A 111188-nucleotide genomic window follows, 5' to 3' on the forward strand; every position below is an offset into this window, starting at 1 on the left:
GCGATGGCGGGCCTCACCCTCGGTGCGCTGGGGGTCGTCTATGGCGACATCGGCACCAGCCCCCTGTATGCACTGAAGGAGGTGTTCCATGGCGGCCACGTGGCCACGACGCCCGAGAACATCCTGGGCGTGCTCTCGCTGCTGTTCTGGACGATGACCATCGTCGTCTCGGTCAAGTACGTGCTGCTCATCCTGCGCGCCGACAACAATGGCGAGGGCGGCCTGATCGCGATGCTGGCGCTGGCCACCAACGCCGTGAACGACAAGCCGCCATTGCGCCGCGGGCTGATGCTGGTGGGCTTGTTCGGCACGGCCATCTTCTTCGGCGACGCCGTCATCACGCCGGCCATGACCGTGCTGGGCGCCGTCGAGGGCATCAACGTCTACGAACCGCAGTACAAGGACGCCATCCTGCCGGTGACACTCATCGTCATCGCCGGGCTGTTCTCGGTGCAGCGCTTCGGCACCGGCGGCATCGGCAAGGCCTTCGGGCCCGTCATGCTGCTGTGGTTCCTGACGCTGGCGGTGCTGGGCGTCACCCACATCTTCGACAACCCCCGGGTGCTGGCGGCCGTCAACCCGGCCTACGCCTACGCCTTCTGCAACGACCACAAGTGGATCGCCTTCGTCGCCTTGGGCGCCGTCGTGCTGGTCGTCACGGGCGGCGAGGCGCTGTATGCCGACCTGGGCCACTTCGGCAAGAAGCCCATCCGCATCGCCTGGTACGGCATCGTCATGCCGTCCCTCGTGCTGAACTACTTCGGCCAGGGCGCCATGCTGCTGGACAACCCGCGCGGCGTCGAGAACCCGTTCTTCCTGCTCGCGCCGGACTGGGCCGAGATCCCGTTGTTCCTGCTCGCCACCGCGGCGGCCATCGTCGCCTCGCAGGCGCTCATCACGGCAGCGTTCTCGGTCACCAAGCAGGCCATCCAGCTCGGCATCCTGCCGCGGCTGCGCGTGGTGCACACCAGTGTGCGCGACACCGGCCAGATCTATGTGCCCTTCATCAACTGGGGGTTGTTCGCGCTGGTGGTGGCCGCCGTGGTGTTCTTCGGCTCGTCCAGCAAGCTGGCCGGCGCCTATGGCGTGGCCGTCACCATCGACATGACCATCACCACCGTGATGACCTTCTTCGTCATCCGCTACGGCTGGCGCTACCCGCTGGCGCTGTGCCTCGCGGCCACCGGCCTCTTCTTCATCATCGACGTGACCTTCCTCGCCTCCAACCTGCTGAAGGTGATGGCTGGCGGCTGGTTCCCGCTGCTGATCGGTATCGGCATGTTCACGCTGATGCTGACCTGGAAGCAGGGCCGCCGGCTGCTGTCCAACAAGCTGCGCGAGGACGCCATCGAGCTGAACGTCTTCCTGGAAGCCGTCTTCATCAGCCCGCCCACGCGTGTGGCCGGCACCGCCGTGTTCCTGTCCGCCGAGAAGGGCTCCACGCCCAACGCGCTGCTGCACAACCTCAAGCACAACAAGGTGCTGCACGAGCAGAACATCTTCGTCACCGTGAAGCACCACGAGGTGCCGTGGATTGACGTGGCGCATCGCTGCGAGGTCGAGGCACTGGGCAACAGCTGCTGGCAGGTGGCGCTGCACTTCGGTTTCAAGGACGAGCCCGACGTGCCCGAGGCGCTGGCGCTGCTGACGAAGCAGGGCGTGCAGCTGGAGGAGATGGAGACCAGCTACTTCCTCAGCCGCGACATCGTCATCCCGACCATCGGCTCCGGCATGGCGCTGTGGCGCGAGAAGCTGTTCGCCGGCATGCACCGCAATGCGGCGGCGGCGGCGGACTTTCTGCATTTGCCCACGAACCGGATCGTCGAGCTCGGCTCCAAGGTCGAAATTTAGGCCCACCCCCTACGCGCTGCTGGCCTCCAGCCTGCGACACGCAATGTTCGGTCGGGCGGCACACCTTCTTCAGGTTCACCGGCCACTCGCCGTCCGGCTGGCGGTAGCCGCGTCACCAGCAGCACCGAGTGCCGGCCGCGGCGTAGCAACAGGCGTGGCGCGTGCGCAGCGCGGCTAACCGGCTTCACACGCCGTGGCTCAGAACGCTTGCGCGTGAGGGCACGCGGCGCGCGGCCGACGGCGCACCGGTAGCATCGCCTGCCCATGATCCACACCGCCCCCGCCCAGCCCGAGCGCCGCCTCGGCGCGCGCCACGCGGCCGCGCTGTGCGTGGGCATGATCGTCGGTGCCGGCATCTTCAAGACCTCGCCCATGGTCGCGCAGGCGCTGCCCGAGGCCTGGCAGCTCTACCTGGCCTGGGTGCTGGGCGGCCTGCTGTCGTTCGTTGGCGCGCTGTGCTTTGCCGAGCTGGCCGCGGCGTTCCCGGACGCCGGCGGTGACTACCACTTCCTGCGCCGCGCCTACGGCCAGCGGCTGGGCTTCCTGTTCGCGTGGTCGCGCTTCGCCGTCATCCACACCGGCTCCATGGCGCTGCTGGGCTTCGTCTTCGGCGACTACATCGCGCAGGCCGTGGACCTGACGCCCTGGCTGGGCACACACGCGAGCGCGCTGCTCGCCGCGGGCCTCATCGTTGCGCTGACGGGTCTGAACCTGCTGGGCGTGCGCGTGGGCCTGGGCACGCAGCTCGGCCTGGCGGCGCTGGTGCTGGCCGGCCTGTTGATGGTGGGCCTGGGCGCGGGTGCGCAGCACCTGGCCGGCCAGCCGGCCGCCACGCTGGGCAGCGCTGCACCGCAGGCCGACTGGGGCACGGCGATGGTGTTCGTGTTCCTGGCCTACGGCGGCTGGAGCGATGCGGCCACGCTGTCTGCCGAGATGCGCGACGGCCGGCGCGGCATCGTGCGGGCGCTGCTGCTGGGCCTGGGCCTCGTGACGGCGTTCTACCTGCTGGCCAACTGGGCCTATGTGCGCGTGCTGGGCCTGCCGGGTCTGGCCGGCAGCGAGGCGCCGGCCGGCGCGCTGATGCGCCTGGCCTTCTGCCGCGGTGGCGAGCTGCTGATGGTGGGCGTCGTCACGCTCACGGCGGTGTCGGTCATCAACGCCATCCTCATCGCCGGCCCGCGCACCACCTATGCGGCCGCGCGCGACCGCGCCGCCCAGTGGCGGCTGGCGCGCTGGAACGCAAGACGTGGCACGCCGAGCGCAGCCGTCTTGGCCACGTCCACCGTGGCGCTGCTGCTGGTGGGCCTGGGCGACCTGACCCGCGGCGGCTTCGCGACGATGGTGGACTACCTGTCGCCGGTCTACTGGGGCTTCCTGACGCTCAGCGGCGGGGCGCTGATCGTGCTGCGCCGGCGCGAGCCCGACGCGCCGCGGCCGTTCCGCGTGCCGCTGTACCCATGGCTGCCGCTGCTGTTCAGTGCCTGCAGCGGCTGGCTGCTGTGGGCCAGCCTGGTCTACGTGAAGACCGGCGCCGTCGCGGGCGTGGCGGTGCTGGCGGCCGGCGCGCTGCTGCTGATGCTGGTGGAGCGCCGCTCGGGCTGAGCGTCAGCCCAGCGGCCGGCGCTCGATGCGGCCGTCGTGCACGCGCACGACCTCGCCCCTGTCCACCGGCGACCAGGCCTCGGCGTCGTCGCCCAGCGGTTCGGACGCGATCGCCCAGCCGCCCGGCTGGGGCTTCAGGTAGAGGCTGGGCGGCTTGTCGTCGCTGGCCCAGCGCACGGCCCACAGCTGCTCGCCGTCGGCCAGCGCGGCCGAGAAGCGCAGCGGCGTCGTCACGCCCCGCTGTTCCATCCCGTCGGCCGTGTCGTGCAGGACCCGGCCCAGCGCGGCCTCCACCGTTGCGCCGGCGTTGATACGCGCCATCAGCAGCAGGAAGAGCAGTTCCGAGTCCGTCGCGCCGCGCTTCAGGTCGTAGAAAGCGTCGGGCAGCTGCGCCTCCATCGCACGACGCACGCGCGGGAAATCACCCACCTGGCCGTTGTGGATGAACAGGAACCTGCCGAAATGAAACGGGTGGCAGTTCAGCCGCGACACGCCGCCGCCGGTGGCCGCGCGCACATGCGCCATGAACAGCCGCGAGCGCACGTTGGCGCACAGCGCCAGCAGGTTCTCGTCGCTCCAGGCCGGCATGACCTCGCGGTAGATGCCCGGCTCGTCGCGCTCGCCATACCAGCCGATGCCGAAGCCGTCGCCGTTGGTTGCGGACTGGGCTTGCGAGGCCTGCAGGCTCTGGCGCACCAGCGAATGGCGCGGTTTGCAGACCAGGTCTTCCAGAAAGATCGCGTCGCCCGAGTAGGCCAGGAAACGGCACATGCCGCGGACTCCATCCATGAGGTGGCGGCTATGCTGGCCGCATGCGTTCGGTCATGCAAGATTTTTCGCCGTCCACCGTAGTGGCCGGTTTCGTCGCGGTGCTGGTGGGCTACACCAGTTCGGTCGCCATCATCTTCCAGGCCACCGTGGCTCTCGGCGCCACGCCGGCGCAGACCGCCTCGTGGCTGTGGGCGCTGGGCCTGGGCATGGGTCTCACCAGCCTGGGCCTGAGCCTGTGGACGCGCCAGCCCATCCTGACCGCCTGGTCCACGCCCGGCGCCGCGCTGCTGGCGTCCACGGCCGGCGTGGCCATGCCCGAGGCCGTGGGCGCCTTCATCGTCTGCGGGCTGCTGATCGTCGCGGCCGGCGCCAGCGGGCTGTTCGAGAAACTGATGGACCGCATCCCCATCGCGATTGCGTCGGCACTGCTGGCCGGGGTGCTGGCGCGCTTCGGGCTGGACGCCGTCGTCAGCGTGAAGACCCAGCCCGTGCTCGTGCTTGCGATGGCCGTGGCCTATCTCGCCGGCCGCAAGCTGTGGCCGCGTTATGCGGTGCCCGGCGTGCTGCTCGTGGGCGTTGCCGTGGCGCTGGCGCAGGGGCAGCTGAGCTTCGCCGGTGTCGACACCTCGCACGTCTTCGCGCTGCCGGTGTGGACGACGCCCGAATTCAGCTGGAGCGCCACCATCGGCGTGGCCGTGCCGCTGTTCCTTGTGACCATGGCCTCGCAGAACCTGCCTGGCGTCGCGGCGCAGCGCGCCAGCGGCTACCGCACGCCGGTGTCCGCCAGCGTGGCCGTGACCGGCGCTGCCACCACGCTGCTCGCACCCTTCGGTGGCTACGCCTTCAACCTGGCCGCCATCACGGCCGCCATCTGCATGGGCCGCGAGGCGCACGAGGAACCGGCGCGGCGTTACACGGCGGCCGTGGCGGCCGGGCTGTTCTACATCCTCGTCGGCCTGGCCGGCGGTGCGGTGGCGATGCTGCTGTCGGCCTTCCCGCGCGAGCTGGTCGCGGCCATCGCCGGCCTGGCGCTGCTGGGCACCATCGCCGGTGCGCTGGCCGCCGCGCTGAAGGACGAGGCCCACCGGGACGCGGCCATCCTGACCTTTCTCGTCGGGCTGTCCGGGTTAAACCTTTTTGGCATCGGCGCCGCCTTCTGGGCCGTCGTGGCCGGAGGCATCGCCATCGCGGTCGCCTCGTGGCGGCGCCCAGCGGCCTAGCGGCGCTCGGTGCGCGACGCACAGTGCGCAGGCACTGTGCGAGGCCGGCTCTCAGTCTTCGTTCTTGAAGACGAGCTTGACTTCGTGGGTGCCCTTTTCGCCGGGCTCGAACTTCCACTCCATCAGCGCCGTCTTCACGGCGCGGTCGAAGACGCGCTTGGGTTCGCTTTCGACGATCTCGACGTCGCTGACCTTGCCGTCGGCTTCGATGGTCAGCTTGGCCTTGACGGTGCCCGTGGAGATGCCCTTCTTGGACGCCTCGGCCGGGAAGTCCGGCGGCACCTTCTTGACGACCTTGGGCGTGGCGTGGGCGGCCAGGGCCAGCATCAGCGTGGCGGCGAGGACGGTGGCGGAACGCAGGAACGACATGGTGACAGACCTCGTGGGATAGGGGATGGGGCTCAGGCGGCGCGGAAGAAACCGACCGCGTCGATCAGGCGGGTGGAGCTGTCGCGCAGCGCATCGGCCGAGCGGCTGAGTTCACCCACCAGGCTGGTGTTCTGCTGCGTGGCCTTGTCCAGTTCATTCATCGCGCCGTTGACGACGCCCACGCCGGCGGCCTGCTCCTGGGCCGAGTGCGAGATCTCCTCGATCAGCTGGCCCATGTTGTTGACTTCGTCGACGACGCTGCGGATGGTCACGCCGGCGTTGTTGACCAGCGTGGTGCCGTTCTCGACCTTGACGGTCGATTCCTGGATCAGCACCTTGATCTCCTTGGCGGCACCGGCCGAGCGCTGCGCCAGCGCGCGCACTTCGGAGGCGACGACGGCGAAGCCGCGGCCGTGCTCGCCGGCACGCGCGGCTTCCACCGCCGCGTTCAGCGCCAGGATGTTGGTCTGGAAGGCGATGCCGTCGATGACGCCGATGATGTCGCCAATCTTCTTGGAGCTGGCGCTGATCTCTTCCATGGTCTCGACGACCTTGGAGACCACGGCGCCGCCGTTGCTGGCCGACTGGCGGGCCGTCACGGCGATGCCGGCGGCGCGGCGGGTCAGCTCGCTGGCGCCCTTGAGCGTGGAGGCGATCTGCTCGACGGATGCGGCCGTGTTCTGCAGGCTTGCCGCGGAACGCGTGGTGCGGTCGGCCAGGTTGGAGTTGCTGTCGGCGATGGAGCCGGAGTTGTGGGCCACCTCGCTGGCGGCCGTGGACACGTCGCGCAGCACGCCGGACAGCGCGGTCTGCATGTCCTTCATGGCCTGCAGCATCTGGCTCAGCTCGTCGCGTCCTTCGACCTGGATGTCCTGCGTCAGGTCACCGGCGGCGATGGCCTGGGCGGCCGCCTGCGCCTTGCGGGCCGGGCCGACGATGGAGCGGGTGATGACCAGGCCGCCGCCGATGCCGATGATGGCGGCCACGATGACGAGCGCCGTCGTCAACAGCACTGAGGAACGCGCCAGGTCGCCACCGGAAGCTGCCAGATGGTGGCCGCTGCCGAACTGCTGATCCACCAACTTCTTCAAGCCGTCCTGCAGCGCCTGCTGGGCGGGGCGCAGGTCGGTGATCAGGCTCTCGCGGGCCTCGTCGGGGCTGCCGTCGGCCTGGGTCTTCTGGAACTTTTCCAGCGCGGCCAGGAACTTGGTCTTTTGCTGGCGGACGTCGGCGACGATGTCTTTCTCCTCGTCGTCCTCCGGCGCCTTTTCGAGGCTGACGAGTTGGGTTTCGGCCTCGGTCAGTGCGTCGGCGATGGCCTTCTTCTGCTTCTTGATGGCACCGGCTGTGTCCAGCAGCAGCAGGTCACGCACGGCGCGCGAAATGATGTTGACCTGGCCTTCCAGTTGGTTGGCCGCCTGGATCTTCAGCAGGCTGGAGTTCGCCACGCTGTCCAGGTCCTTGGCCAGGCGGTTCGCGTTGGACGCGCCGTAGATGCCGATCCCCACCAGCAGCAGGATCAGCAGGCCGAAGCTCACGGCCAGCCGTTGGCCAATGCGCAGTTGCGTCAGGAAGTTCATTGCGTGAGGTTCCTTGTACGGAAACTTGGGGTGATGGCGGCCGGTGCGCCGCTCTTGATTCCAACGATTTGCAACACTTTAGGCGTGACAGCCTGCGGTTTTGCGGCCTTACCCGGGGCCGGCGCGCAGTGTGTCGCGGCCTGCGGCCATTTCGGGTGGCCCAGCTTTGGCCGCGCGTGAAAACGTTCACGTGGGCCCCCTCGCTCGGGGGCTTGTTACATCAGTGCGCGGCTGCTGCGGCGCGCAGGCGCAACACCTGCACGGTGTCCACCTCGCCGGCGCGATGGCCGAAGGACTGCCGCAGGTGGCTGGCCAGCGCGGCCAGATCGTCCGCGCCGAGCACGCCGGCAAACGGTGGCATGCCGTAGGGCCGCGGGTGCCCCGGCGTGGCGGGCGCATAGCCGCCGCGCTCGATGAGGCGGATCAGGTTGGCCGGACTGCCCTGCGTCACGAGGCGGCTGCCGGCGAGCGCCGGGTAAGCCAGTGCCCCGGACTCGTCACGCCGGCCCTCGCCGTCGGCGCCATGGCAGGACGCGCAGTGCTCGGCGTAGAGCTTGGCACCGCGCTCGACGCGGCGCGGGTCCGGCTCGGCGGCCTCGGGCCGCGCCGCGGCCTGCTCGGGCAGCGCGCGCAGGTAGGTGCTCATGGCCGCCAGGTCGGCATCGTCCAGGTGCGCCGTGCTGCCCAGGACGACCTCACCCATCGGGCCGAGCGCCGCGTGGCCGTCGACGTGGCCGTCGCGCAGCCAGCGCTGCAGCGTCGCGTCGGGCCAGCGCTGCACGCCGGCCTCGGCCGGGTCGTGCAGTGACGGCGCCACCCAGCCCAGGCCCGCGAGCAGCCCGCCGCGGAAGTCCGCCGCACCGGCGTCGCCGCCCAGTGTGTTGCGGCTGGCGTGGCAGGCGCTGCAATGCGCCAGGCCCTGGCTCAGGTAGGCGCCGCGGTTCCAGGTGACATCACGTGCGGGGTCGGGCTGGTAGGTGCCGGGGCTGAAGAACAGCGCGCGCCAGGCCGCGATGGCAAGCTGGCTGCCGTAGGGCCAGCGCAGCTCATGCGCGCGGCGCGGCGCGTTCACGGCCGGCTGCGCCTGCAGCCAGGCGTGCAGCGCGTCGGCGTCCTCGCGGGTGACGAGGGTGGTGTTCGTGACCGGGTGGGCGGGCAGCAGCAGCCGGCCGTCGCGGCTCTGGCCGAGGTGCAGCGCATGCCAGAAGTCCTCGGCGCTCCAGCCGGCCAGGCCGGTCGCGTCGGGCGTCAGGTTGGACGAGAACACGGTGCCGAACGGCGTCGGGATGGGCCGGCCGCCGGCCAGACGCTCGCCGCCGCGGGCCGTGTGGCAGCCGGCGCAGTTGCCCACGGCGGCCAGGTAGGCACCGCGCTGCAGGCTGACAGGGGCGGTGGACGGCGGCGTCGCATCCGGCAGATGGCGTTGCCAGGCCAGCAGCGCGAACGCGGCGCCGGTGCCCAGCAGGGCCAGCACGACGAGGACGGTCAGCAGCCGCTTCATGGCTGCAGGCCGCCGCAGCGCATCGGCGCCGGCGCGGGCAGTGCGGCGGCCGGGTGCGGATCGGCGGGCATGGCCTGGCCGGCCAGGAACTGCGTGATGGCGTTGATCTCGGGCTCGGTCAGCGTCTTGGCGACATGGGCCATGCAGTCGGGCGCGAGCGCGCGCCGCTGGCCGCTGCGCCAGGCGCCCATCTGGCCGTTCAGGTAGTCGCGCGACAGGCCCAGCAGGCCGGGCACGCCGGGCTGGGTGCCGGTCAGGCGTTCGCCGTGGCAGGCGGTGCAGGCGGGCAGGCGCCGTGCCGCGTCGCCGGTGCGGATCAGCGCCTGCGCCCGCGCCAGCTCGGGGGCCGCGAGCGTGGGCTTCTGCGGCGGTGGGTAGGGCAGGTCCAGCGATGCGAAATGGCCCGCCAGCTCGCGCAGGTAGGCGTCGGACAGCGGTGCGATCAGCTCGCTCATCAGCCCGTAGTCGCGCCGCCCGTCGCGGAAGTTCAGCAGCTGGTTGTAGAGGTAGCCCGCCGGCTTGCCCGCCAGGCGCGGGTAGTAGCCGTCCGGCGCGGCGCGGCCTTCCTTGCCATGGCAGCCGGTGCAGGCCAGGGCGCGTTGCGCGAGCGTGTCGGGCACCAGGCGAGGCGCCGTAGCGTCCGGCGCGGGCTGGGCGGCAGCGGTGAGGCAGAGCAGGGCGGCCAGCAGGCAGGCGAGACGGCGCATGCCCGCCATCTTGCCTGCATGGCCAGCGCCGCGTAAGGAGCAGATCAGCCCTGGCACGACCGTATCAGTTCACCCAGGCGCGCCACGGCGCGCGCCAGCGCGGGCGTCCAGGGCTGGCCGCTGTTCAGCCGCAGGCAGTGGCCGAACTCGCCACTGGCCGAAAACAGCGGCCCGGGCGCCAGGCTGATGCCTTCGGCCAGCGCGGCGCGGTGCAGCGCCAGGCTGTCGTGCCCGGCGGGCAACGCCACCCAGACGAAGTAGCCGCCCAGCGGCCGCGTGACGCGCGTGCCGGCCGGGAAGTGCTGCAGCACGGCGGCCCGCAGCGCGCGCTGCTGCTCGGCCAGCGCGCGGCGCAGGGCGCGCAGGTGGCGGTCGTAGTCGCCGCCGGCCAGGTAGTGCGCGACGGCGGCCTGCGCCGGCCAGGAGCCCGACAGGCTCTGGCTGAGCTTGGCGCGCAGCAGCGCCGGTGCGAAGCGGCCCGCCGCCACCCAGCCGACGCGGTAGCCCGGCGCCAGCGTCTTGGCGAACGAGCCGGCGTGCAGCACCTCGCCGCGCGTCGAGAAGGCCTTGGCCGGCAGCGGCGGCGCGCCGTCGTGCGGCAGTTCGGCGTAGACGTCGTCCTCGATCAGCGGGACACCGTGGCGCTCCAGCAGCGCCACCAGCGCGCGCTTCTTCTCGGGCGGCATCAGGCTGCCCAGCGGGTTCTGGAAGCTGGTCATCAGCCAGCAGGCCTTGGGCGCGTGGCGGGCGATGAGGGCGGCCATCGCGTCCAGGTCGGCGCCCTCGGCGGCATCGCCGGGCACCTCGACGGCGCGCAGCCCCAGCCGCTCCAGCGCCTGCAGCGCGGCGTAGAAGCCGGGCGATTCGATCAGCACCGCGTCGCCCGGGCGGGTCAGCAGCTGCAGCGACAGGTTCAGGCCTTCCAGCGCGCCGTCGGTCAGCACGATTTCGTCGGGCGACACGCTCAGGCCCTGGCGCAGGTAGCGCACGGCGATCTGGCGCCGCAATTCGGCATGGCCGCCCGGCAGGTGCTGCGTCAGCTCGGCGGGCTTCAGGCGCCGGTTGCCGGCCGCCAGCGCGCGGCGCAGCGCGTCCAGCGGCAGCAGCGTGGCACTGGGGAAGGCCGAGCCCAGGGGCGCGTGGATGTCGTGCTCGCCGGTGCCCAGCAGCTGGAACACCATCTCGCTGACCGCGACCGGCTGCGGCTCGCGCGGCGGCAGCACAGGTGGCGGGGGTGCCGAGGGAGCTACGAAGTAGCCGGAGCGCTGCGCCGCGCGCACCAGGCCGCGCGATTCCAGCAGGTGGTAGGCCTGGAAGACGGTGGCCGCGCTGCAGCCGCGGCTGGCCTGCGTCTGGCGCACGGAGGGCAGGCGCTCGCCCGGGCGCAGCGCGCCGCTGCGCACCAGCGCGGCGATGTCGTCGGCCAGCTGGCGGTACAGCGGGCGTTCGGGCGGCGCGGCGTCGCTCACCGCGCGCCGAAGATCGCCGTGCCGACGCGCACCATCGTGGAGCCAGCGGCGATGGCGGCTTCGAGGTCGGCGCTCATGCCCAGCGACAGCGTGTCCACGCCGAGGCCTGCCGCCTTCAGGTCGTTGAACAACGCCGCCATGGCCGCATGCTGGGCGGCGGCCTCGGGGCCGGGCTCGGGGATGGCCATCAGGCCGCGCAGCCTCAGGCGGGGCAGCGCGGCGACCTGGCGTGCCAGCGCCGACACGTCGCCGGGCAGCAAGCCGCTCTTGCTGGCCTCGCCGCTGATGTTGACCTGCAGGCAGATGTTGAGCGGCGCCAGCGCGGCCGGGCGCTGCTCGGACAGCCGCTCGGCGATCTTGAGCCGGTCCACCGACTGCACCCAGTCGAACGCTTCGGCCACCCCCCGCGTCTTGTTGGACTGCAGCGGGCCGATCAGGTGCCATTCGAGCTGGCTGCGGCAATCGTCCAGCTCGGCGATCTTGGCCAGGCCTTCCTGCACGTAGTTCTCGCCGAAGGCGCGGGCACCGGCGGCGAAGGCTTCCCGCACGGCGGAGCCGGGGAAAGTCTTGCTGACGACCAGCAGGCGGACCGCGTCAGGGACGCGGCCGGTTGCGGCACATGCCGCAGCAATGCGGTTATTGGTGGCTTGCAGGGAGTCTGGGATCGCCATAATCAGCCGAGCTACTTATTCGCACACCATGGACATCACTCAGCTGCTGGCATTTTCGGTCAAGAACAAGGCCTCGGACTTGCACCTCTCGGCCGGCCTGCCGCCGATGATCCGGGTGCATGGCGACGTGCGCCGCATCAATGTCGAGGCGCTGGACCACCGCGCGGTCCACGACATGGTGTACGACATCATGAACGACTCGCAGCGCAAGGTGTACGAGGAGACGCTGGAGGTCGACTTCTCGTTCGAGATCCAGGGCCTGGCGCGATTCCGCGTCAACGCCTTCAACCAGAACCGCGGCGCGGGCGCCGTGTTCCGGACCATCCCGAGCAAGATCCTCAGCCTGGAGCAGCTCAACGCGCCCAAGGTGTTCGCGGAACTGGCGCTGAAACCCCGCGGCATGGTGCTGGTGACCGGCCCGACCGGCTCCGGCAAGAGCACGACGCTGGCGGCCATGGTCAACCACCTCAACGAGAACGAGTACGGCCACATCCTGACCATCGAGGACCCGATCGAGTTCGTGCACGAGAGCAAGAAGAGCCTGATCAACCAGCGCGAGGTCGGCCCGCACACGCACTCGTTCGCCAACGCGCTGCGCTCGGCGCTGCGCGAGGACCCGGACTGCGTGCTGGTGGGCGAAATGCGCGACCTGGAAACCATCCGCCTGGCGCTGACCGCCGCCGAGACGGGCCACCTGGTCTTCGGCACGCTGCACACCTCGTCGGCCGCCAAGACGGTGGACCGCATCGTCGACGTGTTCCCGGCGGCCGAGAAGGAGATGGTGCGGGCGATGGTGTCGGAATCGCTGGTGGCCGTCATCTCGCAGAGCCTGTGCAAGTTGAAGGACGGCACCGGCCGCGTCGCGGCGCACGAGATCATGCTGGGCACCTCGGCCATCCGCAACCTGATCCGCGAGAACAAGGTCGCGCAGATGTATTCGTCCATCCAGACCGGCAACGGCCAGGGCATGCAGACGCTGGACCAGAACCTCACCGACCTGGTCCGCCGCAACATCATCTCGCCGGCGGAAGCCCGGTCCAAAGCCAAGTTCCCAGAGAATTTCCCAGGCTGAATGTGTGAGCCCCCGGCCCAGCGGGTACGCTGGGCCACCCCCCGAGGGGGTGCAATCCGATGCGCGCAAGGCGCCCATCGGATTGCATCGCGGGCCGGCTTGGGAGCGGCCCGGCGCTCGGCCCGAACAGCCCAGAATGCGGGTGACAAGGATCCAACTCATGGAACGCGATCAGGCCTCGAAATTCATCAACGACCTGCTGCGGCTGATGCTGTCGCGCAAGGGCTCCGACCTGTTCCTGACCGCCGAGTTCCCGCCGGCTATCAAGGTGGACGGCAAGCTGACCAAGGTGTCGCCCCAGCCGCTGACGGGCCAGCACACGCTGCAGCTGGCGCGGGCCATCATGAACGACAAGCAGGCGGCCGAGTTCGAGCGCACCAAGGAGTGCAATTTCGCGATCTCGCCGCACGGCGTCGGGCGCTTCCGCGTCAACGCCTTCATCCAGCAGGGCCAGGTGGGCCTGGTGCTGCGGACCATCCCGTCCACGCTGCCGACGATCACGTCGCTGGACCTGCCCGTCGTGCTGCGCGAGGTGGTGCAGCACAAGCGCGGCCTGGTCATCGTCGTCGGCGCGACCGGCTCGGGCAAGAGCACGTCGCTGGCCGCGATGATCGACGAGCGCAACGAGACGACCTACGGCCACATCGTGACCATCGAGGACCCGATCGAATTCGTGCACCCGCACAAGAACTGCATCGTCACGCAGCGCGAGCTGGGCCTGGACACCGACTCCTGGGAGGCCGCGCTGAAGAACTCGCTGCGCCAGGCGCCCGACGTCATCCTGATGGGCGAGCTGCGCGACCGCGAGACGATGGAGCATGCCGTCGCCTTCGCCGAGACCGGCCACCTGTGCATGGCCACGCTGCACGCCAACAGCGCCAACCAGGCGCTGGACCGCATCATCAACTTCTTCCCCGAAGACCGCCGCCAGCAACTGCTGATGGACTTGTCGCTGAACCTGCGCGCCCTCGTCAGCCAGCGCCTGCTGCCCCGGCGCGAGGGCAAGGGCCGCGTCGCGGCGGTCGAGATCCTGCTGAACTCGCCGCTGGTGTCCGACCTCATCTTCAAGGGCGAGATCACCGAGATCAAGGAGCTGATGAAGCGCTCGCGCGAGCTGGGCATGCAGACCTTCGACCAGGCGCTGTTCGACCTCTACGAAGCCGGCAAGGTCACGTACGAGGACGCGCTGCGCAACGCCGACTCCGTCAACGACCTGCGCCTGCAGATCAAGCTCAACAGCGAGCGCGCCCGCAGCGGCGATCTTTCCTCCGGCACCGAACACTTGACGATTGTTTGAGCATGAGCACACGCACCTACGACCCCGTTCCCTCCCGCCGCGTCGCCTTCCTGGGCCTGGGCGTCATGGGCCATCCGATGGCCGGCCACCTGGCGCGCGCCGGCCACCAGGTCACCGTCTACAACCGCACCACCGCCAAGGCCGAGGCCTGGGCCAAGGAGTACGGCGGCAGCGTCGCCGCCACGCCGGCCGAGGCCGTGCGCGATGCCGAGTTCGTGTTCTGCTGCGTCGGCAACGACGACGACCTGCGCTCGGTCGTGCTGGGCGAGTCGGGGGCCTTCCACGGCATGGTGCCGGGTGCGGTGTTCATCGATCACACGACGGCGTCGGCCGAGGTGGCGCGTGACCTGCATTCGGTGGCGAGCGTGCAGGGCCTGCACTTCATCGACGCGCCGGTCTCCGGCGGCCAGGCCGGTGCCGTCAACGGCGCGCTGACGGTGATGTGCGGCGGCGAATCCGCGCCGTTCGAAGCCGCCAGGCTGATCGCGCTGGCGTTCGCCAAGGCGGTCACGCTGCTCGGCGGCCCCGGGTCGGGCCAGCTCGCCAAGATGGTCAACCAGATCTGCATCGCCGGGGTCGTGCAAGGCCTGGCGGAGGCGGTTCGCTTCGGCCAGAACGCGGGCCTGGACATGGCGCAGGTGCTGGACGTCATCGGCAAGGGCGCCGCGCAGAGCTGGCAGATGGACAACCGCGGCAAGACCATGGTCGAAGGCAAGTTCGACTTCGGCTTCGCGGTGGACTGGATGCGCAAGGACCTGGGCCTGGTGCTGGACGAGGCGCGCCGCAACGGCTCGCGCCTGCCGGTGACGGCACTGGTGGACCAGTTCTATGCCGACGTGCAGGCGCAGGGCGGCAACCGCTGGGACACGTCCAGCCTCATCAAGCGGCTCTGATCCGTCAGGCGCGCCACCGGCGCGCGACGCTCAGGGCTTCTTGGGGACGGTGCGTGCGAGCTCGTCCTCGCTGATGATCTCGAACGCCCGCACGACCTTGACCACGCCGCTGATCTGACGTGCGATCTCGGTGGCGCGGGCCGCCTCGCGCTCGGTCACGCGGCCCATCAGGTAGACGTTGCCGCGCGTGACGACCACGTCGAACGCGCTGCTGATCAGGTCACGCGCGTCGATCAACTGCGCCTTGACCTTGCTCTGGATGACCACGTCGTTGGAGCGGCTCGACAGCGAGCTGGCGCCCATGACGGCGGCTTCGTTCATCACGCGCTGCACATTCTCGACACCGGCGACGACCTGCTCCAGCCGGGCCAGGTCGGCCTCGCTCGTCGCCTCGCCGGTGATCAGCGCGATGCGGTTGTAGCTGTTGACGTTGGCGTGGACCCGCTCGCCGAGCTGTTCGCGGATGCGGGCGCCGGCCTTGATCTCGATGGTCTGGTCTTCGAGTTGCGTGCCGGAGGTGCGGCGGTCGGTGGCGACGGACACGCCGCCGACCATGGCGCCGCCGATGATCAGCGGGGCACAGCCGCTGCCAAGCAGGCTGACGAGGGCGGCGGCGATCAGGGTGCGGTTCAGAGGCTTCATCGGGTTCCCAGGCAAAAAGGTTATTCGTCGCTGCCGAGCAGCTGCACGTCGACGGCGTCGACCAAGGCATGCAGCAGCACGCGCTGCGCCTCGACAACGCGCGGCTCGCGCGCGTGGCCGACACGGATCTGGATGTCGGTGTCCTGCAGCAGGCCGCGCCACTCGTCCGTGGCGCCGCCGGTCAGGGCGATGACGCTCATCTCCTGCGAATGCGCCGCGGCCAGGGCGTTCGACCAGGCGTCGCGCTGCTCGCGCAGCGGCTCGATCATGACGAGCACGTCGCCGGGGTGGCCGTGGGCTTGCAACAGCCGCGCCAGGTCAAGCCCGGCGGCGTCGCGCGCCTGGGCGGCCAGGCTCCAGGCCGCCAGGCCCGGGCGCTCCTGCTCGAAGCGGCCGGCCAGCCGGGCCGCGAGGTAGTCGGCGTCAAGCGCCGCCAGGCCGTGGGCCGCGCACAGGATGCGGTTGCCGCCGGTGATGGCGTCCACCACCATCTGGGCGGCCATGGCCAGAGGCCGGGCGAGTTGTTCGGCCGCCTGGTAGAGCAGGTCGGCGCTTTCGAAGAACTGTTGCTGGATGCGTTGTTCAATCATGCGGGGCGGATGATAGGGTCAACCCCGAGGTCACCCCGCATCGAAGGCGGCCTGCAACCAGGTCAGGTGGTCGCCGTCGATGGCGACGACGTCGAAGCGGCAGGGCGGCGGGCTGGCATGGCGCAGCAGGTAGTGCTGGGCGGCGTAGATCAGCCGCTGCTGCTTTTTCGCGGTCACGCTGGCGGCTGCGCCGCCGTGCGATGCGTCGGCGCGCGCACGCACTTCCACGAAGACCAGCGTGCCGTCGCGGTCCTGCAGGATCAGGTCCACCTCGCCGGCGCGGCGGCTGGGGCCGGCGGCGACTCGATAATTCCGCTCCAGAAGGCGCAGGCCCGCGCGCTGCAGGTGTGCCAGCGCCGCATCCTCGGCCGCGTCGCCCGACGTCTTGGTGGCCGGTCTTGAACGAGAGCCCCAGTTGAACATCGCTGTTTCCGATCAGTCCCTGCTGCGCCAGGCCGCTCAGGCCGCGGCCGGTGGCCAGCAGTATCCGGCCGCCACGCTCTACCTCGTCGCCACGCCCATCGGCAACCTGGCGGACCTGAGCCTGCGCGCCATCCACGCCCTGAGCGTGGCCGATGCACTGGCCTGCGAGGACACGCGCCAGGGCGCCCAGCTGCTGCGCCACCTGGGGCTGCACAAGCCGCTGGTCGCGCTGCACCAGCACAACGAGCGCGAGGCCAGCGCCGGCGTCGTCGCGCGACTGGCTGCGGGCGAGCGCGTGGCCTACGCGTCGGATGCCGGCACGCCCGCCATCTCGGACCCGGGCGCGGTGCTCGTGCAGGCGGTCGTGGCTGCGGGCTACCGCGTGCTGCCGCTGCCCGGCCCGAGCAGCGCCGTGGCGGCGCTCAGCGTGGCCGGCGACACGGCGGCTCAGGGTTTCGCGTTCGCGGGCTTTCTGCCCACGAAGACCGGCGAGCGCCGAACGGCCTTGCAGGCGCTGCTGGCCGTGGAGCGGCAGAGCCAGGTCGTGTTCGAGGCGCCGCACCGCATCGCCGAGCTGGCGGCGCTGCTGGCCGAGCTGGCGCCCGAGCGGCGTGTGACGGTCTGCCGCGAGCTGACCAAGCAGTTCGAGACCGTGCACACCGCCGAGGCCGCCACGCTGCCGGGCTGGTTCGCCGCCGATGCGCAGCGGTTGCGCGGCGAGTTCGTGCTGGTGCTGCACGCCCGCGCGCCGGTGGCCGCGAGTGCGGACAGCCTGCCCGAGGAAGCGCAGCGCGTGCTGGCGCTGCTGGTGGCGGAGCTGCCGGTGAAGCAGGCGGTGGCACTGGCCGCGCAGATCAGCGGCGAGTCGCGCAACCGCCTCTACGACGCGGCGCTGCAGCTCAAGCAGCAGCGCGACGGCGCCTGAGCGCCAGCACCGCCAGGCCCAGGCCCAGCATCGCCACAGTCGCGGGCTCCGGCACCGCGCCCACGGCCAGCAGGAAGATGCGTCCGTCGATGCCCACCGCGTACAGCGCGCCGTCGGCGCCTTCGCCGAAGCTCGTCAGCGTGTTGGCGCCGAAGGGCGAGGCGAATTCGGTGACGTTGGTGGCCACGCCGTTGACCTCCAGCAGGCTCCACATGCGGCCCGACACGAAGTCGCCGAACACATAGCGGCCGTCCAGCGCGGCATCCGGCCCGTGGTAGACGTAGCCGCCGATGATGGAGGCGCCCACGTCGTGGCCGTAGTCGAAGATCGGGTCGGTCAGGTTCAGCGGCATCGGATCGTTGATGCCCGGCGTGGCAATCGTGCCTTCGCGCACGCGCCAGCCGTAGTTGGCGCCCGCACCGGTGCCGAACTTGGCGAAGTTGATCTCCTCGCGTGCGCCCTGGCCCACGTCGCCGATCCACAGGTTGCCCGTCGTGCGGTCGAAGCTGTTGCGGTAGGGGTTGCGCAGGCCGTAGGCCCAGATCTCGTCGTTGCCGGCCACGCCCACGAAGGGGTTGCTGGTGGGCACGGTGTAGCCGCCCGCCGCGTTGGGCGTGATGCGCAGCAGCTTGCCGAGGTTGCTGTTCAGGTTCTGCGCGTTGTTGTCGGGGTCGTTGCCGCTGCCGCCGTCGCCCGTGGCGATGTACAGGTTGCCCGGGTCCTGCGCGTTGAAGCCTATCCAGCCACCCTTGTGGTTGTTGCGCCCGGCGGGCTGCGCGACGGTGATGATGGTGCGGCCGCTGGCCGGGTCCACCATGCCCGACGCGTTGACCGTGTAGCTGGCGACGACGGTGTTCAGCGTGGTCTTGTCGATGTAGTCCACGTAGAAGCGGCCGTTGGTCGAGAAGCCCGGGTCGAAGGCCAGGCCCAGCAGGCCGCGTTCGCCGCCGGTGTCCACCTGCGCCGACAGGTCGAACCAGGTCGATACCGTGCCGCCCTGCTGCATCTTGATGACGCCGCCCTTCTCGACAACGAACAGCCGGTCGTCTCCCGCCGTGGTCAGGAACACGGGCTGCGTGTAGCCCGCACCGATCTGCGTGAAGGCGGCTGCGGGGCCGGCGAGGGCGGCGAGGGCCAGGGTCGTCGAGGCGAGCAAGGCTTTCATGCAGGGTCTCCTTGGAGGTTTGCCCCATGCTCGCGGGCCGGCCCCTGCAGCCGCCACCCCTAGTTGCGCCTGACTTGTGAACGTATGTAAACGCCACGGTGGTGCGGCCTTGCCGCCAGCAGGGTCAGCGATTCGCCACCCCGCGGCGCGGCTTTCCTAGAATCGCCCCATGATCGCCGTCGAACCCACCCTGGCCCGCCTGGCCACCGCCCGCTCGCAACTGCTGGAGCCCTTTGGCCTGACCGAAGCGTCGCTGAGCCAGGCCTTGCGCCTCATCACCGAGCACCGGGTCGACGATGCGGACCTGTACTTCCAGACCACGCGTGCCGAGGGCTGGAGCCTGGAAGAGGGCATCGTCAAGAGCGGCTCCTTCAGCATCGACCAGGGCGTGGGCGTGCGCGCCGTGGCCGGCGAGAAGACGGCGTTCGCCTATTCCGACGACATCTCGCTGGCGTCGCTGCTGGACGCGGCCCGCACCGTGCGCACCATCGCCGCCGCCGGGCAGAGCCGCAAGGTGAAGGTCCCTTCGCAGGGCCGTGTGGCAGGCAGCCGCGAGTTGTACGGCGTCTCCGACCCCATCGCGAGTCTCGACAGCTCGGCCAAGGTCGCGCTGCTGGAGCGCGCCGAGAAGATGGCCCGCGCCAAGGACCCGCGCGTGGCGCAGGTGATGGCCGGTCTGGCGGCGGAGCACGAGGTGGTGCTGATCGCGCGTGCCGACGGCACCATCGCCGCCGACGTGCGCCCGCTGGTGCGCCTGTCCATCACGGTCATCGCTGAGAGCAACGGCCGCCGCGAGGTGGGTTCGGGCGGCGGTGGCGGGCGCTTCGGCCTGGCCTATTTCACCGACGAGATGATCGCCAGCTACGTGGACCATGCCGTCCACGCGGCGCTCACCAACCTCGACAGCCGCCCCGCGCCGGCCGGCGAGATGACGGTGGTCGTCGGCCCGGGCTGGCCCGGCGTGCTGCTGCACGAGGCGGTGGGCCACGGCCTGGAGGGGGACTTCAACCGCAAGGGCTCCAGCACCTTCGCCGGCCGCATCGGCCAGCGCGTGGCGGCCAAGGGCGTCACGGTGCTGGACGACGGCACGCTGCCCGACCGGCGCGGCTCGCTGAACGTCGACGACGAGGGCTGTGCCAGCCAGCGCAACGTGCTCATCGAGGACGGCATCCTGAAGGGCTACATCCAGGACGCGATGAACGCGCGCCTGATGAAGGTCGCTCCCACTGGCAACGGCCGCCGCGAGAGCTATGCCCACGTGCCGATGCCGCGCATGACCAACACCTACATGCTGGGCGGCAAGGACGACCCCAAGGAAATCGTCGCGTCCATCAAGAAGGGCTTGTACGCCACCAACTTCGGCGGCGGCCAGGTCGACATCACCAGCGGCAAGTTCGTGTTCTCGGCCAGCGAGGCTTACTGGGTCGAGAACGGCAAGATCCAGTACCCCGTCAAGGGCGCCACCATCATCGGCAACGGGCCGGACGCGCTGACGCGCGTCAGCATGATCGGCAACGACATGCAGCTCGACACCGGCGTGGGCGTCTGCGGCAAGGAAGGCCAGAGTGTGCCGGTGGGCGTGGGCCAGCCGACGCTGCGCATCGACGGCCTCACGGTGGGCGGCACGGCCTGACGTCGGCCGCGGCGGGTGTCGCGGTTCAGTCCTGCGTCAGGCGGCGACGCGTCAGCAGACCCACCGCAGCCAGGCCGGCGAGCAGCATCGCGGTGGTGCCCGGTTCCGGCACCGCGGCGACCTCGCCCAGCACGCGCATCTCGCCCAGGGCCGCCCAGTGGCTGCCGCTGACGACGCGGTACTCCACGTAGCGGGCCACCGGGCCGCTGCCGGCGGTCCACGTCCACGTGTTGTTCCTGAGCGCCGCGTCGGCGCTGTCGATCAGTGAGCCGCTGGCCGCGACATCCCAGCTGACGCCGTCCAGGCTGGTGCGGAACTCATAGTTGTTGAAATAGCCGGCGTAGGCGGGCCCGTTGTAGGTGAAGCGCAGCTCGGCGACCTCCAGCTGGTAGGTGCTGTCGAAATCCAGCCGCACCCATTGCGGCGCACCGGCGCCAGCCCAGGTGCCTGCGCTCCACGAATGGTTGCCGGTCAGGTCGTCATCCACACCGTCGATGACGTTGGCCGCCGCCCACGCGGTGCCCGGCGTGCAGTTGGCATTCAGGTAACAGGCATTGGCGCTGGCGACGACGCCGGGCAGGGCGGTCAGTTCGATGGCCTGGGCGTGGGTGGCGCAGGCCGCAGCGAGGGCCAGCGCGGCAGGCAGGGTGCGGAGCGAGAAGGTCTGGAGGGTCATATGGATGGGCTTGCGTGGTTGTCGCAGGCAACGCGGGCGGCGGTCCTGTCCCGGGTTTACGCAGGATGCGCAGCCCGCAAGGACCATCGCCCCCCGCGACCCAGGGGCGGGCGGCGAGGCCGCGTCGTCCGCCTACAGACGTCTCGGCTGCCGCCGACGCCGGCCCCGAGCGACGGCCGCTAACTTGTCGGCAGGTCGCACGCGCCTGCGTTCGTTGTCGGTCTGGCGTGCATCAACCAGGAACACCCCATGCGCATCCCTCCCTCGCTGCTCAAGGCCACGTTGATGGCGTCCGTCGCATTGGCGTCATTGGCGGCCTGCCGTCCGCAGGCACCGCCCACGCCGCCCGCGCCCAGCACGGAAGTGGGCACCCAGGTCACGCCCAGCACCGACCTGCGCGGCGCGTCCGACCATCCGGATGCACCGCCCGCGGTGGGCGCGATGACGGCCGGCCAGGCGGCGCAAGGCGCGAACGGGCGGCCCATGCAGCCGACGGGCGGCGACGGCATGGCGGCCAGCGCGCCGGCCTCGTCGGCATCGCGCTGAGTCAGCCCACGACCTTGACGCTCAGCAGCGGCAGCCCCGCGATCGAGCCTTCCATCAGGTCGCCCGGCACCACCGGGCCGACGTTTTCCGGCGTGCCGCTGTAGATGAGGTCGCCGGGCATCAGCTCGAAGGCTTGCGACAGCTGGGCGATCTGCTCGGCCACGCTCCAGATCATCTGGTTCAGATTGGCATCCTGCTTCACGGCACCGTTGACCTTCAGCGTGATCGTGCCCTGCGTGAAGTGGCCGACCTGGGCGACGCGGTGGAGGGGGCCGATGGGCGCGGAGCGGTCGAAGCTCTTGCCGATCTCCCAGGGTTTCTTCTGGTCGCCCATGCCGCGCTGCAGGTCGCGGCGCGTCATGTCCAGGCCCACCGCATAGCCGTAGACGAGGTCCAGCGCCCGCTCGACCGGGATGTTCCTGCCACCCTTGTGCAGCGCGGCGACCAGTTCCAGCTCGTAGTGGTAGTTCTTGGTCAGCGTGGGGTAGGGGTGGCTGGCCGTGGTGCCGGCCGCGACGAACTGCACCGCGTCGCTGGGCTTCTGGAAGAAGAAGGGCGGCTCGCGCGTCGGGTCCGAGCCCATCTCGCGGGCATGCGCCGCGTAGTTGCGGCCGATGCAGTAGATGCGCCGCACCGGGAAGACCTCGGGGCTGCCCTCGATGGGCACGACCGGCTGGGCGACGGTGAATGGGGAACTCGCCCCGGTGGTGGGCGCTGTAGAGGCGCAGCCGGCGGCGGCGAGGCCGGTGACGGCGGCACCCAGGGCGTGGCGTCTTTGCATGGGGTGTCTCCTGTGAATAGGTCTGCATTGACGGCCAAGCGTGCTCACCGGTCAAGCCGGGCTTGCCCGCTGCCGAAAGCTCGCGCCGGTGGCCGTGCTAGATTCCGTTCCCATGTTCAGCGCAGCTTATTTCGGCTTCTGGTTTTTCCCCCGCCCCGGCGGTGGAGAGTCCTGAGCGCGCGCGCTGAACCCAGACTCCCCAGAAACCGCCGGGCCTCCAAAGCCCGGCGGTTTTTTCATTCCCGAGGTGCAAACGATGAACGCCAAAGTCTCCTCCGTCGAACCTGAAGCCCAGCGCTGGTACTCCCAGGACGACAAGACCAGTGCCACCGATGACGAGCGCATCCTCGACATCACGCCGCTTCCGCCGCCGGAGCACCTGATCCGCTTCTTCCCCATCCGCGGCACGGCCATGGAGGGGCTCATCAGCCAGACGCGCCAGCGCATCCGCCGCATCATGAGCGGCGATGACGACCGGTTGCTGGTCGTCATCGGCCCCTGCTCCATCCACGACCCGGCCGCGGCGCTGGCGTACGCCCGCAAGCTGAAGGTGGAACGGGACAAGCATGCCGACACGCTGGAAATCGTCATGCGCGTGTACTTCGAGAAGCCGCGTACGACGGTGGGCTGGAAGGGCCTCATCAACGACCCGTATCTCGACGAGAGCTACCGCATCGACGAAGGCCTGCGCATCGCCCGCCAACTGCTGCTGGAGATCAACCGCCTGGGCGTGCCGGCCGGCAGCGAGTTCCTGGATGTCATCTCGCCGCAGTACATCGGCGACCTGATCGCCTGGGGCGCCATCGGCGCGCGCACGACGGAAAGCCAGGTGCACCGTGAGCTGGCCTCGGGCCTGTCGGCGCCCATCGGCTTCAAGAACGGCACCGACGGCAACATCAAGATCGCGACAGACGCCATCCAGGCGGCCGCCCGCGGCCACCACTTCCTGTCGGTGCACAAGAACGGCCAGGTCGCCATCGTCGAGACGCGCGGCAACGCCGACTGCCACGTCATCCTGCGCGGCGGCAAGGCGCCCAACTACGATGCCCAGAGCGTGGCCGAGGCCTGTGGCGACCTGGCCAAGGCCGGCCTGTCCGAGCGGCTGATGGTGGACTGCTCGCACGCCAACTCCAGCAAGCAGCACCTGCGCCAACTGGACGTGGCCCGCGACATCGCCGCGCAGATGCGCGAGGGCGGCAACAGCATCTTCGGCGTCATGGTGGAAAGCCACCTCAACGACGGCGCCCAGAAGTTCACGCCGGGCAAGGACGACCCCGCCGCGCTGGCCTATGGCAAGAGCATCACCGACGCCTGCCTGGGCTGGGACGACTCGCTGGCCGTGCTGGACGTGCTCGCCGACGCGGTCAAGGCGCGCCGCTGAGCCGGCTGGGCAGCGTCCTGGCGATCGGCCCGAAGCGCCAGTCGCGCCGGCCTGGCGTGGTGCCTGAAATAATCCGGCCTCTTGAAATCCCCACCACGCGGCCCGATATGGGCCGCGTTCCGTTTCCAGATTGCCAACCCGCCATGACCAAGCAAACCCACGCCTTCCAGGCCGAAGTCAAGCAGATCCTGCACCTCGTCACGCACTCGCTGTACTCCAACAAGGAAATCTTCCTGCGCGAGCTGGTCAGCAACGCCAGCGACGCCTGCGACAAGCTGCGTTTCGAGGCGCTGGACAACGCCGCGCTGTTTGAAGACAACCCCAACCTCGAAGTGCGCATCAGCTTCGACGAACAAGCCAAGACGCTGACCATCAGCGACAACGGCATCGGCATGAGTGCGGACGAGGCTGCCTCGCACCTGGGCACCATCGCCAAGAGCGGCACCCGCGAGTTCATGGCCAAGCTCGAAGGCGACCAGAAGAAGGACGCCCAGTTGATCGGCCAGTTCGGCGTGGGGTTCTACTCGGGCTTCATCGTCGCCGACCGCATCACCGTCGAGACGCGCCGCGCCGGGCTGCCCGCCGACCAGGGCGTGCGCTGGAGCAGCGAGGGCACCGGCGAGTACGAGCTGGAGACCATCACCAAGGCGGGCCGTGGCACGGACGTCATCCTGCATCTGCGCGAGGGTGAGGAGGAGTTCCTGAAGACCTGGCGCGTGAAGTCCACGGTAGCCAAGTACAGCGACCACATCTCCCTGCCCATCCTGATGAAGAAGGAGACCTGGGACGCGGAAGCCGCCAAGCAGGTCGTCACGGACGAGTGGGAGCCGGTCAACAAGGCCTCGGCGCTGTGGTCGCGCAGCAAGAGCGACATCACGCCCGAGCAGTACGAAGAGTTCTACAAGCAGATCAGCCACGACACCGAGGCGCCGCTGGCCTACACGCACAACCGCGTGGAAGGCCGCAGCGAGTACACGCAACTGCTCTACATCCCGAAGAAGGCGCCGTTCGACCTGTGGAACCGCGACAAGCGCGGCGGCGTGAAGCTGTACGTGAAGCGCGTCTTCATCATGGACGATGCCGAGGCGCTGATGCCGGTCTACCTGCGGTTTGTGAAGGGCGTCATCGACTCGGCCGACCTGCCGCTGAACGTCAGCCGCGAACTGCTGCAGGAAAGCCGCGACGTGCGCGCCATCCGCGAGGGCTCCACCAAGCGCGTGCTGGGCATGCTGGAGAGCCTGGCCAACAGCGAGGACGAAGCCGAGCGCGCCAAGTACGCGGCCTTCTGGACGGACTTCGGCCAGGTGCTCAAGGAAGGCATCGGCGAGGACCATGCCAACCAGGAGCGCCTGGCCAAGCTGTTCCGCTTCGCCTCCACGCAGGCCGACGAGAACGTCAGCCTGGCGGACTATGTGGGCCGCATGAAGGACGGCCAGGACGTCATCTACTACATCACCGCCGATTCGCTGGCCGCCGCCAAGCACAGCCCGCAGCTGGAGATCTTCCGCAAGAAGGGCATCGAGGTGCTGCTGCTGGTGGACCGCGTGGACGAGTGGATGCTGAGCCACCTCTACGAGTTCGAGGGCAAGACGCTGCAGTCCGTCGCCAAGGGCGCCGTCGACCTGGGCAAGCTGCAGGACGAGGACGAGAAGAAGAAGGCCGAGGAAACGGCCGAGAGCCTGAAGCCGCTGCTCGACAAGCTGAAAGAAGCGCTGAAGGACCGCGCCAAGGATGTGCGCGTGACGACCCGCCTCGTGGATTCGCCCGCCTGCATCGTCGTGGAAGAGGGCGACGTCAGCGGCCACCTGGCGCGCCTCTTGAAGCAGGCCGGCCAGAGCGCGCCCGAGAGCAAGCCGACGCTGGAAATCAACGCGGAGCATGCGCTGGTGAAGCGCCTGGACGGCAGCGCGCACTTCGACGACCTCGCCCAGGTGCTGTTCGACCAAGCTGTCTTGGCCGAAGGCGGCCATCTGGAAGATCCGGCGGCCTATGTGAAGCGCGTCAACGCGCTGCTGGCCGGTTGATGGCCTGACCCGGGGCTGGCGGCAGCCCCGGCGCCCGCAAGGCTGACTGGATAGTCAGCTTTACGTGGTTTTGTGACGGGAATGCGACAACTCCCGGCACCCCGGGCTTCCCCGAACTCAGGCTCGCGGCTACCCTCCTACGGGTTTTCACCGAGTCTCGAGTTCATGGTCCAGATTGAGTTCAGCGAGCCCGTTCCCGCCGTACCGGCAGCCATGGTCACCCGACGCCTGGTGTTGCGCCCGCCCAAGGACAGCGATCTGGACGTCCTGACGGCCTTGCATGCGGACCCGGCCGTGAACCGCTTCTGCGCCGCCGCCGTGCCCTATGGGCGAGCGGCCATCGAGGCGCAGCTGCAGGCCTGGATCGCCCACTGGCAGGCGCGCGGTTTCGGCCACTGGGCCATCGCCGAGCGTGAGCAGCCCGACACGCTGATCGGTTTCGGCGGCCTGATGCACCGCAGCGTGGCCGGCCATACGGGCCTTTATCTCTACTACCGCATCACGCCGCAGGCCTGGGGCCGCGGCCTGGCGTCCGAGATGGCCCAGTACGCGATGACGCAGGCGTTCGAACAGCGCCACGAGGGTGTTGTCGCCGCTGCCGTGCTGGCCAGCAACGCCCCCACGCGCAAGACGCTGGAAGGTCTGGGCATGCGCCTGATGGGCGCGCTGGCCGACGGCCCCGGCAGCGCGCCGGCACTGCTGTACGAGCTGACGGCGTCACGCTGGGCCGAGCTGCCTCGCGGCGCACCCGAAGCGGTCGCCTTCGCCGCCTGATCGACTGACGGGCTGATCAGCGGCAGCCCGTGAAGCGCCGCAGGCCGTCGAGGTCCAGCACCCGCAGGCCGCCGTACTCGATGCGGATCAGGCCGGCGCCGCTCAGGCCGTGCAGCGCCTGGTTGACCCGCTGGCGCGACAAGCCCACCAGATAGCCCAGCTCCTGCTGCGTGATGCGCAGCCAGCTGCCCACGCCCGGGTACAGCAGGGGGTGGAAGAGTGCGGCCAGGTTGCGCGCCACGCGCACGTCGGGGTCGTGGATGCGGTCCGTTTCGCGTGCCGCGATGAACTGCCCCAGCCGCGCGTTGAGCTGGTTGAGCACGAAGCGGTTGAACGCGATGCTGTCGTCCAGCAGTGCATGGAAGCCGTCGATGGGCAGCCCGGCCACGGTGCTGGGCCGCAGGGCCTGGATGTTGTAGAGGTAGCTCTCGCGCTTGAGCAGCGTGCCCTCGCCGAACCAGCCGCCCGGCGGGATGCCGGTGAACGTGACGGCCTGGCCGGTGGAGTCGTCGTTGTTCATCTTCAGCAGGCCGTCGACGACGCCGAACCAGAAGGTGGCTGGCCGGCCGATGCGGCACAGCCGCTCGCCGGGGCCTGCGTCGGCCACCGCCAGGGCGGCGATGGCGCGCTCGCGCTGGTTGCCGTCCAGCAGCGCCAGCCACGGGATGGCGTCCAGCTCGGCCGGCGTGGGCCGGCGCGCGCGCTGGCGCAGCGTCAACGGGAGGGCATCGGCCATGGGGGCGGGAAAGTCTGGGCCGTGGAGACCCGTAAATTGTCGTCGTACCGACAGATGGGCGTCAAAGTACTCACCAGAATCGGCGCCATACAGACGGTGGCTTCAGCCCCGCAACCGGAGACAGGCTTGACGACCTTCCCAGGGCTCTTGCTCGACCATGCCGCCCGCCGGCCCGACGCGCCCGCGTTGCGCGAGAAGGCCTATGGCGTGTGGCAGACGCTCAGCTGGGCGCAGCTCGCGGCACTCGTGCAGGAGCTGGCGTTGGGGCTGGCGGCGGCAGGGTTGCGGCGCGGCGAGCACCTGGTCGTCGTCGGCGAGAACCGGCCGCGGCTGTACGCGAGCATGCTGGCCGCGCAGTCGCTCGGCGCCGTGCCGGTGCCGCTGTACCAGGATGCCGTCGCCGCGGAGTTCGTCTTCCCGCTGAACAACGCCGAGATCGCATTCGCGGTCGTGGAGGACCAGGAGCAGATCGATAAGCTGCTGGAGCTGCGCGAGTCCTGCCCGCAGCTCAGGCGCATCTGGTTCGACGACCCGCGCGGCCTGCGCCACTACGACGAGCCGGGCCTGGCATCGCTGGACGACCTGGTCGCCCAGGGGCGGGCGCAGGCGGCGGAGCGGCTCGGGTTCTTCGCCGCCGAGGTCGCCGCCGGACGACCGGATGACGTGGCGGCGCTGTTCTTCACGTCGGGCACCACGGGCCATCCCAAGGGCGTCATCCACACGCATGCGTCGCTGATCGACCGCGCGCTGGCCGGCCAGCGCTTCGACCGGCTGACCGACCGCGAGGAGGTGCTGGCCTACCTGCCGCCCGCCTGGATAGGCCAGAACATCTTCAGCTTCGCGCAGTGGCTGGCGGTGGGCTATGTCGTCAACTGCCCGGAGTCGGCGTCGACCGTCAGCATCGACCTGAAGGAGATCGGCCCGACCTACTACTTCGCGCCGCCGCGCGTGTTCGAGGCGCTGCTGACGACGGTGATGATCCGCATGGAAGACGCCGCCCGCCCGAAGCGCTGGCTGTTCGAGCGCTGCATGGCGCTGGCCCGCCGCGTCGGCCCGCGCCGCATGGACCGGCAGCCCGTGGGCCTGCTGGACCGGTTGGCCTATGCGTTGGGCGACGTGTTGATCTACGGGCCGCTGCGCAACACGCTGGGCTTCTCGCGCGTGCGCGTCGCGTACACGGCGGGCGAGGCCATAGGCCCGGACCTGTTCAGCTTCTACCGCGCCATCGGCATCAACCTCAAGCAGCTCTACGGCTCGACCGAGACGGCCGTGTTCGTGTGCCTGCAGCCCGACCACGAGGCGCGCGCGGACACGGTGGGCGTGCCCATCGACGGCGTGGAGATCAAGCTGTCCGCCAGCGGCGAGCTGCTGGTGCGCTCGCCGGGGCTGCTCAAGGGCTATTACAAGAACGACGCCGCCACCCGCGAGGCGCTGGACGCTGACGGCTGGTTCCACACCGGCGACGCGGGCTTCCTGACGGCCGGCGGGCACCTGAAGATCATCGACCGCGCCAAGGACGTGGGCCGGCTTCATGTACCGGGGGGCGGACCCTTCGACGGCGCCATGTTCGCGCCCAAGTACGTCGAGAACAAGCTGAAGTTCTTCCCGCACATCAAGGAGGCGGTGTGCTTCGGCGATGGCCGCGAGAAGGTGTGTGCCTTCATCAACATCGACTTCGAGGCCGTGGGCAACTGGGCCGAACGGCGCAACCTGCCTTATGCCGGCTACACCGACCTGGCCCAGCGCGCCGAGGTCTACGAGTTAGTCCTGGACTGCGTGGAGAAGGTCAACGCCGACCTGGCCCAGGACGAGTTGCTGGCCGGCAGCCAGATCAGCCGCTTCCTGATCCTGCACAAGGAGCTGGACGCCGACGACGGCGAGCTGACGCGCACGCGCAAGGTCAGGCGTGGCGCGATCCAGGACAAATACGGCGTGCTGATCGCCGCGCTGTACGACGGCAAGGTGTCGCGATTCATCCAGACGCAGGTGAAGTTCGAGGACGGCCGCACGGCCCTGATCGCGGCGGACCTGCGCATCGTCGAAGCCAGGACGTTTCCTGCCGTGAAGGGCGCTGCGGCATGAAGACCATCGGCGATGTCGTCCTCGACGTGAAGAACATCTCGCTGGCCTTCGGCGGCGTCAAGGCGCTGACCGACATCAGCTTCGACGTGCGCGAGCACGAGGTGCGCGCCATCATCGGCCCCAACGGCGCGGGCAAGAGCTCGATGCTGAACTGCATCAATGGGGTCTACCAGCCGCAGCAAGGCGCCATCACACTGCGCGGCAAGACCTTCCGCGGCATGAGCCCGCGCCAGGTCGCCGAGATGGGCGTGGCCCGCACCTTCCAGAACCTGGCGCTGTTCAAGGGCATGAGCGTGCTGGACAACCTGATGACAGGCCGCAACCTGCGCATGCGTCGCGGCCTGTTCTGGCAGGCGCTGCACCTGGGCCCCGCGCGGCGCGAGGAAAGCGAGCAGCGCGAGTCGGTGGAGCGCATCATCGACTTCCTCGAAATCCAGGCCTGGCGCAAGACGCCCGTCGGCCGCCTGCCCTATGGCCTGCAAAAGCGCGTCGACCTCGGCCGCGCCCTGGCCATGGAGCCCAGCCTGCTGCTGCTGGACGAACCCATGGCCGGCATGAACGTGGAGGAGAAGCAGGACATGTGCCGCTTCATCCTGGACGTGAACGACGAGTTCGGCACCACCATCGTGCTGATCGAGCACGACATGGGCGTGGTGATGGACATCTCGGACCGCGTCGTCGTGCTGGACTACGGCAGGAAGATCGGCGATGGGGCGCCGGACGAGGTGCGTCGCAACGAGGACGTGATCAAGGCCTATCTCGGAGCGAGCCACTGATGGGACCGTTCCTGGAAACACTGATCGGCGGCCTGATGGCCGGCATGCTGTATTCGCTGATCGCGCTGGGCTTCGTGCTGATCTTCAAGGCCAGCGGTGTCTTCAACTTCGCGCAGGGCGCGATGGTGCTGTTCGCCGCGCTGGCGATGGCGCGTTTTGCCGAGTGGATTCCGAAATACACGGGCCTGGACGGCAAGATCGTCGTCAACCTGCTGGCCTTTGCCGGCGCGCTGGCGGTCATGGTGGTCGTGGCCTGGCTGGTCGAGCGGCTGGCGCTGTCCAAGCTCGTCAACCAGGAAGGCATCACGCTGCTGATGGCCACACTTGGCATCGCCTACCTGCTCGAAGGCGCGGGCCAGATGCTGTTCGGCAACGACATCTACAAGATCGACATCGGCCTGCCCAAGGACCCGATGTTCCTGTTCGAGCAGACCTTCGAGGGCGGCATCCTGGTCAGCAAGGAAGACCTCTACGCGGCGCTGATCGCGGCGGCGCTGGTGGCCGGCCTGAGCCTGTTCTTCCAGAAGACCGCCACCGGCCGCGCGCTGCGCGCCGTGGCCGACGAACACCAGGCCGCGCAGAGCATCGGCATCCCGCTGTCGCGCATCTGGGTCATCGTCTGGAGCGTGGCCGGCTTCGTCGCGCTGGTGGCCGGGATGATCTGGGGCAGCAAGCTGGGCGTGCAGTTCTCGCTGTCTCTGGTGGCGCTGAAGGCGCTGCCGGTGGTCATCCTCGGCGGGTTGACCAGCGTGCCTGGCGCCATCGTCGGTGGGCTGCTGATCGGTGTGGGGGAGAAGCTGTCGGAGGCCTACATCGGGCCTCACTTGGGTGGCGGCATCGAGTACTGGTTCGGCTACGTGCTGGTGCTTGTTGTGTTGCTGGTGCGGCCGCAGGGCTTGTTCGGCGAGAAGATCATCGATCGCGTATGACGCGATCGATACGACATTCGATGGAGGTTGGCTTGCGAAGCGAGACAAGCGAAGCGCACCGCAATCGGAGGGCGTCGTCTCGCGCTCGCGCGAGACGTGGATCGAAGACAGTTGTCGGCCTTGGGCCGGCAACTGGCAAAAGATCATTGATCGCGTCTGATGACCTTGCGGGACAGACCGCCCGAGCGAAGCGAGTAGCTCTGTCCTCAACTGACTAAGAACATGCTTTACAGAGAGAACGGCCAGTTCAAGACGACCTACCCGGCGGACAGCCAGATCCTGCCCATCCGGCAAGACCGCATCGCTTTTGCCGTGCTGATGGCCGTGGCCTTCATCGTCGTGCCCATGGTCTCCAGCGAGTACCTGCTGCGCGCCATCTTCATCCCCTTCCTGATCCTGTCGCTGGCGGCGCTCGGCTTGAATGTGCTCGTGGGTTACTGCGGCCAGATCTCGCTCGGCTCGGGCGCCTTCATGGCCGTCGGTGCCTATGCGGCCTACAACTGCCAGGCGCGCGTCGAAGGCATGCCGCTCATCGTTTCGCTGCTGGCCGGCGGCCTCGGCGCCACGGTGCTGGGCGTGGCATTCGGCCTGCCGTCGCTGCGGATCAAGGGCCTGTACCTCGCGGTGGCCACGCTGGCGGCGCAGTTCTTCGTCGACTGGGCCTGCCTGCGCCTGCCCTGGGTCACCAACGGCTCGTCCTCGGGCTCGGTCAGCATCTCGGGCTTGAGTCTCCTGGGCGTCAGTCTCGAGTCGCCTGCGGCGCGCTACCTGCTGTGCCTGGCCTTCGTGGTCGTGTTCGCGCTGGCGACCAAGAACCTGGTGCGCGGCCACATCGGCCGCTCATGGATGGCCATGCGCGACATGGACGTGGCGGCCGCCGTCATTGGCATCCGGCCCATGCAGGCCAAGCTCAGCGCGTTTGCCGTCAGCAGCTTCATCATCGGCGTGGCAGGCGCCCTGTGGGGTTTCGTGCACCTGGGCTCGTGGGAGCCGGCGGCCTTCGGCATCAACCGCTCGTTCGACCTGCTGTTCATGGTCATCATCGGCGGGCTGGGCTCCATCTCCGGCGCCTTCTTCGGCGCGGCCTTCATCGTCGTGCTGCCGCTGCTGCTGGACAAGCTGCCGTACTGGACCGGCCTGCCCATGGACACCGCCACGGCGGCGCATCTGGCGCTGATGATCTTCGGCGCGCTGATCGTGTTCTTCCTCATCAAGGAGCCGCACGGCCTGGCGCGGCTCTGGGCCACGGCGAAGGAGAAGTTGCGCCTCTGGCCGTTTCCTCACTGATCCCGCAAACCACAACGACGACAGGAGACAGACCCATGAAGACGCTCATCACCTGCGCGGCCCTGGCCGCCCTGCAACTCGCCACGCCCGCCGTGCAGGCCCAGGCGGCCAAGGAACAGTTCATCCCGCTGCTGGTCTACCGCACCGGCCCCTACTCGCCCAACGGCACGCCCTGGGCCAACGGCAAGCAGGACTACCTCAAGCTCATCAACGCGCGCGACGGCGGCATCAACGGCGTGAAGCTGACCTTCGAGGAATGCGAGACCGGCTACGCGACCGACAAGGGCGTGGAGTGCTACGAGCGGCTCAAGGGCAAGGGCCAGTTCGGCGCCGCGCTGTTCGACCCGCAGGCCACCGGCATCACCTTTGCGCTGACCGACAAGGTGCCGCACGACAAGATCCCGCTGGTCACGCTGGGCTATGGCCTGTCGGCATCGGCCGACGGCGGCGTGTTCGCGTGGAACTTCCCGCTGATGGGCAGCTACTGGACGGCGGCCGACATCCTCATCCAGCACCTGGGCAAGAAGGAGGGCGGGCTGGACAAGCTCAAGGGCAAGAAGATCGCGCTGGTCTACCACGACAGCCCGTTCGGCAAGGAGCCCATCCCGCTGCTGGACGAGCGCAGCAAGATGCACGGTTTCGACCTCGTCAAGATCCCCGTCACCGCGCCGGGCGTGGAGCAGAAGTCGGCCTGGCTGCAGGTGCGCCAGGCGCGGCCCGACTACGTGCTGCTGTGGGGCTGGGGCGTCATGAACTCCACCGCGCTGAAGGAGGCCCAGGCCACCGGCTATCCGCGCGAGAAGATGTACGGCGTGTGGTGGGCGGGCGCCGAGCCCGACACCAAGGACGTGGGCGAGGGCGCCAAGGGCTACAACGCGCTGAACCTGAACACCTCGGGGCAGAGCCCGAAGGTCATCCAGGACGTGCTGAAGTACGTGCACGAGAAGGGGCAGGGCGCGGGGCCGAAGGACGAAGTGGGCTCGGTGCTGTACACGCGCGGCCTCGTCATCTCGGCCCTCAGCGTGGAGGCCATCCGGCGAGCGCAGGAGCGCTTCGGCAAGGGCAAGGTCATGACCGGCGAGCAGGTGCGCTGGGGCCTGGAGAACCTGGCGCTGGACGACAAGAAGCTGGCGTCGCTGGGCCTGACGGGCGTGATCCGGCCGATCAGCACGAGCTGCACCGACCACCAGGGCTCGAGCTGGGCGCGCATCCACACGTGGGATGGTGCCAGGTGGAACCTGTCGTCGGACTGGTACCAGGCGGACGACCAGATCCTGAAGCCGATGATCAAGGCGGCGGCGGACAAGTACGCGGGCGAGAAGAAGCTGACGCGGCGCACGCCGGCTGAGTGTCAGAGCTGAGGTTGCGCTGTGACTCGCTGTTCTTGGTTGATGCCCATGCCCAGCCGGGAGTTCGCCCCGGCGGGCGACCTACTTTCTGTGCGACCAGAAAGTAGGCAAAGAGTCGCCCCTGCAAAACCGCCCCTGCGGGGTGCCTTGCGATGCTCGAAGCCCAGGGCCGCGCCGAACTCGCGTCGCTACGCTCTGCTCAGACAGGCGGCGGGAAGTCAGTCCTTGAAGCGAGCTGCGCTCGCGCCCTGGGCTTCTGCGCTTCTCAGCGGTTTTGAAGGGGAGTCTTGGAACAGCCGCAGCAGCCAACAGCCAACAGCCAAACCCGACAGCCGTGCGTCACGAGGTATTCCTCTGGCCCCCTTGAGCACCGCCGAGCAGCGCAAGGCCTTGAGGGCGCGTGCGCAGCACGCTTCGACATCTGACTCCGCGCAACTGTTTGAGCAGAGCGTAGCGGCGCGAGTTTTGCGCGGGCCCTCAAGGCCTGAGCAGCACAGGGCACCCCGAAGCGAAGCGCAGGGGCGGCGCGGTCGGGGGGAGCTCTTCGCCTGCTTTCTGGCGGGACAGAAAGTAGGTCGCCCGCCGGGACGAAATCCCGGCACGGGCCTTGCCACAGCACCCAAGGAGCGCCAGACATGAGTGCCCCGCTCCTGAACGTCAACGGCATCGAAGTCATCTACAACCACGTCATCCTCGTCCTCAAGGGCGTCTCGCTCCAAGTCCAGGAAGGCCGCATCGTCGCCCTGCTCGGCGGCAACGGCGCCGGCAAGACGACCACGCTGCGTGCCGTGTCCAACCTGCTCGAAGGCGAGCGTGGCGAAGTGACCAAGGGCAGCATCGAGCTGCGCGGCGAGCGCATCGAGCGGCTGTCCACCTCGGCCATGGTCGAGCGGGGCGTCGTGCAGGTCATGGAGGGCCGCCACTGCTTCGCGCACCTCACCATCGAGGAGAACCTGATGACCGGCGCCTACACCCGCAAGGACGGCCGCGCGGCCGTGGCGGCCACGTTGGAGAAGGTCTATGCCTACTTCCCGCGCCTGAAGACGCGGCGCGGCAGCCAGGCGGCGTACACGTCGGGTGGCGAGCAGCAGATGTGCGCCATCGGCCGCGCGCTGATGGCCGACCCGAAGATGGTGCTGCTGGACGAGCCGTCCATGGGCCTGGCGCCGCAGATCGTGGAAGAGGTGTTCGAGATCGTGCGCGACCTCAACACCCGGGAGCGCACGACCTTCCTGCTCGCCGAGCAGAACACCCACATGGCGCTGCGCTATGCCGACTACGGCTACATCCTGGAGAACGGGCGCGTCGTCATGGACGGCGCCGCGGCCGCGCTGCGCGAGAACGAGGACGTCAAGGAGTTCTACCTGGGCGTGGGCGGCGAAGGGCGGCGCAGTTTCAAGGACGTGAAGAGCTACAAGCGCCGCAAGCGCTGGCTGGCCTGAGGGCATCGAGCATGAGTGACGAATCCTGGGACATCGCGCCGCCGCCGTTCAATGCGGCGTCGACGCTGCTGGCGCTGAAGCGCTTCATCCGCGACCAGCACGCGCTGACCGAGCGCAACGACGGCTGGCTGCTCAACGGCAATGTCGTCCTGACGCTCACCGTGGACGGCGATGCCGTCGCGGTGCAAATGGCCAGGCGGCCCGCGCGCTCGCCGGAGTGGGACCGCTTCACGCTGCGCTCCGCGCCCGAGTCGCGCAAGCTGCAGGACGAGCTCAAGCGCCGCCTGCTGCGCTGGAGGGCCGACGAGTGAGCCCTGCACGGCCGCCCACAGGGGCTAGGCGCCCGCCTGGCGGGACAGCGCGCAACGCGAAGGGTGCCCGATGACCGAATTCTTCGACGCGCTGGAGACCCGCGATCCGGCCGAACGCGAGGCGGCGCAGATGGCCGCGCTGGCGGCGCAGGTCGCGCATGCGCAGGGCAGCAGCCTCGCCTATGCCGAACTGCTGGCCGGCATCGCGGCGCCGGCCATCACCTCGCGCGCCGCGCTGGCCGCATTGCCGCTGACGCGCAAGAGCAGCCTGGCCGCCGCGCAAGCCGCGCGCCGCGCCTTGCGCGTGGGCGGCTTCGCGGCCGGCGTGCCGCGGCGGCTGTTCCAGTCGCCCGGCCCGCTGTACGAGCCCGAGCCGGATGCCGACGGCGCCGACCCCTGGCGCATGGCGCGGGCGCTGCATGCCGCCGGCATCCGCGCAGGCCAGCTCGCGCACGTCAGCTTCAGCTATCACCTGACGCCGGCCGGCGCCATGATGGAGGCCGGCCTGCGGGCGCTGGGCGCGCTGAGCTTTCCCGGTGGCGTGGGCAACACCGAGCTGCAGCTGCAGGCGGTGCTGGACCTGCGGCCCGAGGCCTATGCGGGCACGCCGGGCTTCCTGCGCATCCTGCTCGACAAGGCCGCGCAGGGCGGGCATGCGCTGCCGCACCTGCAGCGCGCGCTGGTCAGCGGCGAGGCCTGCCCGCCGGCACTGGTGGCCTGGTTCGCCGAGCGCGGCGTCCGCGCGACCCAGTGCTATGCGACGGCCGACCTGGGCCTGATCGCCTACGAGACGCCGGCGCGCGACGGCCTGGTGGTGGACGAAGGCGTCATCGTCGAGATCGTGCGCCCCGGCTCGGGCGACCCGCTGCCGCACGGCGAGGTGGGCGAGGTCGTCGTGACGACGCTCAGCCCCGGCTACCCGCTGATCCGCTTCGCGACGGGCGACCTGTCCGCCGTGCTGCCCGGGCGCAGCGCCTGCGGGCGCACCAACCAGCGCCTGCGCGGCTGGCTGGGCCGGGCCGACCAGTCCGCCAAGGTGCGCGGCATGTTCGTGCATGCGGGCCAGGTGGCGGACCTCGTCAAACGCCACCCGGAAGTCCTCAAGGCCCGCCTGGTCGTCAGCGGCGCGCTGGCGCAGGACGATCTCGTGTTGCAGGTCGAGATTACGCAGACCTTGCAACACCCCTTCGTGGAAAGCCTGATGCAGACCGCGCGCGACCTGACCAAACTCCGTGTCGAGGTGGAAGTCCTGCCGCCCGGCAGCCTGCCCAACGACGGCAAGCTCATCGAAGACCGTCGCTAACTCTGTTGGAGACATCCCGATGCGCCGTTCCCTGCTGCTGGCCGCCGGCCTGCTGGCCTGCCTGCCCGCGTTCCCCGTCCTGGCCGACTACCCCGACAAGCCCATCACGCTGGTCGTGCCGTTCGCGGCCGGCGGCCCCACCGACAAGGTCGCGCGTGACCTCGCCGAGGCGCTGCGCAAGCCGCTGGGCGGCACCGTCATCATCGACAACGTGGCCGGTGCCGGCGGCACGATGGGGGCCAACAAGGTCGCCAAGGCGGCGCCCGATGGCTACACACTGCTGCTGCACCACATCGGCATCGCCAGCGCGCCGTCGCTGTACCGCACGCTGCCCTACAAGACGCTGGACGACTTCGAGTACCTGGGCATGGTCAACGAGGTGCCGATGACGGTCATCGGCCGCGCCAACCTGCCGGCGAACAACTTCGCCGAACTGTCCAAGTGGCTGGAGGCCAACAAGGACAAGGTCAACCTCGCGCATGCCGGCGTCGGCTCGGCGTCGCACCTGTGCGGCCTGCTGTTCCAGTCGGCGCTGAAGCTCAACATGACCACCGTGCCCTACAAGGGCACCGCGCCGGCCATGAACGACCTGCTCGGCGGCCAGGTGGACGTGATGTGCGACCAGACGACCAACACGACGGGCCAGATCGAGAGCGGCAAGGTCAAGGCCTACGCGGTGACGACGCCCAGGCGCCTGCCCAACGGCCCGCTGGCCAAGCTGCCCACGGCCGACGAGTCGGGCCTGAAGGGCTTCAACGTGTCCGTGTGGCACGGCGTGTATGCCCCCAAGGGCACGCCCAAGGCGGTGGTGGACAAGGTCAACGCCGCGCTGCGCGTGGCGCTGAACGATGCCGACTTCCACAAGCGCCAGGAGGCGCTGGGCGCGGTCATCATCACCGACGCCCGCACGACGCCCGCCGAGCACAAGAAGTTCGTCGAGGCCGAGATCAACAAGCTCGGGCCCGTCATCAAGGCGGCGGGGCAGTACGCCGACTGAGTCGCGCGAGACTTCGCGATGCGGGCCTGCCACCGTGGTGGCAGGCCCGCTTTGCTTCAGCCCCGCGCCCTGCAGTGGATGCGCCGTGGCTTTCTCGCAGCGCCGCTGCGCACCCGGGGTAAATCCTTGATTGACGTGTCCGTCGGACTTCGGGAAGAATGCATGTAAACGTTTACATGACTTGAGCAACAGACCGGCGCGCGCAAGTGCAGCCGGCACACGGATGAGACAACCGTTCCCGCCCGGATTCCTCTGGGGCTGCGCCACGTCGGCGTATCAGATCGAAGGCTCGCCCCTGGCCGATGGCGCCGGCGTGAGCAACTGGCACCGCTTCGTGCGCACGCCCGGCCGCGTGGCCGGCGGCGACACCGGCGACGTCGCCTGCGACCACTACCGCCGCATGAAGGACGATGTCGCGCTGATGCGCGAGCTGGGCCTCACGTCCTACCGCTTCAGCATCTCCTGGGGCCGGGTCCTGCCCGAAGGGCGCGGCCGGGTCAACGCGCCCGGGCTGGGCTTCTACGAGCGCCTCGTGGACGAACTGCTGGCCAACGGCATCCAGCCCATGGCCACGCTGCATCACTGGGACCTGCCGGCGGCGCTGGACGACCGCGGCGGCTGGCTCAACCCCGACATGCCGGACTGGTTCGCCGATTACGCGCAGGTCTGCTTCAAGGCGCTGGACGACCGCGTGAAGCTGTGGGTCACGCTCAACGAGCCCTGGGTCATCGCCGACCAGGGCTACATGCACGGCGCGCTGGCGCCGGGCCACAGGAGCGCCTACGAGGCCGCCATCGTGTCCCACCGGCTGATGCAGGCGCATGCCAAGGGCGTGCAGGCCTACCGGGCTGTCACCCGACATGCCGGCAGGCACCAGATCGGCCTGGTCGTCAACATCGAGCCCAAGCACCTGGCCGCAGACGCGACCGACGCCGATCGCCATGCCGCCGAGCTGGCCGATGCGTACATGAACCGCCAGTACCTCGACCCGGCCCTGCTCGGCACCTACCCCGAGGAGCTGCGCGAGGTGTTCGGCGAAGCCTGGCCCGACTGGCCGGCCGCCGAGGTCGAGGCGCTCAAGGTGCCCGTCGACTTCCTGGGCCTGAACTACTACACCCGCGCCGTGGTCCGCCACGACCCCAAGGCCTGGCCGCTCCCCGTCGCGCCGCAGCGCCAGCCGGGCGGCATCTACACGGAGACCGGCTGGGAGCTGCACCCGCAGAGCCTGGCGGACACGCTGGTCTGGATGCATGAGCGCTACGGCGGCCTGCCGCTGTACGTGACCGAGAACGGCGCGGCCTTCTACGACCCGCCCGCGGCCATTGACGGCCGCGTCGACGACCCGCTGCGCGTGCACTACCTGCGCACCCACATCGCCGCCGTGCAGGACGCGATGGCCCGCGGTGCCGACATGCGCGGCTACTTCGCCTGGTCGCTGTTCGACAACCTGGAGTGGGCGCTGGGCTTCGCCAAGCGCTTCGGCCTCGTGCACGTGAACTTCCAGACGCTGGAGCGCACGCCCAAGGCCAGCGCGCGCTTCTACGCCGACGTGATCGCCGCGCATGGCGCCAACCTCTAGCCGCGAGCCCCGCATGAACGGCTCGCCCGCCACGATCAAGGACGTCGCCCGCGAGGCCGGCGTCTCGGTCGCCACCGTCTCCCGCGCGCTGAACGGCGCCGAGAACGTGCTGCCCGACACGCGCCAGCGCATCGTCGACATCGCCCGGGAGCTGCGCTACTCACCGTCCGGCGCCGCGCGCAGCCTCATCACGCGCAAGACCGACACCGTCGGCGCGCTGCTGCCCGACCTGCACGGCGAGTTCTTCTCCGAACTCATCCGCGGCATCGACCAGGCCGCCCGTGCGCGCGGCCTGCACCTGCTGCTGTCCAGCTCGCACGACGACGCCCACGAAGCCGCCGCCGCGCTGCGGGCGATGAACGGCCGTGTGGACGGCCTCATCGTCATGTCGCCGCATGCCGACGACGATTTCCTGTCGCAGAACCTGCCGCCCACGCTGCCCGCCGTACTGCTGAATTCCGGCGTGCGTGCGCCTACGCAGCCGGTGTTCGCCGTCGACAACTTCGGCGGCGCGCGCGCGATGACCGAGCACCTGGTGGCCAGCGGCCGCCGGCGCATCGCCTTCCTCGGCGGGCCGGCCGCCAACTTCGAGGCGCGCGAGCGCGAGCGCGGCTACCGCGCCGGCCTGCCTGCCAGCGCCCAGCCCTGGCTGCTGGCCGGCGACTTCTCCGAGGACGCCGGCCTGCGCGCCGCGGCCACCGTGCTGGCCTTGCCGGCGGGCGAGCGCCCCGACGCCGTCTTCGCCGCCAACGACATGATGGCCATCGGCCTGCTGGGCGCGCTGCAGTCCGCCGGCCTGCGCCTGCCGGGCGACATCGCGCTCGCCGGCTTCGACGACATCCCCATCGCCCGCTACGTCAGCCCCGCGTTGACCACCATGCGCGTGCCCATCGCGGCCATGGGCGGCCAGGCGCTGGACGCGCTGGCCAGCGTGCTGGAGCGCGAGCCGCTGGCCGCGCGCACCACCGTCATGCCCGTGCAGCTCGTCGTGCGCCGCTCGTGCGGGGCCAAGACCTGAATCCCGTTCCGATCCCATACAACACCAGGAGACAAGAGCCATGAACGTGAAGAGCCTCCGCAGCCAGCCCCGGCTGCTCACCCGCCACCTTTGCGCCGCCGGGCTCATCGGTGGCCTGCTGCTGGCCGCGCTGCCCGCGCACGCGCAGACGTCCAACGCCACCGTGCGCGGCACGATCACTGCCGCTGGCGCGACGGCGCCAGCCGGTACGGATGTCGTCGCCATCAACAAGGCCAACGGCAACTCCTACCGCACCAAGACGCTGGCGGACGGCAGCTATGTGCTGCCCGGCTTGAACCCGGGCACCTATGAGGTTCGCGTCGCCGGCGCCCCTACGGGCAGCATCGTCACGTTGTCGGTCGGCCAGAACGCCACGCTGGACCTGAGCAGCGCCAACAGCCAGCTCGGCACCGTCGTCATCCAGGGCAATTCGCAGCGCCAGGGCGTCATTGACTCCCAGGTCGGCACGACGGTCTCCAACAAGATGATCGAGGCCATCCCGCAGGCGACGCGCAACTTCCTGTCGGCGGCGGACTTCGCACCGGGCGTGCGCTTCGACACCGATTCAAGCGGCAATACGCGGCTGCGCGGCGGCTCGCAGAATAGCGACAGCGTCAACGTCTTCATCGACGGCGTCGGCCGCAAGAACAACATCCTGCGCGGCGGTATCGTCGGCCAAGACACCAGCCAGGGCAATCCGTTCCCGCAGACGGCCATCGCCGAGTACCGGGTGCTGACGCAGAACTACAAGGCCGAGTACGACCAGGTGTCCAGTGTGGCCATCTCCGCAGTCACCAAGTCCGGCGGCAATGAAACGCATGGAAACGTTTACGTGAACCGCACGGGCAGCAGCTGGACCTCGCTGAGCCCTGTGCAGAAAGAGGATGAGGCCCGCGGCGTGCCTTCGCCGTCATACACGCAGGTGGAAGCTGGCTTCAGCCTGGGTGGCGCTATCACGCCGGACAAGCTGCACTACTTCGTCGCCTATGACGGCAAGTCCATCGACAAGCCGTCGCAACAGACGGCGGACAACACCGACAAGTACCCAGGCAATCCCGGCATCCTGCCCAACCTGCTGGGCCAGCAGGGCAACTTCAAGCGCCAGTTCAAGGAACACCTGCTGTTCGCCAAGCTGTCCGCCGAGATCGACGACAGCCAGCGCCTGGACTTGTCGGTGACGCTGCGCAAGGAAACCAGCTACTCGGTCGATGGCAATCGCTCCGCCGCGACCACCGCCATCAACAACAACAACAACGAATACCGCGTCGACTTGAAGCACGAGTTCTCTCGCGACGCCTGGTTCAACGAGGCACGCGTCGGCGCGGAGCGTTCGCAGTGGAATCCGCAGTCGGATGCGACTGATCCGCTGGTTCGCTACAAGTATTCGCCGACGAACAGCCTGAACAACGTGCAGGACGTCTTCTTCACCGGCGGATCGCCCAATGCGCAGGACCGGCGCCAGAGCGGCTTCTACCTGAAGGACGACCTCAGCTTCACCGGGCTGGCCGGCCATGTGTTCAAGGGGGGCCTGCAGATGAAGGCCATGAAGTACGACCTGAGCGGCACGGCCAACCGCGTGGCGACGATCGACACCGTGCTCAACACGACGACGGGTCAGCCCTATTTCAGTGGCCTCACCTGCACCGGCACGAACGTCAGCAGCGACGGCCTGTCCAGCGACCAGTGCCGCATCTCGCCGGCGATTCCCTCGACCGCTGTCAACCTCAAGAACAACCAGTACGGCCTGTACGTTCAGGACGACTGGAAGCTGACGAAGCAACTGGAGCTCAACCTCGGTGTCCGCTGGGACTACGAGGACAACATGCTCAACAACGATTACGTGACGCCAGCTGACCGGGTCGCCGCGCTGAAGGGCGTGGATGGTCGCACTGTCGGCGGCATCACCGCGCCGGCCGGCCAGACCTATGCGCAGTCGCTGGCCAAGGGCGGCATCAACATCGACGAGTACATCTCCAACGGCAGCTCGCGCAAGGCCTACAAGGGTGCGCTGGCGCCGCGCCTGGGGGCGTCCTACGACGTGCTGGGCGACAAGGCCACGGTCATCTACGGTGGCTGGGGCCGCAGCTACGACCGCAAGATGGCCAACAACGCCCTCGACGAGCAGCAGAAGAACGCCCAGGCGGGCGGTGAGATCTGGCTGATCAAGAACAAGTTCAAGATGCCGTTCGCCGACCAGTTCAGCATCGGTGTTCGCCAGGCGATCGGCTCTTGGAATGCAGACGTGGCGGTGTCAAACATCCACGCGAAGAACCAGTTCATCTGGTTCGGCGGCAACCGCGATCCCAATGGCGGCTTCGGCACGCAAAGCTCCATCGACCCGCTGTGGGGTGGCCCGAACGGCTACGGCACGGTGGTCCTGGGCGACTTCGTCGGCGAGACCAAGTCTCGCAGCCTCTACCTGTCGCTGGACAAGCCCTACACGCAGGCCAGTGGCTGGAGCATGACGGTGGCCTACACCTACACCGATGCCAAGACCAGGGACCGCGACTGGAGCGATGGCGACGTGTTCGACTGGACCTATGGCAAGTCCACTCACGGCTGGAACCCGAACAAGGACACCGAGAAGCAGCGCCTCGTCGTCGGCGGCCTGATTGACAGCCTGCCTTGGGGGATGCAGTTGTCCGGCAAGCTGACCTACGGCAGCGGCCAGCCGCGCCAGATCACCGACTGCCACCTCGGCTGGGACAAGTGCGCCTATGTCGAGAAGACGGGCGATGCGTTCAAGCAGGTCGACCTGGGGCTGGGCAAGAGCTTCCGCGTCTACGGCGGTGATCTGCAGGTGCGCCTGGACGTGCTGAATCTCTTCAATTCAGCCAACTGGGGCTTCTACAACGACTGGGGCGGCGGTCCCACGTCGACGCCCTCCAACTACCTGGGCGGCGACAACCCCGATCTGGGCAAGCGCACCGGCGTGCGCGGCTCGATGCGGCAGTTCAAGCTCGGGCTGAACTACGCTTTCTGACCCTCGCGGTTCGGGAGCCGGCCTGCGCCGGCTCCCACAATCACTCCCCATCATGGACATGCTGACCCGACGCGCCCTGCTCGCGCATGGCGCCGGCCTCGCGCTGGCTGCCAACCTGCCCAGCTGGGCCGACGCAACCACCGCAACGCCCACCGCTGCCGACGCCTTCCTCGCGGACCTCGAACGCCGCACCTTCGACTTCTTCTGGAACACGACCGACGCCCGCACGGGCCTGGCGCCGGACCGCTGGCCCACGCCGTCCTTCGCCAGCATCGCGGCGGTGGGCTTCGCGCTCAGCGCCTACCCCGTGGGCGTGGCGCGCGGCTACATCACTCGCGAGCAGGCCCGCGAGCGCACGCTGACGACGCTGCGCTTCTTCGCCGGCCTGCCGCAGGGCCCGGGAAAACGCGGCGTGGCCGGCCACAAGGGCTTCTTCTATCACTTCCTCGACATGAAGGAGGGCCTGCGCTTCGGTCGCTGCGAGCTCTCCACGGTCGACACCGCGCTGCTGCTGATGGGCGCGCTGCATGCGCAGAGCTACTTCGACCAGCCGCATGCCGACGAAGCCCGCATCCGCGCGCTGGTCGACGAGCTCTACGGCCGCGTCGACTGGGCCTGGGCGCAGGTGCGCCCGCCGTCCATCGGCCACGGCTGGACGCCGGAAAAGGGCCACATCCCCAACGACTGGAAGGGCTACAACGAGGCCATGATGGTCTACCTGCTGGCGCTGGGCTCGCCCACGCGGCCGGTCAGGCCCGAGGCCTACGACGCCTGGCTCAGCACCTACGACCAGCACAGCTGGGGCGAGAGCTACGGCCAGACCTTCCTGCGCTTCCCGCCGCTGTTCGGCCACCAGTTCACGCACTGCTGGGTGGACTTCCGCGGCATCCGCGACCGCTACATGCGGGACAAGGGCCTGGACTACTTCGAGAACTCGCGCCGCGCCACCTACGCGCAGCAGGCCTACGCGAAGGACAACCCGCTGGGCTGGCAGGGCTACAGCGCCGAGGTCTGGGGCATCAGCGCCAGCGACGGCCCGGCCGACATCAAGCTGCCCTACACGACGACGGCCGGCACCACCGAGAAGCGCCGCTTCATCAGCTACGCCGGCCGCGGCATGGGCCTGTACGACGACGGCACGCTGGCGCCCTACGCGGCCGGCGCCTCCATCGCCTTCGCGCCCGAGATCGTCGTCCCGGCGCTCGCCGCCATCAAGGCACGCTACCCGCACACCTGGGGCCGCTACGGCTTCTTCGACGCGTTCAACCCCAGCTTCACCAACGTCGACGTGCGGCTCACGCACGGCCGCATGGAGCCCGGCCACGGCTGGGTGGACGTGGACATGCTGGGCATCGACCAGGGCCCCATGCTCGCCATGCTGGGCAACCACCGCGGCGAGCTGGTCTGGCAGGCGATGCGCAAGAACGCGCACCTCATCAAGGGCCTCAAGCGCGCGGGCTTCACGGGCGGCTGGCTCGGCTGATCGCCTGATGCGCCGACGACGTTTGCTCACCGCCGCGGCAGTCGCACCCTTGTTGGGCTGCGCTCGTGACAGCGGCACCACGCTGCGCTTCTGGGCCATGGGCCGCGAGAGCGAGGTCGTGGCCGAGCTGATGCCCGGCTTCGAGCGCGAACACCCCGGCGTACGCGTGAAGGTGGAGCAACTGCCCTGGACGGCCGCGCACGAGAAGCTGCTGACGGCGTTTGCCGGCGACGCCACGCCCGACCTCGCGCAGGTCGGCAACACCTGGCTGCCCGAGATGCAGGCGCTGGGTGCGCTGGAGCCGCTGGCGCCCTGGCTGGCGCGCACACCGGCGCTGCAGGCCGGCGACTATTTCGACGGCATCTGGGCCACCAACACGGCCGGCGGCGAGCGCGTGGGGCTGCCGTGGTACGTGGACACGCGGCTGATGTTCGTGCGGCAGGACCTGCTGGCGCGCGCCGGCATCCCGCACATGCCGCAGGACTGGACCGAGTGGGCCGCTGCGCTCGCGACGCTGCGCCGGCGCGGCATGGCGACGCCGCTGTTGCTGCCCACCAACGAGTTCGAGCCGCTGCTGGCGCTGGCGCTGCAGCAGCCGGGCGAGGTGCTGCGCGACGGCGGGCGTTTCGGCAACTTCGCGTCCGACGACTTCCGCCGCGCACTCGGCTTCTACGCCGAGCGCTTCCGCCGGGGCGAGGCGCCGGGCCTCACCAACAACCAGGTCGCCAACCTCTGGCAGGAGTTCGGGCGCGGCACGTTCGCGTTCTACATCTCGGGACCGTGGAACATCGGCGAGTTCAAACGCCGCCTGCCGCCGGAGCTGGCCGGTGCGTGGACGACAGCCGAGCTGCCGGGGCCGACCGGCCTGGGGGCCTCCATCGCCGGCGGTGCCAGCCTGGCGATGTTCAAGCGTTCGCGCCACAAGCCCGAGGCCTGGGCGCTGATCAGCTACCTGAGCCGCCCCGACGTGCAGCTCGACTTCTACCGCCTGACCGGCGACCTGCCGTCGCGGCGCAGCACGTGGGCCATGCCGCTGGCCGGTGGCGGCACGCTGGCCGAGGACCGCCACGCGGCGGCCTTCCGGCGGCAACTGGAGCGGGTGCGCCCCACGCCCGCCGTGCCCGAGTGGGAACGCATCGCGCAGGAAATGCAGCTGTCCGCAGCGCGCGTTGTCGGTGGGCGCCAGAGCATCGACGTGGCGGTGCGCGACCTGGACGCCCGCGTCAACGGCATCCTCGAAAAACGCCGCTGGATGCTCGACAAGGCCCAGGCATGACCCCGCGCACCGCCACCGGCCGCCGCGAGTCCCTCGCCGCCTGGGCCTTCGCCGCCCCGGCGCTCGTCGTCATCGCGCTGTTCTTCGGCGTGCCGGTGTTCGCCGGCCTGGCGCTGAGCCTGACGGATTTCGACATCTATGCGCTCGCCTCCCTGGGCAACCTGCGCTGGCAGGGCTGGGACAACTACGTCCACGTGCTGACGATGCCGCTGTTCTGGCAGGCGCTGGGCAACACGGCCTACTTCGTCGTGCTGGGCGTGCCGTTGTCCATCGTGCTGTCGCTGGCCGCGGCGGTGCTGCTGCAGAGCAAGCTGGTGCGCTTCAAGCCGCTGCTGCGCACGGCCTTGTTCGCACCGGTGGTGACCACACTGGTGGCCGTGGCCGTCATCTGGCGCTACCTGTTCCACGTCAAGTACGGCCTCGTGAACTACACGCTGCAGTCGGTTGGCCTCGATCCCATCGACTGGCTGGGCGACCCGCACTGGTCCATGCCCACCATCATCGGCTTCGCCGCGTGGAAGAACTTCGGCGGCAACATGATCATCTTCATCGCCGCGCTGCAGGCCGTGCCGCACGACCTGTACGAAGCCGCCAAGCTCGACGGCGCGAAGTCCTGGGCGCAGTTCCGCCACATCACGCTGCCGGGCATCGCGCCGACGCTGTTGATGGTCGCCATCCTGACCACGGCCGGCTATTTCCAGCTCTTCGCCGAGCCCTACGTGATGACGCAGGGCGGCCCGCTGCAGAGCACGGTCAGCGTGCTGTACCTGATGTACGACGAAGGCTTCAAGTGGTGGAACCTGGGCCTGGCCTCGGCCGTGGCCTTCGTGCTGTTCGTCGTCATCGTGATCGTCAGCAAAGGCCTGATCGCCTTGCAGCGGCGCTGGATGGGAGCGGACGCATGAAGCGCGTGATGGTCAATGCGCTGTTGTGGGCCTTTGCGGGCCTGGCGATCTTCCCGCTGGTGTGGATGGTGTGCGTGTCGCTGATGCCGGCCGGCAGCGCCTCGACCCTGCCGCCGCCGCTGCTGCCGCATGACCCGACCCTGGTGCACTACCGGCAACTGCTGGGCGACGGGGGCCTCAAGCGCGCGTTCGTCAACAGCCTGGGGCTGGCGGTGGTGAGCACGCTGATGTCGGTGAGCTTCAACACGCTGGCCGGCTACGCGTTCGCCAAGCTGCGCTTTCGCCACCGCGAACGCGTGTTCGGCCTGCTGATCGCGGCGCTGGTCATCCCGGGGCAGGTGGCGATGCTGCCGCTGTTCCTGATGCTCAAGGGCATGGGCCTGGTGAACACCTACATGGGCGTGCTGATTCCCGGCATGGCGGGCATCTTCGGCATCTTCCTCGTGCGCCAGTACGCACGCGGCGTACCGGACGAGTTGCTGGAGGCGGCGCGGCTGGACGGCGCGGGCGAGTGGCGCATCTTCTGGAACATCGTGCTGCCGACGTTGAAGCCGGTGCTGGTGACGCTGGCCGTGTTCGCGTTCCTGGGCAGCTGGAACGACTTCATGTGGCCGCTGATCGTGTTGACGGACGGCGAGATGCACACGTTGCCGGTGGCGCTGGCGGCGCTGTCGCGGGAGCATGTGCAGGACAGTGAACTGATGATGGCCGGGGCGGTCATCACGGTGTTGCCGGTGCTGGTGTTGTTTGTGGCGCTGCAGAGGTATTACATGCAGGGGTTGTTGATGGGGAGCGTGAAGTGACGGTTTGCGCTGCTCGATGTGTTGGCTTTGTGTCCAGGGCCGTGCGGGGATTTCGCCCCCGCGGGCGAGTTACTTTCTTGTGCGGACAAGAAAGTAACCAAAGAAACCGCCCCTGCAAAACCGCCCCTGCGGGGTGCCCTGCGATGCTCGAACTCCGAGGCTCGCGCCGAACTCGCTTCGCTACGCTGCGCTCAGACAACGTCGCGAAGTCAGTCGTTGAAGCGTGCTTCGCACGCGCCTCGGAGTCCTGTGCTTCTCGGCGGTTTAGAAGGGGAGTCCCCAGAACAGCCAACAGCCAAGCCCAACAGCCGGCCAGCGGGTGTATTTCTCTTGCCCCCTTGAGCCCCGCCGAGGAACGCAAAGTCTTGAGGCCGCGTGCGCAGCACGCTTCAAGAACTGACTCCGCACGGTTGTTTGAGCAGAGCGTAGCGGCGCGAGTTCCGGGCGGGGCCTCAAGGCTTGAGTACCGCAGGGCACCCGAAGCGCAGCGCAGGGCGGGGCGGTCGGGGGGAGCTCTTTGCCTACTTTCTGGCGGGACAGAAAGTAGGTCGCCCGCCGGGGCGAAATCCCGGCACGACACTTCGCAGCAGGAAGGTGCCGCATGAAGCGCCTGCTGCTTGCACTGCTCCTGGCCATCACGCACCTGGCCAATGCCGCAACGCTCGACGACCTGAAGGACCCCACCCCCTGGCAGGCCTCCGCCTCCGACCAGGTGAAGGCCTCCGTCTCCAGAGACCCGCGCGACGACAGCCTCTGCCTCGCCTACGACTTCGCCGGCGTCTCCGGCTACGCCGTGCTGCGCCGCGAGCTGCCGGTCGCCTGGCCGGCCGACTTCGCGCTGACGACGCAGCTCAAGGGCCAGGGCAAGCCCAACGACGTGCAGATCAAGTTCGTCGACGCCAGCGGCGACAACGTCTGGTGGATCCACCGGCCTGCGCTGGCGCTGCCCGACACGCTGACCGAGATGCGCTTCAAGCGCCGGCACGTCGCCTTCGCCTGGGGCCCGACCGAGGACCGCCTGCTCAGGCAAACCCGCTTCATCGAATTCGTCGTCGTCGCCGGCCAGCAGGGCGGTGGTGCCGGCGAGCTGTGCGTCGGCTCGCTCGCCCTGGAGCCGCGTGAGCCGGCGCCCAAGGCCTGGCCCGAGCCGCGCCGCACGCGGCGGGGCGGCGAGGTCACGCTGGACTTCCAGCGCCTGCGCGAGTTCAACGGTCTGTGGTTCGCAAGCGGTGAGGCCACGCGCATCGAGGCGTCCGACGACGACCGCCGCTGGAAACTGCTGGCGGACAGGCCTGGCCGCGCCGTCTTCCTCGGCGAGCAGGAATGGCGCTGGCTGCGCGTGCGCCACGAGGGCCGCAAGCCGCCCGACGTGCAGTTGCGCGACGCTTCGCAATGGCCCGACCGCAATGCCGCCATCGCCGAGTGGGCCAAGGCATTGCCGCGCGGCGACCTGCCGCGCGCCTTCGTCGGCGAGCAGAACTACTGGACCGTCGTCGGCGTGGACGGCGGTGCGCAGCGTTCCGGCCTGGTCAGCGAGGACGGCGCCATCGAGCTCACGCGTGGCGGCCCCAGCATCGAGCCGGCCGTTCGGCTGGCCGATGGCCGCGTCGTCACGTGGGCGCAGTCGCGCATCGAACACGGCCTCGTCGAGCAGGCGCTGCCGGTCGTGCAATGGCGCCATGCGGACGTGGAGTTGCGTGTGGAGGCTGCCGCCGATGGCGAGGCCAGGTCGCCCGCCCTGCTGGCCCGCTACACGCTGCGCAACCCGACGGCGAAGCCGCAGCGCTACGCGCTGCTGCTCGCGCTGCGCCCCTGGCAGGTCAACCCGCCGCAACAGTTCCTGTCGACACCCGGTGGCGTCAGCCCGCTGCCCAAGCTGGCGTGGGCCGATGGCCGGCTCACCGCGGCGGGGCTGACCGTTAAGCCGCGTGAGACGCCCGGCGAGGTGCGCGCCGCCCGCTGGAGCGCCGGCCTGGGCCTCACGGCGCTGCTGCAGGCGCCGCCGCTGCAGACGCTCGTCGACGCCGATGAGCTGCCTTCGGCGCTGATGCGCTTCGACGTCGAACTGGCGCCGGGCGAGGCGCGCAGCCTGGGCTGGGTGACGGGCGGCGACGCCAGCGCGCTGGACACGCGGCTGGCCGTGGCCGCGGCGCAGTGGCGCGACCGGCTGAGCCACCTCGACCTGCGCCTGCCGCCGCTGGCCCAGCCCGTGGCCGACACCATGCGCAGCGCGCTGGCGCAGATGCTGATGTCCCGCGACGGCCCCGCGCTGCGGCCCGGCACGCGGTCCTACGCGCGCGCCTGGGTGCGCGACGGCGCCATGATGGTGGCGGGCCTCGTGCGCATGGGCGAGGCGCAGGCGGCGCGCGAGTTCGTCGACTGGTTCGGCGGCTACATCTTCGACAGCGGCAAGGTGCCGTGCTGCGTGGACCAGCGCGGTGCCGACCCCGTCGTCGAGAACGACAGCCACGGCCAGTACCTGTTCGCCGTCGCCGAGCTGTACCGCCACACGCAGGACCGCGAACTGCTGGTGCGCCACTGGCCGAAGGTGCAGAAGGTCGTCGCGTGGATGGACGCGCTGCGCCTGAGCGAACGCAAGCCGGACGCAGACCCGAGGTTCAAGGGCCTGATGCCGCCGTCCATCAGCCACGAGGGCTATTCGGACAAGCCGGCCTACTCGTACTGGGACGACTTCTGGGCGTTGCGCGGCTACAAGGACGCCGTGCAGATCGCCCAGGCGCTGGGCGAGGCCGACCAGGTCAAGACCTGGACCGCGTCGCTCGACGAGTTCGCGGCGGACCTCGCATCGTCCATTGCGGCGACGGCCCAGCACTACGGCCTGGGCTACGTCGCCGGCGCCGCCGACCGCGGCGACTTCGACGCCACATCCACGACGATGGCGCTGAACCCCGCGCAGGCCGAGAACCTCGCACCCGAACTGCTGCGCGGCACCTTCGACCGCTACGTCACCGAGGCGTTCGCGCGCATCGATGGTGCGAAGGCATGGAAGGACTACACACCCTACGAACTGCGCAACGTCAGTGCGCTGGTGCGCCTGGGCCGCGTGGACGACGCGCACCGGCTGCTGGCCTGGTTCTTCACGCATCAGCGCCCGGCGGGCTGGAACCAGTGGGCCGAGGTCGTGCTGCCCGATGCGCGCCAGGTGCAGTTCCTGGGCGACATGCCGCATGCGTGGATCTCGTCGGACTACCTGCGCGCGGCGCTGGACCTGTTCGCCTACGAGCGTGAGACCGGCCTCGTGCTGGGCGCCGGCCTGCCGGCGAGCTGGCGCATGGCCGGCCACATCGGCGTGGCCGGACTCTCCACGGCATGGGGCCGTTTGGATTACCGTCTCGAACGCCGCGCCGGGGGGTGGACACTCTTCGTCGACCGTGTTCCCGAGCGGCTGGCCGGTGACCTGCGCCTGGCCTGGTCGGGCAGCGAGCCGCTGCCGCGCGCGAGCGCGGACGGCCGCGAGCTGCCCTGGCAGGGCCGCGAACTGGCCTTGCCTGCCGGCAGCACCACCGTCCAACTGGAAGCCCGCCCATGATGAGCCGACGCCACTTGCTGATGACTTCTCCCGCGCTGGTCAGCGCCTGCGCTTCGCTGCCATCCGCACCACCGGTGCCGCCCGAAGGCCTGGCGGCCGGCGAGCAGAAGGCCTGGCAGCTCGAAGGCGAGCGCATGTGGATGTGGCTGCCGCCCGAGTACGCGCAGCGCCGCGAGCGCTGGCCGCTGCTGGTGTTCCTGCACGGCTCGGGCGAGCGCGGCAGCGACCTGGAAGCCGTCAAGCGCAACGGCCCGCCGATGTTGGCTGCGCGCGGCACGACCTATCCATTGGTGCTCGTCAGCCCACAGCTCGAAGCCGGCGCCGTGTGGAGCCCCGAGCGGCTGCACCAGCTGCTGGCCGCGCTGAAGACGCGGCTGCATGTGGACCCGCAGCGCTGCCTGGGCACGGGCCTGAGCCTGGGTGGCCACGGCATGTGGCATTGGGCCAGCACCTACCCGCGCGACCTCGCGGCCATCGCACCGGTCTGCGGCTATGGCGACCCGGCCCGGGTGGCCGCGATGCGAGACGTGCCGGTGCGCGCCTATCACGGCGACGCCGATACCGTTGTGCCGCTCGCGAAGCAGCAGGCCTGTGTGGACGCGCTGCGTGCCGCCGGCGGCCGCGCCAGCTTCACCATCTATCCCGGCGTGGGCCACGATTCGTGGACGCCCGCCTACCAAGACCCCGACCTGCTGCCCTGGCTGTTGGCGCAACGCCAGTCATGACAATGAAACCGCACCTGATCCGCAACCAAGCCGGCCTCGAAGTCGAGCTGCTGTCCCACGGCGCGCTGCGCCGCGTGATGGTCAACCCGGGGTTGATGCTCAACCTGTTCCCGGGCAACGAACTGGAGGGCGGCCCCGCCAACCTCTGGCTGCGCCGCCATGATGCCGGCGGCGTGCGGCTCGCGCCGCTGCTGGGCCCGCTGTCACCGCTGAGTGCGCACGTCGCGGACGGCGGCTTCGAGATGCGCGGCGACTGGGACGGGCTGGCGTTGCGGCTGCAACTCCGCCTCGCCGCGGACGCCCCCACGCTGTTCTGGCACCTGGACGTCGAGAACCGCGGCGCCTCGGTCTGCGAGGTCGTGCCGCTGTTCGTGCAGGACGTGGGCCTGGCCGGCTACGGCGCCATCCGCACCAACGAGTTCTACGTCAGCCACTACATCGACCTGCAGCCGCTGCACCATGCGCAGCACGGCGTGCTGCTGGCCGCGCGCCAGAACCAGGCGCAGGACGGCCGCCACCCGTGGCTGCTGGCCGGCTCGCTGCGCCGCGCAGAGTCGTTCGCAACCGATGCGGCCCAGGTCTGGGGCCATGCCGCCCGTGCGGGCGATTTGCCGCCCGCGCTGCTCGCCGGTTTGCCCGGCACGCGGCTGCAGCAGGAGCACGCCGTCGTCGCGCTGCAGGACCAGACCCTCACGCTGGCACCCGGCGCCGCCGCCACGGCCGGCTTCTTCCTGACGCTGCAGGCCGATCACCCCGAGGCCAGCAGCGACGCCGACCTCGCCTGCCTGCCCGCGCTGCTGGCCCTGCCCGAGGCCCGGCCCGGCGTGGCGCTGGGCAGCGCCGGCCGGCCGCCCGCACCCAGCCTGTTCGCGACGGCGCCGCTGCTGGTGAGCCAGGACCTGGGCGTCGAGGCGCTGCGCCCACTGTTCGGCGAGCCGCGCCACGAGGAATGGGAGAACGGCGAGCTGCTGAGCTTCTTCGCCGGCGAGGCCAGCCACGTCGTGCTGCGCGCCAAGGAGCTGCGCGTGCAGCGCCCGCACGGCCACATCCTGCGCAGCGGCGAGCACCTGGTGCCCGACGAGGCGGCGCTCACCTCCACCTGCTGGATGGGCGGCGTCTTCCACGCCATGCTGACCCAGGGCCACGTCAGCATCAACCGGCTGCTGTCCACGCAGCGCACGCTGCTGGGGCTGTTCCGCTCGGCCGGCCTGCGGCTCTTCGTGCAGGACGTGCAGGAAGCCGGCCAGGAGAGCGGGCAGGGCTGGCAACTGCTGGGCCTGCCGTCGGCATTCGAGATCCAGCCGCAGCGCTGCCGCTGGGTCTACGCGCATGCGGGCGGCGTCATCGAGGTCGTCGCCGAAGCCGGCGCCGAGCCCGACGTGATGGACCTCGCGCTGCGCGTGCTGAAGGGCGCGCCGGTGCGCGTGCGCGCCAGCCTCAACCTCGCGCTGGGCGGCGACGACGGCGCCGCGCCACTGACCCCCGGCGTGACGCGCCAGGGCGAGCGCCTGCGCGTCACGCCGCCGGCCGGCAGCGAGCTGGCCGAGCGCTTCCCGGGCGGCGCCTTCGAGATCGACGCGCCGGGCCTGGCCGGCCTGGGCGGCGATGGCCTGCTGTATGCCGACGGCGCCAGCCGCGGCGAGCCCATCCTGTGCCTGGACTTCGACGCCGCGGCCGCGATGCGCGTGACACTGCGCGGCACGCTGCTGTGGGCCCAGCCGCCCGCGCGCCAGCCGCTGGTGCTGCCGCAATGGCAGGCGGCGCATCCCGCGCATGCGGCGCTGGCGCAGCTCAAGGACATCCTGCCCTGGTACGCGCACAACGCGCTGGTGCACTACCTGTCGCCGCGCGGCCTGGAGCAGTACTCCGGCGGCGGCTGGGGCACGCGCGACGTCTGCCAGGGGCCGCTGGAGATGCTGCTGGCGCTCGGGCAGACCGCGCCGGTGCGCGACCTGCTGCTGCGCGTGTTCGCGGCGCAGAACGCGGACGGCGACTGGCCGCAATGGTTCATGTTCTTCGAGCGCGAAAGCGACATCCGCGCCGGCGACTCGCATGGCGACATCGTCTTCTGGCCGCTGCTGGGCCTGGCGCAATACCTGATCGCCTCGGCTGACGCGGGCGTGCTGGACGAGCCCGTCGCCTTCCATGGCGGCGAAACCGTCACGCTGGCCGCGCATGTGGAGCGGGCGCTCGCGCTGATCCGCCGCCGCGTCGTGCCCGGCACGGGCCTGGCCGCCTACTGGCATGGCGACTGGAACGACTCGCTGCAGCCGGCCGACCCCGCGCTGCGCGAGCGCCTGTGCAGCGCCTGGACCGTCACGCTGCACCACCAGATGCTGCACACGCTGGCCCGCGCCTTCGGCCAGATCGGCCGGGCGGCCGAAGCCGCCGGGCTGGTGGCCGAGGCGGCCGGCGTGCGCGCCGAGTTCCAGCGCCTCCTGGTGCAGGACGACGTGGTGGCCGGCTACGCGCTGTTCCCTGAAGCCGGCGAGCGCGAGCTGTGGCTGCATCCCCGCGACACGCGCACCGGCCTGCACTACAGCCTGCTGCCGATGATGCATGCGGTGCTGGACGACATGTTCACGCCGGCGCAGGCACGCCACCAGGCCGCGCTGATCGAGCAGCACCTCAAAGGTCCTGATGGCGCCCGGCTGTTCGACGCGCCGCTGCCCTACCGCGGCGGCCCTTCACGGCTGTTCCAGCGCGCCGAGACCAGCGCCTTCTTCGGCCGCGAGATCGGCGTCATGTACATGCACGCCCACCTGCGCTACGCGCAGATGCTGGCGCACCTGGGCCATGCCGAGGCCTTCCTGGACGCGCTGGCACAGGCCCACCCCATCGCGCTGACCGACCGCGTGCCCAGCGCCAGCCGGCGCCAGGCCAACTGCTACTACTCCAGCTCCGACGCCGCCTTTGCCGACCGTTACGAGGCCCAGGCCCACTACGGCCGCGCGCTGGCCGGTGAGGTGGCGCTGGACGGCGGCTGGCGCATCTACTCCAGCGGCCCGGGCATCGCCCTCGGCCTGGTCATCTCGTCGCTGCTGGGCCTGCGGCTTGAGCACGACGCGCTGGTCATCGATCCCGTCATGCCGCCCGCACTGGACGGCCTGGCGGTGCAGCTGACGCTGGCCGACCTGCGCTTCGAGCTGACCTACCGCGTCGGCCCGCGCGGCCACGGCGTGGAGCGCGTGCTCGACGAGGCCGGCCAAGAGATGCCCGCCTCGCGCCGCCCGCATGCCTACCGCATCGGCGCCCTCGCGCTGCCGCGGCCGGCGCCGGGCGGCGTGCATCGCTGGACCGTCGAGCTGGGCTGACGGCTCAGTCGTTGCGGCGCTGCCGGCGCGCGGCGGCCAGCAGGCCCGCCGCGCCGAGCGCGAACAGCGCCGCCGAGGCCGGCTCCGGCACGGCCTGTTAGAGGACGTTGTACGAACCGACGTTGTCGTCGTAGTAGCCCGCCAGCGCATTGAAGGCAAAGGCATCGGCGATGCCCAGCACCAGCATGCCCGCGCCGTCCGGGATGTGGAACACCTGTGTGGCGCCCGACCCTGTGCCCGTGAGGCCGTCGCCGATGAAGAACACCTGGCGCAGGCCCGGCGCATAGGACGCCAGCCCGTAGTCGGCTGCGCTGCTGTACGTCAGGTTGCCCGGTGCCGCCAGGCCCGAGATATCCCCGGCCTCGATGAACACGCCGACCAGGCCGCCCGACAGCGGGCCGCTGAAGCCCGAGATCGGGCCGACCGACGGGATGTTGGTGTAGCCCGAGAAGCCGCCGCCGTCCGGGCCGTTGTCGATGCTGCCGCCCCAGCCTGCCAGGCCGCTGGCCGCGAAGGTGACGGAGCGGCCCGTGCCGGCGTCCAGCGTGATCACGGGGGCGACGACGCCACCGCCGCCGCCGCCCGGCGCGGGCGTGCTCACGCCGTAGCCGAAGATGTTGGCCTTCGCATCGACGGTCAGGCTGGCCGACTGGGCCTGGGACAGCAGCGGTACGGCAGCCAGCAGGGCCGTGGTGAGGAGGGTGGTGGGCAGCTTCATGGTCTTCCTTCCTGAGTGCGGCGAGGCAGCGCATGGCTGCCCACGAACAGGCCGCATTGAAGCAGCGCAGCGCAGGGTGGGCCATCCCACGGAAGGGGTGGCCGTCGGATGTCCGGTTTTGCCGATGGCGCCCGGAGCGCCTCAGGCCATCCGCATCGGGATGGTCACCGGCCCGTCGTTGACGAGGTGCACCTGCATGTCCGCGCCGAACTCGCCGCTGGCGACGACCGGGTGCTGCCGGCGCGCGAGCGCCAGCAGGTGTTCGTAGAGCCGCCGGCCTTGTTCGGCCGGTGCCGCGCCGGTGAAGCTGGGCCGGTTCCCGGCGCTGGTGTCGGCGGCCAGCGTGAACTGGCTGACGATGAGCAGCCCGCCAGCCACGTCCTGCACGCTGCGGTTCATCTTGCCGGCGTCGTCGCTGAAGATGCGCAGCTTCAGCACCTTGGCGATGAGCTTCTCGGCCATCGCCTCGGTGTCGGCGGGCTCGGCGCACACCAGCATCAGCAGGCCCGGGCCGATGGCGCCGACAACCGCGCCGCCCACCTCCACGCGCGCCTCGCCCACCCGCTGCAGCACGGCGATCATGTGCGGTCCTTCGGGTCGTCGAAATGCGCTTCCACGTCCATGGGCAGCAGCTGGATGGTGGCGCGCAGGCCAGGGACCGCCTGCATCAAGGCCTGCTCGACCGCGGCGCGCTGTTGCGCGGCGCGGCCCAGCGACCAGGTGGCGGGCATGTGCATGTGCAGGTCCACGAAGCGGCGCTGGCCGGCCACGCGGCTGGCGATGTGGTCGAAGCGCACGGTCTCGGGCTGGCGGAACGCGTCCAGCGCCGCCTGCACCTGCTGCATGGACTCGGCGTCCAGCGCCGTGTCCATCAGGCCCTGGCTCGACTGGCGGATGAGGTGCACCCCTTCGCGCAGGATGTTGAGCGCGACCCCGATGGCCAGCAGCGGGTCCAGCCACTGCCAGCCGGTGGCCATGACCCCGAGCAGGCCGGCGACGACGCCGGCAGAGGTCCAGACGTCGGTGATCAGGTGGGGGGCATCGCCCTCCAGCGCCACGGAGCGCACCTCGCGCGCCTTGCGCAGCATCGCCCAGGCCATCAGTCCGTTGAGGGCCGAGCTGACGACGGCGAGCGTCACGCCGACCGCGATGCCCTCCAGCGGCTGCGGATGGTGCCAGCGGTCCACGGCGCCCCAGATGATGCCCAGGCCGGCCGCGATGATGAGGATGCCCTCGAAGCCGCTGGAGAAGTACTCCGCCTTGTGGTGGCCGTAGGGGTGCTCGGCATCCGGCGGCTGGGCGGCGAGCGTGATCATGGCCAGCGCGAACATGGCGCCGGCCAGGTTCACCAGCGACTCCAGCGCATCCGCAGCGAGGCTGACCGAGCCCGTCCACCACCAGGCGGCGGACTTCAGCGCGATCGTCACGAGCGCGACCGCGACGGACAGCTTGAGGTAGGCGCTGGCTTGCATGGGCAACGATTGTCTAGCGGGCGTCGCCGGCCAGTGCGTCGGCGCGCACGCGGCTGCGCAGCACGTCGAGTTGCGTGTCCATCATCGTGCGGCTGGGGTCGTGGCCGGTGCGCGGCATGGACAGGAATTCCTTGCGCGGCGCGGCCAGGCTGTCGAAGTAGGCGCGCGAAACCTCGGGCGTCGTGACCAGATCCTGCTCGCCCTGCAGCAGGAAGACGGGCATCGCGAAACGCTTGCCCAGGCGGCGCAGGTCCAGCCGGGCCGCCATGCCGTCACCCGAGCGACCGACGAACTGGAGGTAGGAATAGTCCTCGCCCGCTTCGTAGTCGGCGCCGTAGGCCGGCGTGTCATAGCCAGGGGCGGGGCGCAGCCAGCCCTTGGGCATCGGATCGGTCTTCAGCGCCTCGTAGGTGCGCGTCACACGCCGCAGGATGCCGAAGGCGCGCGGGTCGGTCCAGGGCGGCGGGCCGAGCTTCTCCAGCTTGGCGACCGAGTCGGCGTCGTTGGCGGCGCGGGCCAGGCCCAGCGTGCGCTCGTAGCTGGGCTTCAGGTTCGCGTCGTTGCCGACGAGCTGCGCGGTGCCCACATAGGCATGGAAAAGCGCGGGGCTGGCCTGCGCCATGTGCACGGCCAGCGCCGAACCCCAGGAGCCGCCCATCAGGATGACCTTGCGCTTGCCCAGCCGTTGCGTCAGGTAGGTCGCCACCTCCACGCCGTCGCGCGCGAGTTGCTCGACGGTGAGGCGCTCGTCGTCGGCGGGCTTGTTGGCGCCGTAGGTCTTGCCGGCGCCGCGCTGGTCCCATTGGACGACGGTGAACTCGCCCGTCCAGCCGCCGAACAGCGTGTGCGCGAACGGCGTGTTCGGGTTGCCGGGGCCGCCGTGCACGATCAGCACGACCGGGTTCGCGCAGTCGCGGCCCTCGATGACCACCCATTGGCGGATGCCGCCGATGGCGACGAAGCCGGATTCGTCCACCGGCTGACCCGGCTCGCGGCAGGCCGGATGCAGCGGCACGGTCTGCGCCATGGCGAGGCAGGCCGACAACGACAGCAGCGCTGCCAAGGCCCATGTCCAGGACTTCATGTGTTTTCTCTGTGCCTTGCGGGAAGAAGCGGCGCAGTCTAAGGGTGCGTGGCGGGGTGCGGCCGCGTCAGGCTGGCGGCTGCGTATCCCCGCGCTGTGTCGCAGACTCTGCATGCCTCAACTCACGGGCGTTGTCTGGCCGGCGGGTGTCGTCGCTTTCCTGTTGATCCCGATGGTCGGCCAGGCCCTCGACACGGTGATCGCGCTGGCGCCTTTCTAGAATCGCCCGAAATCCTCTGGAGCCCGCATGACCACCCCCCCGACCACCGACGTGTCCCACATCGCCCCGCGCGAGAAGGCCGAGATCCTGTCGCAGGCGCTGCCCTACATCCGCAAGTTCCACGGCAAGACCATCGTCATCAAGTACGGCGGCAACGCGATGACCGACCCGGCGCTGCAGCAGGACTTCGCCGAGGACGTGGTGCTGCTCAAGCTGGTGGGCCTGAACCCGGTCGTCGTGCACGGCGGCGGGCCGCAGATCGAGGGCGCCTTGAGCCGCCTGGGCAAGAAGGGGCAGTTCATCCAGGGCATGCGCGTGACCGACGAGGAGACGATGGAAGTCGTCGAGTGGGTGCTGGCCGGCCAGGTGCAGCAGGACATTGTGGGCCTCATCAACGCCGCCGGCGGCAAGGCCGTGGGCCTGACGGGCCGCGACGGCGGCATGATCCGCGCCAAGAAGCTCAAGATGCTGGACAAGGACGACCCCAACAAGGAACACGACGTGGGCCAGGTCGGCGACATCGTCTCCATCGACCCCAGCGTCGTGAAGGCGTTGCAGGACGACCAGTTCATCCCCGTGGTCAGCCCCATCGGCTTCGGCGAGCACAACGAGAGCTACAACATCAACGCGGACGTGGTCGCCGCCAAGCTGGCCACCGTGCTGCAGGCCGAAAAGCTCTTGATGCTGACCAACATCCGCGGCGTGCTGGACAAGGCCGGCGAGCTGATGACGGAGCTGACGCCGCGCCGCATCGACGAGCTGGTGGCCGACGGCACGATCAGCGGCGGCATGATCCCCAAGATCGCCGGCGCCATCGACGCGGCCAAGAGCGGTGTCAATGCCGTGCACATCATCGACGGCCGCGTGCCGCATGCGATGCTGCTGGAGGTGCTGACGGACCAGGCTTACGGCACGATGATCTCGTCTCGATGAATCCTCGCGACCGCGTCTGGCTGTTCGACCTCGACGACACGCTGCACAACGCGTCGCATCGCGCGTTCAAGGAATTGAACGCGTCGATGACGGCGTACATCGAGACCCACCTGGGGCTGGCGACGGACGCGGCCGTCGCGCTGCGCCACGGCTACTGGCTGCGGTATGGCGCGACGCTGACCGGTCTGCAGCGCCACAACGGCGTGAAGGCTGCGCACTTCCTGCACGAGACGCACCTGCTGCCAGGGCTGGACGAGCATCTGCATGGCCATTCGCACGACCTGGCGGCGCTGCGGCGGCTGAAGGGCCGCAAGATCCTGATGACCAACGCGCCGCGCGCCTACGCAGAACGGGTGCTGGCCGCCATCGGGCTGCTGGGCGTGTTCGAACGGCTGATCTGCATCGAGGACATGGCCTGCTTCGGCCAGTCGCGCCCCAAGCCGGACGCGCGCATGTTCCGCGTCGTGCTGGCGGCGCTCAAGCTGCGGCCGCAGCGCTGCATCCTGGTGGAGGACACGCTCGTGCATCAGAAGACGGCGCGCGGGCTGGGGCTGAAGACGGTGTGGATGCAGCGCTGGCTGCGCCAGGCCGGTGCGCAGCGCCTGCAGCGGCGGCCGGTCTACGTCAGCCGGCGCGTGCATTCGCTGGCCGCGCTGGCGCGGTCCCCCCAGTTGTGAAGGAAGACGCCCAGGGGCGAGCGGGTATCCTCTCCCGGCAATCCCCATCACGCGCTTTGAAGAGGCCGCCCCAGGCATGACCCCGTTCTCGGTCCTGATCGTCGAAGACCAAGCCCGCTTCCGCGAGGCCTTCACCCACGCGCTGGGCAGCGTGCCCGACATCGAACTGCTGGGCATCGCGCCCGACCTGCCGCAGGGCCGGCGCATGTTCGACCAACTGCAGCCCGATGTGCTGCTCGTGGACCTGGACCTGCCCGGCGGCAGCGGCATCGAACTGATCCGCCACGCGGCGCAGACGCGGCCGCAGTGCGAGGTGATGGTCATCTCCGTGTTCGGCGACGAGCAGCATGTGGTGGCCAGCATCGAGGCCGGCGCGACCGGCTACCTGCTCAAGGACAGCCTCGCGCTGGACCTGCCCGGCCAACTGCGCTCGCTGCGCGCCGGCGGCAGCCCCATCAGCCCGGTCATCGCGCGCCGCCTGCTGGTGCGGCTGGCGCCCGGTGCGCAGGGCTCGACCGGCCCGTCGCCCGAGGCCATGGCCGCGACGATGGCGGACGAGGAAGTCGTCGCACTGTCCGAACAGGAGTCGCGCGTGCTGCACCTGGCGGCCAAGGGCTTCACCTTCGACGAGATCGCGCAGTTCATGCAGGTGTCGCCGCACACGGTGATGACCTACGTCAAGCGGGTCTACCGCAAGCTGCATGTGCGCTCCAAAGTGGAAGCCATCTACGAAGCGCGCCGGCTGGGCTGGTTGAGGGACTAGCATCCCCTCATGGACGCCGAACAGCCCGCCACCGAAAGCCCTGCTCCCAAGAAACGCCTGAAGCCCGGCGAGCGCCGCACGCAGATCCTGCAGGTGCTGGCCGGCATGCTGGAGCAGCCGGGTGCCGAGCGCGTGACGACCGCGGCGCTGGCGGCCAAGCTGGACGTGAGCGAGGCGGCGTTGTACCGGCACTTCGCCAGCAAGGCGCAGATGTTCGAGGCGCTGATCGACTTCATCGAGCACAGCGTGTTCACGATGGTCCACCAGATCACCGAGACGCCGCTGCCGGGCCAGGCGGCGCGCATCGTCGGCGTCATCCTGCAGTTCGGCGAGAAGAACCCCGGCATGACACGCGTCATGGTGGGCGACGCGCTGGTGCACGAGCACGAGCGGCTGACCGCGCGCATGAACCAGTTCTTCGACCGCATCGAGTCGTCGCTGCGCCAGGTGCTGCGCGCCGTGGCCGAGGCGCAGGGGGCCATGGCGCCCACCGTGCAGGCCAATGCGCAGGCGTCGGTGTGGGTCAGCTTCGTCATCGGCCGGTTGCACCGCTATGCGCGCACGGGCTTCAAGCGGCTGCCGACGGAGCAGCTCGACGCCGCGCTGAAGTCGCTGGGCTGACTTCGGCCCGCCTAAACTGCGGCGATGTCCGCCGCTCTGGAATCCCTGATCGCCCGCGCCGAAGGTCTGCTGACCCGGCTGGAAGCGGTCCTGCCCCATCCCGCCGCGCCACCCGACTGGGCGGCCTCCACCGCGTTCCGCGCGCGCCGCCGCCATGGCGCGCTCGCGCTGGAGCCGGTGCGCTCGGTCAGCCGCATTCGGCTGTCCGACCTGCAGGAGGTGGAACCGCAGAAGGAGCGCCTGCTGCGCAACACGGCCCAGTTCGTGGCCGGCCGCCCGGCCAACAACGTGCTGCTGACGGGTGCCAAGGGCACGGGCAAGAGCTCGCTCATCAAGGCCGTGCTGAACGAGTTCTCGGGCCGCGGCCTGCGCCTCATCGAGGTCGACAAGGCCGACCTCGTGGACCTGCCGGACCTCATCGAACAGGTGGACGGCCGGCCGGAGCGCTTCGTCGTTTTCTGCGACGACTTGAGCTTCGACGAAGGCGAGGCCAGCTACAAGGCGCTGAAGAGCGTGCTCGACGGCTCGGTCGCCGCGGCGACCGACAACGTGCTGATCTACGCCACCAGCAACCGCCGCCACCTACTGCCCGAGAAGATGGTGGACAACCTCTCCGGCACGCACGGCGAGCATGGCGAGATCCACCCCGGCGAGGCGGTGGAGGAGAAGATCTCGCTGTCCGAGCGCTTCGGCCTGTGGATCAGCTTCTACCCGTTCAGCCAGAACGAGTACCTGGCCATCGTCGCGCAATGGCTGCGGCATTTCGGGCTGGACGAGGCGGCCATCGACGGCGCGCGCCAGCCGGCGCTGATCTGGGCCTTGGAGCGCGGCTCGCGCTCTGGCCGCGTGGCGTTCCAGTTCGCGCGCGACCTGGCGGGACGGGCCGAATGAGCGAGCGTGACATCACCGAAGTCGCCGTCGGCGTGCTGGTCAGGCCCGACGGCCAGTTCCTGCTGACGTCCCGCCCCGAGGGCAAGGTCTACGCCGGCTACTGGGAGTTCCCCGGTGGCAAGGTCGAGCCGGGCGAAACCGTCGAGCAGGCGCTGGCGCGCGAGCTGCGTGAGGAGCTGGGCATCGACATCGGCCAGGCCCACCCGTGGAAGGTCGAGGTCTTCGACTACCCGCATGCGCTGGTGCGGCTGAACTTCTGCAAGGTGTTCGACTGGACCGGCGAGTTCCAGATGCTGGAGGGCCAGCAGATGGCCTGGTCCGGCCTGCCCGTGCAGGTGAGGCCGGTGTTGCCCGGCACGGTGCCGGTGCTGCAGTGGTTCGCCCAGGAGCGCCAGCACGCCGGCCCCACGCACCGGGACTGGCTGGACGACGTCAAGTGGGACGACAAGGGCCTGGTGCCCGTCATCGCGCAGGAGCAGGGCTCGGGCGACGTGCTGATGTTCGCGTGGATGAACCGCGAGGCGCTCAGCGCGACGGCCGAGCGCGGCCAGGCCGTCTACTGGAGCCGTTCGCGCGGCAAGCTGTGGCACAAGGGCGAGGAAAGCGGCCACTTCCAGCAGGTGCACGCCATCCGGCTGGACTGCGACAACGATGTCGTGCTGCTGACCATCACGCAACTGGGCCATGATCCCGCTGAACCTGGCATAGCCTGCCACACCGGCCGCCACAGCTGCTTCTTCCAGAAGCTGGAGAACGGCGTCTGGACCGCCACGGAGCCCGTGCTGAAGGACCCGGCCAAGATCTATGAGTGACGACATCCTGAACCGCGTCGGCGCGGTCATCGAATCCCGCAAGGGGGCGGACCCCAGCACCAGCTACGTCGCCAAGCTCTTCGACAAGGGCCTGGACGCCATCCTGAAGAAGGTCGGCGAGGAAGCCACCGAGACGGTCATGGCCGCCAAGGACGGCGACCCTCAGAAGGTGGTCTACGAGGTCGCGGACCTGTGGTTCCACAGCCTGGTGGCGCTGGCGCATTTCGGCCTGAAGCCCGAAGACGTGCTGGCCGAGTTGGCCCGCCGCGAAGGCCTGTCGGGCCTGACCGAATTCGCCCAAAGAGGACAGCCACAGCCATGACCCATACCGACCCGAACTGCATCTTCTGCAAGATCGTCGCCGGCCAGATCCCCAGCAAGAAGGTCTACGAGGACGAGGAACTGCTCGCCTTCCACGACATCCACCCCTGGGCGCCGGTGCATGTGCTGATCATTCCGAAGGCCCACGTGGCGTCCATGGACGACGTGACGGCGGACCACGCGCCGCTGCTCGGCCGCATGGCCGCCCTCGGCCCGCGCCTGATGAAGGAGCTGGGCGTGACCAACGGCTTCCGTCACGTCATCAACACCGGGCCCGACGGCGGGCAGGAAGTGCATCACCTGCATCTGCATGTGATGGGCGGCCCGCGGCCGTGGTTGAAAGGCTGAACGTCACCCCCATCTGACGCCTGCGTGCGTCGCAGGGGCGGCCGTTGCCGACGAGCAGGTCGTGTCACGGCCGCTCACCTAGAATTTGGGCCAGTCCTCAAGGAGTAAGCATCATGGGTTCATTCAGCATCTGGCACTGGCTGATCGTCCTGGTCGTCGTCATCGCCATCTTCGGCACCAAGAAGCTGCGCAACGTCGGGTCGGACCTCGGCGCCGCCGTCAAGGGTTTCAAGGACGGCGTGAAGGACGGCACCTCGCCCGACACGCCGGCGGTGCCGCCCCAGCAGGTCACTGCCGCGAAGGTCAACGACCCGAACACGGTGGACGTCGACGCCAAGACCAAGTCCTGAGCTGACGAGTGCTTGACTTCGGTTTTGACAAGATCGCGCTGATCGGCGCGGTGGCGCTGATCGTCATCGGCCCCGAGAAGCTGCCGCGCGTCGCCCGCACGGTGGGCACCTTGCTGGGCAAGGCGCAGCGCTATGTGGCGGACGTGAAGGCCGAGGTCAACCGCTCCATCGAGCTGGAGGAGCTTCAGAAGATGAAGACCCAGTTCGAGACGGCCGCGCGAGACGTCGGGCAGAGCGTGCGCCAGGAGGTCGACTCGGCCACGCAGGCCTTCGGCCAGACGTGGAGTGACGTGACCGGTGACACGTCGTCGTCCGACGCGACGGGCGCATTGCCGCACCTGTCGCCCGAGTACCGCCATCCGAAGAAGAACTGGCGGCTCAAGCGTGGTGCGACGCCGCTGTGGTTCAAGCAGAAGTCCAACGTGCGCCGCCATACCCAGTCTGGCGCCGCCCGCGTGGCGCGGTTCCGCCCGCCCCATCTGAACCGATGAGTTCCTTCCAGAAACCCGACCACGACGAACTGGCAGGCACCGAACAGCCCTTCGTCTCCCACCTGATGGAGTTGCGCGACCGGCTGCTGCGCGCCGTCATCGCCATCGCCGTCTGCTTCGGCGTGTTGTGCCTGTACCCCGGCCCGGGCCATCTCTACGACCTGCTGGCGGCGCCTTTGATCTCGCACCTGCCCGAGGGCACGAAGATGATCGCCACCAACGTCATCGCGCCGTTCTTCGTGCCGATCAAGATCACGATGCTGGCCGGTTTCCTGCTGGCGCTGCCCATCGTGCTCTACCAGGCCTGGGCCTTCGTCGCGCCGGGGCTGTATTCGCACGAGAAGCGCCTGGTGATGCCGCTGGTCATCTCCAGCACGCTGCTGTTCTTCGCCGGCGTGGCCTTCTGCTACTTCTTCGTCTTCGGCCAGGTCTTCAAGTTTATCCAGAGCTTCGCGCCCAAGAGCATCACGGCGGCGCCGGACATCGAGGCCTACCTCGGCTTCGTGATGAACATGTTCATCGCCTTCGGTGCGGCCTTCGAGGTGCCGGTCGTCGTCGTCGTGCTGGCGCGCATCGGCATCGTGTCGGTGGAGAAGCTGCGCGAATGGCGCGGCTACTTCATCGTCGTCGCCTTCATCGTCGCGGCCGTCATCACGCCGCCGGACATCGTGTCCCAGCTGGCGCTGGCCATCCCGATGTGCCTGCTCTACGAACTGGGCCTGTTCGCCGCCACCTACTTCGTGCGCAGCACGAAGGCACCGGACAGCGACGAGAACCCGCCGGCCTGAGGCCGCGGGGTTCAGTCCTCTTCGGCCTGGCGCTGCGGCCGGGGCCGCTGGGCGACGGTGAGCTGGAAGGTCATCGCCTTGCCGCCGCGCTGCACGCCCACCTCCACCTGGCCGGCGGGCTTGAGCGCCGCCACGCTGGCCAGCAACTCGGCCGGCGTCAGCACCGGGTGCTCGCCGATGCGCGTCAGCACGTCACCCGGCCGGATGCCGGCCTTGGCGGCCGGCGCATCGGCCACGACACCGCCGATGAGCACGCCACGGATCGGCGTTTTCGCGTCGCCCAGCTTCAGCGCCTCGGCGAGTTCGGGCGTCAGCTCGCGGGTCTGCACGCCGATCCAGCCGCGCGCGACGACGCCGTCCTTCAGCAGCGACGCCGCCACCTGGCGCGCCACGTCCACGGGGATGGCGAAACCGATGCCCAGGTTGCCGCCGCTGCGCGAGAAGATGGCCGTGTTGATGCCGATCAGCCGCCCGTCGGCATCCACCAGCGCGCCGCCCGAATTGCCGGGGTTGATGGCCGCGTCGGTCTGGATGAAGTTCTCGAAGGTGTTGATGCCGAGCTGGCTGCGGCCCAGCGCGGACACGATGCCGGACGTGACCGTCTGGCCGACGTTGAACGGGTTGCCGATGGCCAGCACCGCGTCGCCCACCTGCAGGCTGGCGGCATCGCCCAGCGGGATGACGGGCAGGTTGGGCAGGTCGATCTTCAGCACCGCGACGTCGGTCTCGGGATCGGTGCCGATCAGCTGGGCCTGTGCCTGGCGGCCGTCGCTGAGCTGCACCTGGATGTCGGACGCGCCTTCGACGACATGGTTGTTCGTCAGCAGCACGCCATCGGCCGAGATGATGACGCCCGAGCCCAGGCCCAGCTGCGGGCCGGAGCGCGGCTGGCGTGGGCCGAAGGGAAAGCCGAACAGCGGGTCTCGTGTGCGGCCCGCGCTGCGCGCCGCGGCCTTGCTGGCCGTGACGCTGACGACGGCTGGCGATGCGATGCGCGCGGCATCGGAGAACCCGGCGCGCACGATGGACGCGGCGGGCGAGGAGGGCAGGGCGGAGGGCTGCGGCAGCAGCAGCGGGCTCGTGGCCGGCGCGTCACGCCGTTGCGGCGCGGGCTGCAGCCATTGCGGCTTCAGTGTCGAGATGACGAAGACGGCGGCCAGGGCCACCGTGACCGCTTGCGCGAAAATCAGCCAGAGCCGCTTCAACACCCAGGAACCTCTTCAAGCCATGACCGACCGCGCCGCACTGGAACTCCGACTGAACCAGTTGCTGGAGCCCGGGCGCTTCAAGGATTATGGGCCGAACGGCCTGCAGGTCGAGGGCCGCGCCGAGGTGCGCCACCTGGTGTGCGGCGTCACGGCCAGCCTCGCGCTGATCGATGCGGCCATCGCGGCGAAGGCCGATGCCATCCTCGTGCACCACGGCCTGTTCTGGCGCGGCCAGGACGGCCGCGTGACGGGCTGGATGAAGCAGCGGCTGGCGCAGTTGATCCGCCGCGACATCAACCTGTTCGCCTACCACCTGCCGCTGGACGCTCACCCGACGCTGGGCAACAACGCCCAGCTCGGTGCTCGCCTGGGCTGGACGGCGGATGCGCGCTTCGGCGAGCAGGACCTGGGCTTCAGCGCGGCCATCGAACCCACTGACCTGCCGACGCTGGCAGCGCGGCTGCGCGAGACGCTGGGCCGTGACGTGACGGTCGTGCCGGGCGACGGCCGCCTGTTGCGCCGCGTGGCCTGGTGCAGCGGCGGGGCGCAGGGCTACTTCGAGGGGGCCATCGCGGCCGGCGCCGATGTCTTCATCACCGGCGAGATCTCCGAGCCCCAGGCCCACTACGCCCGCGAAACCGGCGTCGCCTTCGTTGCGGCCGGCCACCACGCGACCGAGCGCTACGGTGTGCAGGGCGTGGGCGCCCAGGTGGCGCAGGACCTGGGCCTGAGCTGGCAGTTCATCGACGTGGACAACCCCGCCTAAGCCGCGTCGAGGGCGTAACGGATGGCCGCGCGTACGGCCGTCACCTGCGCCGCCACGCAGTGCTGCGGCGTCGTGCGCGGGCTGTCGGGGTAGACCTCGGTCGTGGTGCTGAAGCGCGCGCCGGTGATGGCCGCGCACAGGCCGCCGCGGCTGACCGAGAAGCTGATGACGCCCGGTGACTGCAACGGGCAGCCGATGATGTGGCCGTGGGCATCGGCAGGCGCGATGTGCGTGACCTGCGCCACGGCAGCGATGACCGCGCGCTGGAAGTCCGGCTGCGGGCCGTCGACGTCGTCGACGAGGTAGAAGCCATCGGGCACCGTGTCGGGCTCGAAGGGGACGCCATCGCGTGCCGCGAGCGCGGGGCGGAATTCCGATTCGTCCGTGTTCGTCGTCTCGTGCAGGTCGATGTGCATCAACACGCGACCGCGCAGCGGCGCGAGCAGTGCGACCAGCGCGGCCGACTCGGGCACCGGGCTGCCCGCGCGGAAGTTGCGGTTCGGGTCGAGCGCGGCGAAGTTCCAGCGCTGCACGCGCTCGTAGGCCCAGGGGCTGACGCAGGGCACGACGAGCAGGTTGGCGCGGCCGGCGGTCTCCAGCCCATGCTGCGCCAGGAACTGCAGCGCGCCCTGCACGCCGCTGGTCTCGTAGCCGTGCACGCCGCCGGTCACGACGAGCAGGGGCAGATCCTCGCGCCAGTCGCGGCTGCGCACCGCCAGCAGCGGGAAGCGCTCGCCTTCACAGGCCAGTGCGCCGTACTCGCTGACGTCGAAGGCCTGGCGCAGCGGCTGGATGGCAGCCACCACGTCCTGCGCGTGGCTGCGCTGCTTGACGACGCGCTCGCGCCAGGCGTGGACCTCGGCGGGGCTCCAGGGCTGGCCGGGTGTGCCGATGGGATAGAACCGGGCGGTCATGGGTTGTGCGCTCCACGCGGGTCAGGGGAGGCGCAGTCTGCCACCCGCGGCCGGGCGTGATGAAAGAATGCCGCATGACTCCGGACAACCCCCTAGGCCTGCCTCTCGTCATCAGCATGGGCGATGCCTGTGGCATCGGGCCCGAGATCATCGCGCGGCAGTGGCAGCGAGAGGCTGTGCCGGATGCGGTCATCGTCGCCGACGTGGCGGTCATGCGGCGTGCCGTGGCCGTCATCGGCGGCGGGCTGGCGGTGGCCGAATTGAGCGGCCCGGAAGACCTCGGGCGCGTGCCGCCGCGCTGCCTGCCGGTGTGGCAGCCCGAAGGCCTGCCGGCCAGGCTGCTCGACGCGCCGGTGGGCCAGGTGGACGCGCGTGCCGGCGCGGCGGCAGCACGCTGCATCGAGGCCGCCGTGGGCCTGATCCAGGCGGGTCGTGCGCGCGCGCTCGTCACGGCGCCCATCCACAAGGAGGCGCTGCATGCGGCCGGCTCGCCGTTCCCGGGCCATACCGAGATGCTGCAGGCGCTGGCCGGCGGCGTGCCCGTGCGCATGATGCTGGCCAACGAGGAGCTGCGCACGGTGCTGGTCACCATCCACTGCTCGCTGCGGGACGCCATCGAACGTGTGACGCGCGAGTCGGTGCTGCAGACGCTGCGCATCACCGGCGCGGCACTGCGTCACATGGGCATCCAGGCGCCGCGCATCGCCGTGGCGGGGCTGAACCCGCATGCGGGCGAGGGCGGGCTGTTCGGCGACGAGGAGATCCACCACATCGCGCCGGCCATTGCGCAGGCGCGCGCCGAAGGGTGGGCCGCCACCGGGCCCTACGCGCCCGACACCGTCTTCATGCGCGCCCGCCGCGGCGAGTTCGACGTGGTCGTCGCGATGACGCACGACCACGGGCTGATCCCGGTCAAGTACCTGGGCGTGGAGCAAGGCGTCAACGTGACGCTGGGCCTGCCCTTCGTGCGCACCAGCCCCGACCATGGCACGGCCTTCGACATCGCCGGCCGGGGCATCGCCGACCCGTCCAGCCTGGCCGCGGCGCTGGCCATGGCCCGGCAGTTAGCATGCGTGCCTTCGCATCGAGCATCCAGGGAGGGATGAGCCATGACCACGTTTTTCAGATCCTTCGCGCCGCTGTGTGCCGCGGCCCTGCTGGCGCTGGGCGCCACCGGCGCGGCGCGGGCGGACGATGACAGCTATGTCGTCACGCTGGCCTTCGACGCGTCCTTCGACACCGAGGGCAAGGTGACCGAGCTGCGTCCGCACGAGGAAGCCGAACACCCGGCGGCGCTGTGGAACAACCTGAAGAGCCGTCTCGGCTCGATGAAGCTGCCGCCGGTCAAGGGCGATGATGGCCAGCCTGCGACCTTTCGCACCGGGTTGTATGTGAGCCTGGAGGTCAGCAAGGGCGGCGATGGCAAAGGCGGCCAGGTGCGCATCAAGGGCCTGAACCCGAGCCCGCTGGTGCTGGTCAAGGACTACTACGCCGCGCCCAAGGACGTGAAGGGGTCGGCAGGCTGGAGCGGCGACGTGAGCGCCGAATGCCTGGTGGGCGTGGACGGCCGCTGCGGCGAGATCAAGGTCGATGCGCTGCCCGGCATCCCGCAGTCGGTGCTGCGCTGGGCCAGCGTGTCCCTGGCGCTGTGGCGGTTCCAGTCGCCTGAAATCAACGGCAAGCCCATCCCCGCACCGGTGCGGCAGAACTTCACGATGAGCATCGCCGACGACATGCCGGTCAATTTCCGCGACAAGCGCAAGCTCTGAGCGGCAGGGGGCGCGTCAGGCCCGCGTGCCGAGGGCCGCGAGCTGCGCCCGGGCACGTGCCGTGGCGCGCTCCAGCAGCAGCGCCGGCTCGAACGCGCGCAGGCGGCCGGCCTCGCAGAGCTTTCTCAGCATGCGGGCCGTCATCGTCACCGTCTCCTGGTGGCGTTTGCCATGCGTGAAGATGAAGAAGCTGCGGCCCGCGCTGACGTGGGCCAGCCGCATCTTCTGCCAGTGCTCGCCGGTGTGCATCTGGTAGGCAAAGCCGAGCTGCAGCGTGTCCATCAGCAGCGCGCCGCTGCTGGGCTCGGGCGCACTCTCGGCAGCGGGCAGGCCTTCGATGGAGACGTCCTCGGCCCGCATCGGCTCGGCCGCAGCGGCGGCGTCGTTGCCCGACAGGTCGAGGTCCACCGCGCCGTTCCAGTCGACGCTGGTGTCCTCCACGAGGCCCAGGCTCTTGGCCTCGGCCGGCGTCAGCCGCTGGCTGGCATCGAGGTCCCCCGGCGCCGTGTCGCCCGCCACGGGCTTGGCCAGGTCAGCCTCGGCCGGTGGCGCCACGCCGAACACGTGGTCGAGCTGCTTGATGAGCAGGTTGGTGTCCAGCGCGGTGGGCGCCTGGCCCTTCAGCGATTCGGCATGCGCGGGCAGCAGTGCACCGAAGAAGTCCTTGCGCGGCGCGTCGGGCCAGCGGATCAGGTCCAGCCCCTCGTTGAGCGTGCGCATCAGGTGGGGCAGCTCGCGCAGGAAATCCGACCTCGCCGCGGTGCCGGCCTTGGGCTGCACGCTCATGACCAAGCTGCGGCCGAGCGTGCGCAGGCGCAGCGCCCGCTCCGGCGCGCCTTCGCGCGACGCCAGCACGATGGCCTGGCTCCACACCTGCGCCAGGAAGTTGCGCAGGAAATCCTGCATCGGCACCTTGGCGAGCTGCTGCTGCAGCAGCAATGCATAGCGCTGCTGCAGGCGCAGGTCCGTCTCGCGCCGCTCGACGACGGCGGCCGCGTCACCGGCGGCCTTCAGCGTGCTGCGGGCCTGCTCGGCGATGAAGGCTTCGAGGTCGTCCAGCTTGGCCGTGTAGACGTCCATGCGGTCGAAGTCGCCTTGCGCCACGTCCTGCACCAGGTCGCGCACGTGGGCCAGGAAGGACCGGCCGGGGTCGTCGCTGAAGTCGTCGAAGGCGCAGGCCAGCGACGCGAGGCGGTTGACGAACTGGCGCACCGGGTGGCGGCGCGACGAGAAGAACGTTTCGTCGCCCAGCGCGACGCGTAGCACGGGCAGCTGCAGCCGCGCCAGCAGGCGCGCCATCTGCGGCGGCACCTTGGGATCGGCCAGGATCTGGTCGAACAGGCTGCTGACGACGTCGATGACCATGTGGTCCAGCCGGCCGGTGGCCGCCTGGCGCAACTCGTCGCGGTGCTGGTGGATGAGGTTGGCCGGCAGCGGCAACTGGCCCCAGGCGCTGGGCTCGCCGCTGAGCACGTCCAGGCCCATGCGGCCGGAATGGCCGTGGCTGTCGTAGCTGCCGTCGTAGGGCGCCGGCGCATGGGCGAGCCGGCGCAGCAGGTCCATCATCTGCGGATCGACGCGGCCCATGCTGCCGCCGCTTGGGCCGGCACTGCCGAGGGCGCCACTGCGGCCGCCAGGGCCGTGGTTGCGGTTGCCGCTGCGACTGCCCAGGCTGCCATGACCTGAACCCCCGTAGCCGCCGCGCGTAGACGCCATGCCGCCGTGGCCGGAATCAAATTCACCCGACTGGGAATGGCTGCCCAGGCCTCCCGAGCGCGATGTGCTGCCGTCCGCCGACGGCGAGGCGCGCACACGCAGGTCCTGCGGACGCAGGCCGCGCGAGCGCAGCAGCTCGGCGATGTCGGCGTAGCACGCCCGCATTTCCTGAGCGAGTGAGCGGGTCAGTTCGTCGGTCAGCGTCTGGCGCGTCTGCGCGTCGTCGGTGATGGACTGCACCGCGTCGAGCAGCGCCTGGCCGATCAGCTCCGGGCGCAGCGGGTTGCGCTCGCCGACCTGGACGCCGCAGACATAGGACTCGACTTCGCGCAGTTCCCACTCGCAGTGATGGCCGATGGCCAGCCCGATGCGGTCCGCGGCGACGAGGTTGTTGACCTGGTCGTCGTCCATCAGCGAGAGCTCGCCCCAGTCCTTTTTGGCGGGTGCGGCGGCGGGCTTGGCTTCGACCTGCTCGGCCGCGACCAGCTTGCGCATGCCCTGCACGAATCGCTGCGAGAACGTGGCCTGCTGCTGGCGGAAGACGAACTGCGCCGCCAAGAGCGCGTCGCGGCGCTGGACCTTGCTCGCCGACAGTGCGGACAGGCCAAGCCCTTCCGCGCAGCGCTCAGCCGCCTGCTCGCCCGCAAGTCGGATGCGGGTCAGCGAAGCTTCGAGGTGCGGGTTCAGGCGTAACTCGGGCGCGTTCATCAACGGATTGGCACAGGCTGCCTCGAAAGTATCGCGCCTGCAACAGGTGCGGGTTTTCCGTGGGTTGCCAACTACCTCGCACAAAAAAGCCCGGTAACCATTCCTTACCGGGCTTGGGTGCGTCTGTGCAGCTCAGCGCCTGAGCGAATCGCGGATCTCGCGCAGCAGCTGGATGTCTTCCGGCGTGGGCGCCGGCTCGGCCGGTGCCGCCGGGGCGGCTTCGGGTTCGCGCTTGAGGCGGTTGATCTGCTTGATCATCAGGAAAATGACGAAGGCCAGGATCATGAAATTCAGCGACACGGTGATGAAGCTGCCGTAGGCCAGCACCGCGCCTTGCTTCTTCGCATCAGCCAGCGTCGTGGCCGTCTGGCCGGCGAGCGGGATGAAATAGTTGCTGAAGTCCAGCCCGCCGAAGATCTTGCTGACGACCGGCATGATGACGTCGCCCACCAGCGAGTCGACGATCTTGCCAAAGGCCCCGCCAATGATCACGCCGACCGCGAGGTCGATGACGTTGCCCTTGACGGCGAACTCCTTGAATTCGGAGAAAAAACTCATGCAGACTCCTGATGACAGCGGTTGAAGGCGGATCGTCGCCGATATTGGCTTCAAGTCTACGGGCATGGGAGCCGGGTAAACCTGCGGTCCGCGCGGCGCACTGCAAAGCCGGGGCTGGAGTCAGCGTCCGCTAGAATCCTGGGCTGCCCCTGATCAGAAGTCTGTCGAATTCGAAGTCTCTTTAGAGGACCCTCATGAGTGACCAGCAAGTGGACCAAGGCAAACGCACCTGGTTGATCGCAACCGGATGCGCCGGCGCCGTGGGCGGCGTCGCAACCGCCGTGCCCTTCGTCAGCACTTTCGCGCCCAGTGAGCGTGCCAAGGCCGCCGGCGCCCCTGTCGAGGTGGACATCTCCGGCATCAAGCCCGGCGAGAAGCTCACGGTCGAGTGGCGCGGCAAGCCGGTCTGGATCGTGCGCCGCACGCCGGAACAGCTCGCAGCGCTGAAGTCGAACGACGGCCAGCTGGCCGACCCGAATTCGGAGCGCAAGGCGTTCCCCATCCCCGACTACGCCAAGAACGAGGAGCGCTCGCGCAAGGAAAAGCCCGAGTACCTCGTCGTGGTGGGCATCTGCTCGCACCTGGGCTGCTCGCCCAGCGACAAGTTCGCGCCGGGTGCCCAGCCGTCGCTGCCCGATGACTGGAAGGGCGGCTTCCTCTGCCCCTGCCACGGCTCGACCTTCGACATGGCCGGCCGCGTGTTCAAGAACAAGCCCGCGCCCGACAACCTCGAGGTGCCGCCCTACATGTACCTGTCCGACACCCGTCTGCTGATCGGTGACGACAAGAAGGCCTAACGAGAACAAACGGGACGACACATGGCTGAATTCAAGGAAGCTCCCGCAGGCGCGTCGGTGGGCGTGAAGACCATGACTTGGCTGGAGAACCGGTTCCCGACCGCGTTCGACGCCTACAAGGTCCACATGTCGGAGTACTACGCGCCGAAGAACTTCAACTGGTGGTACATCTTCGGCTCGCTGGCGCTGCTGGTGCTGGTGATCCAGATCGTCACCGGCATCTTCCTCGTGATGCACTACAAGCCCGACGCGACGCTGGCGTTCGCTTCGGTCGAGTACATCATGCGCGATGTGCCCTGGGGCTGGCTGATCCGCTACATGCACAGCACGGGCGCCTCGGCCTTCTTCGTGGTCGTCTACCTGCACATGTTCCGCGGGCTCATCTACGGCAGCTACCGCAAGCCGCGCGAGCTGGTCTGGATCTTCGGCTGCGCGATCTTCCTGTGCCTGATGGCCGAGGCCTTCATGGGCTACCTGCTGCCCTGGGGCCAGATGTCGTACTGGGGTGCCCAGGTCATCGTCAACCTGTTCGCCGCCGTGCCCTTCGTTGGCCCGGACCTGGCGCTGATGATCCGTGGCGACTATGTCGTCGGCGACGCGACGCTGAACCGCTTCTTCAGCTTCCACGTCATCGCCGTGCCGCTGGTGCTGCTGGGCCTGGTCGTGGCGCACTTGCTGGCGCTGCACGACGTGGGTTCCAACAACCCGGACGGCGTCGAGATCAAGGGCCCTAAGGCGCCCAAGGATGCGCAAGGCCATCCGCTGGACGGCGTGCCGTTCCACCCGTTCTACACGGTGCACGACATCTACGCCGTCTGCCTGTTCCTGATGGTCTTCACGTCCATCATCTTCTTCGCGCCCGAGATGGGCGGCTACTTCCTCGAATACAACAACTTCATCCCGGCCGACCCGCTAAAGACGCCCGCGCACATCGCGCCGGTCTGGTACTTCACGCCGTTCTACTCGATGCTGCGGGCCACGACCGACACCATGGTCAACGTGCTGTGCGGCGTCGTCGCGCTCTCGGCCGTCGTGAGCTTCCTGAAGGGCAAGTTCGGCGGTGCCGCCAAGATCGCGCTGCTGGTGGCGGCAGCCGTGCTGATCTTCCTGCTCAAGGTTTTCGACGCGAAGTTCTGGGGCGTGGTGGTCATGGGTGGCGCGGTCATCATCCTGTTCTTCCTGCCCTGGCTGGACCACAGCCCGGTCAAGTCGATCCGCTACCGCCCGGACTGGCACAAGTATGTCTACGCCGTCTTCGTCGTCTTCTTCTTGTGGCTGGGTTACCTCGGCATCCAGCCGCCGAGCGACGCGGGCACGCTGATCGCGCAAGTCGGCACGCTGTTCTACTTCGGCTTCTTCCTGCTGATGCCCTGGTGGAGCCGGCTCGGTCGCCCGAAGCCGGTGCCCGACCGTGTGACCTTCCACGCCCACTGAGCCGCGGAGCAAGAACACCAATGAAAAAGCTGATCGCCATCCTGCTGGCTTCGCTGAGCCTGGCCGGTGCCGCCCATGCCTCCGAGGGCGGCATCCCCTGGGACAAGTTCCCCAAGGAAAAGATGTCGGACATGGCAGCGCTGCAACACGGCGCCAAGTTGTTCGTCAACTACTGCCTGAACTGCCATTCCGCGGCCTACATGCGCTACAACCGCATGCGCGACATCGGCCTGTCCGAAACCGAGATCAAGAACAACCTGCTGTTCGCCGCCGACAAGGTCGGCGAGACCATGAAGGTCAGCCTCGATGCCAAGGACGCCAAGGCCTGGTTCGGCGCCAACCCGCCCGACCTGACCGTCATCGCCCGCTCGCGCGCGGACGGTGCCAAGGGCTCGGGTGCGGACTACCTCTACACCTACATGCGGAACTTCTACCGCGACGACACCAAGGCGACGGGCTGGAACAACCTGGCCTTCCCCAGCGTCGCGATGCCGCACGTGATGTGGGAGTTGCAGGGCCAGCGCGCCGCCAAGTTCGAGGAAGTTGCCGACCCGCACGACCACGAGAAGAAGGTGCATGTCTTCGCCGGCTACCAGCAACTGGTGCCCGGCACGTTGAACGAACGCCAGTACGACGAGGCGGTGGCCGACCTGGTCGCCTACCTGCAATGGATGGGCGAGCCCGCACAGGGCCAGCGCTTCCAGCTCGGCGTCATCGTGCTGATCTTCCTCGGCTTCCTGACCGTGTTTGCCTGGCGCCTGAACGCCTCTTACTGGAAGGATGTGAAGTAGTTTCGTTTGTTCAGGCGCTGCTTTGCGGCGCCGAACCACGCAGTGGGGCGCGCGTCAGCCACCCACTGCGTTTGCTTTTTCAGCGCGTGGCTGCCTGCCCCGCGTTTTCGATTGACTGACCCCTCGGGAGCCCAAGCCATGATGGTCCTTTACTCCGGCACCACCGACCCCTACTCGCACCGCTGCCGCTTCGTGCTGTTCGAGAAAGGCATGGACTTCGAAATCCGTGACGTTGACCTGTTCGCGAAGCCCGAAGACATCGCCCTGATGAACCCGTACAACGAGGTGCCCATCCTCGTCGAGCGCGACCTCATCCTGTACGAATCGCACATCATCAACGAGTACATCGACGAGCGCTTCCCGCACCCGCAACTGATGCCCGGCGACCCGGTGGCGCGTGCCCGCGTGCGCCTGTTCCTGCTGAACTTCGAGAAGGAATTGTTTGCCCACGTGAACATCCTCGAAGGCCGCGGCACGACGACCAAGGCGACCGACAAGCAGCTTGAAAAGGCCCGCTCGCAGATCCGCGACCGCCTCACGCAGCTCGCGCCGATCTTCCTGAAGAACAAGTACATGCTGGGCGACGACTTCTCGATGCTCGACGTGGCCATCGCGCCGCTGCTGTGGCGCCTGGACTACTACGGCATCGACATGTCCAAGAACGCGCTGCCGCTGCTGAAGTACGCCGAGCGCATCTTCAGCCGCCCGGCCTACATCGAGGCGCTGACGCCCTCGGAAAAGGTCATGCGCCGCTGATGGAACAGACTCCCGCCCCCGGCGGGACGGGCAACGGCACGTCCACCCGGCCCTACCTGATCCGCGCGCTGCACGACTGGTGCACGGACAACGGCTTCACGCCCTACATCGCGGTCCACGTCGACCGCGCGGTGCAGGTGCCGATGGAGTACGTGTCCAACCACGAGATCGTGTTGAACGTCGGCTTCGATGCGACCAGCGGGCTGGACCTCGGCAACGAGTTCATCCAGTTCAAGGCGCGTTTCGGCGGCGTCGCGCGCGAGATCATCGTGCCGGTGGATCACGTCGTCGCGATCTACGCCCGCGAGAATGGGCAGGGCATGGCCTTCCCGGCGCCCGAGCCGCTCGGGGATGATGCGCCCGCTGCGCCCGCTGCGCCCGCTGCGCCGGCTGCCAGCATTGCGGCGCCCGTCGCCGCCGCGCCGCGCCGCGGCCTGCGGCTGGCCTCCGAGACGCCCGAGGGCGACGCGGATGACGAGCCACCGCCCGAGACCCCGGCCGGCGGCAGCCGTCCTTCGCTGAAACGGGTCAAGTAAGCATCTAGAATGCGCACCTTCAGCCGGCTTAGCTCAGTTGGTAGAGCAACCGCCTTGTAAGCGGTAGGTCATCAGTTCGAATCCGATAGCCGGCACCAAAAAATGAAACGGGATCAAGCACTTACGCTTGATCCCGTTTTCTTTTGCTTGCTTGTACTTTCCTAATTTGGGCCAACGGCCTGGCCCAAATTTGGCCCAGGGCCAACAGTCCAGAGCCCCAGTTGCCCGCGTTTTGGCCGCCTTGGGAATCTCTGGCTCACCGCGACGGACTACCTTGAGCGGGGACCGTCCCTGCACGAGCTACTGCATGGCTTCCTTGCCGGCATGGCGCACGACGGCGGGCCCGGCTTCGTGGTGCCCACGCAGGTGGATAGCCATTGGGGCTATAGCAGCGCCGGCGGCCAGCTCGGCGGCTGGTCGAAGCTGGAGAAGAGGGCAGATGGCAGCTACCTCGGCACCGTGACTTTTCGGGGCGGCGGCACGGGGCCTTTTGGCTCTTTCGCCAACGGCGGCAACGTCGTGGCGTACAGCAACCTGGAGCTGTGGGCGATGGGTCTGATCCCAGATGCTGAGCTGCAGAGCGTCGAGGTGGCGCAGGGCGCTGTGCCGTCAACGACCGAGCCAGGCGTGTTCACGACGACCGGCCTGACGACCTATACGCCAGACCAGATCATCGCCCGCGTGCTGCCGCAGTCGCGGCCGTCGACGGCAACCCCGCGAGCCTGGCGCGGCCTGGTGGTCCTAGCCACCACTGACGCCACCGTGAGCGCAGCGACTCGCGACATGCTCAACGGCCAGATCGACCGTTTCAGCCAGCGGCTTACGCCGCCGGCCGGCGCGTTTCATAAATGGTGAAGCGCTACAGGCGGTCGATCGTCGATGCAGCTGGCAGCGGCGAGCACCTTGGGCAATTGAGTGACCTTCAGCCGCCATTCAGCGCGGGTTAAAAGCCATGCATTGAATGGCGGATTTGCCGGTCGCGGTGCAGGCGGCCGTTTCGTCCCAGATCGCCTGGCCAAGGCCGCCGACGATAAACCCAAACACCGTGAACATGACGATGAAGGCGCCGGCGCGTTCCTTCGGTGGCTCGCTGTTCTGCATCCAGGCGGCTAAGCGCCGGATCTGTCGCGCTGCCAGGTACAGCGCAGGAAAGCCGACGGTGAAGGCTGCAGTGATGGGGCCGAGAGCGAAGTAGTGCTGCATATGTCCTATGGGGACGAGTTGTTGACGCGTTGGATTCTGTTGGCCAGCTCTCAAGTCCAATGGCGAAACCTCGGGGGTTTTCAGCCCGATTTGGCGTCGCGGCGACACGGCGATAATCACGTTGACGCGTTACCCCGCGTTCCTGCTTTTCCTCCCTGAGCAGGCCTCGTCGCGATGACGCGATGCGGCTTTGACACCCCGGCCCATGCCGGGGTTTTTCTTGAAGCCTCCGCTGTCGTGCGCCGATGCTTTCGGCGCCTTCGGCCAGGCGCTCGAGGGAGAACTTCCAAGACGCGAGAACTTCATCCATCTTGAGCCGGCTGTTCTCCAGCTCCAGCGCCTTCAGACGCTTGACGTCAGCCACTTCCAGCTGGCCAAAGTGCTTGCGCCAACCTTAGATCGTGGGCTCGCTGACCTTGTGCTTCTTGGCCGCCTCGGCCACCGTGGTGCGGTCTGCCTCGCGCAGGGGCGCCACCATCTGCTCTTACGTGAATCGCCATCCAAGGCCGACAAGTTCGGCGGGGGGCAACCATTCAAGGTCAGTCGAGCACTGGATGAGCGGTAGCGCCATTGGTTGCGGGCCATCCAGCTCGAACACTGGCAGACTCTGACGCGATCTAACGAACTGAAAGCCGTCTGGGCCGCGGAAACCGCGCGTAGGCTGGCTGCAGCCGATTCAGGATTTTGGCGATTTATTAGGGGTCAATCATCAGCATGTTGAGAATCATGCCGCCGATAGTGACCGCTATACCACCCGCCAACTTTGTATTGTGAAAGCTGGCTACGATGGGAGCGTATGCTCGCATAACTGCGGCATTGTTGTAGTTGGCGAACGTGGTGTTCCGTGAGTTGCCACCAAATGAAGGATTTGTGATATGCCAAGTCACCGCGCCTGATCCTTGCCCATAGAAGTCAGCCGCGCCGCTGGGCGTTGAATACCAAAGAATGCGACTGCTGGTGCAGCTAAGTCCATTAAGTTTATCGACTGGCGTATATGCCATAATCGTGTGCAAACATATTATGCTGCTACCTGCCGCGGCGCCAGGATCAGTGCCCGCGATTTGAATATATGCACCGTGTCCGGAACCGGTCGTGTCATTGGTGTTGACGAGCTGGGCGCCAGTGTATTGATGACGAGCGCCGAGCAAATGGGCAAACTCGTGTAAGTAGGTGTAATTTGGAAGCGCAGTAATGTCTACTGCTGCAAACGCCGTGTTGGCAGTTGAGCCGACCTGTAGAGCTTGACCGGACGCCTGACCAAAGAACCCGAGCATCATTACGACATCTGCACCCGCCGTGTCGCGTCTTAACCTAAGCAAAGTGCTTTGTTGCCCAGCTGCGGGCATGTCGAATATTGAAGTAACTCCTGTACTATCAAACGACACCACGCCAGCCGACTGAACTACCACGTCGAGCCCGCTATTTGCAAGTGCTGAGTTAAGATTAGCAATCTGCGAGTTGACCTGAGTGACGATATTATTGAGGCTCCAGACATTTGCCACGTTCCCGTCATAGCTCGTGAGAATTCTTATGGTCGTCGCCGCCGATGCGATTGACGATAAACACAGAAGGGCTGCGCAAATGTACCAGCGCATAAATCTCATGGCTTACCACCAATCGCAGAAGAAGCTGGCTGAGAGGGTAGTGGCCGAATGGGATGCCGAAATCTTTCGGGGTCAACTTTTCCGCTCATGCTGGGAAGCTCCTCTGCATCGGTCAGACTGGCAGCCTCGGTTAGTATTTCAACTCGCTCACCCGCAAGAGTCGCAATCCCATAAACATGGCCGTTTTCTCTAATTTCTCCCCCAATGGTGTTTTCATCATAGGAAATTACCAATGTTCCACGTTCTGAGGCGCCCCTCCATAAGGAAAACTTGTCGCCTTCGGTTTTCGTGGTGGTACCCCTGTATGTATATTCAGCGCCGTCCGGTAGAGCAATGGTGGCGATGTTGCCGCCTAGGGCCCGCCGATTTATCTTCACTATCTGAACGCTTTTGTAAAGAGACGAGCTCTTTCGCATGGCGCTCAAGTGCGCATTCTCTGCTGTTGTTAATAGAGATGCTTCACTAGCTAGCGGAATGAAGTCGGACTTTGTAAAGAGTTGGATGCCCTGCCCCGCACTGGAAATGTCAATGAACATCCCAGTCAGGGCGGCTAAAATAAAAAAATATCGATATTTCATCGATGCCCTCATGGTGATCCAAGAAGAACGTGAAGGATGCCGCATAGATCTAACGGTTGCTTCAGTGCGATCAACAGGATTTGCCAACCCATGTCCTTTCGCTTATCTGTTCAAGCATTTGATACTACGCTATCGTATAATGTCGGTGGATCCAAATAATTGGCGTATAAATGGGCCTTGCGATTAATTAATAACTGACGCTGTATATATCCTCGCCATCGCTCCATCGAGTGCAAGTATTTGTGCCTGTTATCACAATCGTGGCGCCTGTGGCTCGCGCAGACAGCAGCATAGCCAATTGCTGTTTGCCGCTATTTGAATTTTCGTCTTTGATAAACCAGTACGAGATCGTGGCACATCCCGGTCGCCCGGACGGAGAGCCGCTCAAATACACCACAATCAACCCATCGTTTCGAATGGTGATGTTAGTCACCACGCCAGACTGGGAGCCAGCAACTGCTGCTGGCGAGCCAAACGAAAAGGTCGCAGCAAGAATTGCTGAAATTAGTAGTCTGCTCTTCATCAATTTATCGCTCCTAAGCAAGTGGTGTATGGCAATTCAACGTGCATGAAGGACTGTGCGCTGAACTAGGCCAAGTTTGTATCATCAGAGCTGATGTAAACGCGGTGCAAATTCACAAGGCGTAGGCCTACTGCCGGTAGAAATCTCCTGAGTCGCCCCAAAGACTTGCGAGCTGCCCCCCGGGATGCTCCATGATCACAGGGGCTGCCGATGTCAGCCTAATTTGGTGGCCAACTTCGCCGCCTCTACGTGGGTGTATCGCTTCAGCATCTGCATGGACTTGTGCCCCGTCATCGATGCAGCCTCGAACGGGTTGAGGCCCTTCTCGAAGAGTCGACTCGTACCCTCGTGGCGGGTGGTGTGGAAGGGGAGGTCAGCCAGCACCGCTGGATCTCGTTCGGTACCAGCTGCCTCACAGTCGGACAGGTAGAGCGCGCGGGCGCGCTCTAGGCACCTCGTCCAGGCCTTCTCAAACGAGTCCGACCGTGACCACTGGAAGACGCGACCCTCCTTCCGCATGCGGATCAGCGCGAGAGCTTGTGGTGCCTTTGACGGCGCCTTGGACGGCTTGCGTTCATCGGCTTGGTTCACGACCTGGAGCGGTGCACTGGCTGCCTTCAGCTCTTTGAGAACCGCCATCGCTGCGGTCGACAGTGCGACAGTCCGAGACTCGCCGTTCTTGGTTTTAGTGAGGTGCGCGGTGCGCTTTTGAAGATCAATGGTCGCCCAGCGTAGCGAGAGCAGCTCTCCCAGTCGCATCGTTGTTTCGATGGCCAGGCTGATGATCTCCTTCATGCCCAGGCTGGCGGCGCCCGCCTTTTGCAAGTAGTTCAGCTCGACGGGTGTGATGCGACGCTCACGGGCTTTGGCGCGGACCGGTTTGCGAGTTGCGCGCACAGGGTTCTCGGTCAAGGGGATCGACCACTCGCCCCTCGCGTGCTCGAAGATCGCGCTGAGGGTGTTCAGCTCATGAATGACAGTCTGCGCCGACACCTTGCGCCCCGTCTCGGCCTTCGCGGCTTGAGCGGATTTGCCCGGCACCTTTGCTGGCTCCTTCGCACGACGATCGCGGAAGGCGGCCACGTGAGACGCCTGGATGGTTCCGATGGGCCGGCGCAGCTCTGGCGCAGCCATCAGGGTCTTGATCCGGTATTCCTCGGACTTCGCTGAACGCTTCGAAGGGGTGACTTCTTCCAGATAGCGCTTGGCGACCTCGGCGAAAGGCTTCTCGGCCGCGCTGGTGTCGCGCCACTGTCCGCGGGTGATGGACAGCTCGGTTTCCTGGGCCCAGGTAACGGCGTCCGCCTTCGACATGAAGGTCCGCGACTGCTCGATCCCGTCGCGCCTCACGCGCGCCCGCCACTGCAGTTCCCCCCGCTTTTCGATGCGCGCCATTTCATTCCCTCTTAGTCTTGTGGCCCAAATTTGGCCCAAGAATACAGGGTGAGGCAGTGAATGCCAATGTTGATCGATGTTCTATCGCGACGCCCTAGACGCCTTGTAAGCGGTAGGTCATCAGTTCGAATCCGATAGCCGGCACCAAACCCACCGAACCCCACTGCCTCACGGCGCTGGGGTTTCGTCATTTCTGTGCCAGCTTGATGCGGATGCGGCCGGGCAGGCCGGCCTGGGCCAGCAGGGCTTCCAGCCGAGGCAGCAACTGGCGCAGCTTGGCCGCGACGGCCGCATTGGCGACCAGCAGGCTCCAGCCGTCCTCGTCCAGCGGCCCGGGTTGCACGCTGGCCGCCAGCCCGCCGGGCAGTGCCGGGCCGATGATGCGCAACCGTCGCCGCGAGGCCTCCAGCCGCGCGCTGAGCTGGCTCAGCCCCGCGTGGGCACTCAAGGCCTGCGCCACCGGCGTCGGCGACGGGATGCTGACGCGCGTGCCCTTGGGAGCGAGGTAGCGGGGGGCGGACGACATCGGCGCAGTGTAGTCAGCGTCCCTGCCCGCCCGCGGCGTCGCTGCGGCCTGTGCACCGGGCCGCTGCTAAACTGCGCCGTTTTGCGCGGCCATGCAAGTCCGTCTTGCAATGCCTTGCCGCGCCCCAAGATTCGCGCCTCTCACCGGGCGGGCCGGCCCCGCCGGGTGTCGCCAGCTCCTCATCCTTTCGCAGCATGTTGCCCAAGCTTCTCACCTCGATTTTCGGTAGCCGCAACGAGCGACTGCTCAAGCAGTACCGCCGCACCGTGCAGCAGATCAATGCGCTGGAGCCGAAGTTCGAGGCGCTGAGCGACGATGAACTGCGTGCGCAGACCGCCGAGTTCAAGCAGCGCATCGCCAACGGCGAAACGGTCGACGACATCCTGCCCGAAGCCTTCGCCGTCTGCCGTGAAGGCAGCAAGCGTGCGCTGAAGATGCGCCACTTCGACGTGCAGCTGATCGGCGGCATGGTGCTGAACGCCGGCAAGGTCGCCGAAATGCGCACGGGTGAGGGCAAGACGCTGATGGCGACGCTGCCGGTCTACCTGAACGCGCTGACGGGCAAGGGCGTCCACGTCGTCACGGTGAACGACTACTTGGCGCGCCGCGACGCCGAATGGATGGGCAAGCTGTACACCTTCCTCGGCCTGTCGGTGGGCATCAACCTGCCCAACATGCCGCGCGAGGAGAAGCAGGCCGCCTACGCCGCCGACGTCACCTATGGCACCAACAACGAATACGGCTTCGACTACCTGCGCGACAACATGGTCTACGAGACCCGTGACCGCGTGCAGCGCGGCCTGGGCTACGCCATCGTCGACGAGGTGGACTCCATCCTCATCGACGAGGCGCGCACGCCGCTGATCATCTCGGGCCAGGCCGACGACCACACCGACGTCTACCTGCGCATCAACGCGGTCGTGCCCAAGCTGAAGAAGCAGATCGGCGAGTTGGACCCGCGCACCGGCGAGGGCGTCATCGAGCCGGGCGACTTCACTGTCGACGAGAAGTCGCACCAGATCCACCTGACCGAAGAAGGCCACGAGAACGCCGAAGCGCTGCTCGCCGAGGCCGGCCTGATCGCCGAGGGCGCGAGCCTGTATGACGCGGCCAACATCACGCTGATGCATCACCTCAATGCGGCGCTGCGGGCCCATCACGTCTATCACAAGGACCAGAGCTACGTCGTGCAGAACGGCGAGGTCATCATCGTCGACGAGTTCACCGGCCGCCTGATGAGCGGGCGCCGCTGGAGCGACGGCCTGCACCAGGCCGTCGAGGCCAAGGAAAGTGTGCAGATCCAGGCCGAGAACCAGACGCTGGCCTCCATCACGTTCCAGAACTACTTCCGCATGTACGGCAAGCTGTCCGGCATGACGGGCACGGCCGACACCGAGGCCTACGAGTTCCAGGAGATCTACGGTCTGGAGACCGTCGTCATCCCGCCGAACCGCCCGACCATCCGCAAGGACGAACTGGACCTGGTCTACAAGACCGACAAGGAAAAGTACGCCGCCGTCATCGAGGACATCCGCGCCTGCCACACCCGCGGCCAGCCGGTGCTGGTGGGCACGACGTCCATCGAGAACTCCGAGCTCATCTCCACGCTGCTGCAGCAGGCCAAGCTGCCGCACAACGTGCTGAACGCCAAGCAGCATGCCAAGGAGGCCGAGATCGTCGCCCAGGCGGGCCGCCCGGGCGTCATCACCATCGCGACCAACATGGCCGGCCGTGGCACGGACATCGTGCTGGGCGGCAACGTCGAGAACCAGGTCAAGTTCCTCGAAGCCGACGACGCGATCCCCGCCGACGAGAAGGCGCGCCGCATCCAGCAGCTGCACGACGAATGGCAGGGCCTGCACGACAAGGTCAAGGCCGAGGGCGGCCTGCGCATCATCGCGACCGAGCGCCACGAGAGCCGCCGCATCGACAACCAGCTGCGTGGCCGCTCCGGCCGCCAGGGCGACCCGGGCTCCAGCCGCTTCTACCTGTCGCTGGACGACCAGTTGATGCGCATCTTCGCCGGCGAGCGCGTGCGCGCCATCATGGACCGGCTGAAGATGCCCGAGGGCGAGGCCATCGAGGCCGGCATCGTCACGCGCTCCATCGAGGGCGCCCAGCGCAAGGTCGAGGCCCGCAACTTCGACATCCGCAAGCAGCTGCTGGAGTACGACGACGTGTCGAACGACCAGCGCAAGGTCATCTACCAGCAGCGCAACGACATCCTGGAGGCCGAGAGCCTCATCGCCCAGATCGCTTCGCTGCGCACCTCCACGCTGACCGACGTCGTGCGCACTTTCGTGCCGGCCGAGAGCCTGGAAGAGCAGTGGGACCTGGCCGGCCTGGAGAAGGTGTTGCGGGACGAGTGGCAGACCGAGGTCGCGCTGGTCGAGCTGGTCAAGAAGAGCGACTCCATCACCGACGAGGACATCCTCGAAGCCGTTACCAAGGCGGGCGACGAGCAGTTCCAGAGCAAGCTCGACCGCGTTGGCATCGAGCAGTTCAACCCCTTCATGCGCATGGTGCTGCTGCAGAGCATCGACCAGCGCTGGCGCGAGCACCTGGCCGCGCTGGACTACCTGCGCCAGGGCATCCACCTGCGCGGCTACGCCCAGAAGAACCCCAAGCAGGAATACAAGCGCGAGGCCTTCGAGCTGTTCTCGCAACTGCTGGACATGGTGAAGATGGAGGTCACCCGCACGCTGCTCAATGTGCGCATCCAGAGCCAGGAAGAGGCCAACGAGGCCGCCGAGGCGCTGGAACGCCGGGCCGAGGCGGTGTCCAACCTGACCTACCAGCACCCCAACGAGGACGGCTCCGTCAGCCAGGAGGTCGATTCCTCGACGCTGGTCGAGAAATACGGCCACATCGGCCGCAACGACCCCTGCCCCTGTGGCAGCGGCCGCAAGTTCAAGCTCTGCCACGGCAAGCTGGCCTGATTTCAGCGGCGTGAATCCGTCACGGGCCGGCTCTGCCGGCCCGTTTTCATTGGTGGGCCGGCCTCGCCCACCCCACCCATACGGGGGGAAAACCGTGCGTTTGAGCACATCGCGAGCCCTGCGCCACGCGCATGGGGGGTGCCCCGGCTGGAGTCGCCCCCCTAGAGTGCAGTTCATGCCCCGGCTCAATCCCGGGTAGACCCTGATAGAGAACCTGAAAGCGCGTCATGAAAACGTTGTCTGCAACCCTCGCCGCCCTGAGCCTGGCCGTCGCCGCCGGTTCCGCCATGGCCGCGCCTGTGGCCCTCAGCTTCCAGCAGACCGATGCAGACGGCTACGCCGCAGACCTGTTCTCCGGCGCGCCAGGCGAGTTCAGCGACATCCACAACTTCGTGCTGAGTGGCAACGTCTGGCTGTCCGGCGAGATCAAGGCCGTCATCGTCGACGCCGGCCCGGAGGCGACCACGCCCTACCTGGACATCCAGCAGGCCTACCTGAAGTCGGTGACCAGCGGCCAGCGCATCGACCTCGTGCAGACCGTCGGCTTCGACTGGGCGCACGGCTTCAGCGGTACTGAGGTCTGGACACTGTCGCCCGTGCTGCTGACCGCAGGCGAATGGACGCTCTATGTGTCCGGCGTCGGCATCAACGACAAGGGCGCCGACGGCTATGACGCCACCTTCAATACTGTCGCCGGTGAGCTGCCTGAGCCGGCCGCGCTGGCCTTGGTGGCCACGGCGCTGGCCGCACTGGCCCTGAGCCGCCGCCGCCGTGGTGCCTGAACCGCGCCGCCCCTTTGACCGCCTGAACTTCCACACGGCCATGACCAAGCAACTCATCCTCCTCGCACTTGCCGCCGCCGCCAGCTTCACTGCCGCCGCAGCCGACGTCAGCATCACCTACACGGGCAAGGACACGAGCTCGCCGGTGATCCGCACGTCCCTGACCGGCCAGATCGCCGCCGGCGTGCTGAACTACGTGGACTCGACGTCGGGCAACAGCTTCCTGGCCTACTGCATCGAGCCGGCCCAGCCCAACGCGCCGACCACCTTCGGTGCGCAGACCTACAGCGTCGGCAGCTTCACCGGCACGCAGGCCGCGCTGCTGCAGGCGCTGTACTCCAGCACCTTCGCCTCGGTGCAGTCCACCACCGAGCAGGCCGCGTTCCAGCTGGCGGTCTGGGAGCTCACCAACGAGACGTCGACCGCGTTGAGCGTGACGCAGAACGCGGGCAGCTTCTACATGCGTGCCGCCAACAACACCCAGGCCTCTGTGCAGACCGCAGCCTCGCTGGAAAGCCTCGCCAACGGCTACCTGGCCGCCGCCCAGAGCTACCAGGGCGAGTCGTTCTACACGTTGACCAAGCTCACCAACGCGAGCTACCAGGACCTCATCGTCGCCACGTCCATCAACGCCGTGCCCGAACCCGAGACCTACGCCATGCTGCTGGCGGGCCTGGGCATCGTCGGCCTGGTGGCACGCCGCCGCCTGCCGCGCTGATTCACTGCGACGCGGTCACGCGTCCACTGGGAGGCTCCTTCGGGAGCCTTTTCCATTTGCGCTTCGCGCAAGCCGCCGACTGCCTCGTCGCGTGGCGGTCCGACTTGCGGTGCGGCGCCAATGCGCACTTGCTTCCAGATTGAATTTCCATAAAAATGGAAATATGGAAGAGTCGGAAGTCATCAAAGGCCTGGCGGCCTTGGCGCAACCGCTGCGGCTGCAGGTGTTCCGCGCGCTGGTGGTCGTCGGCGAGGCGGGGTTGACGCCCGGCGCCATCCAGGAGGCCCTGGGGGTGGCGCCCGCGACCTTGTCCTTCCACCTGAAGGAACTCGTCAGCGCCGGCCTGGTCACCCAGCAACGTGTCAGCCGCAACCTGATCTACCGCGCCAACTACGCGTGCATGGATGATCTGCTCGGCTATCTCACCGACAACTGCTGCCAGGGTGCCGCCTGCGCGGTGCAACCCGGCGGTGCCTGCTGCTGAGCCGGTTGACCATGCCCGACAAGACCTTCGGCGTTCGATCGGACGGCCGACGCAGCCCGTCGCGGCTTAGGTGCGGCGTTCATTCAACCCGGGGCCGGGCAGATCAGCGCCCGCGGAGCTTCCCATGACCACCCACGTCCTCATCCTCTGCACGCACAACGCCGCCCGCAGCATCCTCGCCGAGGGCATGCTCAACCACTGGGCGGAAAGGCTCGGCAGGGATGTGCGAGCCCACAGTGCGGGCAGTGCCCCCAGCGGTCGCGTCAACCCCTTCGCCCTCGAAGCGCTGCAGGCCGCTGGTGTCGACACGGCCCCTTGCCGCAGCAAGAGCTGGGACGAGTTCAGCCAGCGCGACGCACCGCCGCTGGCCCTCGTCATCACCGTCTGCGACAGCGCGGCGGCCGAGCAATGCCCGGTGTTCTTCGGCGCGAATGGCGATGGGAGCCAGCCGGTCAAGGTGCACTGGGGCTACCCGGACCCGTCCCACGCCGAGGGCGGCGATGACGGCAAGCGACGCGCTTTCGAACTGACCCGCCAGGCCCTCGGCTACCGCATGCTTCAGCTGGCGCAACTGCCGTTTGACACGCTGGACCGCCAGGCGCTGCAGGCGGCGCTGAGCCACATCGGCCACAGCTGAGGCGACGCCCATGAACACCGCTGCCTTGCCTGCATCGCCCCCCGCGCCGCTGCCGATGAACGTCTTCGAGCGCTACCTGACCGTCTGGGTCTTCCTCTGCATCGTCGTCGGCATCGCCCTCGGCCAGCGCTTTCCCGGGCCGTTCCAGGCCGTCGGGCGCATGGAAGTCGCCCAGGTCAACCTGCCTGTCGGCCTGCTGATCTGGGTGATGGTCATCCCGATGCTGCTGAAGGTCGACTTCAGCGCGCTGCACCAGGTTGGGCGGCATTGGCGCGGCATTGGTGTCACGCTGTTCGTCAACTGGGCCGTCAAGCCGTTCTCGATGGCATTCCTCGGCTGGTTTTTCATCCGCCAGGTGTTTGCGCCGCATCTCCCGGCCGGCCAACTGGACAGCTATGTGGCCGGCCTGATCCTGTTGGCCGCCGCGCCGTGCACGGCGATGGTCTTCGTGTGGAGCCGGCTGACCCACGGCGACCCGCTGTTCACGCTCAGCCAGGTGGCGCTGAACGACGCCATCATGGTCTTTGCATTCGCACCCATCGTGGCACTGCTGCTGGGCCTGTCGTCGATCAGCGTGCCGTGGGACACGCTGCTGGCCTCGGTCGTGCTCTACATCGTGATCCCGGTCGTCATCGCCCAAGTCTGGCGCCGGGCCTTGCTGGCCAAGGGGCCGGCGGCATTCGGCGCGGCGCTGCAGCGGATCGAGCCTTTGTCGATGGCAGCGCTGCTGGCCACGCTGGTGCTGCTGTTCGCGTTCCAGGGGACGGCCATCCTGCAGCAGCCGCTCGTCATCGCGATGCTGGCCGTGCCCATCCTCATCCAGGTGGTCTTCAACTCGGCCCTGGCCTACTGGCTCAATCGCAAGCTGGGCGAGGCTCACAGCGTCGCTGGGCCGTCCGCACTGATCGGTGCCAGCAACTTCTTCGAGCTGGCCGTGGCTGCGGCCATCAGCCTGTTCGGGTTTGAATCCGGCGCTGCATTGGCAACCGTGGTCGGCGTGTTGATCGAAGTGCCCGTGATGCTGCTGGTCGTTCGCGTCGTGAACCAAAGCAAGGGGTGGTACGGGCGCGAAGCGCAAGCCGCCGCGGCCCGCCATGTCTGAATTGCTGTTCCCCGGCGCGACGTTCCCGGCGCTGCGCGCCGACCTCTTCGACGTGCCGGCACAACGTCAGCTGGCGGTGCCCAGGCCTTCATCACACCCGCCGCGCATCCTGATGCTGTACGGCTCGCTGCGCGAGCGCTCCTACAGCCGGCTGCTGACCTTCGAGGCCGCCCGCCTGCTGGAGGCCATGGGCGCGGAGGTGCGCATCTTCAACCCGAGCGGCCTGCCGCTGCCGGACGATGCACCGGAGACCCATGCCAAGGTGCAGGCGCTGCGCGAACTGGTCGTCTGGTCCGAAGGCATGGTGTGGACGTCGCCGGAGCGCCATGGCGCCATGACCGGCATCATGAAGGCGCAGATCGACTGGATTCCGCTGTCGTCCGGCGCCGTGCGCCCGACCCAGGGCAAGACGCTGGCCGTCATGCAGGTGTCCGGTGGCTCCCAGTCCTTCAACGCGGTCAACCAGATGCGCGTGCTGGGGCGCTGGATGCGCATGCTGACCATCCCCAACCAGTCGTCCGTCGCCAAGGCCTTTGCCGAGTTCACCGACGAGGGGCGCATGAAGCCGTCCGCGTTCTACGACCGCGTGGTCGACGTCATGGAGGAACTGGTCAAGTTCACGCTATTGACGCGTGACGTGGCCCCCTACCTGCTGGATCGCTACAGCGAGCGCAAGGAAAGCGCGGACGAGTTGTCCCGGCGCGTCAATCTCGTCGCCGCGGCCGGCAGCACCGCGGTGAGTGACGCGCCCGGCACCTGAGGCGCTTGGGGTTCCTACAATCCGCGCGTTTTCCCTCAACCGCCGAGCGACATGCCCGTCAACCTGACCGCCCCTGATCCCGCCTCCCTCCTGCCCGTGCCGGGCGTGCGCCTCGGCGTGACCATGGCCGGCGTGCGCAAGGCCAACCGGCGCGACCTCAGCGTCATCGCGCTGGAAGAGGGCGCCGCCGTGGCCGGCGTCTTCACGACCAACCGCTTCTGCGCCGCGCCGGTGCAGGTCTGCCGCGAGCATCTGGCCGCAGGCAGCGCCATCCGCGCGCTGCTGATCAACACCGGCAATGCCAACGCCGGCACCGGCGCCGACGGCCTGGCCCGGGCGCGCGAGACCTGCCAGGCGCTGGCCGGCCTGATCGGCTGCCAGCCCGAGCAGGTGCTGCCGTTCTCCACCGGCGTCATCATGGAGACGCTGCCGGTGGACCGCATCGTCGCCGGCCTGCCTGCTGCGCTGACCGCGCTGCGTGAAGACGGCTGGGGCGAAGCGGCGCTGGGCATCATGACGACGGACACGCTGCCTAAGGCCGCGTCGCGCCGCATCCAGATCGGCGGCGTGCCGGTCACGCTGAGCGGCATCTCCAAGGGCGCCGGCATGATCCGGCCCAACATGGCGACCATGCTCGGCTTCGTCGCGACCGATGCCAACATCGCCCCGGCGCTGCTGCAGCCGCTGGTGAAGGAGGCCGCCGACGCGTCCTTCAACCGCATCACCATCGACGGCGACACGTCCACCAACGACTGCTTCATGCTGATCGCCTCGCGCCGCGCCGCGCATGCCGAGATCACGTCGCTGGACAGCGCGGATGCGCAGGCGCTGCGCGAGGCGCTGATCGCGCTGGCGCAGGAACTGGCCCAGGCCATCGTGCGCGACGGCGAAGGCGCGACCAAGTTCATCACCATCACCGTCGAGGGCGGCCGCGACGAGGCCGAGTGCAGGCTCGCCGCCTACGCCATCGCCCACTCGCCGCTGGTCAAGACCGCGTTCTTCGCCAGCGACCCCAACCTCGGCCGCATCCTGGCCGCGGTCGGCTATGCCGGCATAGCCGACCTGGACCAGGGGCTGATCGACCTGCACCTGGACGACGTGCACGTCGTCACCCAGGGCGGGCGGCGGCCGGAGTACCGCGAGGAGGACGGCCAGCGCGTGCTCAAGCAGGCCGAGATCACCATCCGCGTGGGCCTGAACCGCGGCGCGGCGCGCGCCACCGTCTGGACCTGCGACCTCAGCCACGACTACGTCAGCATCAACGCCGACTACCGGAGCTGACGCGCGCCGGCGGCGGCTCGCCTGGCGGCGGGCCGCCGGGTAGAAGTCCTCTGTGACCAACGGCGCACCGCGCACGCCGGGCCACACTGTTGCATCCGTTCCCTTCAGGCCACCCTTGATGAAGCTCACCCTGTCCGCACTTGCCCTTGCCGCCGTGCTCGCCACCAGTGTCCAAGCCCAGACGATGACCTACCCCGCCACGCGCAAGGTCGACCAGACCGACACCTACCACGGCACCACCGTCGCCGACCCCTACCGCTGGCTGGAGGATGACAACAGCGCTGAGACCAAGGCCTGGGTCGTCAAGCAGAACGAGGTCACGAACAAGTTCCTCGCTGCGATGCCGCAGCGCCTGCCGACGCGCCGCATCTACACCGAGCTCTACAACTACGAGCGCTTCGGCATCCCGTTCCAGGAAGGCGGCCGCTACTTCTGGAGCCGCAACGACGGGTTGCAGCAGCAGAACGTGTACTACTGGGCCAAGTCGCTGAAGGACAGCCCGCAGGTCGCGCTGGACCCGAACGCGATGAGCAAGGACGGCACGGTCGCGCTCAGCGGCGTGGCGCCGTCGCGCGACGGCAAGCTGCTTGCCTATGGCATCGCCGGCGCCGGCTCCGACTGGCAGACCTGGAAGGTGCGCGACCTCGCCACCGGCCAGGACCTGGCCGACAGGATCGACTGGGTGAAGTTCAGCAGCGCCTCCTGGACGGCCGATGGCAAGGGCTTCTTCTACGCCCGCTACGACGCGCCCAAGGAAGGCGCCGCGCTGACCGGGGCCAACTACTTCCAGAAGCTCTATTACCACCGCCTGGGCACGCCGCAGGCCGACGACGTGCTGGTCGCCGAGAACCGCGACGACAAGGAATGGGGCTTCGGCACCCAGGTGTCCGATGACGGCGAACTGCTCGTCATCAGCGTCTGGAAGAGTGCCGGCAGCAAGAACGGCCTGATGGTGCTGCCGCTGCCCAAGGGCGCGTTCGCGGGCGGCAAGCCGCAGCCCGTCACGCTGGGCTTCGACGCGCAGTACACGCCGGTCAACGCCATCGGCGGCAGCCTCGTCGTCAAGACCGACAAGGACGCGCCGCGTGGCCGCCTCGTCGCCATCGACCTGAAGAACCCCGCCGTGGCCGGCTGGAAGACGCTGGTGGCCGAAGGCCCCGACGCGATGACCGCCGCCTCCGCCGTGGGCGGCCACTACCTGCTGAGCTACCTGCACGACGCCGCCACGCTGGTGCGCGTGCACGGCGCCGACGGCAAGCGCCTGTCCGAGGTGACGCTGCCCGGCATCGGCACCGCCAGCGGCTTCGGCGGCCGCTGGAGCAGCCAGGAAACCTTCTTCAGCTACACCAGCCTGACCAACCCGGCCGAGATCCACCGCTACGACGTGAAGACCGGCCAGATCGAACTGTTCAAGCGCCCCAAGACGGCCTTCAACCCGGACGAGTTCGAGACGCGCCGCGAGTTCGTCACCAGCAAGGACGGCACGCGCTTCCCGATCTTCATCGCCGCGAAGAAGGGTCTGAAGCTGGACGGCACGAACCCGACGCTGCTGTACGGCTACGGCGGTTTCGACATCCCCATCACGCCGGCCTACGGCGCCACGTCGGCCACCTGGCTGAAGATGGGCGGCGTCTACGTCATCGCCTCCATCCGCGGCGGCGGCGAATACGGCTCGGCCTGGCATGACGCCGGCACCCAGCTGAAGAAACAGAACGTCTTCGACGACTTCATCGCCGCCGGCGAATGGCTGGTCGCCCACAAGGTCGCCAGCCCGGCGACGCTGGCCATCAACGGCGGCTCCAACGGCGGCCTGCTGGTGGGCGCCGTCGCCAACCAGCGCCCGGACCTGTTCGCCGCCGCCGTGCCGCAGGTCGGCGTGATGGACATGCTGCGCTACCAGAAGTTCACCATCGGCTGGGCCTGGGCGACGGACTACGGCACCAGTGCCGACAGCCCGGAGATGTTCAAGGCGCTGTACGCCTACTCGCCCATGCACAACGTCAAGGCCGGCGCCAGGTACCCGGCGGTGCTCGTCACCACCGGCGACCACGACGACCGCGTCGTGCCGGCGCACAGCTTCAAGTACGCCGCCGCGCTGCAGGCCGTCGACACCGGCCCGGCACCCAAGCTGATCCGCATCGAGACCAACGCCGGCCACGGCGCCGGCAAGCCCACCTCCAAGATCATCGAGGAGCGCAGCGACGTGCTGGCCTTCATCGCCAACACGATGAAGCTCGAAGTGAAATGATGCCCCTCGTCCAGTTGCGCCGCGACCCCTCGCCAGGCACTACCGCCAACGGGACGGCTTGGTGAACTGGGCCGGCGCTGGACCCGCAAGCTGATGAGCAGCGCGTCCGCGATCCGCGATCTGGGCGTCGGCGATGCTGGCGCCCTCATCACGCTCTACGAGCACCTGAATGCCGGCGACGCGCCGCCCTCGCCCGAGGGGGTGCGCGCCGTTTTCGCGCACGCGGGGCTGCGGCACTTCGGCCTGTTCGACGGCGAAGCGCTCATCGCCAGCTGCAACCTCGCCGTCATTCCCAACCTGACGCGCGGCGGCCGCAGTTACGGCGTCATCGAGAACGTCGTCACGCACGCCGGCCACCGCGGCCAGGGGCATGGCCAGGCCGTCATCCGGCATGCCATCGAACAGGCCTGGACGGCCGGCTGCTACAAGGTCGTGCTGACCACCAGCCGCAAGGACCCCGCCGTGTGGGCCTTCTACGAGCGCTGCGGCTTCGACAGTGGCGACAAGCGCGCCTTCGTCATCCGCCGCCCCGCCGGCTGAACAGGTCGTTGGCTCAGAAGTTCACGGCCCTGGTCTTCATGCCGCGCGCCACCAGCGTCGCATTGATGAGCTGGGCCTGCTCGCGGCTGGGGAAGGGCCAGACCGTGGCGCGCCAGCCTTCTGGCGTCTGGATCACGTCGCCTTGCAGCGCGTCCGGGTTGCTGTGCACGCCCACCAGTCCCGCCTTCATGCGCTTGAGCAGCGCCTCGGCCTCGGCCTTGCTGCCAGGCGGGCCGACCAGCGCCACGATGGCGGCGGCCGGTGCCTCGGCCAGGCGCGCGAGGCGCGGGTCCGCCGGCTCGGGCGTCCTGTCAGCCTGCTTGGCCGGTGCCGCGGCCTTCTGCGCGGTCTCGGGTGCTTTCCCGGGTGATCGTTCAGCGGCGGGTTTCTCGGCGGCCCTCTCGGCGGCCTTGTCGGCGGCTTTGTCGGCGGCCTTAGAGGCGGCCTTCTCCGCCGTCTTCTCGTCCGCCTTGTCTGCCGCCTTGTCTGCCAGTTTCCCCGAGGACAGCAGCGGCGGCCGTGGCACGCCGTCGGCGCGCTGGACGAAGCGCGGGCGGATGTCGGGCTGCGACCCGGCCTGCTCCGGCAGCTCGCTGGCTGCGACCGCGGGCGCGGCCTCGGGCGTTGACGCTTCAGGCCCCGGCGCCGACGCGGCTTCGGCTTGCGGCGCGGGGGCCGATGCCGGCTCGCCCGCCACGGCCGAGGCGGGCGTGGCCGCGACTGCCGATGCGGCCTCGGCCGGTGCCGCCGCCGCGTCCACCGCGGGTGGCACTTCGTGGCGCGGCCAAAGCGCGTAGCCACCGACGGCCACCAGCAGCGCCAGCACAGCCCCGGCAAGCCCCAGGCGCCGCGGGTCCCAGAGCCGGCGGCCGAGGATCTCCGACGGGATGCCGCGGCCGCCCAGCACGCGGGTGCGGGCGCTGCCCACATCGATGCCGGCGCTCATCAGGTAGAGCTCGAACGGCCAGCCGCCATGCAGGCCGGCCAGCGCCTCGTCGATGACGACCACTCGCCACGGCTGGCTCTCGGGAGACGCGGGCGGCTCGGCGAAGCCGTGCGCCAGTGCAAAGCGCTCGACCTGGTCCGGGCTCAGCCCCGGCAGGAATTTCTCGCTGAAGGCCCGCCACTGCGTGCGCGGACCGCGGCGGGCCAGCTTGCCGGCCAGCCCGGCCAGGCGCTGCAGCCAGACGGCGCCGCGCGACACGGGCGGGCCGGCGGCCAGCTCGTCGAAGCTGACCGCATCGGTCAGCACCGGTTCCACCAGCCCACCCGCCTGCGCCGACGCGCGCACGAACGGCAGCGCGACGACGCCGATGGTGTGGATGTCGCCCGTGCCGATGCGGCGCGCCAGCGGGTGGCGGTTGTGCCAATCGACGATCTGTTCGGCCAGGCGTTCCATGACTAACGGATCATCCCTGACGTGTCCGGGCGCCGGTGACGCAAAGAAGGCCGCGAATTCAAGCCAGTTGCTTCAGCAGCCAGGCGTTCAGGTCCTGGATCTCTGCCATGCAGACCGAGTGCGGCATCGGGTAGTCGTGCCACTCGACCGCGTAGCCCAGGGCGAGCAGCGCATCGCGGCTGGCGGTGCCGCGGGCCGGCACGACGACCGGGTCCTGCGTGCCATGCGCGAGGAAGACGGGCAGCGTGGCGTTGGCGGCCGAGCGCTCGGCGGCCGTCGTCGCGGCCAGCGGCAGGTAGCCCGACAGGCCCACCACGCCGCCCAGCCGCTCGGGGTAGCGCAGCGCCGTCATCAGCGCCATCGCGCAGCCCTGCGAGAAGCCCATGACGACGATGCGCTCGGCCGGCACGCCGCGCTCGCGTTCGCGGTCGATGAGCGCGGCGATCTGCTGCTGCGATTCGCGCAGGCCGGCCTCGTCCTCGCGGCGCGTGAGGTCGGTGCCGACGATGTCGTACCAGGCGCGCATGACGTGGCCGTTGTTGATCGTCACCGGCCGCTCGGGCGCATGCGGGAACACGTAGCGCACGGCGCCGAGTGCGGTCAGGTCCAGTTCGCCGCAGATGGGCACGAAGTCATGGCCGTCGGCGCCCAGGCCGTGCAGCACGATGAGCGTCGTGCGCGGTTGGGGGCCGGTCTCGATGACGTGGGTTTCAAGCATGGCGGTTCCAGTCTGCAAGGGTCAGTTCAAAGCGTTGGTCGCCGTGCGCGTCCAGGCCGTCGCCTGTGGGACGCCAGCCGGCACGGCGGTAGAAAGCCTCGGCGCGGGAGCGGGGTTGCGTGCCCAGGTCCAGCCGTGTGTGGCCCTGGTCGAACAGCCAGTTCACCATCACGTCGTGCAGCCGCCGGCCATGCCCCTGGCCGTGCAGCGGCGGGTCCACGAACAGCGCCCAGATGCGGCCGTCGCGCGCGTCGCCGATGGCGAAGCCGGCAATCCTGAGATTCGCGCCCTGCGCCAGTTCGACGACCCAGCCGCGGCCGAGGTCTGCCAGGTAGGCGTGCAGCTCGGCGTCTGAAATGCGCCCCGGCGTCAGCCTGTTCTCGGCGACGGCATAGCGCACGCGCCAGAGTTCGGCGGTGTCGTCGCGGGTGGCGAGGCGAAGCGTCATGGCGTCATTGTCGCGACAGCCGGCGGCGTTCCAGCCCTTCATGATCCAAGCCATGGGAAGCCTCTACCTCGTCCGCCACGGCCAGGCCAGCTTTGGCGCTGCCGACTACGACCAGCTCAGCGCCAAGGGCCACGAGCAATGCCGCCACCTGGGTGCCTACTGGCGCGAACGCGGCCAGCGGTTCGACGCCGTCTTCACCGGCACGCTGAAGCGCCATGCGCAGTCGCTGGCCGCCATCGTCGAGGGTTACGGGGAGGCGTTGCCGGCCCTCGCGCTGCCGGGCCTGAACGAGTACGACAGCGAGGCCCTCGTGCGCGCCGTCCACCCCGGGCCGCTGGGCGCGCCGCGCGACCCCGAGGCCGTCAAGCAGCACTTCCGGCTGCTGCGCCAGGGCCTGCTGGCCTGGATGCGCGGCGAGACGGCGCCGGTGGGCATGCCGGCGCACGCCGACTTCGCCGCCGGTGTGGCCGACGCGCTGGACCGCGTGCGGGCGCTGGGCGTGGGCCGGCAGGTGCTCATCGTCTCCAGCGGCGGGCCCATCGCCACGGCCGTGACGCAGGTGCTGTCCGCGCCGGCGGAGACCTTCGTGGAGCTGAACCTGCGCATCCGCAACTCGGCCGTCACCGAGTTCGCGTTCAACCCCAAGCGGCACCACCTCATCACCTTCAACACGCTGCCGCACCTGGACACGGCCGAGACGCGCGGGCACATCACGCACGCGTGACGTCGGGGCAGGCCGGCGCTCGATCAACGGGCGGTCGCTGCCTGCCGGGCCATTGCGTCATGGAAGCGTCGATGGGCTGCGCCGTCCCAGGCGACGGGCAACTGGTTCCTCGCCTGCAGGTAGTGGTGCGTGAAGACGCCCAGGTACGCGTCCAGGACCGTGCCGGCGACCTCGTCCCCGACGAGGTGCAGGCAGCGCGCAGCCACCTCGCTGGTGCAGAGGTGGTCGTCGCACCGGGATCGACGCAGCCGGTATTGCGAGGCCGCGTCGGGCGCCAGGCTGAGCACCGGCAGGGCGTTCAGGTAGGGGCTGCGGCTGAACATCTTGCGCGCCTCCGACCAGGTGCCGTCCAGCAGCACGAACAGGGGCCGCCTGCTCTTGCCGCCCGGGCCGGTCGCGCACGGCGCGACGGTGTGCACCACGCGTTCCGGCGCGGCGTACTGGCCCGGGAAGACGACGTAGGGCTCCCAGGCCGGGTCGCGCAACAGCGCGAGGAGCGCCGGATCGGGTTGGGTGCGCGACCAGCCGAAGGCGAAGGTGTCGGCCACCAGGTCCGCGATCAGCCAGCCGGTGTTGGTCGGCTTGAGCGGTTCGATGTCGGCCATCAGCAGGCACACCGCGGCACGCGTGGGCACGGGCGTGCGCAAGGCGCACAGGCAGTGCGACGGGAGCAGCCGGCAGCCTTCGCAGCGCTCCTGCTTGAATCCGCCGCGAGCTGAAAAGGGCTTGGTGGCGATCGCCAGGCGCGCGGCGCGCAGGGCAGAGACGGCATGGGACATGCGCGGATTGTCCGAGCAGCCGGGCCACCCGGATCGCTCCGCGAGCCGTCTGGCGCGGGCGGGCCGGGCGGTCGGCTCGCCGGTTTGCCCTGCGGGATGCATGGGGCAGCGGGTGATCTCGGACAATCCCGCGCATGTCAGCGCCCTTGTTCACCGCCCTCGTCACCCCGCCGCCCGCCGCCACGGCGCCTGCACATGAACGCTTCCTGCACCTCGTGCGCCTGGCCCTGGCCAGCGGCCAGTTCGGCAAGCTGCTGCTGTCCGGCCCGGCGGGCGACGACAGTGACGTGGAGCGCCTCACCGTGCGCGCCATCGAGCTGCGCGGCGAGCCGGCGCTGAGCTTCCTGTGGAAGCACGCGACCCGCGACGTCACGAAGAACCATGCGCCCGAGGCCGGCCTGGCCGAGATCGCGTCACTGCTGGGCACGCGCTTTCGCAACGCCCACCTGCACACGGCGGTGGCGGAGGTGCAGTTCGCCGTCAGCCGCAAGGGCCGCGAGACGCTGCGGGTGACGCGCGTGGACGGTGGTGGCGACGCGCCGGCGCCTGCCGCGCACGACAAGGCCAAGCACCGGCCGCTGGACATGGCGCACACGGTCTGGTCGGCGCTGGGGCTGACGCATCTCGTCAAGGGCGAGCCGGCGCTGGTGCCGGCCATGGCGCGCAAGTGGAAGCAAATCAACCGCTTCGTCGAGATCCTGTCGGCTGCGGTGTGCGAGGCGGCTCTGACCGGCCCCGTGCGCGTGGCTGATTTCGGCTCCGGCAAGGGCTACCTGACCTTCGCCGTGCACGACTGGCTGCAGTCGCAGGGCCTGGCGCCGCGCGTGATGGGCATCGAGCTGCGCGACGACATGGTGAAGCTCTGCGACGGCATCGTGCAGGACGAGGGCCTGCAGGGGCTGCGTTTCGACCAGGGCGACGTGCGCACCCAGGCCGTGCAGCCGCTGGACGTGATGATCGCGCTGCACGCCTGCGACATCGCCACCGACCACGCGCTGCACGTGGGCCTGCAGTCGGGGGCACGGGTCATCATGAGCTCGCCCTGCTGCCACAAGGAGCTGCGCCCGCAGATGACGCTGCCGGCGGTGCTGCGGCCCATGCTGCAGCACGGCATCCACCTGGGCCAGGAGGCCGAGATGGTGACCGACTCGCTGCGTGCGCTGCTGCTGGAGAGCCAGGGCTACCGCACCCAGGTGTTCGAGTTCATCGCGCTGGAGCACACCAGCAAGAACAAGATGATCCTGGCCGTGAAGGCGCAGGGGGCCGCCGCCGAGGCGCTGGCCGCGCGCCGGCCGGAGCTGCTGGCGCAGATCGCCGAGATCAAGCGCTTCTACGGCTTGCGCGAGCAGCGGCTGGAGCAACTGCTGGCGTGCGAAGCCGGCTGAGCCTCAGAACTGCAGGAAGCTGAAGCCGGTGCCGATGCTGGTCTGGCGGAAGTTGTAGTCGGTCAGCGTCTCGCCATAGCCGCGGAACACCTGCACGTACCAGCGCAGGCCGTTGGGCTGTTCGCTGAAGACCGGGTAGGTCCACTCGAACTGCAGTGCGCCGTACTTGGCGTCCTTCAGCGTCGTGCGGTACAGCAGCTGCGCCGTGTGCTTCTCGTGCGCCCAGTTCAGCTGTAACTCGCCCCGGCCGCGGTAGCCCACCAGGTCGGGGTTGTTGTCCGTGGCGGCCCCCTCCTTGAGCCGGCTCAGCAGCCGCGTGACCACCGACCAGTCCCCCCGCTCGAAACCGGCCGCCAGGTTGATGCGGTTCCAGCTGCGCGACAGCGGGTCGGACTGGCCGTTGGACTGGTGGGCCAGGCCCAGCTGCGTGTAGCGCCACTGCCAGTCGAACGGCAGCCGGCGCAGCCCTTCGGGCGTGGGCACGACGTAGATCAGCTCGGGCTCGTAGTCGCTGTTGCGGAACGGCTTGGAGTCCTTGCCGTTCCAGATCTGCCACATGGCCTGCTGCGTGAACGCGGCCCACAGGTCGGCGCCGGGCAGCAGCACGTCCTGTGCGAGCTTGGTGCGCACCGAGAACTGGAACTTGGCCTCCTCGCGCCGGTAGTTCGGCAACTCGACGGCAGCCTGGCTGGGCGACTGCGGCGCGCGGTTGATGCGGCTGGTCAGGTGCAGCGGCAGCACGTAGCTGGCCTTGTAGCCGACGAAGTTGAAGACGCCCCGCTTGTCCTGGGCATCCAGCTCCCAGTACTTGGACATCAGGCTGGGCGCCGCCTGCGTGTCGCCGGCCACGGCCACGGCGGCATTCTTGGGCGCCAGCAGCGACGACGACGGCGGCGCGCCGCCCGCGGGGTTGTCCGTGTAGGCCGGCGGCACCTCCGGTGCGGGCGCGCGGCCCATGGCCTTGTCGTAGCAGGCCAGCCGGTCGGCCGGCGGACCGATCTCGGTACACGCCTGCAGCGACGGGTTGGCCGGCGTCTGCGCCTGCACGGCGGCCGGCGCCGCGAGCAGGGTCAGCAACAGGGCGCCGCAGGCATGAAAGCGGTGTCGAGCAGGCGGCGTGCGCATGGGTCCTTCCGGTGTGTCCTCGGCCTTCCCGGCCTGTGGTCGCCTCGAATCAGGCGCCGAAGTCTAAGGTGCGGCAGGTGACATCAACACCAGTGGCCGCAGACAAAAAGCCCCGGCTGGCGCAGGCCAGCCGGGGCTCGAAAAAGCGCCTCACGCCGCCCGGGACGCGCGCCAGCCGGAACTGGGGCGCATGGGGCTGCGGCGATCACACAGCGCGTGCGGCCGTCATGAGCGGCGCGCCGGCGGGGGCCGGTCGCACCGCGGAGCGGGCCGAAAGTCTTTGCTCTTGGTCGCGGGCGGATCGCGAGGTCCGCCTCGCCAGGGGCCGCAGCGTTGCCGGGGGCCGTGCACTGGTGACGGGTTGGATCATCGGCGCGGCGGCGTTTTGGCAATGCCGCAATCAGCACCGAAGGCGGGCTGTTTATCCGCGCCAGACCGCCAGGGCCTGTTGCCGTAGCGTGAACAGGCCTAGGGTGAAGCCCCGCCCTGCAGTCAGGGGGTGCCGACAGCTCCTGAACAGGCTCGATCTTTACGCTGCTTTCACCTCTCGTAACAAGCCTTGGCGCGTCCCGAGACCCCATCTTTTCTTCCCGAGGAGTGCTCATGTCTTTCGATTTCCGTCACGGCCTGTTGGCTGCCGCATTCACGCTGGCCAGCGCCACGGCATCCGCCGCACTGGTGTTCGACAACATCTCGTCGCCGCTGAATTCCCAGGGCGGCACCATCACCGCCACGAGCAGCACGCCCAACACCTTCATGGGTGACGGCTATGTGCTGAGCGCCGGCACGACGCAGATCACCGGCTTCGACCTGTTCGCCTACAACAACACCGGCGTGAACTACACGGGCCTGAAGCTCAACGTCTACGTTTGGGGTGGCGTCAACACCGGCACCGTCAGTGCCGCGGCGCCTGCGTTCAGCAACCTGCTGGGCAGCTACAGCTTCACGTCCAGCGGCACGTTCACCACCGGCTTCTTCTACTCGTTCGAAGACCCGACCAATCCGGGCGCCACCCCCGGCATCGCGCTCAACAGCCCGCTGAACCTGTCCAGCAACACCGTCGGCATCACGGTCAACATCCAGGGCACGACCGACGGCGTCACCTACACCAGCGCCAACAGCCTGACGTCGCTGATCACCTACGGCACCTTGCCCACCACCGGCAGCCTGGTGTTCAACGGCTACTACCGCAACGGCAACAACGAGGTCAACGGCAACTTCACGTCGGGCGTGCGCAGCCTGGGCTTCACCAACCAGGGCGTGGCGCTGCGCGTGTATGGCAACGTCACGGCCGTGCCGGAACCCAGCACCGTCCTGCTGATGGGCGTGGGCGTGCTGGGCCTGCTGGCCTGGCGCCGCCGTCAGGCCTGACTTCCAGGGCCTGACACTGACGAAACGCCGCTCGCGAGAGCGGCGTTTCTCATGGGAGCGCCCGTGCGCGCTGCCGGCCGGTGGCCACCCGTCGGACTTGCTGCCTGAGCCCCCCTGACCCGATGTCAGCCAGCCAGTCGATGTGACCTGTGGATCCCGGCCACCCCGCGTCAATGCTTGTGGTCAGCGTGCTCGTCCGCCTTTGGCGCGGCAGCACCAAGCGCGCGGACTTCCGCCGTGACTTCCACGGTCTCCCGCTTGCCGCCCTGGTTCTCGATCACCAGCGTCAGCGGCACGCGGTCGCCGGGCTTCAGCTGTTGCTTCAGGTCCATCAGCATGACGTGGTAGCCGCCGGGCGTCAGCGACACCGCCTTGCCCGCGGGCAGCGACAGCGACGGCAGCGGGCGCATTTTCATCACGCCGTCCTGCATCTTCATCTCGTGCACCTCGACCACGGGCACCGCGGCTGAACTGACCGACACGAGCTTGCTGTCCTGCGCCGCGGTGAGCTGCATGAAGGCGCCGGTGGCCTTCTGCTGCGGCACGGTGGCGCGCACCCAGGCGTCCTTGACAACCAGCTGTGCAGCAGCGGGGGCGATGAGCACGGCGCTGCACAGTGCAGCGACGAGTGAGGGTTTGATATGCATGGTGAGCCTTTCTGTTGAAGTAGGAAACGGTAGTCGAGAGCCCGGCGCGGGGCTGATCATGGTGACGTGGCGACACGGTGCTGCTGCGCGGCTCGGCGCACGCATCGCCAGCGCCACAAGCCGGTGACGAACAGCACCGCCGGCAGCAGGCCGATGAGCAGCAGCAGCACGCGCAGGCCCACGCCGCCCGCCGAGCCGTCGTGCAGCGGATGCAGCCAGTTGTTGATGACATTTGCCGTGCCGAAGGCCTTGCGGTCACGCGTGGCGAGCAGCGCGCCGGTGTGCTGGTCCACATAGGCATAGCTGTGCGGAAACCGGGTGCTCGGGTCGCTGGGCTGCTGCACGCGGACCAGGATCACGCCGTTGCCCGGCCCGGGCGACTCCACCCAGGCCAGCCGGGCCTGCGGGAAGGCGGCCCGCGCGCTGGCGAGCGCTCGTGCCAGCGGCACCTGGACGCCGGCCGCAGCCAGGGACCTGACCTGGGGCGCCTTCGTGGGCGCGCCGACGGTGCCCGCCAGCACCGCGTTGCTCTCGTCCGGCAGCGCCAGCATCACCCCTGTAATGGCCAGCATCAGCAGCAGCGGCAACCCCGCCAGGCCGGCGAGCTTGTGGATGTCGCGCAGGCGCCGAGAGCGCACGGCGCCGCGCTTGAAGTGCAGCGCCCGCGCCAGGCTGCCGCGCGGCCACCAGGCCCACAGGCCGGACAGCAGCAGCACGGCCATGGCCAGGCCGGCCCAGCCGACGAAGGCGCGGCCCCCGTCACCGAGCAGCAGCTCCATGTGCAGCTCATACAGCCAGGTCATCAGGTAGCCGCCCCACTCGGCCTCGCGCAGCAGCTCGGTGCCCTCGGGCGAGAGCCACACCATCACGCGCCGGCCATGGTGGCCGCCGCCCGGCGGCTGGTAGCGCGCCGCCAGCGCACCGGGCTCGCCGCTGGCCTCGAAGCGCCAGGCGCCCGTGCGTTCGGGCCATCGCGACCGCACGGTCGCCAGCGCGCGGTCCCACACCGGCGAGTCCCAGCCCGGGGCGGGGCCGGTGGCGGCCACGCGGATGGCTGGATGCAGCGCCGCGTCCAGCCCCTCGTAGAACACCAGCGCCGAGCCGGTCAGGCCCAGCAGCACGAAGAGCGCGCCGATGCCCAAGCCCAGCCAGAGGTGGAGCTTGAGGATGAAGGCCCGGATGCGCGGCATGCTCAGAACCGCGCCAGCAGCGACACCTCGACGCTGCGCGGCGCGCCCAGGTAGACGTTGGTGGTCGGGTAGCCCGAGTACTCGCCGTAGAAGGCGTTGCCCAGGTTGCGCCCGCGCAGCGTCAGCGTGGTGGCGGCCGAGACCTTCCAGGCCAGGGCCGCGTCCAGCGTGGTGCGGCCGTCCACATGGATGCTGTTGGCCGTGTCCGTGTAGAAGCCCGACACGTGGTGCACGAAGCCGCTGACCGACACCGGCAGGCCGGGCACCGCGTAGGTGACGAAGCCGTTGGCGGACGTGACCGGCGTGTTGATGGGCCGGTTGCCGGTGCGCACCGCGCCGCCGGCCTCGATGAGCTGGTCGTACACCGCATCCACCACGCCGATGCCGGCCCCCACGCTCAGCGCGCTGCCCAGGCTGGCCGCCCCGTTCAGCTCCGCGCCGCGCGACGACTGGCGGCCGCCCTGCACCGTCTGCGACGGGTTGGCGGGGTCGCGGGTCAGGATGTCGTCCTGGCGGATGGCGTAGACCGCGCCAGTCAGCGACAGGCGGCGGTCGGCCGTCGTCGCCTTGAAGCCGGCCTCGGCTGAGCGGCCCCGGGTGAGCTTGAAGCCGGTGTTGACGATGGACTGGGTCAGCATGGACGACACCGGCACCGCGCCGGACGTGACCTGCGCGTAGACCGACGTGGCCGGGCTCAGCGCGTAGGTGCTGCCCAGGCGCCAGGACAGCGGCCGGTAGCGCGGCCGGGCCGCCTGCACGGTGTTGGGCGTCACGTTGAGGTTGGTGACGCTGCGGTCCAGGTCGATGTCGTCGCGGCGCAGGCCGGCGACCAGCAGCCACTGCGCGCTCAGGTTCAGCGCGTCCTCGGCGAACAGCGACGTCGTCTTCAGCCGGGAGTCGAAGTTGACGTTGCCGGCGCTGTAGCTGGCGTCGGCCGTCGGGAAGCTGCCGACGACGGGCGCGTACGGGTCCACGGCGGCCAGCGCGCTGGCGGGTGAGGTCTGGCGCAGGCTGGCGAAGTCGGTGTGGTTGACCTCCATGCCCGCCGTGAAGCGGTGGCGCAGGCCGCCGACGTCGCCCGCCTTGGACAGCGCCGAGCGCACGTTCCAGAACTGGTGGTCGTGATAGAAGCGCTGCACCGTGCGCGAGAAGCTGCCGTTGGGCAAGGCCGCGGTCGGCGCGACGAAGGTCTGCGTGTCGCTGAGCACGAAGGCGCGGTCGGCGGTGTAGGCCGTCAGGTCGGTGCCCAGTGCCCAGCCCTGGCCCAGCTGCCAGTCGATGCGGCTGCGCAGCGTGGTCTCGTCCGCGCTGGAATAGGCGCCGTCGGGGTTGTAGTTGCGGTGGCGCAGCGCCCGGTCGATGACCAGGCCGTTGGCGCTCTGCAGGATGCGGCTGGGCTCCCTGGCCACGGCGGCCTGCACCAGCGGCACGCCCTGGTAGGTGCCGTCGTAGCGGTCGGCGTAGTGGTCCACGGCCACCAGCACGCTGAGGTCGGCGCTGGGCTTGAGCAGCACGCTGCCGGTCAGGCCGCGCGAGCGGGTGGCGTTGCGCTCGACGTCGTACAGGCTGTCGGACTGCAGCTGGCTGGCGTCCACGCGCACGGCCACCGTGTCGGACAGAGGCAGGTTGGCACCGGCCGCCAGCGTGCGGGTGTTGAAGCTGCCGTCGCTGGCCAGCGCGTCGACATGCATGCCGTCCAGCGTGGGCTTGCGCGTGACCTTGTTGATGGCGCCGGCCAGCGCGCCTTCACCGAACAGCACGGAGGCCGGGCCCTTGATGACCTCGATGCGGTCGAAGTGCCAGCTGTTGGTGTCGCGCTGCACGATGGTGGAGGTGGACACGCGCACGCCGTCCTGCAGGATGGAGACGGCATTGCCCGAGAAGCCGCGCATCATCACGGCGGCCGGGTTGCCGGGCACGTTGCCGGCGATGGCGCCGGGGATGTCGGCGAAGGCCTCGCGGGCGGTGCGCAGGCCGCGCACCTGCAGGTCTTCCTGCGTCAGCGTCTGCACGGTGGCGGGCGTCTCGCGGGCGGTCAGGCCCAGGCGGCTCGCGGCGGCGGGTGTGTCGTCGAGCTTGAGGCGGTCGCGCGCGCCCACGACCTCCACGCGGCCCAGCGGCTCGCTGGTGGGGGCGTCATCGGCCAGGGCGGCGGCGGGCAGCAGCAGGGTGGTGGCCAGCGCCTTGACCAGCGTCTTGGGGCGGGGCGGGGTGGCGGTGTCGACAGGTGTCATCGCGCGGAACGCGCGTGTGATCCAGTGCATGGGAGGGAACTCCTGAGGGCCGCCCCGGGGCCGGGGCGGCAGGCGTGAACGATGGGATGCCGCGGCCCGGCGTCTCGGCGCCGGGCGCAGCCGTGTCCGAGGCTCAGGCGTTCAGTGGCGGGGCGCGGGGCTGGGCGCTGGCCCAGGTGCGCGGGGTGCGCGGCGTCAGCCGCAGCGGCTCGGGCCGCGGCAGGCTCAGCGCCAGCAGGGCCGGCGCCGCAGGCGCTGCCGGCGGCAGGCCCAGCGCATCGACGTGCAGCGCGCAGTAGGGGCAGTGGGTGGTGACGTGCCGGCGGGACCGCTCGGCCGGCGCGGCCGTGTCTGCAGCGGCGCCGTCGTCCAGGCGCACCAGCTTGGCGCCGGTGACCGAGCAGATCTCCACCCAGCCGGCCGGCACGTCGCGCTGCACCAGGTGCGACAGCACAGGCGCGAGCGCACCCCACAGGAGGGCGAGGCACGCCATCCAGCAGGCCAGGCGCTTGATCTGACGGCCGTCGAACATGAGGGGATGAAGAGGGATTGCCGGGCGCGTGGACAGGCTCAGTGCGCGTGCTCGGCGGCGGCGGGCCTGGCCGGCACCACGCTCAGGCGCACGGCCGGTGCGCGCGGCCTGGGGTTGTCGGCGCTGGGCTTGTCGGCCCAGTTCCACTCGCCCTCGGTGCAGCGCTGGCGCACCGCGAACCACAGCTCGCCGGGCTCGGCCGGCAGGCTGGCGCGCACGACGAACTCGTCGTACCAGGCGTCCTGCAGGTAGTCGGCCTCGCTGTTGGCCGTCCAGCGCGCTTCGGCCAGTTCGTCGGTGACGGGCTTGCCGTGGCTCTCGTAGGGGGCCTTGAGCGGGCGGCGTGTGGTCGTCAGCGTCCAGCCGGCCTTGGGCATGGGCTTGGCGCCGCGCAGGCCTTCGGGCAGCGTGACGACGACCGCCCGGGTGGCCGCGCCGTCGCATCCGTGGCCGATCTTGAAGGTGGCGCGGTAGCTGCTGCCGGCCGGCGCGGCGGGCTGCTCCAGCGTGACGTGGGCCGACGCCGCGCCGGCGGCCAGCAGCAGGGCGAAAAGGGGCAGGTGCTTCATGGCGAGGGTCCTCACAGGTCGAACTTCAGCTCAGCGGTGTAGCTGCGCTGCGGGTAGGGGTGGAAGTTCCAGTAGGTGTCGTTGTTCAGGTTGTCCACGCCGAACGCGGCGCTCCACTGGCGGTCGATCTTCCACAGCACGCGCAGGTCGGCCGTCGCGTACTTGCTGACGCCCTGGTAGGCATAGCCGTTCACGTCGGCGTTGTTCAGCGTGCGGTACTGCGGGCCGCTGTAGCGGGCGGCCAGGTGGGCGCTCCACTGCGCATTGAAGCGGTAGCCGGCCTGCACGGTGGCGCGCCAGCGCGGGATGTTGGGCTGCCACTTGCCCACCGTATCGCCCGGCGTCGCGACGAAGCCGGTGTTGGCCTTGATCTTGGAGTCGGTGTAGGTGAGGCTGCCGGACAGGTCCAGCCCCTTGAGCCCCCAGTCCGCCGCGCCCAGCGTGGCTTCCAGGCCGGTGGTGCCGATCCGGTCGACGTTCTGCACACGGCTGATGTTGAGATTGGCGACGGGGTCGAACGTGGTCTGCGAGTACAGCGAATCGCGCGTCGTCTCGGCGAACAGCGTCACGCGGGACTGCCATGCACCCCAGCCCTGCTCGGCGCTCAGCTCGGCCGTCCACGACTTCTCGGGCTTGAGGTTGGGGTCGTTGATGTACTTCGAGTTGGTTGTCGCCGTGGCGCCGTAGAGCTCGCTCACCGTGGGCATGCGCACCGCGCGGCCGACCGACGCCTTCAGCACGGTGTCGGCCGCCGCCTGCCAGGACAGCGCCGCCTTGGGCGACAGGAAGGCCTCGCTGCGGGACGGGTAGCTCTGGCCGGCCGTGGCCGAGAAGTCCGTGCGGCCGTCAAAGGCCTGCCAGTGCTCGGCGCGCAGGCCCACGACGGCTTTCCAGTCTGCGTTCAGCAGCCAGGCGTCCTGCGCGTAGGCGGCCTGCAGCCGGGTCTTGCCCTGCACGTTGTTGGCCAGGGTGCCGGGGCCGTCCTGCAGGTAGTTGCCGTTGATGTTGGAGGTCAGGTAGCTGAGCTGGTAGCTGTCCTGCTGCAGGCCGAAGTCCACGACGTGCGCCGTGCCCACGGGGCGCCAGATGCCCTTGGCCGCGAGCGTGTGCCAGCCGGTGCCGCTGCCGTCGGCCAGCGTGCCCGCGCCGCCGGTCCAAGCGCCCGGCTGCGGGTTGGCCGCGGCGTTCTGGCGCTTGTCGTCCTTCTGGTAGTCGTAGAGGCTGGCGGCCAGCTCCCAGTCCCACTCGCCGCCGGTGCGGCTCTTGACCGACAGGCCGTGCATGACGTGCTGCAGCTTCTCGCGGGTCAGCCCGAAATCGCCGCCGGTGGGGCCGGCGAACTGCTGGCCACCGATGTTGAGGGTCTCCTTCTTGTCGGCCGCGAGGCTGCCCTTGTAGACCGGGTTGCCAGCGGCATCACGCAGGTAGCTCTCGGAATTGCCGTCCGAGTCGTTGTGCCACACGCCCAGCACATAGCTGGCGCGCACGCTGGGGCTCAGGTCGTAGGCCAGCTTGATCTTCAGGTGGTCCTGGCGCGTGTTGTATTGCGTGGCCGAGCCGAGCAGCAGCCAGGGCTGGTTGGCGTTGTTCAGCCCGGGCACCGCGCCAGTGACGGGCGTGCCCGCCGTGCCGGTGACGCCGGTGGAGGCCAGGCGGGTGGCGAAGGTCAGCGGCTGGCCGTCGCTGTCGGTGTGGTTGACGTTGATCCACCAGCTGAAGTCGCCGGCGCGGTCGCCCAGCGAGGCGCTGGCTGCCCAAGCCCGGTAGGTCGTCTTGGTGTTGTAGAGCTCGAACGGCTGGGACACGACGCCCACCTTGGCGTGGGCCTCGAACTTCGTCGGCATGCGGGTCACGTAGTCCACCACGGCGCCCACCGAGTTGCCCGGGTAGGCGGCCGAGAAGGGGCCATACATCACGTCCACCCGCTCGATCTCCTCGGGCGTCACCAGCCCCCAGCGCGGCGGGAAGCTCAGGCCGCCCACGCCGTTGCCCAGGTAGTTGGACAGCAGGATGCCGTCGGCATAGACGGCCGAGCGCGCGCTGTTGCCGGTGCCGGAGGCGCGGCTGGACAGGATGGCGTGGTTGTAGTCGCCGATGTAGCGCTTGCGCACCAGCAGGCTCGGCAGGTATTTCAGCGCGTCTTCGGAGTCGGTCGCGTTGACGCTGCGCTCGATCTCCTCGCGCGTGACCGTCTCGCGGGTGGTGGGGATGTTGGTGGGCAGCGAGCTGGGCGCGGCGCCTTGCACGCGCACCAGGCCGAGCTTGTTGCGGGGGGCGGGTTCGGTGACGGTTTGCTGGGTGGTCGCGACGAGCGGCATGTCATCGCAATCGCAGTCGTCACAGGCCAGCACGGGGCTGGCGGTAAGGCTCAGCGGCAGCGCGGCGCAGGCCGCAGCCGCGCGCGAGAAGGGCATTTTTTTCATGAAAGGGCACAGATCGGAGTCGGGCCGCAACCGGGCGGTCGGCGGCGAACGCCGGGCCTGGACGGCCGCGGCACGCGAGGAGACTCAGATCTGCGCGGGTGGGGCGCGTGCGCTGGACGGCCGCCAGGCGTGGGCGGTGACGGGCGCGGTCCAGAAGCGCTCGGGTGCTTGCAGCACCAGGTCGTCGCGCAGCATCAGCTGCGGCATGACCGGCGGCCCCGCCAGGTCCGTCACGTTGATGTGACAGGCCGCGCAATGGCCGTGGGCCAGCAGGTCCAGCGCGGCTTCCACCGGCGTGGGCTTGGCCGCGTTGGTGGCGGTGGGCGCGCGGCACACGTCTTGCCACGCCGAATAGTCGCCCCGCGCATGCGCGAGCGCCGCGCTGATGCCCGGCGCCAGCAGGCCCAGCACCAGCACGGCCAGCCACCACCAGGCTTGGCGTCGGGCATGGGCGCGGCTGAAGGCGCGAGG

105 protein-coding genes, 1 tRNA gene and 2 pseudogenes (1 of these 108 running past the window's edge) are annotated in these 111188 nt (G+C 69.0%); 67 read left to right on the forward strand and 41 right to left on the reverse strand.

Going from position 1 to position 111188, the window contains the following annotated elements:
* Positions 1-3: 3 nt before the first annotated feature.
* On the forward strand, positions 4-1851 hold the full coding sequence (locus tag ACO07H_RS05490) for a potassium transporter Kup (protein WP_422018592.1): 1848 nt from the start codon (positions 4-6) through the stop codon (positions 1849-1851).
* Positions 1852-2115: 264 nt separating this feature from the next.
* Positions 2116-3453, forward strand: a complete 1338-nt coding sequence (locus ACO07H_RS05495) for an APC family permease (RefSeq protein WP_422011960.1) — start codon at positions 2116-2118, stop codon at positions 3451-3453.
* 3 nt (positions 3454-3456) lie between these two features.
* On the opposite strand, the gene ACO07H_RS05500 is transcribed toward ACO07H_RS05495, so the two are convergent.
* A complete protein-coding gene (locus ACO07H_RS05500) occupies positions 3457-4224 on the reverse strand; it encodes a class II glutamine amidotransferase (protein ID WP_422011962.1) in 768 nt (255 codons plus the stop codon).
* 53 nt (positions 4225-4277) lie between these two features.
* Here ACO07H_RS05500 and ACO07H_RS05505 point away from each other — a divergent pair, with 53 nt between their 5' ends.
* On the forward strand, positions 4278-5444 hold the full coding sequence (locus ACO07H_RS05505) for a benzoate/H(+) symporter BenE family transporter (protein ID WP_422011964.1): 1167 nt from the start codon (positions 4278-4280) through the stop codon (positions 5442-5444).
* Between the two features lie 51 nt (positions 5445-5495).
* Here ACO07H_RS05505 and ACO07H_RS05510 read toward each other — a convergent pair whose 3' ends face one another.
* From ACO07H_RS05510 to ACO07H_RS05535, 6 genes are all read right to left on the reverse strand, one after another.
* Positions 5496-5813: an energy transducer TonB gene (locus ACO07H_RS05510; protein ID WP_422011966.1), complete on the reverse strand. Its 318-nt coding sequence runs from the start codon at positions 5811-5813 to the stop codon at positions 5496-5498.
* Between the two features lie 32 nt (positions 5814-5845).
* Positions 5846-7393: a methyl-accepting chemotaxis protein gene (locus ACO07H_RS05515; RefSeq protein ID WP_422011968.1), complete on the reverse strand. Its 1548-nt coding sequence runs from the start codon at positions 7391-7393 to the stop codon at positions 5846-5848.
* A gap of 220 nt (positions 7394-7613) precedes the next feature.
* Positions 7614-8894, reverse strand: coding sequence for a c-type cytochrome (locus tag ACO07H_RS05520; RefSeq protein WP_422011970.1), 1281 nt, complete (start codon positions 8892-8894; stop codon positions 7614-7616).
* Positions 8891-9601 carry a c-type cytochrome gene (locus tag ACO07H_RS05525; protein ID WP_422011972.1) on the reverse strand — a complete coding sequence of 237 codons (711 nt, stop codon included), beginning with the start codon at positions 9599-9601 and terminating at the stop codon, positions 8891-8893. Before ACO07H_RS05525 ends, ACO07H_RS05520 begins: the two co-directional genes overlap by 4 nt.
* A gap of 44 nt (positions 9602-9645) precedes the next feature.
* Positions 9646-11070: a PLP-dependent aminotransferase family protein gene (locus tag ACO07H_RS05530; protein ID WP_422011974.1), complete on the reverse strand. Its 1425-nt coding sequence runs from the start codon at positions 11068-11070 to the stop codon at positions 9646-9648.
* Positions 11067-11744, reverse strand: coding sequence for a YggS family pyridoxal phosphate-dependent enzyme (locus tag ACO07H_RS05535; protein WP_422018593.1), 678 nt, complete (start codon positions 11742-11744; stop codon positions 11067-11069). The genes ACO07H_RS05530 and ACO07H_RS05535 overlap by 4 nt, the downstream gene beginning before the upstream one ends.
* A 25-nt stretch (positions 11745-11769) precedes the next feature.
* Here ACO07H_RS05535 and ACO07H_RS05540 point away from each other — a divergent pair, with 25 nt between their 5' ends.
* From ACO07H_RS05540 to ACO07H_RS05550, 3 genes are all read left to right on the forward strand, one after another.
* On the forward strand, positions 11770-12813 hold the full coding sequence (locus ACO07H_RS05540) for a type IV pilus twitching motility protein PilT (protein WP_422011976.1): 1044 nt from the start codon (positions 11770-11772) through the stop codon (positions 12811-12813).
* 160 nt (positions 12814-12973) lie between these two features.
* Complete coding sequence (locus tag ACO07H_RS05545) at positions 12974-14110, forward strand: PilT/PilU family type 4a pilus ATPase (protein ID WP_422011978.1); 1137 nt, start codon at positions 12974-12976, stop codon at positions 14108-14110.
* A 2-nt stretch (positions 14111-14112) separates the two neighbouring features.
* Complete coding sequence (locus ACO07H_RS05550) at positions 14113-15003, forward strand: NAD(P)-dependent oxidoreductase (protein WP_422011980.1); 891 nt, start codon at positions 14113-14115, stop codon at positions 15001-15003.
* Positions 15004-15033: 30 nt separating this feature from the next.
* Here the strand turns inward: ACO07H_RS05550 and ACO07H_RS05555 are convergent, their stop codons facing one another.
* The 3 genes from ACO07H_RS05555 to ACO07H_RS05565 are packed head-to-tail and all read right to left on the reverse strand — an operon-like array spanning position 15034 to position 16658.
* Entirely contained in the window at positions 15034-15645 is a 612-nt protein-coding gene (locus ACO07H_RS05555; protein ID WP_422011982.1) for a BON domain-containing protein, read from the reverse strand.
* Between the two features lie 20 nt (positions 15646-15665).
* Positions 15666-16235, reverse strand: coding sequence for an SIS domain-containing protein (locus ACO07H_RS05560; RefSeq protein ID WP_422011984.1), 570 nt, complete (start codon positions 16233-16235; stop codon positions 15666-15668).
* Positions 16236-16265: 30 nt separating this feature from the next.
* Positions 16266-16658: a YraN family protein gene (locus ACO07H_RS05565; protein ID WP_422011986.1), complete on the reverse strand. Its 393-nt coding sequence runs from the start codon at positions 16656-16658 to the stop codon at positions 16266-16268.
* Between ACO07H_RS05565 and rsmI the strand changes: the two genes are divergently transcribed.
* Positions 16651-17583 (forward strand): 16S rRNA (cytidine(1402)-2'-O)-methyltransferase, encoded by a 933-nt coding sequence (gene rsmI, locus ACO07H_RS05570; protein WP_422011988.1) that lies wholly within the window; start codon positions 16651-16653, stop codon positions 17581-17583. The two genes, ACO07H_RS05565 and rsmI, sit on opposite strands and share 8 nt — an antisense overlap.
* Here rsmI and ACO07H_RS05575 read toward each other — a convergent pair.
* Entirely contained in the window at positions 17558-18748 is a 1191-nt protein-coding gene (locus ACO07H_RS05575) for a PQQ-dependent sugar dehydrogenase (protein ID WP_422011990.1), read from the reverse strand. The genes rsmI and ACO07H_RS05575 overlap by 26 nt on opposite strands.
* Before the next feature lie 169 nt (positions 18749-18917).
* Here ACO07H_RS05575 and tldD point away from each other — a divergent pair, with 169 nt between their 5' ends.
* Positions 18918-20381 (forward strand): metalloprotease TldD, encoded by a 1464-nt coding sequence (gene tldD, locus ACO07H_RS05580; RefSeq protein WP_422011992.1) that lies wholly within the window; start codon positions 18918-18920, stop codon positions 20379-20381.
* A 25-nt stretch (positions 20382-20406) separates the two neighbouring features.
* Here the strand turns inward: tldD and ACO07H_RS05585 are convergent, their stop codons facing one another.
* A complete protein-coding gene (locus tag ACO07H_RS05585) occupies positions 20407-21057 on the reverse strand; it encodes a discoidin domain-containing protein (protein ID WP_422011994.1) in 651 nt (216 codons plus the stop codon).
* Between the two features lie 249 nt (positions 21058-21306).
* On the opposite strand from ACO07H_RS05585, the gene ACO07H_RS05590 reads away from it, so the two are divergent.
* Positions 21307-21603, forward strand: a complete 297-nt coding sequence (locus tag ACO07H_RS05590; RefSeq protein ID WP_422011996.1) for a hypothetical protein — start codon at positions 21307-21309, stop codon at positions 21601-21603.
* 1 nt (position 21604) lies between these two features.
* On the opposite strand, the gene ACO07H_RS05595 is transcribed toward ACO07H_RS05590, so the two are convergent.
* Positions 21605-22384: a fumarylacetoacetate hydrolase family protein gene (locus ACO07H_RS05595; protein WP_422011998.1), complete on the reverse strand. Its 780-nt coding sequence runs from the start codon at positions 22382-22384 to the stop codon at positions 21605-21607.
* Between the two features lie 256 nt (positions 22385-22640).
* On the opposite strand from ACO07H_RS05595, the gene ACO07H_RS05600 reads away from it, so the two are divergent.
* The 3 genes from ACO07H_RS05600 (at position 22641) to ACO07H_RS05610 (ending at position 26563) form a co-directional block, all read left to right on the forward strand.
* Positions 22641-23765: a 3-deoxy-7-phosphoheptulonate synthase gene (locus tag ACO07H_RS05600; protein WP_422012000.1), complete on the forward strand. Its 1125-nt coding sequence runs from the start codon at positions 22641-22643 to the stop codon at positions 23763-23765.
* Positions 23766-23908: 143 nt separating this feature from the next.
* Entirely contained in the window at positions 23909-25789 is a 1881-nt protein-coding gene (gene htpG, locus ACO07H_RS05605; RefSeq protein ID WP_422012002.1) for a molecular chaperone HtpG, read from the forward strand.
* 213 nt (positions 25790-26002) lie between these two features.
* Positions 26003-26563 (forward strand): GNAT family N-acetyltransferase, encoded by a 561-nt coding sequence (locus ACO07H_RS05610; RefSeq protein ID WP_422012004.1) that lies wholly within the window; start codon positions 26003-26005, stop codon positions 26561-26563.
* A 16-nt stretch (positions 26564-26579) separates the two neighbouring features.
* Here the strand turns inward: ACO07H_RS05610 and ACO07H_RS05615 are convergent, their stop codons facing one another.
* Positions 26580-27299, reverse strand: coding sequence for a Crp/Fnr family transcriptional regulator (locus ACO07H_RS05615; RefSeq protein ID WP_422012006.1), 720 nt, complete (start codon positions 27297-27299; stop codon positions 26580-26582).
* Positions 27300-27353: 54 nt separating this feature from the next.
* Between ACO07H_RS05615 and ACO07H_RS05620 the strand changes: the two genes are divergently transcribed.
* The 19 genes from ACO07H_RS05620 (at position 27354) to ACO07H_RS05710 (ending at position 55411) form a co-directional block, all read left to right on the forward strand.
* Positions 27354-29381 (forward strand): AMP-dependent synthetase/ligase, encoded by a 2028-nt coding sequence (locus ACO07H_RS05620; RefSeq protein WP_422018594.1) that lies wholly within the window; start codon positions 27354-27356, stop codon positions 29379-29381.
* Positions 29378-30157 (forward strand): ABC transporter ATP-binding protein, encoded by a 780-nt coding sequence (locus tag ACO07H_RS05625; protein ID WP_422012008.1) that lies wholly within the window; start codon positions 29378-29380, stop codon positions 30155-30157. The genes ACO07H_RS05620 and ACO07H_RS05625 overlap by 4 nt, the downstream gene beginning before the upstream one ends.
* Complete coding sequence (locus ACO07H_RS05630) at positions 30157-31086, forward strand: branched-chain amino acid ABC transporter permease (protein ID WP_422012010.1); 930 nt, start codon at positions 30157-30159, stop codon at positions 31084-31086. The genes ACO07H_RS05625 and ACO07H_RS05630 overlap by 1 nt, the downstream gene beginning before the upstream one ends.
* Before the next feature lie 222 nt (positions 31087-31308).
* Complete coding sequence (locus tag ACO07H_RS05635; protein WP_422012012.1) at positions 31309-32373, forward strand: branched-chain amino acid ABC transporter permease; 1065 nt, start codon at positions 31309-31311, stop codon at positions 32371-32373.
* A 35-nt stretch (positions 32374-32408) separates the two neighbouring features.
* The gene (locus ACO07H_RS05640; protein WP_422012014.1) at positions 32409-33734 is read left to right on the forward strand and encodes an ABC transporter substrate-binding protein; all 1326 of its coding nucleotides are present in this window, start codon (positions 32409-32411) and stop codon (positions 33732-33734) included.
* Positions 33735-34357: 623 nt separating this feature from the next.
* On the forward strand, positions 34358-35164 hold the full coding sequence (locus ACO07H_RS05645) for an ABC transporter ATP-binding protein (RefSeq protein WP_422012016.1): 807 nt from the start codon (positions 34358-34360) through the stop codon (positions 35162-35164).
* An 11-nt stretch (positions 35165-35175) separates the two neighbouring features.
* A complete protein-coding gene (locus tag ACO07H_RS05650) occupies positions 35176-35475 on the forward strand; it encodes a hypothetical protein (protein WP_422012018.1) in 300 nt (99 codons plus the stop codon).
* 70 nt (positions 35476-35545) lie between these two features.
* On the forward strand, positions 35546-36778 hold the full coding sequence (locus ACO07H_RS05655; protein WP_422012020.1) for a phenylacetate--CoA ligase family protein: 1233 nt from the start codon (positions 35546-35548) through the stop codon (positions 36776-36778).
* Between the two features lie 19 nt (positions 36779-36797).
* On the forward strand, positions 36798-37775 hold the full coding sequence (locus ACO07H_RS05660; RefSeq protein ID WP_422012022.1) for a tripartite tricarboxylate transporter substrate binding protein BugD: 978 nt from the start codon (positions 36798-36800) through the stop codon (positions 37773-37775).
* Positions 37776-37998: 223 nt separating this feature from the next.
* Positions 37999-39354, forward strand: a complete 1356-nt coding sequence (locus ACO07H_RS05665) for a GH1 family beta-glucosidase (RefSeq protein WP_422012024.1) — start codon at positions 37999-38001, stop codon at positions 39352-39354.
* A 13-nt stretch (positions 39355-39367) separates the two neighbouring features.
* Positions 39368-40372: a LacI family DNA-binding transcriptional regulator gene (locus ACO07H_RS05670; RefSeq protein ID WP_422012026.1), complete on the forward strand. Its 1005-nt coding sequence runs from the start codon at positions 39368-39370 to the stop codon at positions 40370-40372.
* A 40-nt stretch (positions 40373-40412) separates the two neighbouring features.
* Positions 40413-43355: a TonB-dependent receptor gene (locus ACO07H_RS05675; RefSeq protein ID WP_422012028.1), complete on the forward strand. Its 2943-nt coding sequence runs from the start codon at positions 40413-40415 to the stop codon at positions 43353-43355.
* 58 nt (positions 43356-43413) lie between these two features.
* On the forward strand, positions 43414-44838 hold the full coding sequence (locus ACO07H_RS05680) for a glucoamylase family protein (protein WP_422012030.1): 1425 nt from the start codon (positions 43414-43416) through the stop codon (positions 44836-44838).
* A 7-nt stretch (positions 44839-44845) separates the two neighbouring features.
* The gene (locus ACO07H_RS05685; protein WP_422012032.1) at positions 44846-46114 is read left to right on the forward strand and encodes a sugar ABC transporter substrate-binding protein; all 1269 of its coding nucleotides are present in this window, start codon (positions 44846-44848) and stop codon (positions 46112-46114) included.
* The gene (locus ACO07H_RS05690; protein WP_422012034.1) at positions 46111-47019 is read left to right on the forward strand and encodes a carbohydrate ABC transporter permease; all 909 of its coding nucleotides are present in this window, start codon (positions 46111-46113) and stop codon (positions 47017-47019) included. Before ACO07H_RS05685 ends, ACO07H_RS05690 begins: the two co-directional genes overlap by 4 nt.
* Positions 47016-47822: a carbohydrate ABC transporter permease gene (locus ACO07H_RS05695; protein ID WP_422012036.1), complete on the forward strand. Its 807-nt coding sequence runs from the start codon at positions 47016-47018 to the stop codon at positions 47820-47822. Before ACO07H_RS05690 ends, ACO07H_RS05695 begins: the two co-directional genes overlap by 4 nt.
* 601 nt (positions 47823-48423) lie before the next feature.
* On the forward strand, positions 48424-51372 hold the full coding sequence (locus ACO07H_RS05700) for a hypothetical protein (protein ID WP_422012038.1): 2949 nt from the start codon (positions 48424-48426) through the stop codon (positions 51370-51372).
* Positions 51372-52097: a dienelactone hydrolase family protein gene (locus tag ACO07H_RS05705; RefSeq protein WP_422012040.1), complete on the forward strand. Its 726-nt coding sequence runs from the start codon at positions 51372-51374 to the stop codon at positions 52095-52097. The genes ACO07H_RS05700 and ACO07H_RS05705 overlap by 1 nt, the downstream gene beginning before the upstream one ends.
* On the forward strand, positions 52094-55411 hold the full coding sequence (locus tag ACO07H_RS05710; RefSeq protein ID WP_422012042.1) for a hypothetical protein: 3318 nt from the start codon (positions 52094-52096) through the stop codon (positions 55409-55411). Before ACO07H_RS05705 ends, ACO07H_RS05710 begins: the two co-directional genes overlap by 4 nt.
* 4 nt (positions 55412-55415) lie before the next feature.
* Here the strand turns inward: ACO07H_RS05710 and ACO07H_RS05715 are convergent, their stop codons facing one another.
* From ACO07H_RS05715 to ACO07H_RS05735, 5 genes are all read right to left on the reverse strand, one after another.
* Positions 55416-55502 (reverse strand): PEP-CTERM sorting domain-containing protein, encoded by an 87-nt coding sequence (locus ACO07H_RS05715; protein ID WP_422018595.1) that lies wholly within the window; start codon positions 55500-55502, stop codon positions 55416-55418.
* 6 nt (positions 55503-55508) lie between these two features.
* Positions 55509-56129, reverse strand: a complete 621-nt coding sequence (locus tag ACO07H_RS05720; RefSeq protein WP_422012044.1) for a hypothetical protein — start codon at positions 56127-56129, stop codon at positions 55509-55511.
* Positions 56130-56270: 141 nt separating this feature from the next.
* Positions 56271-56711, reverse strand: a complete 441-nt coding sequence (dtd, locus tag ACO07H_RS05725) for a D-aminoacyl-tRNA deacylase (protein WP_422012046.1) — start codon at positions 56709-56711, stop codon at positions 56271-56273.
* A complete protein-coding gene (locus tag ACO07H_RS05730; RefSeq protein ID WP_422012048.1) occupies positions 56708-57601 on the reverse strand; it encodes a cation diffusion facilitator family transporter in 894 nt (297 codons plus the stop codon). Before ACO07H_RS05730 ends, dtd begins: the two co-directional genes overlap by 4 nt.
* Positions 57602-57614: 13 nt before the next feature.
* A complete protein-coding gene (locus ACO07H_RS05735; RefSeq protein WP_422012050.1) occupies positions 57615-58685 on the reverse strand; it encodes an alpha/beta fold hydrolase in 1071 nt (356 codons plus the stop codon).
* A 247-nt stretch (positions 58686-58932) separates the two neighbouring features.
* Here ACO07H_RS05735 and argB point away from each other — a divergent pair, with 247 nt between their 5' ends.
* The 12 genes and pseudogenes from argB (at position 58933) to tatC (ending at position 65900) form a co-directional block, all read left to right on the forward strand.
* On the forward strand, positions 58933-59838 hold the full coding sequence (argB, locus tag ACO07H_RS05740; protein WP_422012052.1) for an acetylglutamate kinase: 906 nt from the start codon (positions 58933-58935) through the stop codon (positions 59836-59838).
* Positions 59835-60515 carry a pyrimidine 5'-nucleotidase gene (locus ACO07H_RS05745; protein WP_422012054.1) on the forward strand — a complete coding sequence of 227 codons (681 nt, stop codon included), beginning with the start codon at positions 59835-59837 and terminating at the stop codon, positions 60513-60515. Before argB ends, ACO07H_RS05745 begins: the two co-directional genes overlap by 4 nt.
* Positions 60516-60591: 76 nt before the next feature.
* Entirely contained in the window at positions 60592-61278 is a 687-nt protein-coding gene (locus ACO07H_RS05750) for a response regulator (RefSeq protein WP_422012056.1), read from the forward strand.
* A 9-nt stretch (positions 61279-61287) separates the two neighbouring features.
* On the forward strand, positions 61288-61899 hold the full coding sequence (gene slmA, locus ACO07H_RS05755) for a nucleoid occlusion factor SlmA (RefSeq protein ID WP_422012058.1): 612 nt from the start codon (positions 61288-61290) through the stop codon (positions 61897-61899).
* 24 nt (positions 61900-61923) lie between these two features.
* The gene (locus tag ACO07H_RS05760; RefSeq protein WP_422012060.1) at positions 61924-62790 is read left to right on the forward strand and encodes an ATP-binding protein; all 867 of its coding nucleotides are present in this window, start codon (positions 61924-61926) and stop codon (positions 62788-62790) included.
* A pseudogene (locus ACO07H_RS05765) lies at positions 62787-63203 on the forward strand (NUDIX domain-containing protein); the annotation flags it as partial. The gene ACO07H_RS05760 and the pseudogene ACO07H_RS05765, both read left to right, overlap by 4 nt.
* A 9-nt stretch (positions 63204-63212) precedes the next feature.
* Positions 63213-63602: a phosphoribosyl-AMP cyclohydrolase gene (hisI, locus tag ACO07H_RS05770; RefSeq protein WP_422018596.1), complete on the forward strand. Its 390-nt coding sequence runs from the start codon at positions 63213-63215 to the stop codon at positions 63600-63602.
* The gene (locus ACO07H_RS05775) at positions 63595-63924 is read left to right on the forward strand and encodes a phosphoribosyl-ATP diphosphatase (RefSeq protein WP_422012062.1); all 330 of its coding nucleotides are present in this window, start codon (positions 63595-63597) and stop codon (positions 63922-63924) included. Before hisI ends, ACO07H_RS05775 begins: the two co-directional genes overlap by 8 nt.
* Entirely contained in the window at positions 63921-64271 is a 351-nt protein-coding gene (locus tag ACO07H_RS05780) for a histidine triad nucleotide-binding protein (protein WP_422012064.1), read from the forward strand. The genes ACO07H_RS05775 and ACO07H_RS05780 overlap by 4 nt, the downstream gene beginning before the upstream one ends.
* Positions 64272-64384: 113 nt before the next feature.
* Complete coding sequence (gene tatA, locus ACO07H_RS05785) at positions 64385-64621, forward strand: Sec-independent protein translocase subunit TatA (protein ID WP_422012065.1); 237 nt, start codon at positions 64385-64387, stop codon at positions 64619-64621.
* A gap of 8 nt (positions 64622-64629) precedes the next feature.
* Positions 64630-65112, forward strand: a complete 483-nt coding sequence (gene tatB, locus ACO07H_RS05790; RefSeq protein ID WP_422012067.1) for a Sec-independent protein translocase protein TatB — start codon at positions 64630-64632, stop codon at positions 65110-65112.
* Entirely contained in the window at positions 65109-65900 is a 792-nt protein-coding gene (gene tatC / locus ACO07H_RS05795) for a twin-arginine translocase subunit TatC (RefSeq protein ID WP_422012069.1), read from the forward strand. The genes tatB and tatC overlap by 4 nt, the downstream gene beginning before the upstream one ends.
* Before the next feature lie 11 nt (positions 65901-65911).
* Here tatC and ACO07H_RS05800 read toward each other — a convergent pair whose 3' ends face one another.
* Positions 65912-67105 (reverse strand): S1C family serine protease, encoded by a 1194-nt coding sequence (locus ACO07H_RS05800; protein ID WP_422018597.1) that lies wholly within the window; start codon positions 67103-67105, stop codon positions 65912-65914.
* 22 nt (positions 67106-67127) lie between these two features.
* Here ACO07H_RS05800 and ACO07H_RS05805 point away from each other — a divergent pair, with 22 nt between their 5' ends.
* Positions 67128-67874, forward strand: a complete 747-nt coding sequence (locus ACO07H_RS05805) for a Nif3-like dinuclear metal center hexameric protein (protein WP_422012071.1) — start codon at positions 67128-67130, stop codon at positions 67872-67874.
* On the opposite strand, the gene ACO07H_RS05810 is transcribed toward ACO07H_RS05805, so the two are convergent.
* Complete coding sequence (locus ACO07H_RS05810) at positions 67871-68788, reverse strand: peptidase (RefSeq protein ID WP_422012073.1); 918 nt, start codon at positions 68786-68788, stop codon at positions 67871-67873. The two genes, ACO07H_RS05805 and ACO07H_RS05810, sit on opposite strands and share 4 nt — an antisense overlap.
* Before the next feature lie 74 nt (positions 68789-68862).
* Between ACO07H_RS05810 and pdxA the strand changes: the two genes are divergently transcribed.
* Together pdxA and ACO07H_RS05820 are read left to right on the forward strand one after the other, a co-directional pair.
* Entirely contained in the window at positions 68863-69894 is a 1032-nt protein-coding gene (pdxA, locus tag ACO07H_RS05815; RefSeq protein ID WP_422012075.1) for a 4-hydroxythreonine-4-phosphate dehydrogenase PdxA, read from the forward strand.
* Positions 69895-69897: 3 nt separating this feature from the next.
* Positions 69898-70557: a hypothetical protein gene (locus ACO07H_RS05820; protein ID WP_422012077.1), complete on the forward strand. Its 660-nt coding sequence runs from the start codon at positions 69898-69900 to the stop codon at positions 70555-70557.
* Between the two features lie 15 nt (positions 70558-70572).
* Here the strand turns inward: ACO07H_RS05820 and ACO07H_RS05825 are convergent, their stop codons facing one another.
* Both ACO07H_RS05825 and mscL read right to left on the reverse strand, forming a co-directional pair.
* Positions 70573-72981: a DUF1631 family protein gene (locus tag ACO07H_RS05825; RefSeq protein WP_422012079.1), complete on the reverse strand. Its 2409-nt coding sequence runs from the start codon at positions 72979-72981 to the stop codon at positions 70573-70575.
* A gap of 132 nt (positions 72982-73113) precedes the next feature.
* Positions 73114-73539, reverse strand: a complete 426-nt coding sequence (gene mscL, locus ACO07H_RS05830; protein ID WP_422012081.1) for a large conductance mechanosensitive channel protein MscL — start codon at positions 73537-73539, stop codon at positions 73114-73116.
* Positions 73540-73733: 194 nt separating this feature from the next.
* On the opposite strand from mscL, the gene petA reads away from it, so the two are divergent.
* The 7 genes from petA (at position 73734) to ACO07H_RS05865 (ending at position 78708) form a co-directional block, all read left to right on the forward strand.
* On the forward strand, positions 73734-74336 hold the full coding sequence (gene petA, locus ACO07H_RS05835; RefSeq protein WP_422012083.1) for a ubiquinol-cytochrome c reductase iron-sulfur subunit: 603 nt from the start codon (positions 73734-73736) through the stop codon (positions 74334-74336).
* Between the two features lie 21 nt (positions 74337-74357).
* Positions 74358-75770 carry a cytochrome b N-terminal domain-containing protein gene (locus ACO07H_RS05840; protein ID WP_422012085.1) on the forward strand — a complete coding sequence of 471 codons (1413 nt, stop codon included), beginning with the start codon at positions 74358-74360 and terminating at the stop codon, positions 75768-75770.
* A gap of 20 nt (positions 75771-75790) precedes the next feature.
* On the forward strand, positions 75791-76561 hold the full coding sequence (locus tag ACO07H_RS05845; protein WP_422012087.1) for a cytochrome c1: 771 nt from the start codon (positions 75791-75793) through the stop codon (positions 76559-76561).
* A 138-nt stretch (positions 76562-76699) separates the two neighbouring features.
* Positions 76700-77317: a glutathione S-transferase N-terminal domain-containing protein gene (locus ACO07H_RS05850; protein ID WP_056192820.1), complete on the forward strand. Its 618-nt coding sequence runs from the start codon at positions 76700-76702 to the stop codon at positions 77315-77317.
* A complete protein-coding gene (locus tag ACO07H_RS05855; protein ID WP_422012090.1) occupies positions 77317-77853 on the forward strand; it encodes a ClpXP protease specificity-enhancing factor in 537 nt (178 codons plus the stop codon). Before ACO07H_RS05850 ends, ACO07H_RS05855 begins: the two co-directional genes overlap by 1 nt.
* Positions 77854-77875: 22 nt before the next feature.
* Positions 77876-77951 (forward strand) — tRNA-Thr (locus tag ACO07H_RS05860).
* Between the two features lie 226 nt (positions 77952-78177).
* Positions 78178-78708: a hypothetical protein gene (locus ACO07H_RS05865; protein WP_422012092.1), complete on the forward strand. Its 531-nt coding sequence runs from the start codon at positions 78178-78180 to the stop codon at positions 78706-78708.
* A 78-nt stretch (positions 78709-78786) separates the two neighbouring features.
* Here ACO07H_RS05865 and ACO07H_RS05870 read toward each other — a convergent pair whose 3' ends face one another.
* The 4 genes and pseudogenes from ACO07H_RS05870 to ACO07H_RS05885 form a co-directional block, all read right to left on the reverse strand.
* Positions 78787-79056 (reverse strand): hypothetical protein, encoded by a 270-nt coding sequence (locus ACO07H_RS05870; protein ID WP_422018680.1) that lies wholly within the window; start codon positions 79054-79056, stop codon positions 78787-78789.
* Between the two features lie 300 nt (positions 79057-79356).
* Positions 79357-79534 (reverse strand): annotated as a pseudogene (locus tag ACO07H_RS05875) (transposase); the annotation flags it as partial.
* A 217-nt stretch (positions 79535-79751) separates the two neighbouring features.
* Positions 79752-80558 carry a hypothetical protein gene (locus ACO07H_RS05880; RefSeq protein WP_422012094.1) on the reverse strand — a complete coding sequence of 269 codons (807 nt, stop codon included), beginning with the start codon at positions 80556-80558 and terminating at the stop codon, positions 79752-79754.
* 98 nt (positions 80559-80656) lie between these two features.
* Entirely contained in the window at positions 80657-81238 is a 582-nt protein-coding gene (locus ACO07H_RS05885) for a hypothetical protein (protein ID WP_422012096.1), read from the reverse strand.
* A 230-nt stretch (positions 81239-81468) separates the two neighbouring features.
* On the opposite strand from ACO07H_RS05885, the gene ACO07H_RS05890 reads away from it, so the two are divergent.
* Positions 81469-81810 (forward strand): hypothetical protein, encoded by a 342-nt coding sequence (locus tag ACO07H_RS05890; RefSeq protein WP_422012098.1) that lies wholly within the window; start codon positions 81469-81471, stop codon positions 81808-81810.
* A gap of 164 nt (positions 81811-81974) precedes the next feature.
* On the opposite strand, the gene ACO07H_RS05895 is transcribed toward ACO07H_RS05890, so the two are convergent.
* Complete coding sequence (locus ACO07H_RS05895; protein ID WP_422012100.1) at positions 81975-83156, reverse strand: tyrosine-type recombinase/integrase; 1182 nt, start codon at positions 83154-83156, stop codon at positions 81975-81977.
* A 187-nt stretch (positions 83157-83343) separates the two neighbouring features.
* Positions 83344-83682, reverse strand: coding sequence for a hypothetical protein (locus tag ACO07H_RS05900; protein WP_422012103.1), 339 nt, complete (start codon positions 83680-83682; stop codon positions 83344-83346).
* Between the two features lie 194 nt (positions 83683-83876).
* On the opposite strand from ACO07H_RS05900, the gene secA reads away from it, so the two are divergent.
* From secA to ACO07H_RS05950, 10 genes are all read left to right on the forward strand, one after another.
* Positions 83877-86621 carry a preprotein translocase subunit SecA gene (gene secA / locus ACO07H_RS05905; protein WP_422012105.1) on the forward strand — a complete coding sequence of 915 codons (2745 nt, stop codon included), beginning with the start codon at positions 83877-83879 and terminating at the stop codon, positions 86619-86621.
* Between the two features lie 227 nt (positions 86622-86848).
* Positions 86849-87403, forward strand: a complete 555-nt coding sequence (locus tag ACO07H_RS05910) for a PEP-CTERM sorting domain-containing protein (protein ID WP_422012107.1) — start codon at positions 86849-86851, stop codon at positions 87401-87403.
* Between the two features lie 40 nt (positions 87404-87443).
* The gene (locus ACO07H_RS05915; RefSeq protein ID WP_422012109.1) at positions 87444-88121 is read left to right on the forward strand and encodes a PEP-CTERM sorting domain-containing protein; all 678 of its coding nucleotides are present in this window, start codon (positions 87444-87446) and stop codon (positions 88119-88121) included.
* 163 nt (positions 88122-88284) lie between these two features.
* Positions 88285-88605 carry an ArsR/SmtB family transcription factor gene (locus ACO07H_RS05920; RefSeq protein ID WP_422012111.1) on the forward strand — a complete coding sequence of 107 codons (321 nt, stop codon included), beginning with the start codon at positions 88285-88287 and terminating at the stop codon, positions 88603-88605.
* A gap of 124 nt (positions 88606-88729) precedes the next feature.
* Positions 88730-89242, forward strand: a complete 513-nt coding sequence (locus ACO07H_RS05925; RefSeq protein WP_422012113.1) for an arsenate reductase ArsC — start codon at positions 88730-88732, stop codon at positions 89240-89242.
* Positions 89243-89252: 10 nt separating this feature from the next.
* A complete protein-coding gene (arsB, locus tag ACO07H_RS05930; protein WP_422012115.1) occupies positions 89253-90344 on the forward strand; it encodes an ACR3 family arsenite efflux transporter in 1092 nt (363 codons plus the stop codon).
* Entirely contained in the window at positions 90337-91104 is a 768-nt protein-coding gene (gene arsH / locus ACO07H_RS05935) for an arsenical resistance protein ArsH (protein ID WP_422012117.1), read from the forward strand. The genes arsB and arsH overlap by 8 nt, the downstream gene beginning before the upstream one ends.
* A gap of 51 nt (positions 91105-91155) precedes the next feature.
* Positions 91156-92385, forward strand: a complete 1230-nt coding sequence (gene argJ / locus ACO07H_RS05940; RefSeq protein WP_422012119.1) for a bifunctional glutamate N-acetyltransferase/amino-acid acetyltransferase ArgJ — start codon at positions 91156-91158, stop codon at positions 92383-92385.
* Positions 92386-92503: 118 nt separating this feature from the next.
* Positions 92504-94633 (forward strand): prolyl oligopeptidase family serine peptidase, encoded by a 2130-nt coding sequence (locus tag ACO07H_RS05945; protein ID WP_422012121.1) that lies wholly within the window; start codon positions 92504-92506, stop codon positions 94631-94633.
* A gap of 93 nt (positions 94634-94726) precedes the next feature.
* Complete coding sequence (locus tag ACO07H_RS05950) at positions 94727-95173, forward strand: GNAT family N-acetyltransferase (RefSeq protein ID WP_422012123.1); 447 nt, start codon at positions 94727-94729, stop codon at positions 95171-95173.
* 13 nt (positions 95174-95186) lie between these two features.
* Here ACO07H_RS05950 and ACO07H_RS05955 read toward each other — a convergent pair whose 3' ends face one another.
* The 3 genes from ACO07H_RS05955 to ACO07H_RS05965 are packed head-to-tail and all read right to left on the reverse strand — an operon-like array spanning position 95187 to position 97738.
* Positions 95187-96572: a hypothetical protein gene (locus ACO07H_RS05955; RefSeq protein ID WP_422012125.1), complete on the reverse strand. Its 1386-nt coding sequence runs from the start codon at positions 96570-96572 to the stop codon at positions 95187-95189.
* 58 nt (positions 96573-96630) lie between these two features.
* Complete coding sequence (locus ACO07H_RS05960) at positions 96631-97290, reverse strand: alpha/beta hydrolase (RefSeq protein WP_422012127.1); 660 nt, start codon at positions 97288-97290, stop codon at positions 96631-96633.
* Positions 97283-97738, reverse strand: coding sequence for a GNAT family N-acetyltransferase (locus ACO07H_RS05965; RefSeq protein WP_422012129.1), 456 nt, complete (start codon positions 97736-97738; stop codon positions 97283-97285). Before ACO07H_RS05965 ends, ACO07H_RS05960 begins: the two co-directional genes overlap by 8 nt.
* A gap of 52 nt (positions 97739-97790) precedes the next feature.
* Here ACO07H_RS05965 and ACO07H_RS05970 point away from each other — a divergent pair, with 52 nt between their 5' ends.
* Positions 97791-98462 carry a histidine phosphatase family protein gene (locus ACO07H_RS05970; RefSeq protein WP_422012131.1) on the forward strand — a complete coding sequence of 224 codons (672 nt, stop codon included), beginning with the start codon at positions 97791-97793 and terminating at the stop codon, positions 98460-98462.
* Positions 98463-98485: 23 nt separating this feature from the next.
* Here the strand turns inward: ACO07H_RS05970 and ACO07H_RS05975 are convergent, their stop codons facing one another.
* Positions 98486-99241, reverse strand: a complete 756-nt coding sequence (locus ACO07H_RS05975) for a tRNA-uridine aminocarboxypropyltransferase (protein WP_422012133.1) — start codon at positions 99239-99241, stop codon at positions 98486-98488.
* A gap of 134 nt (positions 99242-99375) precedes the next feature.
* On the opposite strand from ACO07H_RS05975, the gene ACO07H_RS05980 reads away from it, so the two are divergent.
* Positions 99376-100626: a class I SAM-dependent methyltransferase gene (locus ACO07H_RS05980; RefSeq protein WP_422012135.1), complete on the forward strand. Its 1251-nt coding sequence runs from the start codon at positions 99376-99378 to the stop codon at positions 100624-100626.
* Between the two features lie 3 nt (positions 100627-100629).
* Here ACO07H_RS05980 and ACO07H_RS05985 read toward each other — a convergent pair whose 3' ends face one another.
* Positions 100630-101751, reverse strand: a complete 1122-nt coding sequence (locus ACO07H_RS05985; protein WP_422012137.1) for a phospholipase A — start codon at positions 101749-101751, stop codon at positions 100630-100632.
* Positions 101752-102354: 603 nt separating this feature from the next.
* On the opposite strand from ACO07H_RS05985, the gene ACO07H_RS05990 reads away from it, so the two are divergent.
* The gene (locus ACO07H_RS05990; protein ID WP_422012139.1) at positions 102355-103122 is read left to right on the forward strand and encodes a PEP-CTERM sorting domain-containing protein; all 768 of its coding nucleotides are present in this window, start codon (positions 102355-102357) and stop codon (positions 103120-103122) included.
* Positions 103123-103292: 170 nt separating this feature from the next.
* Here the strand turns inward: ACO07H_RS05990 and ACO07H_RS05995 are convergent, their stop codons facing one another.
* The 7 genes from ACO07H_RS05995 to ACO07H_RS06025 all read right to left on the reverse strand — a co-directional run.
* Positions 103293-103769, reverse strand: coding sequence for a copper chaperone PCu(A)C (locus ACO07H_RS05995; RefSeq protein ID WP_422012141.1), 477 nt, complete (start codon positions 103767-103769; stop codon positions 103293-103295).
* A 56-nt stretch (positions 103770-103825) separates the two neighbouring features.
* The gene (locus tag ACO07H_RS06000; RefSeq protein ID WP_422012143.1) at positions 103826-104959 is read right to left on the reverse strand and encodes a PepSY-associated TM helix domain-containing protein; all 1134 of its coding nucleotides are present in this window, start codon (positions 104957-104959) and stop codon (positions 103826-103828) included.
* A 2-nt stretch (positions 104960-104961) separates the two neighbouring features.
* A complete protein-coding gene (locus tag ACO07H_RS06005) occupies positions 104962-107223 on the reverse strand; it encodes a TonB-dependent receptor (protein ID WP_422012145.1) in 2262 nt (753 codons plus the stop codon).
* A gap of 103 nt (positions 107224-107326) precedes the next feature.
* The gene (locus tag ACO07H_RS06010; protein WP_422012147.1) at positions 107327-107725 is read right to left on the reverse strand and encodes a DUF2946 domain-containing protein; all 399 of its coding nucleotides are present in this window, start codon (positions 107723-107725) and stop codon (positions 107327-107329) included.
* A 38-nt stretch (positions 107726-107763) separates the two neighbouring features.
* Entirely contained in the window at positions 107764-108294 is a 531-nt protein-coding gene (locus ACO07H_RS06015) for a YcnI family protein (protein WP_422012149.1), read from the reverse strand.
* An 11-nt stretch (positions 108295-108305) separates the two neighbouring features.
* Positions 108306-110612 (reverse strand): TonB-dependent receptor, encoded by a 2307-nt coding sequence (locus ACO07H_RS06020; protein ID WP_422018598.1) that lies wholly within the window; start codon positions 110610-110612, stop codon positions 108306-108308.
* Positions 110613-110801: 189 nt separating this feature from the next.
* A protein-coding gene (locus ACO07H_RS06025; protein ID WP_422012151.1) for a DUF2946 family protein crosses the window boundary here: on the reverse strand, positions 110802-111188 show its 3' portion. It continues 12 nt past the right edge of the window; only the last 387 of its 399 coding nucleotides appear in the window; the start codon falls outside the window, past its right edge — the gene reads right to left on this strand; its stop codon occupies positions 110802-110804.

It is taken from the genome of Roseateles sp. (assembly GCF_965229315.1).
In the GTDB taxonomy this organism is placed as follows: Bacteria; Pseudomonadota; Gammaproteobacteria; order Burkholderiales; family Burkholderiaceae_C; genus Pelomonas.

Excerpts from the sequence above, each read along its gene's own strand:
- ACO07H_RS05490 (WP_422018592.1), top strand. The coding sequence starts at position 4 with ATGGCGGGCCTCACCCTCGGTGCGCTGGGGGTCGTCTATGGCGACATC.
- ACO07H_RS05495 (WP_422011960.1), top strand. The coding sequence starts at position 2,116 with ATGATCCACACCGCCCCCGCCCAGCCCGAGCGCCGCCTCGGCGCGCGC.
- ACO07H_RS05500 (WP_422011962.1), bottom strand. The coding sequence starts at position 4,224 with ATGTGCCGTTTCCTGGCCTACTCGGGCGACGCGATCTTTCTGGAAGAC.
- ACO07H_RS05505 (WP_422011964.1), top strand. The coding sequence starts at position 4,278 with ATGCAAGATTTTTCGCCGTCCACCGTAGTGGCCGGTTTCGTCGCGGTG.
- ACO07H_RS05510 (WP_422011966.1), bottom strand. The coding sequence starts at position 5,813 with ATGTCGTTCCTGCGTTCCGCCACCGTCCTCGCCGCCACGCTGATGCTG.
- ACO07H_RS05515 (WP_422011968.1), bottom strand. The coding sequence starts at position 7,393 with ATGAACTTCCTGACGCAACTGCGCATTGGCCAACGGCTGGCCGTGAGC.
- ACO07H_RS05520 (WP_422011970.1), bottom strand. The coding sequence starts at position 8,894 with ATGAAGCGGCTGCTGACCGTCCTCGTCGTGCTGGCCCTGCTGGGCACC.
- ACO07H_RS05525 (WP_422011972.1), bottom strand. The coding sequence starts at position 9,601 with ATGCGCCGTCTCGCCTGCCTGCTGGCCGCCCTGCTCTGCCTCACCGCT.
- ACO07H_RS05540 (WP_422011976.1), top strand. The coding sequence starts at position 11,770 with ATGGACATCACTCAGCTGCTGGCATTTTCGGTCAAGAACAAGGCCTCG.
- ACO07H_RS05545 (WP_422011978.1), top strand. The coding sequence starts at position 12,974 with ATGGAACGCGATCAGGCCTCGAAATTCATCAACGACCTGCTGCGGCTG.
- ACO07H_RS05550 (WP_422011980.1), top strand. The coding sequence starts at position 14,113 with ATGAGCACACGCACCTACGACCCCGTTCCCTCCCGCCGCGTCGCCTTC.
- ACO07H_RS05555 (WP_422011982.1), bottom strand. The coding sequence starts at position 15,645 with ATGAAGCCTCTGAACCGCACCCTGATCGCCGCCGCCCTCGTCAGCCTG.
- ACO07H_RS05560 (WP_422011984.1), bottom strand. The coding sequence starts at position 16,235 with ATGATTGAACAACGCATCCAGCAACAGTTCTTCGAAAGCGCCGACCTG.
- ACO07H_RS05565 (WP_422011986.1), bottom strand. The coding sequence starts at position 16,658 with ATGTTCAACTGGGGCTCTCGTTCAAGACCGGCCACCAAGACGTCGGGC.
- ACO07H_RS05575 (WP_422011990.1), bottom strand. The coding sequence starts at position 18,748 with ATGAAAGCCTTGCTCGCCTCGACGACCCTGGCCCTCGCCGCCCTCGCC.
- tldD (WP_422011992.1), top strand. The coding sequence starts at position 18,918 with ATGATCGCCGTCGAACCCACCCTGGCCCGCCTGGCCACCGCCCGCTCG.
- ACO07H_RS05585 (WP_422011994.1), bottom strand. The coding sequence starts at position 21,057 with ATGACCCTCCAGACCTTCTCGCTCCGCACCCTGCCTGCCGCGCTGGCC.
- ACO07H_RS05590 (WP_422011996.1), top strand. The coding sequence starts at position 21,307 with ATGCGCATCCCTCCCTCGCTGCTCAAGGCCACGTTGATGGCGTCCGTC.
- ACO07H_RS05595 (WP_422011998.1), bottom strand. The coding sequence starts at position 22,384 with ATGCAAAGACGCCACGCCCTGGGTGCCGCCGTCACCGGCCTCGCCGCC.
- ACO07H_RS05600 (WP_422012000.1), top strand. The coding sequence starts at position 22,641 with ATGAACGCCAAAGTCTCCTCCGTCGAACCTGAAGCCCAGCGCTGGTAC.
- htpG (WP_422012002.1), top strand. The coding sequence starts at position 23,909 with ATGACCAAGCAAACCCACGCCTTCCAGGCCGAAGTCAAGCAGATCCTG.
- ACO07H_RS05610 (WP_422012004.1), top strand. The coding sequence starts at position 26,003 with ATGGTCACCCGACGCCTGGTGTTGCGCCCGCCCAAGGACAGCGATCTG.
- ACO07H_RS05615 (WP_422012006.1), bottom strand. The coding sequence starts at position 27,299 with ATGGCCGATGCCCTCCCGTTGACGCTGCGCCAGCGCGCGCGCCGGCCC.
- ACO07H_RS05620 (WP_422018594.1), top strand. The coding sequence starts at position 27,354 with ATGGGCGTCAAAGTACTCACCAGAATCGGCGCCATACAGACGGTGGCT.
- ACO07H_RS05625 (WP_422012008.1), top strand. The coding sequence starts at position 29,378 with ATGAAGACCATCGGCGATGTCGTCCTCGACGTGAAGAACATCTCGCTG.
- ACO07H_RS05630 (WP_422012010.1), top strand. The coding sequence starts at position 30,157 with ATGGGACCGTTCCTGGAAACACTGATCGGCGGCCTGATGGCCGGCATG.
- ACO07H_RS05635 (WP_422012012.1), top strand. The coding sequence starts at position 31,309 with ATGCTTTACAGAGAGAACGGCCAGTTCAAGACGACCTACCCGGCGGAC.
- ACO07H_RS05640 (WP_422012014.1), top strand. The coding sequence starts at position 32,409 with ATGAAGACGCTCATCACCTGCGCGGCCCTGGCCGCCCTGCAACTCGCC.
- ACO07H_RS05645 (WP_422012016.1), top strand. The coding sequence starts at position 34,358 with ATGAGTGCCCCGCTCCTGAACGTCAACGGCATCGAAGTCATCTACAAC.
- ACO07H_RS05650 (WP_422012018.1), top strand. The coding sequence starts at position 35,176 with ATGAGTGACGAATCCTGGGACATCGCGCCGCCGCCGTTCAATGCGGCG.
- ACO07H_RS05655 (WP_422012020.1), top strand. The coding sequence starts at position 35,546 with ATGACCGAATTCTTCGACGCGCTGGAGACCCGCGATCCGGCCGAACGC.
- ACO07H_RS05660 (WP_422012022.1), top strand. The coding sequence starts at position 36,798 with ATGCGCCGTTCCCTGCTGCTGGCCGCCGGCCTGCTGGCCTGCCTGCCC.
- ACO07H_RS05665 (WP_422012024.1), top strand. The coding sequence starts at position 37,999 with ATGAGACAACCGTTCCCGCCCGGATTCCTCTGGGGCTGCGCCACGTCG.
- ACO07H_RS05670 (WP_422012026.1), top strand. The coding sequence starts at position 39,368 with ATGAACGGCTCGCCCGCCACGATCAAGGACGTCGCCCGCGAGGCCGGC.
- ACO07H_RS05675 (WP_422012028.1), top strand. The coding sequence starts at position 40,413 with ATGAACGTGAAGAGCCTCCGCAGCCAGCCCCGGCTGCTCACCCGCCAC.
- ACO07H_RS05680 (WP_422012030.1), top strand. The coding sequence starts at position 43,414 with ATGCTGACCCGACGCGCCCTGCTCGCGCATGGCGCCGGCCTCGCGCTG.
- ACO07H_RS05685 (WP_422012032.1), top strand. The coding sequence starts at position 44,846 with ATGCGCCGACGACGTTTGCTCACCGCCGCGGCAGTCGCACCCTTGTTG.
- ACO07H_RS05690 (WP_422012034.1), top strand. The coding sequence starts at position 46,111 with ATGACCCCGCGCACCGCCACCGGCCGCCGCGAGTCCCTCGCCGCCTGG.
- ACO07H_RS05695 (WP_422012036.1), top strand. The coding sequence starts at position 47,016 with ATGAAGCGCGTGATGGTCAATGCGCTGTTGTGGGCCTTTGCGGGCCTG.
- ACO07H_RS05700 (WP_422012038.1), top strand. The coding sequence starts at position 48,424 with ATGAAGCGCCTGCTGCTTGCACTGCTCCTGGCCATCACGCACCTGGCC.
- ACO07H_RS05705 (WP_422012040.1), top strand. The coding sequence starts at position 51,372 with ATGAGCCGACGCCACTTGCTGATGACTTCTCCCGCGCTGGTCAGCGCC.
- ACO07H_RS05710 (WP_422012042.1), top strand. The coding sequence starts at position 52,094 with ATGACAATGAAACCGCACCTGATCCGCAACCAAGCCGGCCTCGAAGTC.
- ACO07H_RS05720 (WP_422012044.1), bottom strand. The coding sequence starts at position 56,129 with ATGAAGCTGCCCACCACCCTCCTCACCACGGCCCTGCTGGCTGCCGTA.
- dtd (WP_422012046.1), bottom strand. The coding sequence starts at position 56,711 with ATGATCGCCGTGCTGCAGCGGGTGGGCGAGGCGCGCGTGGAGGTGGGC.
- ACO07H_RS05730 (WP_422012048.1), bottom strand. The coding sequence starts at position 57,601 with ATGCAAGCCAGCGCCTACCTCAAGCTGTCCGTCGCGGTCGCGCTCGTG.
- ACO07H_RS05735 (WP_422012050.1), bottom strand. The coding sequence starts at position 58,685 with ATGAAGTCCTGGACATGGGCCTTGGCAGCGCTGCTGTCGTTGTCGGCC.
- argB (WP_422012052.1), top strand. The coding sequence starts at position 58,933 with ATGACCACCCCCCCGACCACCGACGTGTCCCACATCGCCCCGCGCGAG.
- ACO07H_RS05745 (WP_422012054.1), top strand. The coding sequence starts at position 59,835 with ATGAATCCTCGCGACCGCGTCTGGCTGTTCGACCTCGACGACACGCTG.
- ACO07H_RS05750 (WP_422012056.1), top strand. The coding sequence starts at position 60,592 with ATGACCCCGTTCTCGGTCCTGATCGTCGAAGACCAAGCCCGCTTCCGC.
- slmA (WP_422012058.1), top strand. The coding sequence starts at position 61,288 with ATGGACGCCGAACAGCCCGCCACCGAAAGCCCTGCTCCCAAGAAACGC.
- ACO07H_RS05760 (WP_422012060.1), top strand. The coding sequence starts at position 61,924 with ATGTCCGCCGCTCTGGAATCCCTGATCGCCCGCGCCGAAGGTCTGCTG.
- ACO07H_RS05775 (WP_422012062.1), top strand. The coding sequence starts at position 63,595 with ATGAGTGACGACATCCTGAACCGCGTCGGCGCGGTCATCGAATCCCGC.
- ACO07H_RS05780 (WP_422012064.1), top strand. The coding sequence starts at position 63,921 with ATGACCCATACCGACCCGAACTGCATCTTCTGCAAGATCGTCGCCGGC.
- tatA (WP_422012065.1), top strand. The coding sequence starts at position 64,385 with ATGGGTTCATTCAGCATCTGGCACTGGCTGATCGTCCTGGTCGTCGTC.
- tatC (WP_422012069.1), top strand. The coding sequence starts at position 65,109 with ATGAGTTCCTTCCAGAAACCCGACCACGACGAACTGGCAGGCACCGAA.
- ACO07H_RS05805 (WP_422012071.1), top strand. The coding sequence starts at position 67,128 with ATGACCGACCGCGCCGCACTGGAACTCCGACTGAACCAGTTGCTGGAG.
- ACO07H_RS05810 (WP_422012073.1), bottom strand. The coding sequence starts at position 68,788 with ATGACCGCCCGGTTCTATCCCATCGGCACACCCGGCCAGCCCTGGAGC.
- pdxA (WP_422012075.1), top strand. The coding sequence starts at position 68,863 with ATGACTCCGGACAACCCCCTAGGCCTGCCTCTCGTCATCAGCATGGGC.
- ACO07H_RS05820 (WP_422012077.1), top strand. The coding sequence starts at position 69,898 with ATGACCACGTTTTTCAGATCCTTCGCGCCGCTGTGTGCCGCGGCCCTG.
- ACO07H_RS05825 (WP_422012079.1), bottom strand. The coding sequence starts at position 72,981 with ATGAACGCGCCCGAGTTACGCCTGAACCCGCACCTCGAAGCTTCGCTG.
- mscL (WP_422012081.1), bottom strand. The coding sequence starts at position 73,539 with ATGAGTTTTTTCTCCGAATTCAAGGAGTTCGCCGTCAAGGGCAACGTC.
- petA (WP_422012083.1), top strand. The coding sequence starts at position 73,734 with ATGAGTGACCAGCAAGTGGACCAAGGCAAACGCACCTGGTTGATCGCA.
- ACO07H_RS05840 (WP_422012085.1), top strand. The coding sequence starts at position 74,358 with ATGGCTGAATTCAAGGAAGCTCCCGCAGGCGCGTCGGTGGGCGTGAAG.
- ACO07H_RS05845 (WP_422012087.1), top strand. The coding sequence starts at position 75,791 with ATGAAAAAGCTGATCGCCATCCTGCTGGCTTCGCTGAGCCTGGCCGGT.
- ACO07H_RS05850 (WP_056192820.1), top strand. The coding sequence starts at position 76,700 with ATGATGGTCCTTTACTCCGGCACCACCGACCCCTACTCGCACCGCTGC.
- ACO07H_RS05855 (WP_422012090.1), top strand. The coding sequence starts at position 77,317 with ATGGAACAGACTCCCGCCCCCGGCGGGACGGGCAACGGCACGTCCACC.
- ACO07H_RS05865 (WP_422012092.1), top strand. The coding sequence starts at position 78,178 with ATGGCGCACGACGGCGGGCCCGGCTTCGTGGTGCCCACGCAGGTGGAT.
- ACO07H_RS05870 (WP_422018680.1), bottom strand. The coding sequence starts at position 79,056 with ATGCAGCACTACTTCGCTCTCGGCCCCATCACTGCAGCCTTCACCGTC.
- ACO07H_RS05885 (WP_422012096.1), bottom strand. The coding sequence starts at position 81,238 with ATGAAATATCGATATTTTTTTATTTTAGCCGCCCTGACTGGGATGTTC.
- ACO07H_RS05895 (WP_422012100.1), bottom strand. The coding sequence starts at position 83,156 with ATGGCGCGCATCGAAAAGCGGGGGGAACTGCAGTGGCGGGCGCGCGTG.
- ACO07H_RS05900 (WP_422012103.1), bottom strand. The coding sequence starts at position 83,682 with ATGTCGTCCGCCCCCCGCTACCTCGCTCCCAAGGGCACGCGCGTCAGC.
- secA (WP_422012105.1), top strand. The coding sequence starts at position 83,877 with ATGTTGCCCAAGCTTCTCACCTCGATTTTCGGTAGCCGCAACGAGCGA.
- ACO07H_RS05910 (WP_422012107.1), top strand. The coding sequence starts at position 86,849 with ATGAAAACGTTGTCTGCAACCCTCGCCGCCCTGAGCCTGGCCGTCGCC.
- ACO07H_RS05915 (WP_422012109.1), top strand. The coding sequence starts at position 87,444 with ATGACCAAGCAACTCATCCTCCTCGCACTTGCCGCCGCCGCCAGCTTC.
- ACO07H_RS05920 (WP_422012111.1), top strand. The coding sequence starts at position 88,285 with ATGGAAGAGTCGGAAGTCATCAAAGGCCTGGCGGCCTTGGCGCAACCG.
- ACO07H_RS05925 (WP_422012113.1), top strand. The coding sequence starts at position 88,730 with ATGACCACCCACGTCCTCATCCTCTGCACGCACAACGCCGCCCGCAGC.
- arsB (WP_422012115.1), top strand. The coding sequence starts at position 89,253 with ATGAACACCGCTGCCTTGCCTGCATCGCCCCCCGCGCCGCTGCCGATG.
- arsH (WP_422012117.1), top strand. The coding sequence starts at position 90,337 with ATGTCTGAATTGCTGTTCCCCGGCGCGACGTTCCCGGCGCTGCGCGCC.
- argJ (WP_422012119.1), top strand. The coding sequence starts at position 91,156 with ATGCCCGTCAACCTGACCGCCCCTGATCCCGCCTCCCTCCTGCCCGTG.
- ACO07H_RS05945 (WP_422012121.1), top strand. The coding sequence starts at position 92,504 with ATGAAGCTCACCCTGTCCGCACTTGCCCTTGCCGCCGTGCTCGCCACC.
- ACO07H_RS05950 (WP_422012123.1), top strand. The coding sequence starts at position 94,727 with ATGAGCAGCGCGTCCGCGATCCGCGATCTGGGCGTCGGCGATGCTGGC.
- ACO07H_RS05955 (WP_422012125.1), bottom strand. The coding sequence starts at position 96,572 with ATGGAACGCCTGGCCGAACAGATCGTCGATTGGCACAACCGCCACCCG.
- ACO07H_RS05960 (WP_422012127.1), bottom strand. The coding sequence starts at position 97,290 with ATGCTTGAAACCCACGTCATCGAGACCGGCCCCCAACCGCGCACGACG.
- ACO07H_RS05965 (WP_422012129.1), bottom strand. The coding sequence starts at position 97,738 with ATGACGCTTCGCCTCGCCACCCGCGACGACACCGCCGAACTCTGGCGC.
- ACO07H_RS05970 (WP_422012131.1), top strand. The coding sequence starts at position 97,791 with ATGGGAAGCCTCTACCTCGTCCGCCACGGCCAGGCCAGCTTTGGCGCT.
- ACO07H_RS05975 (WP_422012133.1), bottom strand. The coding sequence starts at position 99,241 with ATGTCCCATGCCGTCTCTGCCCTGCGCGCCGCGCGCCTGGCGATCGCC.
- ACO07H_RS05980 (WP_422012135.1), top strand. The coding sequence starts at position 99,376 with ATGTCAGCGCCCTTGTTCACCGCCCTCGTCACCCCGCCGCCCGCCGCC.
- ACO07H_RS05985 (WP_422012137.1), bottom strand. The coding sequence starts at position 101,751 with ATGCGCACGCCGCCTGCTCGACACCGCTTTCATGCCTGCGGCGCCCTG.
- ACO07H_RS05990 (WP_422012139.1), top strand. The coding sequence starts at position 102,355 with ATGTCTTTCGATTTCCGTCACGGCCTGTTGGCTGCCGCATTCACGCTG.
- ACO07H_RS05995 (WP_422012141.1), bottom strand. The coding sequence starts at position 103,769 with ATGCATATCAAACCCTCACTCGTCGCTGCACTGTGCAGCGCCGTGCTC.
- ACO07H_RS06000 (WP_422012143.1), bottom strand. The coding sequence starts at position 104,959 with ATGCCGCGCATCCGGGCCTTCATCCTCAAGCTCCACCTCTGGCTGGGC.
- ACO07H_RS06005 (WP_422012145.1), bottom strand. The coding sequence starts at position 107,223 with ATGCACTGGATCACACGCGCGTTCCGCGCGATGACACCTGTCGACACC.
- ACO07H_RS06010 (WP_422012147.1), bottom strand. The coding sequence starts at position 107,725 with ATGTTCGACGGCCGTCAGATCAAGCGCCTGGCCTGCTGGATGGCGTGC.
- ACO07H_RS06015 (WP_422012149.1), bottom strand. The coding sequence starts at position 108,294 with ATGAAGCACCTGCCCCTTTTCGCCCTGCTGCTGGCCGCCGGCGCGGCG.
- ACO07H_RS06020 (WP_422018598.1), bottom strand. The coding sequence starts at position 110,612 with ATGCCGCTCGTCGCGACCACCCAGCAAACCGTCACCGAACCCGCCCCC.